At 42.2% G+C, this 97,680-nt stretch carries 81 protein-coding genes and 1 tRNA gene (1 of these 82 only partly in view); 30 read left to right on the top strand and 52 right to left on the bottom strand.

The features are described 5' to 3' along the window. Positions 1-388 precede the first annotated feature (388 nt). The 8 genes from M1L62_RS24625 to M1L62_RS24590 form a co-directional block, all read right to left on the bottom strand. Complete coding sequence (locus tag M1L62_RS24625; RefSeq protein WP_254562307.1) at positions 389-766, bottom strand: hypothetical protein; 378 nt, start codon at positions 764-766, stop codon at positions 389-391. Continuing rightward, positions 767-1,042: a hypothetical protein gene (locus M1L62_RS24620; protein ID WP_254562306.1), complete on the bottom strand. Its 276-nt coding sequence runs from the start codon at positions 1,040-1,042 to the stop codon at positions 767-769. A 95-nt stretch (positions 1,043-1,137) separates the two neighbouring features. Next, positions 1,138-1,527 (bottom strand): hypothetical protein, encoded by a 390-nt coding sequence (locus M1L62_RS24615; protein ID WP_254562305.1) that lies wholly within the window; start codon positions 1,525-1,527, stop codon positions 1,138-1,140. 255 nt (positions 1,528-1,782) lie between these two features. After that, entirely contained in the window at positions 1,783-2,418 is a 636-nt protein-coding gene (locus tag M1L62_RS24610) for an FISUMP domain-containing protein (protein ID WP_254562304.1), read from the bottom strand. Positions 2,419-2,652: 234 nt separating this feature from the next. Further along, positions 2,653-2,937 carry a type II toxin-antitoxin system YafQ family toxin gene (locus tag M1L62_RS24605; protein ID WP_254562303.1) on the bottom strand — a complete coding sequence of 95 codons (285 nt, stop codon included), beginning with the start codon at positions 2,935-2,937 and terminating at the stop codon, positions 2,653-2,655. A gap of 2 nt (positions 2,938-2,939) precedes the next feature. Beyond that, the gene (locus M1L62_RS24600; RefSeq protein WP_254562302.1) at positions 2,940-3,131 is read right to left on the bottom strand and encodes a hypothetical protein; all 192 of its coding nucleotides are present in this window, start codon (positions 3,129-3,131) and stop codon (positions 2,940-2,942) included. 59 nt (positions 3,132-3,190) lie between these two features. Beyond that, complete coding sequence (locus M1L62_RS24595) at positions 3,191-3,367, bottom strand: hypothetical protein (RefSeq protein ID WP_254562301.1); 177 nt, start codon at positions 3,365-3,367, stop codon at positions 3,191-3,193. Further along, on the bottom strand, positions 3,367-3,975 hold the full coding sequence (locus M1L62_RS24590; protein ID WP_254562300.1) for a recombinase family protein: 609 nt from the start codon (positions 3,973-3,975) through the stop codon (positions 3,367-3,369). Before M1L62_RS24590 ends, M1L62_RS24595 begins: the two co-directional genes overlap by 1 nt. A gap of 448 nt (positions 3,976-4,423) precedes the next feature. On the opposite strand from M1L62_RS24590, the gene M1L62_RS29460 reads away from it, so the two are divergent. Both M1L62_RS29460 and M1L62_RS24585 read left to right on the top strand, forming a co-directional pair. Beyond that, complete coding sequence (locus tag M1L62_RS29460; RefSeq protein ID WP_256527761.1) at positions 4,424-4,549, top strand: hypothetical protein; 126 nt, start codon at positions 4,424-4,426, stop codon at positions 4,547-4,549. A gap of 506 nt (positions 4,550-5,055) precedes the next feature. Continuing rightward, on the top strand, positions 5,056-5,925 hold the full coding sequence (locus tag M1L62_RS24585) for a DUF4595 domain-containing protein (protein WP_254562299.1): 870 nt from the start codon (positions 5,056-5,058) through the stop codon (positions 5,923-5,925). A 1,374-nt stretch (positions 5,926-7,299) separates the two neighbouring features. Here the strand turns inward: M1L62_RS24585 and M1L62_RS24580 are convergent. After that, positions 7,300-8,577 carry a hypothetical protein gene (locus M1L62_RS24580; RefSeq protein ID WP_254562298.1) on the bottom strand — a complete coding sequence of 426 codons (1,278 nt, stop codon included), beginning with the start codon at positions 8,575-8,577 and terminating at the stop codon, positions 7,300-7,302. A gap of 151 nt (positions 8,578-8,728) precedes the next feature. Then, positions 8,729-9,136: a hypothetical protein gene (locus M1L62_RS29770; protein WP_374760318.1), complete on the bottom strand. Its 408-nt coding sequence runs from the start codon at positions 9,134-9,136 to the stop codon at positions 8,729-8,731. A 16-nt stretch (positions 9,137-9,152) separates the two neighbouring features. Between M1L62_RS29770 and M1L62_RS24570 the strand changes: the two genes are divergently transcribed. Continuing rightward, positions 9,153-9,458, top strand: coding sequence for a hypothetical protein (locus M1L62_RS24570; protein ID WP_254562297.1), 306 nt, complete (start codon positions 9,153-9,155; stop codon positions 9,456-9,458). 226 nt (positions 9,459-9,684) lie between these two features. After that, complete coding sequence (locus M1L62_RS24565) at positions 9,685-10,077, top strand: barstar family protein (protein ID WP_254562296.1); 393 nt, start codon at positions 9,685-9,687, stop codon at positions 10,075-10,077. A gap of 1,126 nt (positions 10,078-11,203) precedes the next feature. Here the strand turns inward: M1L62_RS24565 and M1L62_RS24560 are convergent. The 3 genes from M1L62_RS24560 to M1L62_RS24550 all read right to left on the bottom strand — a co-directional run bounded on the left by M1L62_RS24560 (position 11,204) and on the right by M1L62_RS24550 (position 14,861). Beyond that, the gene (locus M1L62_RS24560) at positions 11,204-12,631 is read right to left on the bottom strand and encodes a T9SS type A sorting domain-containing protein (protein ID WP_254562295.1); all 1,428 of its coding nucleotides are present in this window, start codon (positions 12,629-12,631) and stop codon (positions 11,204-11,206) included. Positions 12,632-12,778: 147 nt separating this feature from the next. After that, the gene (locus M1L62_RS24555) at positions 12,779-13,477 is read right to left on the bottom strand and encodes a phage tail-like protein (RefSeq protein WP_254562294.1); all 699 of its coding nucleotides are present in this window, start codon (positions 13,475-13,477) and stop codon (positions 12,779-12,781) included. A 328-nt stretch (positions 13,478-13,805) separates the two neighbouring features. Next, positions 13,806-14,861, bottom strand: a complete 1,056-nt coding sequence (locus M1L62_RS24550) for an aldo/keto reductase (protein ID WP_254562293.1) — start codon at positions 14,859-14,861, stop codon at positions 13,806-13,808. 979 nt (positions 14,862-15,840) lie between these two features. Between M1L62_RS24550 and M1L62_RS24545 the strand changes: the two genes are divergently transcribed. The 3 genes from M1L62_RS24545 (at position 15,841) to M1L62_RS24535 (ending at position 17,646) form a co-directional block, all read left to right on the top strand. Further along, on the top strand, positions 15,841-16,293 hold the full coding sequence (locus M1L62_RS24545; protein ID WP_254562292.1) for a VOC family protein: 453 nt from the start codon (positions 15,841-15,843) through the stop codon (positions 16,291-16,293). 180 nt (positions 16,294-16,473) lie between these two features. Continuing rightward, positions 16,474-16,797 (top strand): hypothetical protein, encoded by a 324-nt coding sequence (locus tag M1L62_RS24540; protein WP_254562291.1) that lies wholly within the window; start codon positions 16,474-16,476, stop codon positions 16,795-16,797. Positions 16,798-17,079: 282 nt separating this feature from the next. Beyond that, positions 17,080-17,646: a dihydrofolate reductase family protein gene (locus M1L62_RS24535; protein ID WP_254562290.1), complete on the top strand. Its 567-nt coding sequence runs from the start codon at positions 17,080-17,082 to the stop codon at positions 17,644-17,646. A gap of 993 nt (positions 17,647-18,639) precedes the next feature. Here the strand turns inward: M1L62_RS24535 and M1L62_RS24530 are convergent. Beyond that, positions 18,640-18,861, bottom strand: coding sequence for a hypothetical protein (locus tag M1L62_RS24530; protein ID WP_254562289.1), 222 nt, complete (start codon positions 18,859-18,861; stop codon positions 18,640-18,642). Then, positions 18,834-19,538 (bottom strand): sensor histidine kinase, encoded by a 705-nt coding sequence (locus M1L62_RS24525; protein ID WP_445439684.1) that lies wholly within the window; start codon positions 19,536-19,538, stop codon positions 18,834-18,836. The genes M1L62_RS24530 and M1L62_RS24525 overlap by 28 nt, the downstream gene beginning before the upstream one ends. A 997-nt stretch (positions 19,539-20,535) precedes the next feature. On the opposite strand from M1L62_RS24525, the gene M1L62_RS24520 reads away from it, so the two are divergent. After that, positions 20,536-21,177, top strand: coding sequence for a response regulator (locus M1L62_RS24520; RefSeq protein WP_254562287.1), 642 nt, complete (start codon positions 20,536-20,538; stop codon positions 21,175-21,177). Positions 21,178-21,406: 229 nt separating this feature from the next. On the opposite strand, the gene M1L62_RS24515 is transcribed toward M1L62_RS24520, so the two are convergent. The 7 genes from M1L62_RS24515 to M1L62_RS24485 all read right to left on the bottom strand — a co-directional run bounded on the left by M1L62_RS24515 (position 21,407) and on the right by M1L62_RS24485 (position 30,690). Continuing rightward, positions 21,407-24,397 carry a sensor histidine kinase gene (locus M1L62_RS24515; RefSeq protein WP_254562286.1) on the bottom strand — a complete coding sequence of 997 codons (2,991 nt, stop codon included), beginning with the start codon at positions 24,395-24,397 and terminating at the stop codon, positions 21,407-21,409. 711 nt (positions 24,398-25,108) lie between these two features. Beyond that, positions 25,109-25,864, bottom strand: coding sequence for a hypothetical protein (locus M1L62_RS24510; protein WP_254562285.1), 756 nt, complete (start codon positions 25,862-25,864; stop codon positions 25,109-25,111). 83 nt (positions 25,865-25,947) lie between these two features. Beyond that, on the bottom strand, positions 25,948-26,730 hold the full coding sequence (locus M1L62_RS24505; RefSeq protein ID WP_254562284.1) for a phage tail-like protein: 783 nt from the start codon (positions 26,728-26,730) through the stop codon (positions 25,948-25,950). A gap of 252 nt (positions 26,731-26,982) precedes the next feature. Then, positions 26,983-27,687 (bottom strand): phage tail-like protein, encoded by a 705-nt coding sequence (locus M1L62_RS24500; RefSeq protein ID WP_254562283.1) that lies wholly within the window; start codon positions 27,685-27,687, stop codon positions 26,983-26,985. 54 nt (positions 27,688-27,741) lie between these two features. Beyond that, positions 27,742-28,356 carry a hypothetical protein gene (locus tag M1L62_RS24495; RefSeq protein WP_254562282.1) on the bottom strand — a complete coding sequence of 205 codons (615 nt, stop codon included), beginning with the start codon at positions 28,354-28,356 and terminating at the stop codon, positions 27,742-27,744. Between the two features lie 132 nt (positions 28,357-28,488). Beyond that, positions 28,489-29,526, bottom strand: a complete 1,038-nt coding sequence (locus tag M1L62_RS24490) for a T9SS type A sorting domain-containing protein (RefSeq protein ID WP_254562281.1) — start codon at positions 29,524-29,526, stop codon at positions 28,489-28,491. A 12-nt stretch (positions 29,527-29,538) separates the two neighbouring features. Then, positions 29,539-30,690, bottom strand: a complete 1,152-nt coding sequence (locus M1L62_RS24485; RefSeq protein WP_254562280.1) for a hypothetical protein — start codon at positions 30,688-30,690, stop codon at positions 29,539-29,541. Positions 30,691-31,501: 811 nt separating this feature from the next. Here M1L62_RS24485 and M1L62_RS24480 point away from each other — a divergent pair. Beyond that, positions 31,502-32,149 (top strand): response regulator transcription factor, encoded by a 648-nt coding sequence (locus M1L62_RS24480; protein ID WP_254562279.1) that lies wholly within the window; start codon positions 31,502-31,504, stop codon positions 32,147-32,149. Between the two features lie 440 nt (positions 32,150-32,589). On the opposite strand, the gene M1L62_RS24475 is transcribed toward M1L62_RS24480, so the two are convergent. From M1L62_RS24475 to M1L62_RS24440, 8 genes are all read right to left on the bottom strand, one after another. Next, a complete protein-coding gene (locus M1L62_RS24475) occupies positions 32,590-33,024 on the bottom strand; it encodes a GNAT family N-acetyltransferase (RefSeq protein ID WP_254562278.1) in 435 nt (144 codons plus the stop codon). Positions 33,025-33,037: 13 nt separating this feature from the next. After that, positions 33,038-33,655, bottom strand: a complete 618-nt coding sequence (locus M1L62_RS24470; RefSeq protein ID WP_254562277.1) for an FMN-dependent NADH-azoreductase — start codon at positions 33,653-33,655, stop codon at positions 33,038-33,040. A gap of 54 nt (positions 33,656-33,709) precedes the next feature. After that, positions 33,710-34,162 carry a carboxymuconolactone decarboxylase family protein gene (locus M1L62_RS24465; protein WP_254562276.1) on the bottom strand — a complete coding sequence of 151 codons (453 nt, stop codon included), beginning with the start codon at positions 34,160-34,162 and terminating at the stop codon, positions 33,710-33,712. 1,067 nt (positions 34,163-35,229) lie between these two features. Beyond that, the gene (locus tag M1L62_RS24460; RefSeq protein ID WP_254562275.1) at positions 35,230-35,472 is read right to left on the bottom strand and encodes a tyrosine-type recombinase/integrase; all 243 of its coding nucleotides are present in this window, start codon (positions 35,470-35,472) and stop codon (positions 35,230-35,232) included. 457 nt (positions 35,473-35,929) lie between these two features. Then, a tRNA-Ser gene (locus M1L62_RS24455) sits at positions 35,930-36,016 on the bottom strand. A 145-nt stretch (positions 36,017-36,161) separates the two neighbouring features. Beyond that, on the bottom strand, positions 36,162-37,271 hold the full coding sequence (gene porV, locus M1L62_RS24450; protein WP_254562274.1) for a type IX secretion system outer membrane channel protein PorV: 1,110 nt from the start codon (positions 37,269-37,271) through the stop codon (positions 36,162-36,164). Between the two features lie 251 nt (positions 37,272-37,522). Beyond that, a complete protein-coding gene (locus M1L62_RS24445) occupies positions 37,523-37,858 on the bottom strand; it encodes a YegP family protein (protein WP_254562273.1) in 336 nt (111 codons plus the stop codon). A 53-nt stretch (positions 37,859-37,911) separates the two neighbouring features. Further along, complete coding sequence (locus M1L62_RS24440) at positions 37,912-38,772, bottom strand: AraC family transcriptional regulator (protein WP_254562272.1); 861 nt, start codon at positions 38,770-38,772, stop codon at positions 37,912-37,914. Positions 38,773-38,963: 191 nt separating this feature from the next. Here M1L62_RS24440 and M1L62_RS24435 point away from each other — a divergent pair, with 191 nt between their 5' ends. Further along, positions 38,964-39,845: an SDR family oxidoreductase gene (locus M1L62_RS24435; RefSeq protein ID WP_254562271.1), complete on the top strand. Its 882-nt coding sequence runs from the start codon at positions 38,964-38,966 to the stop codon at positions 39,843-39,845. A gap of 59 nt (positions 39,846-39,904) precedes the next feature. Here the strand turns inward: M1L62_RS24435 and M1L62_RS24430 are convergent, their stop codons facing one another. Continuing rightward, entirely contained in the window at positions 39,905-40,240 is a 336-nt protein-coding gene (locus M1L62_RS24430) for a winged helix-turn-helix transcriptional regulator (RefSeq protein ID WP_254562270.1), read from the bottom strand. 126 nt (positions 40,241-40,366) lie between these two features. On the opposite strand from M1L62_RS24430, the gene M1L62_RS24425 reads away from it, so the two are divergent. The 4 genes from M1L62_RS24425 to M1L62_RS24410 all read left to right on the top strand — a co-directional run bounded on the left by M1L62_RS24425 (position 40,367) and on the right by M1L62_RS24410 (position 43,539). Beyond that, positions 40,367-41,311: an MBL fold metallo-hydrolase gene (locus M1L62_RS24425; protein ID WP_254562269.1), complete on the top strand. Its 945-nt coding sequence runs from the start codon at positions 40,367-40,369 to the stop codon at positions 41,309-41,311. 337 nt (positions 41,312-41,648) lie between these two features. Next, positions 41,649-42,587 carry an AraC family transcriptional regulator gene (locus M1L62_RS29635; protein ID WP_254562268.1) on the top strand — a complete coding sequence of 313 codons (939 nt, stop codon included), beginning with the start codon at positions 41,649-41,651 and terminating at the stop codon, positions 42,585-42,587. A gap of 174 nt (positions 42,588-42,761) precedes the next feature. Then, positions 42,762-43,115, top strand: coding sequence for a DoxX family protein (locus tag M1L62_RS24415; RefSeq protein WP_254562267.1), 354 nt, complete (start codon positions 42,762-42,764; stop codon positions 43,113-43,115). A gap of 1 nt (position 43,116) precedes the next feature. Continuing rightward, positions 43,117-43,539, top strand: a complete 423-nt coding sequence (locus M1L62_RS24410) for a hypothetical protein (RefSeq protein WP_254562266.1) — start codon at positions 43,117-43,119, stop codon at positions 43,537-43,539. A 295-nt stretch (positions 43,540-43,834) separates the two neighbouring features. Here M1L62_RS24410 and M1L62_RS24405 read toward each other — a convergent pair whose 3' ends face one another. Continuing rightward, on the bottom strand, positions 43,835-44,365 hold the full coding sequence (locus M1L62_RS24405) for a peroxiredoxin (protein ID WP_254562265.1): 531 nt from the start codon (positions 44,363-44,365) through the stop codon (positions 43,835-43,837). Positions 44,366-44,751: 386 nt separating this feature from the next. On the opposite strand from M1L62_RS24405, the gene M1L62_RS24400 reads away from it, so the two are divergent. From M1L62_RS24400 to M1L62_RS24380, 5 genes are all read left to right on the top strand, one after another. Continuing rightward, positions 44,752-45,735: a lipid A deacylase LpxR family protein gene (locus M1L62_RS24400; protein WP_254562264.1), complete on the top strand. Its 984-nt coding sequence runs from the start codon at positions 44,752-44,754 to the stop codon at positions 45,733-45,735. A gap of 606 nt (positions 45,736-46,341) precedes the next feature. Continuing rightward, positions 46,342-48,684 carry a GAF domain-containing protein gene (locus M1L62_RS24395; protein ID WP_254562263.1) on the top strand — a complete coding sequence of 781 codons (2,343 nt, stop codon included), beginning with the start codon at positions 46,342-46,344 and terminating at the stop codon, positions 48,682-48,684. 236 nt (positions 48,685-48,920) lie between these two features. Beyond that, positions 48,921-50,045: an efflux RND transporter periplasmic adaptor subunit gene (locus M1L62_RS24390; RefSeq protein WP_254562262.1), complete on the top strand. Its 1,125-nt coding sequence runs from the start codon at positions 48,921-48,923 to the stop codon at positions 50,043-50,045. A gap of 23 nt (positions 50,046-50,068) precedes the next feature. Then, positions 50,069-53,242, top strand: coding sequence for an efflux RND transporter permease subunit (locus M1L62_RS24385; RefSeq protein WP_254562261.1), 3,174 nt, complete (start codon positions 50,069-50,071; stop codon positions 53,240-53,242). 12 nt (positions 53,243-53,254) lie between these two features. Further along, positions 53,255-54,670: a TolC family protein gene (locus M1L62_RS24380; RefSeq protein ID WP_254562260.1), complete on the top strand. Its 1,416-nt coding sequence runs from the start codon at positions 53,255-53,257 to the stop codon at positions 54,668-54,670. Positions 54,671-54,914: 244 nt separating this feature from the next. On the opposite strand, the gene M1L62_RS24375 is transcribed toward M1L62_RS24380, so the two are convergent. The 5 genes from M1L62_RS24375 to M1L62_RS24355 form a co-directional block, all read right to left on the bottom strand. Continuing rightward, entirely contained in the window at positions 54,915-58,715 is a 3,801-nt protein-coding gene (locus M1L62_RS24375) for a metallophosphoesterase (RefSeq protein WP_254562259.1), read from the bottom strand. Positions 58,716-58,898: 183 nt separating this feature from the next. Further along, positions 58,899-59,759 (bottom strand): SdiA-regulated domain-containing protein, encoded by an 861-nt coding sequence (locus tag M1L62_RS24370; RefSeq protein ID WP_254562258.1) that lies wholly within the window; start codon positions 59,757-59,759, stop codon positions 58,899-58,901. A gap of 39 nt (positions 59,760-59,798) precedes the next feature. Continuing rightward, the gene (ppk1, locus tag M1L62_RS24365; RefSeq protein ID WP_254562257.1) at positions 59,799-61,823 is read right to left on the bottom strand and encodes a polyphosphate kinase 1; all 2,025 of its coding nucleotides are present in this window, start codon (positions 61,821-61,823) and stop codon (positions 59,799-59,801) included. Between the two features lie 12 nt (positions 61,824-61,835). Next, a complete protein-coding gene (locus tag M1L62_RS24360) occupies positions 61,836-63,086 on the bottom strand; it encodes a Pycsar system effector family protein (protein WP_254562256.1) in 1,251 nt (416 codons plus the stop codon). Between the two features lie 211 nt (positions 63,087-63,297). Next, complete coding sequence (locus M1L62_RS24355; protein ID WP_254562255.1) at positions 63,298-63,828, bottom strand: YceI family protein; 531 nt, start codon at positions 63,826-63,828, stop codon at positions 63,298-63,300. A gap of 402 nt (positions 63,829-64,230) precedes the next feature. On the opposite strand from M1L62_RS24355, the gene M1L62_RS24350 reads away from it, so the two are divergent. The 5 genes from M1L62_RS24350 (at position 64,231) to M1L62_RS24330 (ending at position 69,547) form a co-directional block, all read left to right on the top strand. Then, complete coding sequence (locus M1L62_RS24350) at positions 64,231-64,785, top strand: YfbU family protein (protein ID WP_254562254.1); 555 nt, start codon at positions 64,231-64,233, stop codon at positions 64,783-64,785. A gap of 1,101 nt (positions 64,786-65,886) precedes the next feature. After that, positions 65,887-66,189, top strand: coding sequence for a hypothetical protein (locus tag M1L62_RS24345; protein WP_254562253.1), 303 nt, complete (start codon positions 65,887-65,889; stop codon positions 66,187-66,189). Next, complete coding sequence (locus tag M1L62_RS24340; protein WP_254562252.1) at positions 66,189-66,470, top strand: hypothetical protein; 282 nt, start codon at positions 66,189-66,191, stop codon at positions 66,468-66,470. Before M1L62_RS24345 ends, M1L62_RS24340 begins: the two co-directional genes overlap by 1 nt. A gap of 3 nt (positions 66,471-66,473) precedes the next feature. Beyond that, entirely contained in the window at positions 66,474-68,063 is a 1,590-nt protein-coding gene (locus M1L62_RS24335) for a PepSY-associated TM helix domain-containing protein (protein ID WP_254562251.1), read from the top strand. Between the two features lie 158 nt (positions 68,064-68,221). Continuing rightward, positions 68,222-69,547, top strand: coding sequence for an MATE family efflux transporter (locus tag M1L62_RS24330; RefSeq protein WP_254562250.1), 1,326 nt, complete (start codon positions 68,222-68,224; stop codon positions 69,545-69,547). Between the two features lie 58 nt (positions 69,548-69,605). On the opposite strand, the gene M1L62_RS24325 is transcribed toward M1L62_RS24330, so the two are convergent. Then, positions 69,606-70,190, bottom strand: coding sequence for a TetR/AcrR family transcriptional regulator (locus M1L62_RS24325; RefSeq protein ID WP_254562249.1), 585 nt, complete (start codon positions 70,188-70,190; stop codon positions 69,606-69,608). Positions 70,191-70,300: 110 nt separating this feature from the next. Beyond that, entirely contained in the window at positions 70,301-71,023 is a 723-nt protein-coding gene (locus M1L62_RS24320; RefSeq protein WP_254562248.1) for an IclR family transcriptional regulator, read from the bottom strand. Between the two features lie 211 nt (positions 71,024-71,234). On the opposite strand from M1L62_RS24320, the gene M1L62_RS24315 reads away from it, so the two are divergent. Beyond that, on the top strand, positions 71,235-72,185 hold the full coding sequence (locus M1L62_RS24315; RefSeq protein WP_254562247.1) for an aldo/keto reductase: 951 nt from the start codon (positions 71,235-71,237) through the stop codon (positions 72,183-72,185). 59 nt (positions 72,186-72,244) lie between these two features. Here M1L62_RS24315 and M1L62_RS24310 read toward each other — a convergent pair whose 3' ends face one another. The 4 genes from M1L62_RS24310 to M1L62_RS24295 all read right to left on the bottom strand — a co-directional run bounded on the left by M1L62_RS24310 (position 72,245) and on the right by M1L62_RS24295 (position 76,017). Continuing rightward, positions 72,245-72,784: a DUF4269 domain-containing protein gene (locus M1L62_RS24310; RefSeq protein WP_254562246.1), complete on the bottom strand. Its 540-nt coding sequence runs from the start codon at positions 72,782-72,784 to the stop codon at positions 72,245-72,247. 117 nt (positions 72,785-72,901) lie between these two features. Further along, entirely contained in the window at positions 72,902-73,681 is a 780-nt protein-coding gene (gene trpA / locus M1L62_RS24305) for a tryptophan synthase subunit alpha (protein ID WP_254562245.1), read from the bottom strand. Then, positions 73,665-74,873: a tryptophan synthase subunit beta gene (gene trpB, locus M1L62_RS24300; RefSeq protein WP_254562244.1), complete on the bottom strand. Its 1,209-nt coding sequence runs from the start codon at positions 74,871-74,873 to the stop codon at positions 73,665-73,667. Before trpB ends, trpA begins: the two co-directional genes overlap by 17 nt. Positions 74,874-75,120: 247 nt before the next feature. After that, positions 75,121-76,017 (bottom strand): LysR family transcriptional regulator, encoded by an 897-nt coding sequence (locus M1L62_RS24295; protein WP_254562243.1) that lies wholly within the window; start codon positions 76,015-76,017, stop codon positions 75,121-75,123. A 176-nt stretch (positions 76,018-76,193) separates the two neighbouring features. Here M1L62_RS24295 and M1L62_RS24290 point away from each other — a divergent pair, with 176 nt between their 5' ends. From M1L62_RS24290 to M1L62_RS24280, 3 genes are all read left to right on the top strand, one after another. Next, positions 76,194-77,186: an aldo/keto reductase gene (locus tag M1L62_RS24290; RefSeq protein ID WP_254562242.1), complete on the top strand. Its 993-nt coding sequence runs from the start codon at positions 76,194-76,196 to the stop codon at positions 77,184-77,186. A 38-nt stretch (positions 77,187-77,224) separates the two neighbouring features. Beyond that, positions 77,225-78,151, top strand: coding sequence for an NAD-dependent epimerase/dehydratase family protein (locus M1L62_RS24285; RefSeq protein WP_254562241.1), 927 nt, complete (start codon positions 77,225-77,227; stop codon positions 78,149-78,151). Between the two features lie 198 nt (positions 78,152-78,349). After that, a complete protein-coding gene (locus tag M1L62_RS24280) occupies positions 78,350-78,652 on the top strand; it encodes a hypothetical protein (protein ID WP_254562240.1) in 303 nt (100 codons plus the stop codon). Positions 78,653-78,757: 105 nt separating this feature from the next. Here the strand turns inward: M1L62_RS24280 and M1L62_RS24275 are convergent, their stop codons facing one another. The 7 genes from M1L62_RS24275 to M1L62_RS24245 form a co-directional block, all read right to left on the bottom strand. Beyond that, on the bottom strand, positions 78,758-80,485 hold the full coding sequence (locus tag M1L62_RS24275; protein ID WP_254562239.1) for a hypothetical protein: 1,728 nt from the start codon (positions 80,483-80,485) through the stop codon (positions 78,758-78,760). 170 nt (positions 80,486-80,655) lie between these two features. Then, positions 80,656-81,537: an IPT/TIG domain-containing protein gene (locus M1L62_RS24270; protein WP_254562238.1), complete on the bottom strand. Its 882-nt coding sequence runs from the start codon at positions 81,535-81,537 to the stop codon at positions 80,656-80,658. 18 nt (positions 81,538-81,555) lie between these two features. After that, positions 81,556-82,713, bottom strand: coding sequence for a glycan-binding surface protein (locus tag M1L62_RS24265; protein WP_254562237.1), 1,158 nt, complete (start codon positions 82,711-82,713; stop codon positions 81,556-81,558). Between the two features lie 31 nt (positions 82,714-82,744). Beyond that, positions 82,745-84,424, bottom strand: a complete 1,680-nt coding sequence (locus M1L62_RS24260; protein WP_254562236.1) for a RagB/SusD family nutrient uptake outer membrane protein — start codon at positions 84,422-84,424, stop codon at positions 82,745-82,747. 11 nt (positions 84,425-84,435) lie between these two features. Then, positions 84,436-88,041, bottom strand: a complete 3,606-nt coding sequence (locus M1L62_RS24255) for a TonB-dependent receptor (RefSeq protein WP_254562235.1) — start codon at positions 88,039-88,041, stop codon at positions 84,436-84,438. A gap of 234 nt (positions 88,042-88,275) precedes the next feature. Beyond that, positions 88,276-89,526, bottom strand: a complete 1,251-nt coding sequence (locus tag M1L62_RS24250; RefSeq protein WP_254562234.1) for a FecR family protein — start codon at positions 89,524-89,526, stop codon at positions 88,276-88,278. Positions 89,527-89,600: 74 nt separating this feature from the next. Further along, positions 89,601-90,197, bottom strand: a complete 597-nt coding sequence (locus M1L62_RS24245; RefSeq protein ID WP_254562233.1) for an RNA polymerase sigma factor — start codon at positions 90,195-90,197, stop codon at positions 89,601-89,603. Between the two features lie 380 nt (positions 90,198-90,577). On the opposite strand from M1L62_RS24245, the gene M1L62_RS24240 reads away from it, so the two are divergent. Further along, positions 90,578-91,735 carry a TlpA family protein disulfide reductase gene (locus tag M1L62_RS24240; protein ID WP_254562232.1) on the top strand — a complete coding sequence of 386 codons (1,158 nt, stop codon included), beginning with the start codon at positions 90,578-90,580 and terminating at the stop codon, positions 91,733-91,735. Here M1L62_RS24240 and M1L62_RS24235 read toward each other — a convergent pair whose 3' ends face one another. Beyond that, positions 91,736-93,760 carry an ATP-binding protein gene (locus M1L62_RS24235; RefSeq protein ID WP_254562231.1) on the bottom strand — a complete coding sequence of 675 codons (2,025 nt, stop codon included), beginning with the start codon at positions 93,758-93,760 and terminating at the stop codon, positions 91,736-91,738. It lies immediately after the preceding gene. A gap of 334 nt (positions 93,761-94,094) precedes the next feature. Between M1L62_RS24235 and M1L62_RS24230 the strand changes: the two genes are divergently transcribed. Next, a complete protein-coding gene (locus M1L62_RS24230; RefSeq protein WP_254562230.1) occupies positions 94,095-95,843 on the top strand; it encodes an SMP-30/gluconolactonase/LRE family protein in 1,749 nt (582 codons plus the stop codon). A gap of 88 nt (positions 95,844-95,931) precedes the next feature. Here the strand turns inward: M1L62_RS24230 and M1L62_RS24225 are convergent, their stop codons facing one another. Further along, positions 95,932-97,680, bottom strand: partial view of a phosphocholine-specific phospholipase C gene (locus M1L62_RS24225; protein ID WP_254562229.1) — the 3' portion only. 765 nt of this gene lie beyond the right edge of the window; the window shows 1,749 of its 2,514 coding nt (coding positions 766-2,514); the start codon falls outside the window, past its right edge; its stop codon occupies positions 95,932-95,934.

The following is a 97,680-nucleotide window of genomic DNA, read 5'->3' as shown; positions in this document are numbered from 1 at the left end:
TGCTTATACCTAAAGATAAGCAATTCAAAAAAATAAACAACACTAATAAAAGTAAAAAGAGACTGCCTTTTTGAGACAGCCTCATTAAATTCATCATCTATAAAATCGGGAAAAGTCATTAAAATAGTTTTGTATCTTTTCACTCAACATATCATTTACTTCACTCCTGTTCAATCCTTTTGTAGTATATAATATTTCAAGAATCCCGACTCGAAGAATATCCAACACCTCTAAATTGTAGCTCTCACCGATATTATGTAATACTTAAATGAGTTTCCAGCTAAATCGCAATTGGAGTTTTTCATAAATTCTTCACTGTCTTATTTTTAGGAAAGCGTACAATTCGTTAAGCTTCGTTTTTTGAGACGCTACTTTTATGATTATTATTTCAATCCTTAGCTACCGTTAACTTATATTTTAATACTGCCTCTTCCGGCTTCTTTTTAGAGTAGACTAATGCTACACTATCTCCAATTGAAGTATTATTAAAAAATTCATTCGTCACACTGGGTTTAATCTCGAATCTTTGACCATTTACAGAATAGTTAATTGTAGCTCCTTTACCCTTATACGACGTAAAGCTCACGACTATGCCCTTAGACTCTACAGGATTAGACAATATTCTTTGTATGAGCTCTTCGTTTCTGTTTTTTAAATAAAGTGTTATTCCATAAATAACGAAGAAAATAACTAACATACCGAAAAGGCTAATCAATAGCTTCTCACTTAAATTTGCTTCGGATATTCGATATGGTCTAAATCGCATTTATTCCCATGTTTGGAATTCATCGTTTTTTGAGACTGAAATTAATCTTACACTGAACTGATTAGCTGTTGCCCCGGCATATCCTTCTTCATACTCACTCCATGCTATCTGTATGACAACCTCATAAGCACACAAGGTTCTGGTCAAGTTGAAAGATTTGTCAGGTTTAGAAGGATCATAAGATTGGTTGTGCTCAACAAAAATCATAGGTGTGGCATTCAGAAAATTATTGACCTCCTTATACCCGTCCTTTGTTTTTCCAATTGCAGCAGACACCTTATTATAATGAAAAATTTGGTCATTCAGGTGCCTTTTGAAATATGCCTTTTCCGTTTGTACACATCTTCGCAAAACCCTTGTTATATGCCGTTTTATTTATACATCTCAAGAGTTATCTTAATATTGTCATTATTTAGCTGTTCCAATTGCTCTAATGCTCGATTTGAATTTTCCGAATTAATTGTTTTTAGAACGTGAACACATTTTCTCAAAGTTGCTTCCAGTTCATCGTCGTACCATCGAAAACGTTCTCTATCTAAAGCAATATTTAAAATTGGTTGTACAAATCTGTCATCACTTAATTTCTCCAAGTAAATCGTGTTCAGCAAGTCCTCGTGTTGACTATGCCAAGTTCTTGTAAGAGCTATTTGAATATAGTCATAACATTTGCTGTCTAACTGACCTGAATGTATAAAGTCAAGACATTTTATAAGTTCTTGTTCGTCCTCGTTTTTAGTGGCATTTTTAAGTTCGTCTTTCATCGAGTGTCAGTTGTTTCGGTCGCCTAAATGGTATACAAAGTGCCGCGTATTGGCGATGGCGGGCATGTCACTTAAAGCCGGTGATGATTATCTTAGCTTTTTGAGACTTTCTTTCATGTATTACTCCAGACAACCTACCATTGTTTTTTGATTAATATCAAAAATAGCAAGGTGACACTTTGGATGAGAATTGTTTTGAGCTATGTCACCCTCCTAAAAAAATCACATTAGATGTATGAAATATATGCAATTAACTTAATCCCTAACTAGACGAACCGAGAGTCCGGCAGAAATTGCGGTATCCCAACGGAAAGCTTTTTTTAAATTTTTTTTATTGCTACTGGGAGGACCACCATAGTGAAAGTTCCATGCCCAGGCTTTATCAACCGAATCAGTAGGAGATGACGTCCAAAAAATACCGAGAATACCTTGAGTCAAATAACTACCATCAAGTTTTCGATGCCCCCCTGCAAGTGCATCGAACCCGCTGCCGTTAGTTCCATTACCATCTTCATTCCAGCTTTTGACGCTTTTCAACGCTTCTCCGGCCTTGTCCATACCACCAAATTGATTCACAAGTCTAGCCCATTCGCTATCCGTTGGTAAATGCCAACCGCTTGGACAGGATTTTTTCGCAGCCTCCCAAGTGTAAAGCAAGCCCAGCTCTTTTCGATTATTCTCAGTGTTATCATAAGCATAGCTACCTTCAACTTTATAGTTCAGGTTTTGTGCCATCCAAGTAACAGTTTTGCCCGTCGAATCTTCTTTAAAGCTGATTGTTTTATACGTTTGACCATCTCGCGAGTCAGTGAATGTGCCTGAAGATTGGGCAATTCCTCCTTGTGTAAAAAACAACGTAGCAAGTACGATGAAGATGTGTTGTTTCATCATTGTAATTTCAGGTTAGAGATTCCAGTAAAAGATACCAACTCTCAACTATCTAATAAATAGAAGAAAGAACTTTTATAAAACACATGCTGCATCGTGGTATCAGTCGGCCATACCTTTGGCTGATATGTTATCTCAGATAATAGAAGAATTGTTTTCAACTTTCTCCAGACCTCGTTTAATAGCAGAAATCCTTTTTATCACCTTAAATTATGCCTTCATCTTCGTTTTTTGAGATTATTTAAACAAGTCAGAGTGTGTGCCCGTTCTTACCAATTCCAGTAGCATAAGTTTGTCGCTTTCATCCCAGATCAACAATAAATCTGGTTTAACATGACATTCCCAATAGCCACTATATTCTCCTTTCAATTTGTGCGGCTTGTGTTTCTGATCTATTCCCTTAGCTCCATCTTTTGCAAGGTGATTAACAAAATCCTGCAATAACTTAAAGTCAGCAGAACTGCGTTTTTTTAGCAATTTTAAATCTTTGAGAAATTTATTAGAAGTAACTACTTGATACATATCTATATACTTTCAAATAATTCATCTACACTATTAAATTTTACCCCTTTGCCTTTTTTAAGCTCTTTCATTGCTTTAATAGTTTCAGCATTAGGAACCCTGTCCTCAGAAATAATTTTACCGTGTATTTTACTTAAAAACTCTTTAAAAAAAGAGGTCTCTTCTTCCGGTAGTTCGATTGTTAGCGTTATCATTTCCGTTATGATTTAATAATAAACAAATATAACCCTTTTGGGTTATTGCAACAAACAATTTATTGTATATTTTTCACTTCAATTTTTTTTCCCATCAAGTTCAAAAGTTCTTCAATTTCAACCACTTTTACAAGGAGCCTTGCTTTATCTCTGGTTGAATGCTCCACTCGTTTTTGTCTTAGCCTGGCTAACTCGAAAGGTGTAGTTTCCTCTATTAATTTTGTTATCTCTCCCATTAACGTTTCTTTAAAATTAATGCCTTTAACTCCTGATCGTTATACTGTTCAATAAGTTTTAAATACCTGTAATAAGTAGCCCTACTCAGCCCCATAGGAATATATACTTTCTCAGGCTCATAATCAGGAGCCTTTATCAGCCCCCTGATTATATTTAACTTCCCGACAGTATCAGCTTTCAAACCTTTCGGTCTACCACCAAGACGCCCCCTAGCTTTTGCAGCTTGTAGACCAGCGGTAGTTCGTTCTCTAATCAACTCTCTTTCGTACTCTGCAAATGATGCCATTATATTTAGAAATAATCTCCCGTTGCTGGTAGACGTATCAACCCCATCCGTTAGCCCTTTGACTACTACGTCTTTCTGATTGAAATCAAGAACAAGGTCAATGATATTTTTCAGGCTTCTACCAAGCCTGTCTAGTTTCCAAACGACAATAGTATCCCCTACCCTAAGTTGACTGATCATTGCATCAAGTTCCGGACGCTCCTTTATGGCTCCTGAAATTTTCTCTTTATAAATTTTTTCACAACCTGCATTTTTTAACGCTTCAATTTGAAGATCCAAATTTTGATCCTTTGTAGAAACTCTGGCGTAACCTATTATCATATTGTCTCACAAACTCATATATATTCAAATGTATTAAATTTAGATTAATGATACAAGTTATTGAGACATGAAGATTAAAAAATAAAAGGCATAACCGGCCTTCAGTCTCAATCTCGCAAAACCACCGTTTTTCGGTACACCTATAAATAACGCAATGCGGAAAAATCATAAGATAGTATTGGACAGCGTAGATGATCGTTTTCGCGAACAGTAAAACATGATTTTTTAAACAACTGATTTTATTAACTACTGTACCGATCTAACCATTAGCTTATTTCGGTGCAGCTAGAAGCACAATCAAAATTTTCTAATGCTTTAATATTTTGAATCCCTACTCTCTCCCCACATGTTCATAAATGAACCATACTTACATATGTTGCTTTACATAGCCCCTATTATATAACACGGGAAATTTCTCTAATATAGCTTGATATTGATTTGTAATTGTATGGATTACAGTATCTTATGTGAAGCATCAAATAAGCCAAAAACGGATGGATATAAGGCGGTTACGTCTGCCGATGGAAGTGACTGGACCAGCCCACTGATCAGGGAGCTGCGGGTGAAACCGTAAGGGTGACGCTCTTTGATCTGTATGGTCGAACCATTTCAGACAAAACATTCCCAACCGGATTCGCCGCACTTCACGAATCGCTCTCAATTTATCACAAACAACCCGGCATTTCCAGACTTAGCCACACAGCCGGCCGCTACCCCTCGGGAACAAAACGATCCTCATCTGCAAACACTCAGAATGGGGCCGGAATTATCAATAATCTTGGAAATGTATTGGAATATTAGGCTCTTAGGCATCATTTCCGGCTCTTTCCGGCTATTGTATACCTTTTGTACACTAAAAATTTCTCATCGGTAACCTTTTGTATACCCTCAAAAATTGCCGGCGGTTTTAATCCGGCCTACGTTTGTATCGTCTTCCGGGACACATTCAAACTGGACTTCGGAAGCATGAAATTATTCAAAACCATTGTAGTAACACATTACAGCAGGGGACGCCGAAAACCTGAAATTGAGTAGGCAAAAACGAACAAAAAAATATTTTCTTTTAAATCCAACAAAGCCATGTTAAACAAAACACATTTTTTCAAAAGTACCCTTTTTATTGCCCTTGCAATTGGCTCCTTTGCCTGCCAGAATGACAACCCGGTGGATCCAATGCCGACTGACGCAGCCTCGGCAGCCACAGCACGGATCGGAAGTGATATTGACTCACCTAACTTTCCCCAGGTGCACAAGCTCACTAAACATGGTCAGGCTACTCTGACTTACGACAACGATGGCCGACTCATGAACGTGACCACCCCCGTACGTGGCAGTCTGGCTATCCAGACCGATTACACCTACAGCCCCGGTAAGATCAGAGCGTTTACGCATCAGGGAAAGGTCAAACTCCGGGATGAAACCTTTATGCTGGATGCCAGCGGGCGCTGCAAGGAATCAGCAGAAGTGATTACCGTTGTCAACAACAATGTTCCTTTAACTTACCTAAGGGAGTGGAAGTTTACCTACAATGAGAAAGGTCAGTTATTGAATTTCCAAAATAAAAACAGCTGCGTAGGTGGATTCGGGTATGGTTACAATGCTGACGGCGATGTGACCTCGATGAGTGAATTTACAGGAATAGGAAGCAGTGATAATACAAAAATTGGCTACACTCCGGCAGGAGGCGACCCGATCATGAACGATAAATATCCTTTGAACGTGCTAGGGGTGAACGAACACGACGCTTACCTGCGGATTTTCGGTAAGCCGGGTAAGCACCTAGTCACGCTCGTAACCGAGCAGGGGTCACTCGACGGAGATTATTACAATTACATTCTGGACGCGGATGGCTACGTAACCCAACAAAAGCAGTACAAACTGATTGGTAGCAGCCTGGTCGATACCAAGTCTTACGCCTACGTGACAGCCAATATCGGGATGCCGTTCTGAGCTGCCTACCCCAGAAACCCGCGGGCCAGCAGCCCCTAATAACGGGAAAGGTAATCCCAACAGAAAGCCCATCGATGTCCATTCCGGAGGGCTTTCTGATTTTAACCGGCCGAGTCAATCGCCTGCTGGCGCATTATAAGCCAGCATGTTCCTGTCAACTTTTGGGGTTGCACTAGGACGACCGTGCTACACTGACTAATAAGAATAAGTATTGTGGCAATATGTCTGTCACGCATCTTAATTAAAATTGAGGATCTTAAATGTACTTATCGTCGAATGTTATATATATTCAACGATAAGTACAATTAGCGTAGCATAAGTTTCACTTTATTGGCTTGAATGCAGTAGCTCAATCCTTGCTGGTTTAACGAAGAAATCGATACTAGATTTATGCTTAGAAAGTCTTAATTGTTTTTGATTGATTTGGGCGTTCTACATATGATGACGTCCTCCATCAGTCGTATGTGCGTGATTAAAGTTTGAGTGAGGTGGCTGTTTGTGTTTCTTCCCTGCTGATACCGTCTTTGGTAGCCAGCGTCGGCGACCTAGCATCGACAGGGTCTCGGAGTTCTTTGGAGCCATGATTCAGAACCAGAACGACCGGCGATTCTACTTCCTGGCCACAGCGGATTACTATCCTGCCTGTAGCAGGTATGCGTGATGACTATCGTCGGGAAGTAACCTTATGTGAGAGAAAGTAAGATGGCGATTCCTGCGTACCATCCGTATGAGGCAAAATGTTAGGCGACTGAATATTTATATTCATTAGGTAACTCATGGTAAGCATGCTGGAGAATACAGCAATGTCTTTTTAACATAATCTTAGTTATTAATTACAAATGATTTCATAAAAATCTCGTGTATGATACACAAACCGTATTCAATTACCATTGCAGTCTCAGATATACCACCGTTTTTACGAACACCCAAACGGAGCTTTTATAATTTATAACCAGCAAGGTAAAACTATGTGGGAAAAGGATTGGGAATCTTTTTGAGAGCATCAAAAAGTGTGGGGCAATTTCAAGAATATTTTTTGTTGGATACAACCCTTAAATTAAAAGAAGCACAAAAGCACAACGGGTTTTGTACTTTCTTTTAATTTAACTCATACTTCCTGAATTAGACATTAATGCGATATAAAAAATAACACTGTATAAATAAATATACAGGTAAAGAACGTATACTTATTATAAAGACTTAGGGGTATAAGAATTAGGAATAGTACGATAAATGGAGCTCGGACATACGAAATAAAGGCATTGGAAAAGTTTATATCTATAAACTTTTCCAATGTGGATTTATAAAGAAAAATTATAAATCCACAAATGAACAAAATCTCCTTTTTATATTTAGAATATTCTAATGTCATAATTAGTTACAAGCGTTTGCCTGACTATGTAGGTCATAATTTACTTTAAAAGTACTCCTAGCATCAATCTGTTTTGTTTGCCATGTTTCGTATGCATTATCGATACAATTCATAGCAATCAGATTTCCAATTGCCAGCATCCATGTCCCCCACCTAAGATCTCTTTTTTGAGCCGCTGTCAATATCTGGCTACCAAATAAATTAACTAGCGCCTGAAGAGTAACTCCGGCTCTTAATGTTTCAACAGCACCTACCCCATATCCAGCCGTTACCAAACAGTTATCTCTGGTTTCGACGAAGGCATCTAATGCTTGTTTTGAAGATGATAGATACGCTCTTAAATCTTCTCCCTGACATTTATTATTGATAATAACTGTAAATTTATCTCCTTGCTCCGGAAAATCTTCAAGAAGACGATCTAGGTCAGAACTCGCAATTGTACCAATATATGCTTCGCCACCACCACCCGTTGTTGGGGGATTTGCTGGAGGTCCATTAGGAGTAGTTGGATAGCCACCTTCATCTTCATCCAAACATGTATAAGTTTCATCAAAAAAGTTTAAACGAAAGGTTCTACCAGGTCTTGAAATGAACTCCGGACAATTTTCAGTTGTGTAGATTGACGTGCCATAAACAGAACCATAATCTCCACTCGATCCGTCACCCGGCGATGAATAAAAGCAATGATTATACCAGCCACAAGTCGATGCGGTTCTTGCACCAGGATTTGTGATGGATGATTGAACTGACCTTCCATTAACTAAATATCGATTTGAAATAATTTTACCCGTTAAATCATAATAAATTAAAATACCAGTAAATGATTTAATATTTAAATCACTGAGCCTACTTTTAGTAGAATCTATTAATGGAATTCGCAAAAGATATATTTCTTTAAGTGTATTAGATTTGTCTTTGTAAGCAATCAACTCTAATGGAGGTGTAACATATTGTAGATCACGTTTCTCATCGAGAAATATATAATTTAAAATGGGTTTATGAGTTGTTGGGATTACTAGAAATTCACCTTTTTCTGAGTGGCTTTTTGTGGCCTTACTCCAATCGGGTTTAACAGAATTCCAAAAATCATCATTTTGAACCTTTAAGGCATTCTTGTTAGTCTGAAAACCGTTCTGAGCTTCCTGTAAGCTGGCTAAAGTAAAAAACACATCATTACTAATCTCAACACGCTCTAATCCTTTGTCCTCCTTACAAGAAAAAATGAATAAAACGAATAAAATAAAAAAGGAATAAATTCTTTTTGTAACTGAAAAGGACATGATAGATGAGTTTGGTTTCAGGTGTAAATCTACCATTAGTTACAAGTCAAATAATTAGACAAATCATTATTAAATTATTAACAATTTAATTGAGCTATTCGTTGAAATTAGGTCCTATGTCGAATCTACTTCTAATACCCCGCTTTCCCTATTATCTCCCTATCAATACGACTACTTTCGTAATTTTGGATAGCATCAAAAAGTGTGGAGCAATTGATTCTTTGATAACTTGAGAAGGATTTGAAAGCCTTGGCGGCCCCACCTCATTATGAAAGCAAAAAATATAGTTCAGCCCGTAGCCGTTGATCCCAGAAGTGCGGTCTATCACGGGAATTTCGTTCACAGTCACACTCAAAGCCGGATCTTCGGAGGTAACTTCAAAAGGACAGGTTTGTAAAGGCGCTTTCACAACCTGAAAATCAAGACCGGCCAGTACTATGGCCTGGGTGCTTGTGGGTGCATCTTGCACGATCTGGCCTAAACCATGCCATGCTTTCTCTTTGAGTGAAAAGAAACTGTGACGTGCGGACTGCTCATTAAAATGGATGTTGTGTGACATGATCTCAAAAGATTAGATGGTTGAAAAAATTCGTTTCATTTCCTTTCCCTTGTGTCTGCCTCATGAAAAACAACATTGTTTTTCCCAAAAGAAAAAACAAGAAAAAAAGAAAGCCCATCGTAAGTGTCCCGCAATCAAACCAAAAGGAAACGGAATAAGTCCTGGTCAGGTGATGGCATTGAAATTTAAATCCGGCACCAACAGTCCAGCCATCATTATGCCGAACGCTTTTGGTCGCTTTAAAGAATTCTTGATAAAGCGGGACACTAGTTTTGCTATTCTTTTTGACTTGTTATTTGGGGAAAACATATCAGCAATCTAAAATACCCAACAACACGATGAAGATCGGAGCGGATAAACTTATTTTATTTTGAGATACTCTGACATAATATCCAAATGCAGCAAATATTGTTGATCCCCGGCAACTAAAAATTGACGAGCCTGACACACTAATATAACGTCTGTATATCTGCCAACATTCATTACCTTAGTGGTGAGTGGTATATGCCTTGCAGCGTCACTCGATAAAAGTCTTACCCAATCAAAAGATGACAAAGCAGATCACCATTGACGGAAATTCGATCGTTGATATCCCGTCATTCTACGTCGAGATCAATCGGGTTTTTATGAAGTCAGAAACGTGGCAAATAGGAGATAGCCTGGATGCACTCCATGACCTTCTTTTTGGTGGTTATGGAGAAATAGGTACATCCGTGCCTATCGAATTAATTTGGATAAATTTGGACAAAAGCCGTCTTGCGCTTGGCTACGAAGTTACCAAAGCCTACTACAAGCAAAAACTGGAACCAGATTCACCATACAACAAAGCACTATTTTCAGTAAAGCTCGCAGCACTGGAAGCCGGCAACGGTGATACCTATTTCGACATAATCCTGGCCATTATCGCCGATCACCCGAATATCAGTTTGATATCCAAATAGTTACCACCTACCCAATCAACATAATTGGATTACGAGGGACTAAAACCCGCTGAGAATAGCATTATTGAATTTAGTTTTACATCATGCGAACTTCTTGGAAATATTGCACCCTAAATAAAGTTTAAGTTTTATGATGGTTCGATTGAATTAGGAATTTGAGAATTTCATGAATTATCAGACACGTACAAAGTTTCCAAAGCGATATGGTTAGGCTGTATTTTCTTCTGCGTAGGTTCGGCCTTTCGAAAAAACATCATCCAAAGTGCCGGCAGTAAAATCGAATCCGGTAGAATATTTTGCAACTATAGGGATTTCAAGCCCGACGATGAGAAAAGCGCTATTGTTTGCTCGGCAAATGTGGGACCTGTGGCTGTACCCAAAATCACACTTCTGAATTACTCGCCCATAAATTGTCCTTGATCACGACAGAATTTATGCTTCCATGATGGTCTTGAAAAGCTCATTTCTGGTGTTTCCTTTTACAAAAAAAATCAAAAGTGAAGCGATAAAGAAAGAATCCATTGAGCGTTATGATGCCAAGGCGACACATTAGTGATGCCAAAGTTGGTAGCCCAAACATTGTATTTCCGGTTTTCAATTCTATAATAAGATGATAAATCATCCATCCAAAAGAAAGAGCCTGGCTTATTAAAACCCAGGTGTAGGTAAAGTTTGACCTTCTGACGGTTCGTTCATTTCCGGTTTCTTTTCTAATATGCATCTGTAAAAATTTAGCTGTCAGTTGCCTTGTCGGCTTTCCGCCATTTTCATTCCCTCCGATGTCAGCAACCCTCTGATAAAATGTGTTTTTAGGACAGCAGAGGATTTGAATTCTGTGTCCATACTCATCAATGGATAACCGGAAAATTTCGCTGTCTAAAGATCTGTGACCGGATGGCAATATCCTCCATGCAACATGTAACTATTGCATATCTCGCTCTCACCGAAAAGATCTGATTATGTGATTTCCGAACGTACAGGAAATACTGTTATAGGCTAGGAGAAGGGTAATTCAATTAACAACCGTCACTGGCAATCCAGTTTTCTTTACAGGAAGAGCTTTAAAAGCGGCCAGCTACAAAAGCATGGCCGCCTTTACCATAGTGTACGGATAATGCATCAAACATTACTCCTTGAGCACTTTTACTGTTTTCCCGTCGGGGGCTTGTAGAAAATAAACGCCTGCTGCATAGCTACCCAGCTCGACCGAAACAGTTTCAGAGGCCACGTTGATCTTTTGCAGGACGAGCCCGGTCGCGCCGATCAAACGGATCTGCCCACCGATATTGTTTTTTCCCAGTTGCACCGTGGTTATCCCCTTCGACGGATTGGGGTAAGTGATCATCGTTGTTGATTGCCCAAACTCAACACCCTGAATACGGCTGTACGCAAAACTTGCATCCAGATCGATCATTTTGAGCCGGTACAGATTTCGGCCGGCAAGCGGGGAGCTATCTTTGAATGAGTAGCTTTGGAAGGCATTGCCGATGTTCACAGCTGATACCGATCCCATTACAAGCCAGTTTTTTCCATCGACGCTCCGCTGTATATCAAATTTTTCGCTGTTGACTTCCGAGGTCGTACTCCATACCAACAATGCTGCATTTTCCTGTTTGGTTACGTTGAATTTGGCCAAGGTAACCGGTAGCGCGCTTTCCGAAATAGCGCCTAGTGTAAAAGGGCTCCAGCTGGAAAGGACTGCGCTGGTAACGCTTCCGGCGCTTATTGTACCGCTAGCGGTCCCGCCTTCGTTCAGCCAGCCTGCGCTGGTTTTGTGGGCTACCTTAAAGACGTTAACATTGAAAGAACTTGTAATCGATGCATTTTTGTAATCATCGTAAAACAAGGTCACTTTTCCCGTAGCCGTACCAACAGGCGAAATGTCCCAGTATTCCTGGTTGTTGTAGGCTTGAAGGGCTGTTTCCGATGCTCCGGTTGTTGTATACGATGCCGCGCCAGCGTCGACAGGCAGGTAGCGGACCAGCATACCGTTATTATTGGCTGTCAGATCTAAAAGTATGGGCTGGTATCTTGCACCGTCTCCAACCGGATAGGTAAAGCTTCCGGTGCCTTCTGTTAATACATATCCTTTGACATGGCTGGCGTTATTTGCACCACTACCTGTGCCATTGGCAGTAAAAATTACTGCATTGGCCGTGTTAGCTGCTGTTATTATCCCATTGGTAAAAGTTAATGTACCATCGACCCTTAGCGGATTGCCAATCGTTACACCTGCTGCATTGTTTACCGTTACATTTTTGGCCATAAAGGGTGCTGTGCCGCTAAGCGTTTGAGCTGCGGTGCCATTAAAAGTAAGGGTACCATTATTTGCCGCTGACATGGCCATATTGTTGGTAATACTGCCTGTTGTAGCTATTGCTCCGTTGTTGGTAAGCGTACTGCCTGTATTGTATTGTGATGCACCATTTACCTGTAAGGTAGCACCGGTAGCTATGGTAAGGCTTGCACCGTTATTGGTGAGCACCTGCGCTACGACTGCTTTGGTGCTTACAGCAAGCAGTACAATTAAGGCTGCCTGTGTAAATTTTTTCATACCCATATTATTTATTTTTTATTGGTATTTTATTAAGAGATAGATGACTGATTTTTAAATTTTGTTCTTTTTCCTTACTTGAACGATGGAGAAATCAGTATGAATGCTGTTTGTTTCGTGATGATACTACCCGGGGTAGCGTTTTAATTAAAAGGATAACGGATACCATTTTTGACCGCTGTAAATGAGTGTTAAACCGGCAGTACTGCTTGTGGGAACCCCAAAGTCTGATAATTTTGAGGTATCATAATCTGTACCTCCCTGCCTGAATTTTTTACCATTTGGGTTAACATTAATATTTGCAGGAGAGGTTTCAGGAAAAATAGATACTTGTTGCCCGGCTACGGGAGCGGATGGTAATGTAATTGTAATAGCACCGCTTGCTACAATAAATTGATTGTTTGTTCCGGATAATGTTGTGCTGGTATTTATGATAGAAGCAGCCAAACTTCCACTTGCAGGGGTTACCCAGGTAGTATTGTAGCTTGTGCCATCTACCTTTGCCAGTACTTGGTTGGCAACACCGCCTGTGGGTACGCCTTGGCCGTTCGTGCCTGTCAATGTAGTCCATGCACTCCCATTATAAAAATAAAAGCCCGGTGTATTATCCGTTTGGTAAATTAATAAACCTGTGGCGGGTGTGCTTACACCGCTTATTTGGTTAATGAGGTTGCGTTGTGCAAGCGTCATACGGGGTACGAGCATTCCCTGAGTAGTGCTGGTCACATCTAACGCTGCACTTGCATTTGGCGTGGGATTGTTGATACCTACGTTGGTTTGGGCATTTGCAAATTGGCTTGCTGCAAGCAGTAAAGCCGTTAAAAACAGTTGGGATAGTTTTCTCATAATTGTAATTGTTATTTGTTGTTTCTTGTCTAGCTGATAAGCGGAAAGTGATATTCCCTTACTCCCTTTTGTGTTGATAATGTGACGAAAAGCCCAAACGTAAGTCTAACTTTATATTGACCACACACACTGATAGAGGAGGGTTAATCATTAAAGGACAGGAGCGATACTCCCGTCCTTTTTCGTTTTCTGTCCAAAGTTTTACGTGACCGCTGATTACAATCGTAGTCTTTTCCATGCTACACTTTTTTATGCAGCTATGTGTTGTATTCCCAATAAGAACTTTCATGACCTTATTGAGAATACAGCTGATCATACAATTTAAATTTTACAATACAGGATATTTAATCTCTATTTGTCCTGATCCACGTCCAAAAATACTCCCTTGCGAAGCTTTTATAATTTCATGAGGTGATCCTAAACTAAACTTGCTGATTTCATTAAGCGCAAGCATATGCTCCTTTGTTAAAACTGTGTTGAGTGAGGCTAGATTCGCATCCAACTGTCTCACATTCCGTGGACCAATAATTGTGGCAGTCGATAGCGATGTTTCATCATGTTTCTGACGAACCCATGCTAGGGCCACATCGATAATTGGGCTGCCGATTTCTTTCGCGATAGTGTCCAGAGTTTCCAGGATAGCAATTTCCCGCTCCCCACTTGCATCTTTAATTAGCACACCACCACCCAGCGCTTTTCTCGAATCGGGATCAGACTTTTCGTTTCGATATTTTCCCGTAAGCGTGCCTCCTGCTAGCGGCGACCAGAATGCAACCCCCAGGCCATGGGCCTCCGCCATAGGTAGTAATTCCCTTTCAGCGGTGCGCTCTATCAGGTTATATTCAACCTGAATACCAATAATCGGTGACCAGCCACGAAGATCAGCCATTAAAGATGCTGTGGCGATACGCCATGCAGGAAAATTGGAAAATCCGGCATAGTTGATCTTGCCAGCTTTCACCAGATCGTCCAAACCTCTGACAATTTCTTCAATCGGAGTCTGCTCGTCGGCCAAATGCACCCAGTATAGATCCAGACGATCTGTTTTTAGCCTTTTCAGACTTTGTTCAACAGCCAGCATCATCGTCCTTCTACTATTTCCAGTAGATTGTATATGATTGCCACCTGTGCTATACTTGGAAGCAACTACAAAATGGTCACGTTCAGATGCCAAGAATTCGGACAAATACATTTCGGATTGTCCGGCCTGATAACCATCAGCGGTGTCGATGAAATTTCCACCAGCATTTGCGTAATTGTCGAAAATCAATTTCGCTTCGTCCAAAGTTGAGCCAAAAGGCCAAGCAGTGCCAAAGTTCCCGGTGCCAAGCACTACGTTGGATACTCTCAGCCCAGACTTTTTTCCAAAAATTTGATGTTTCATAAATGTTTCACGTATTAATAAAAAAACTGATTCAACTCTGCGAATACCAGACGGTTAAGCTTTCTAAATTTAGTATTCAGGTAACTTTCCATTTATGCTCATATTCAGGTATCTGTTGTACAAAAAATATATCGGGAATACTACTTTTTTACACTATAGGGCAGTAAAAGATCACCTGAAAGCGCATCATATACTTTATAAACAAATAAAATCGGAGGCGAACCACGATCATCATCAGCTTTTGGTTTGGTAAGAAGTTAACAAATGGTTCGGCCATTACAGAACAAGTGGTGATTAAAACCGCGTTCAGTAGGATGAAGAAATCTAAATAGCGAAAACGCGCTCGGATACGCTTTGGCCTATGGCAAGAATTACGATTAGAGAATTCCATACAGTTTTATTTACCTAAAACACTCTCAAAATCACACCAATATATAATTACCTAATTTTAAGCCATTTACGAAAAATTAAAACTCCATATATTATCTATATTTCAATAATTGTCGAAACTTTGTTGAAATGTCAATATTTACACATTTCAAATTAACTATTACGCATATACGCTTCTTCAATTCAGACCTTCTCAACCTTTTGAAGAATTTGGATACAATGATTGGTGGATTCCAGAGCAAAATAACCACTTTGAGAAAGCGCCTGAACCTCTTGCATTTCTATGTTAATCAATCATTTATTTTTTATTAAAATTTCCGATTTTATATGATCACAGAAGTCGAAATCTCCAGTCTAAATTTATCTTAATAAAACACACTGATATGACTGTTGCACAACTCAATGAGCTAAAACTTACTTTACGATATCCCAAAGGCGCCACAAGTATATTCCTCCATAGGTTTCCTCTTCAACAATATAAAATATGCAGTGCACACATTCATTGGAAATGCGTTAAGCCCAACTTACATGACAATAGAAAAGCATAGACTAAAAGGCAATTGAATAAAATCTCATAAAAAATAAAGCGATGACAAAAAACAAATTAATAAGAATGGACAATGTCGGCATCGTTGTGGAATCCCTTGATAATGCTATTACGTTTTTCTCAGAAATAGGCCTAAAGCTCGAAGGGCGAGCCACAATAGAAGGAGAATGGGCTGGTCGCGTTACCGGACTTGGTTCTCAGCATGTAGAGGTTGCTATGATGGTTACTCCAGATGGCCACAGCCGCCTGGAACTTTCGAAATTTCTTACACCCCAAATTACATCAGATCACCGGACTGCACCCGTGAACTCCTTAGGTTATCTACGCGCCATGTTTACTGTTAAAGACATTGATGAAATGGTATCCAGACTAACCAAGCATGGTGCTCAACTCGTTGGAGAAGTGGTTCAGTATGAGAATTCGTATCGACTATGTTACATTCGAGGAACCGAAGGACTTCTTGTTGGACTGGCAGAAGAAATTGGTAACAAGTAATTAAGTTTGTCTGGATACTCGTACTAAAGTGTCGTTTTTAAAAATCGTGACATGGCAAAAAGTCATCATTAGCTCGGGCCGAAACCGTTTCAATAAGTCGGGAATTTATCCGAGAAGCTTTGAAATTTGGTTTTATTTTTCGACCTTTTGACAGACATAATGACATCTAAAAAATTAGTTATGAAAGTTTTCACGATAACGCAAGACCCGTCAACTGAAGACATTGCACAAACTCTCGAGCAGGATTTTTCTTCTAAATATTCTTATCGCTTTTTTGGCATAGGTAAAAGCAAAAGTGTTATCGTTCAAAAGTCCGAGTTTGTCGGCGCCCAAATCTCGAAAAGTGGGAATCAAATAACAGTGCACGCACAGTCTCCCAACTTGCTATTAAGCTTTTTAGATCCTTTTTTGACGGGGATGAATGTATTAGGTTCGATCTTTAATTCACCGCTTAAAAAGCTTGAAGCAGATTTAGTGATTTTTTTAAAGAATAAGTATTCTTAGTTTATATTACTTACTTCTTATACCCGATAGTTAATTAATTAAAAATATACATTTTAGCACAGTCCTCTCTTCTAAATGGAAATTTCGGTGAAATAGGCTGGGTAAATCCGTTATTTCCTAACTATGTAATTTCGCTTCCATTTGACCATCATTTAAATCGAAGTTTATATGAGGCAACTGTCCGAAAGTGTTGCCTGAACCCATAGACTACGCGCTAATCCGACAATAGTTTCTTATCAAATATTCTATATTTTTACTCAAAACAAACAGCATACAATCAAAATGAGAAAGTTAGTTTTGTTCGCCCACATTTCCCTGGATGGTTTTGCCGGAGACATTCACGGCGGCCTCGATTTTTTGTCGTACAATGAGGAACTTCAACAATTCGCGGAAGAGCTGGTAAAAACAGTAGGTGCTCCTGTTTATGGCAAGAATACTTATCATTTAATGGAAGGTTACTGGCCGTCCGTTTTGGATAATCCAAATGCAAGCGAACATTCAATTAAACATGCGGGATGGGTGCAACAGATTCCGAAAATCGTTTTTTCAACAACATTGCCCAGTGCGGACTGGAATAATACAACGCTGATCAAAGACAATGTGGTGGCAGAGGTCGGCAAACTGAAGCAGCAACCTGGCAAAGATCTGGTAATATTCGGCAGCCCCGGTCTTGCCAAAAGTTTTATGAATCTCGGGCTGATAGACGAATACAAACTGACACTCCATCCTGTGATATTAGGAGAAGGGATCAGTCTGTTCGACAGCAATACTCAGATGAGCAATTTGAAATTACTGGAGTCCAAAACGCTTGGTTCGGGCGTCGTTACGTTGCATTACACCAGGCGATGAAAGGTAATAAACACCTGATTTAATGATTACCTGAACTCAGATAGCGAAACTTAGTTAACAGCTCAAATGCCGGCTACCATCAATACTTCTTGACTGCGTAACCGGCGTAGAGTATATTCACGTCGTTGCTCTCAACCAACCGGAAGTTTTGTCCAAGCTCGACAAAAGTCCATTATCCCTTGTCCGTTTTCTGAGGTAACAAAGCATTTTAGGAATTGATACAAAAAAAAATCGACCTTAACATGTAATCAATTGATTTACAATTACTTACAAAGAAAAATCCTTAAACTTTATAATTTACGCATTGAATAATTTTCTGCTTTGAAAATTATTCCCGTGGAAGCGGAGGGATTCGAGCCAGATCGTCAATAGACACATCACAGATCATCAAAAGCCTAGCTCCACGATTTACGCAATTATACGTATAAAAAATCCTGTCTAAACATTCTTGATCCTTCTTGCACAATCCATCCATTATTGAAACAAAGTTAAGAAATCTCTGAATCAATGGATAGTCAAGTTAGTTAATGCCGCTGGGTATCCGTTGCAATCATCAGCATCTTAAGTTATTGCGAGTTACAATTTACACGAATAGACAGCCTATAATTTTAAGGTGATTTTTAATTTCGAATCAAAAGAACATTTCAAAGATTTTTATCCCGTATTTCACAGGCAAGTTAGAGAGAAAACAGATTCGGAATTCGCTGATAGCAATAGCGGATTCGTACCTGTGCATTTCCTTAATTCGGTGGCGAATAGCATCGGAAAATCCAGATAGGGAAAAACAACAACTTATGTATAGAACAAATCCCGATATTCCCCAACGCCATTTCAATATCTCACGTTTTTTCAAGATCTATTTACGAGCATAAGTTTGCGAATTAGCTTGATGCGCCTATACGTATAATTACCTTATTTTAAACCACTTACACCCAAACACTTCTATTAAACACCAAAAATTGGCAAAAAACGGAGAGTAACTCACTCACTATCTTAAGATAACCACTTGTCATTTCCGTTGTAGTACATATTATCGCTGAATATGATATGTACGTGAGCTCCGGCTTCATTAAAAATCGCAAGGTCCAAATCCAGCAAATGACATACCTCCCTAACGAGTATAATTCCCAATCCCTGATGCAATTGGAAACGGTTATTATCTCCGTCAAGCTCTAATGTGTCATTATTCAAAAATTCAACAACTTGCTCAGGCATTCCTGGGCCCGTATCAGAAATAATAAAATGCAGTTTATCATTNTCGCAAGGTCCAAATCCAGCAAATGACATACCTCCCTAACGAGTATAATTCCCAATCCCTGATGCAATTGGAAACGGTTATTATCTCCGTCAAGCTCTAATGTGTCATTATTCAAAAATTCAACAACTTGCTCAGGCATTCCTGGGCCCGTATCAGAAATAATAAAATGCAGTTTATCACCCAACTCTTTTGTAGAGAAAGTAATATGGTTTGAAAATTCCGCTTTAATGGCATTGTCAATTAAGTTGTGTATCACAACGCCCAACAGTTTTGCATTGGTAAAGACTACTTCTTCTGATCTGATTTTGATGCTAATCTTCCCATTATGTGCTGCAATAATTTCCGAAAAGGTAGAAATCTTGTCTGAGACAAGTGTTGCAAGGCTAATTTCTTCTTTGCTTACTTCTTCCCGAATATCGTTTCTAAGAAATTCAGACAATCCATCCACTAAATGGAAAATCTTGTCACTGGTATAGGATATTACTTCACCCGCTTTTGCAATCCGGCCGATCTCGTTACGATCAATTGAATCGTTAATTTGCCTTGCAGATTGGGTAATAAATCCAATAGGTGCTTTTATATCGTGAGATATCGATGCAATCGTCGCTAAATGTACGGCTGATCGCCTTTTCATCCTCATTTTGAGATGTTGGACAGAGTCCAATTCTTTCTGTAACTGGGTCAAATATCCACTTACCATCGTCTCTAAACGAATCTTATTTTGTAACTGAGCCCAATATTTTATGCTATTGATCGCAAAGTAAGATATCGTTGCAATTACAACTATTGAAATTATCCAAAATTGCCCGAATGAATCATGGGTTTTATCGAAGAACACGCTCAAAGGAAGATTACTCCTGAATCTGAATTCCGCATAAAGAACCGAATGCAGGGCTGTTATCGATAGATTAGATCGGTAATCATTATAAAGAACAAATTTTAGCAGAGAAGGGTATAACAATGATAACATGTGGATTGTTTTGATTTGTATTACTTCATGATTAGCATTTCTGCCAACTTTCACCCGTTCGCCCACTATTTATACTATGACTGACGTACAACAGTGCCAGCACCGAATAGGCAGCAGTAAATTTAGTAACGGAGGTCCTTCTGCATCAGCGCCGCAACCGCCTCTGCCGATGTAGAATAATCACCAACAGCTCCGACAGTCTTTACTCCCGTAAGCTGCACACAAAGCGTTCTGAAAAAAAATAGAAATAAATAGATTTTCTCGTGGCAATGACGATGGCCGGGTGTAATAGGAATCTAACTTCTTTTTAATAGAAAATTAGTAAAATGATTTCAAGTTGAGTTACCTGCCATAACGTTTTACCTAGGTGAAAATATAGAGAAAATGCTATTAATTATTTGATAGTATTAATGATTGCGAATGACAATCGCAAGCGATGTTGCCCTATTAATAAACTGCATAAATGGTGTGTATAGTGCTTAAACAGTTCAACAACAGACACAAATATATCAACAATGGTATTCGAGAACCATAGCATTATGACTTGCTAAATTGTAGCCATAATACTATAATTCAACGACACAATATCGTAAATGTTCTATGTTCTTTTAATAGTTAATTGGTTACATTTGGTATCGTTAACGACAGAAATATTTACCTTATGCAAAATCCCCTCCACATCCTGATTATTGAAGACCACGACATTGTTGCCCTCGCGGTTAAGGGTATTGTATCAAACATATTCCCGGGTGCAATCATAACTTCCTGCACCGATTTTTCGCTTGCACTGCTCATGTTTGATGAAAACACTCCTTTTGATCTCATCATACTGGATATAGAGGTTCCCGGCAGTGAATCGTTTAATATGATTGACATCTTGCGAAAAAAACAATCGGATTCCAGAATACTGATATTTACAGGCTATGATGAAAAAAAGTATGCAGTTAAGTTTCTGATGGCCGGGGCAAATGGATTTTTATCAAAGAATTCCCCTTCAAAAAAATTAGAAGATGCGCTTCGGACGATCCTGAACGGATCAATCTATGTAAGTACTGAAATACAACAGATGATAAACCATCAGTATATCAGTGGTGAGAGACCAGAAAAGAAAGCTAATGCAAGTAAGCTTTCTCCTCGTGAGAAAGAAGTTTTGGACCTCATACTTGCAGGAAAGGTTACGAAGGAAATTGCTAGTCAATTAGATCTTAAACTGACAACCGTAAGTACACACAAGGCCCGCATTTTTGAAAAATTAAATGTCTCCAACCTCATTGGTCTTTTCAAACTGATACAGCCAGAATAGTATACGATTTTCATTATTTAGAAAATAGCATATTTTGAAATTCGTCGACAAATAGGATGCTGCTTTTCAAAATATGCTATTTATATTTGAAACAAGCCACCTGACTATTGTGCAGGAAGCGTTCGCTGAGCTGTGTCAGTACCTGATATAACATTCCTCCCCCTTCATTCAAAGTTTGTGCCTCCCTACACAAGGGGCACTATCAAAATCGTTTCGTTCACTTTGATCACTAAAAGATCAGATGGATATTTGCGCCATCATTATTCTCCGCAAATAATTTTACATTGAGAATTTCTGATGTCTCTTTTATGATCAATAAACCTAATCCTGTAAACTCGTCTGGTAGGCTCTGAGCATTGTTCTCTTGCCTGGGCGTGTTTAACCATACTAAAATTTGCCCAGGAAGTCCCTTGCCAGAATTGGAGAATATCAGGTGCATACCATCTCCCCGAGATTCCGCCTTCACACGAACCACAGTATTTCGATTTGAATGTTTTAGGGAGTTGTCAATCAGGTTATGGGCCATGATACCAAGAAGCTGCGGCGAAGTAACAATTTCCAGATCAACAGGTATTTCGTTATGCAAGGAGATACCCCGTTGCGCGAGCGCCGTGGCGAAAATCTGAATTTTTTCTCCGATCAATTTATGAACTGAAACCGCGCGTGCTTTTGTATGCAGCTCATACGACTGAATTTTACTAAAATTCAGCAGATTATCAACGAAGTTGTAAATGTGCCTTGCAGAATGGCTTAAATCTTTCATAACCTGGCGTGCTTCCTTATTTTGTTCTCCATGAACCATATTCTCTGCCATGTCCGCAGCCATGGCAAAGTAGTTGATCGGCGTGCACACATCATGACTGATCGACGCAATCAGACGCGATTGCAACTGCATTTGACGACTGAGCTCTTTTTCGGAGGTTTGAAGTGAAACGAGTAACTCCTGAAGATTCCGTGTACGCTCGGCAACACTAATTTCGAGCATCTGGTTTCGTGCTCGTAGCATTCGCGTCCGAGCACGGACTATTATGTAAACCAATGCAATGACTGCAAATACCACGAGTTGCTTGAACCACAGCGTTTCGTACCAATTTAGCGGCACTGACACCGACAGTTGTTGTACAATGAATCGATTCAGGCCAAAGCCTTCCGCTTTTCTTACCCATAGTGTATGTTCTCCGGATGCAATCTCTGAAAATCGAGCGACCGGCTGCGCCCCATCGACGGTCACCCAGTCGGCATTGCCGGGCTCATCTGTCCCACGCATCAAGGCATAGGAGAAGTGTAGATTATCCGGATTTCCATAGAAAGGCGTATTCAGGTGAAAACTTACATTACGGGGATTAAGGGTCAGACGGACAGTGTCGCCAGAAATCTGGCTTGCAACATTGTGCTCTTCAACCCAATCAATTACCAGTGGCCTGTTCGGTAGGAGAGGTTTTATTTTTTCTGGCTCAAATATCACTAAGCCGCTCATGGATGGCAACGAAACCAGACCATTAAGCATCCGTACCGCACAAGGGAAACAGCCCCCATTGAACTCATTTGTATTAAACCCCTCACCTTTGTCATAATACAAATAAAACAAATTTGCAGTTTGTCCGTTTCGGGAATGATTTACATAATCATACAAATCATCGACATGAACCTGAAAAAGGCCCCGGTTGGTTGTAATCCAGAAGTAGCCTTTACTATCTTCCACAATACAATGAGCTGCTGCAAGGTACTGGTTGGCATCAAGCGGAAAATTAACCACACCCTGACTATCATAGAAAAAAACACCGTTATCCAACGTTGTAAAAAAAACACCCTTCTTTCCACCATTCCGAATGTATAAGCTACGGACACAGAGTTTTTCCGTGCCATATATGAGCTCTTTTGTATTTGTAGAGAGATTCAGCCGGTATAATCCTCCTTCTGTTCCCAGCAACAAATTTGATTTATCAAGGTGTAGTATGGTTAGCACATCCGGAAGGTGCTCTGGATTGAAAAATGGTTTAAAACTAAGTGCATCCAATGTGATGGTAAAGAGCCCTAAACCACTGCACCCGACAACAATCTCTCCGTCAAATTTTTCATAGAGTGTTGTAATTCTCGATTTCGTCAGAAACCTCCTGAGCTGCCGCGTTCCATCCTGTGTGAAAACAAGCAGAGCACCTCCTGCTGACATCCATATCCGCCCACTTTTGTCACGTACACTGTAACGGGTATCAGTGGGTAGAACAGACGTAGATCCTGGTAGAGTCTTTATGAGCTTGTGAAGTTTATTTCCAGATTTTCTGACGCCAAGTATTTTTCGGCCCGCCAGCAAAATATTATTACTATCCAGAGGCGTTTGACTGTAAAAAACGTTATTCATATCGTCCTGATCGTACGTCATCGTTGAAAAACGTTTCTTTCTGATCACAAATAAACCTCTTGTAACGCTGCCCAGTAATAAATTCCCCGATTGCCTGTCAAAATAAACGGAAGTGATTCGATTGGTCATAAACGAAAAGCCCTCTAACAAAAGCTCTGTAGTCCACACATTTCCTTTCAAAGGTTTCAAAATATAAAACCTGTCCCCTATCATTAAAAAAGCCTGCTGATTGATTGTACTTGCGAACAACTGCTTTTCAACATTTACAGTGTTCCAGTCTTTATCGGAACGGGCATCACCTGAAATCGTGATTTGATCCCAGGATTTTTCTGTACATTTTACAACGGTCCCATCTTGATTCAGATAACAAAGCCCATCACCCATCACAAAAAAACTTAAAAGCTGGGGAAAGTTGTTACGCTTTTTCCACCGCAGCTTTGAATCCGAGTAATACATAATTTCCTGACGGGTCACTACATATGAGCACCCTCTGCTACCAGACACAAAATAGTGGAGTTTCTCTATGCCATGGCCAACATTTCCCATCGTTAAGCCCGGAATATCCTGAGCCACCAATGATTTGACATCTACTATTCCTGAGAGATTTAACATGCGCTGCAGCTGATACGACGAATCTGTTATGGCCTTTCCACCTTCAAGACGGATCGGTGGCTGATCCCATTTGAAGGCAAAAATTTGCTTCCTGTCACCTGACAGGCCAGGAATAAAATCGTGAGAACGGCCTGCGGCACTTCCCAGCAATTTGGTCATATCAAGTACTCTTTGTCCGTCAAACCTCGCCAGCCCTTTTTCCGTCTCTAACCATATGAATCCGAAGTCGTCGGATACAATGCTTTTCACAATATTTTGAGGAAGTCCATTCTCGTCGTTAAAATTTCGTATAATGTATTCGCTTTTTACAGGCTGTCCTAGTAAGGCTGCCGGGCTAAAAAACAGGGTGCAGAATATCCGAAGATATCTTCTGAAATGATGTAAATGAGGCAATTTGTACTATTAACGTTAGGTTATCCTAATCTGCGAGGGTATACAAATCTCCACAATTTGATCGAATAATAAAAGTAAGGCAGTCACTACCATAGACACTGATTAAATTTCTGACAGGAAAGTCCTTGGCGAACACAAAACCAGTCTTCGAAAATTATGTTAATGTTGCCTACTCAGAGAACTATGTAACAGGGAATACGGTCAAAATTACACGTTGGCATGTCAATAACAACTTACTTGGTACAGCTTCGTTTTCCCCAATTTTTTTATCGAAGAAAACACTCAAATGGACCATCCCTAAACCCGAACTCTGTATCAATAGGTTCGGGCGGTAAGATAAAATCTTAACAATTAGTTAATAATTTGTTGGTCCAAAACCTATTTTATATTGCATTCAGTAATTGCATACAATTCCTTATTCCGCAAAACAAGGAGTATGCACGAATGCATACTCCCAAGCTTAAACAATTTTCTGATCCCACGTTAAAGAATGTAAGCTGTTAAAGCTTTAACTTTTCCTTTGACGACTTCAATATTTTACTATTAAATTGCTGAACTGCCTAGAACTTATCTTTTGTAAAGGATGATGGATACTTTTCTCATTTTATAAGCACTTGTGAATGCCACCGATCCTTCAAGATGGGTGGTAACAGTGATAACTTCCCCAGCTTCAAACCATTTGACTCCGCTAACGTTCCGAGCATTCCAGTATGTATTACCAGTCCCTCTTAAAACTCCATCAAGCAAGGCAATAGGTGTCGTAATTCCAAATAATTTATCAAAGCTAGGCCCTTGAATTTCCAGTGAAATATTGTGCTCGTAAAAGCCTGATTCAGGAACTGTATAGCTCCCGTTTGCCGGATTATAATTAGATAAATTGCCATAAAGTAGCGGTACTGGTGGGGAATAAAAAGACCCGCTCGGTTGCAAAGTGCTGGGATTATATGCCCTCAACATCAAAGTGGGAATATTAGCCTCACTTGTGGTTTTCCATGATGCATTACCGTTGGCATCCGAAGTTAAAATTCGGTCAACACCCTGGGTTCCATCCTTAATCGTTACCTGACCAGTTGCTTTATTGACTGTTGTTTTATTCCCATTTGTTGCCTCCACTTCAAGGGCATTATTAGTATCAATGGTGCTCGGATTTGCTCCGATTTTTACTTGTGCATTTGAGATACTGGCCGCTCCGAATAAAAAGGCAGCTAGGATAAATGACTTATTAAATATGAGTTTCATTATAATCGCTATTTTGAAATTATTTAAGTATTGTAGATAAAGTAATTGTTCGAAGGAGGCAGGTTTTGCTTTTAATTGATTCACCTAACCATCATTTTCGGTACATAAACCGAGTTTGGTCATTTCGATTTCAAACACAGTCACATTACCAGAACTACGTTGTTGAGCTATTGCAACCTTTCGATTGTAGCAACACTATTATTGCTTCCAGTGAAAAGAGAGTAAGTGTGCCCCAATGCGGTCTGCTGCATATTATAAACTGAAATGGTACCAGAAGCAGTTAAAACTACAACTGCTACGCCATAATACGTACAACCATTAGTCCCGCTACTAGTGTAGCCCGCTAAGTTTTGATAAGCTATACCATTCACGTAAAGATAGGATGTTGTTGCATTAGATGCAGTAGCCCCATTAAACTTTCCTGAGATTGTCACACCGATACGATAAATACCTGAGGGTAAAGTTATTACCGACCCACTTATACTGGATCCTGTTATAGTGTTAAATGTTGGCGTTTGCAAACCAAGTTGCGTTGTAGTTTGACTGAGTCCGTTAGAGGAAGTGTACCCTATCAGAGGAACCCGCATCGATTGTGTATTGCCAGTAGGAAATGCTTCTTGTTTTGTAGAAGCCCATCCGCTTCCATCCCAATAATATATTCCAGTCCCGCTTATTGTTGCAGGGTAAGTTTCACTGCCTTTAGCTATTGAGGTATTGGTATTGTACACCTGCATCCCCGCAACAGCAGTTCCAGCCAAACCCCAGGTTGTAGTGCTCGTAAGACTAACTCTGGGAAGTAAAATTCCTTTGTCACTAGCTTCCACTTCCAATGCGGAGCCGGCATTAATTGTGGATGGATTAGCTCCTATTTTTACCTGTGCACTTGAGATACTGGCTGATCCGAATAAAAAGGCAGCTGCGATGATTGATTTTTTGAATATAGATTTCATGATATGAGTTAGAATTGAATAATTACGAATAGCTATCTGCTATTCCGCTAAAAAGACTAAATAAAAATTACGGCGAAGAAAATTAAATATGTAGAACTGCCTTATAAATGAATACTCTCCACTTTTTAATAAAAAATAGCCGTTAAAAATTTATCTTACTACATTGGCATGTATAACCGAATGATTTTTCTCAGGAACATGCAAGGCAATATAGTTTGGTCAATCTATTCTTGATTTTTATTTATAACGCAATTAAAACTTCTCAACCAATAATACTTCCATATTATTACCAATTAAATTAAAAGTAACCCTATATACTTCATTAGTTAGAGGCAAATTTACATAGAATGTGTTCAACTCATTTTGGCCCCCAACCGCATTATTGAATACACTTACAAAATTACCTCCCACTATTAGATTGTTAGCCGTTAATAAACTATACCCCTGTGTACCACTTTGGTTGAAGGTTTCGGAAAACAAAACATTATACGACCTATTTTGTCCATCTATCGATCTGAATTGAGTAAAACCGCCATTAGTTGTTGCACTATATCTGAATTCAAAATCTCCCAGTTGGACTAGCAGTGCTGGTCCAGCTGGGCCAACTGCTTTTGCACTTTGAGCTACCCCACTAGCGAAACGAATCCAACGTGGTGAGTCCGATGTACCATCATTGTAATAATAGCCTGTTCCTTGCCCCGTTCCTGTAGATAAAGCCGCATTGTTATTATAAACCAATAACCCCTTTGCAGGACTAGATATTGTCGTAGCATCGGTCGCAGATTGTAGTGACACTCTGGGTCCTAGGAAACCTTTATTTGTACTTTCAATCTCCAAAGCCGCAGAAGGATTAATTGTGGCCGGATTGTCTCCTATCTTGACCTGTGCGTGTGAAATAGTTAAAGCTCCAACTGCAAGAACAGCAGTGACAAATGACTTTTTGAATATAGATTTCATGATAATATTTAATTAGAATTTAATGTTTTTTAATAAAAATGATCTGTTACACCGTCAGCACCCTTCTGGCGGCGCAGATTCCACATCTTTGTAAATCTGCGAGTCACATCGGGGCGGTTCAAGATTTCGCTGCTGTATTTCCCACATGGTATTTCCTTCGAGTATCAGTGTGGCTACCAGAATGGCCCTCGCCGAAAAATCAATCGAGTGAAAAAGCCCATTCGTTCTGGGCAAACCAGCCAACACGGACTTGAACAGTATTTGGGCACCACCAAGCAATCGAATTTTCGTACTGTCGGAGAAAATCAGCTTCCCGGAATTGACATCAATAACTCCGCATCGGACTGTTAGAGATTGTTTCACCGCTAACGCACCATCGAGTGTTAAGACTCCATTCGTGATAACTTCGAGATTGTTGACTTCGCTGTCATATGATACAATCCTGTTTTGGCCTTTTCCGAGGACAGTCAGCTTACCTTTGCCTAGTACATGAGCATGCTTGAGGTAAATATCCCCATGAATACGCAGCGCAGCATGATCCGCAATAAACACCGTATCGAATATCCCGATTCCCGTTTTAACGACACTTGCTTCTGTATAGCAAATCCTGAAAGTAACAAAGAAAAAGGCTATGATGATAAAAATGTATTTCCGTATAAGTAACACCATATGCATCAATTTAAACGGGTTCCCTTACCAAAAGACAATAACCGGCATAAGTTATAACAGTCATCCTTGTTGCTTAGAAAGCCTGCATCTTCTTCACGTTGACACAAAGCTTTCTAAACATCCGAAGGAGAATTATCTGACAACGACAAGCTTTTGAACACGCTGTACACCGTCTCTATTGTTGATGCGAACCGAATACAGACCCGCTACCAGATTCTTCACACTGATTTCCTTTTTCGTCACCATGTCGGACTGGTAAACTGTATTACCATTCAGGTCAATGATGGATACCGAACTTACATTATCTGTGTCCCGAAGGCTGATAAAATCTGATGACGGATTAGGATATACGGAAAGATCTTCTCCTACTTTATCAAAACTTACAGCCCTGATCCTGCTGTATGCAAAAGTCGCATCGCGGTCAATCATTTTCAGACGATACAGGTTCTCTCCATTGAGCGGATTGCTATCTATAAAGAAATAGTTCTGCTCCTTAGTACTTTCATTGTGCGATTCTACCGATCCGATCGTAATCCATTCCTTTCCCTTGATGCTTCTCTGGATATCGAATTTATCGCTATTGACTTCTTCCGTAGTAGCCCAGTTCAGCAGTGATGTGGAATTTTCCTTTACAGCACTAAATGATTTAAGAGTCACTGGAAGTGGTGAAGCAATGTTCAGGAGACCCGATGCAATGTCATCCGCAGCTGAATTATCAGTATTTCCGGCTTGAGAACCCTTGCCAGGTGCAATCGCAGATCTTACCGATATGATTGCAGTACCTTCAACTGCTGTCGCTGTCGGCTTCACTTTGATTGCAAAAGCTACGTTTTCGCTGGGAGAAATCTCTCCATTGGCATTGACAAGGATTAACTGGGAAGCAGAAACAGAAACAACCGTCCAATCCGGATAATCCTGTGTAATGTAGGATGCAGGATCAATAAATTCAATCTGGTCTGACTGAATCCCAATGATAACCCTGTAGGTGCCAGGGACCATTGGATCATATCCGGTATTTGCTACCACTACGTCAAGGATGCCCTCTCTGTCTAGTGGGATATCAAATGCATCAATGCCTATAGACGAAGGGTTGGAACCCTGATTGGTTTGTGCAAAGCTATTTGACAAAAGAGAAAATGTCAACAAACACAAAAGGAGTATTTTTTTCATGATATTTTGGTTTTATCTCTTAATGATTACTACTGATGCGCGGTTATTGGCGTTGTTGGTTTCCCCACCAGCGCTATTCGCTATTACCGGGCTGAAATTGTAAGAGCCTGCACTGCCGCCTGTGCGCGTAACCCGGGCAGTAAACGTTTGGGAATCAGAAGCTCCCATAATGCCTACCAGCGTAATAATGTATGAGGTGGACGTCTGTGTAAGAGTCCAATCAGCCGATGGGTTTACAACAAGGGTCAATCCTGATGAAGCTGTTGGTTTGGTAATGGTAACAACTACGGGTACACTTGTCGGATAAGGTTTGATATTTTCTATATAAACCGTTAGATCACTTAATGCCCCGACTGCAAGGATATCAGTTGTGCTTTCAATAATGGGTGTAAGGTCGGGCGTACCAATGTTTGCCACGCCGAATGTAAATGCGGAATAAGTATCCGGTGTTACGCCATTGGCCGTGATTGTCCCTGTTCCAGCAAGTGTACCCGTTGTTCCTCCTGCTTTGCCCAGATTTTCCCACTTACTGGTTGCAGGATTATATCCCACAACGACCAGGTTGGTTAAAGTAGATGCTGTTAATGCACTTAAGTTACTGGCCGCGTCCCAACTTAATGTCAAGTTAACGGCCGAAGGACCGTCCACATCCCAGTATTCAACATTACTGACAGCTGTCACCCCTGTTCCCAGATTCGCTACCAGGAACGGTGCTCCTGCCGGAAGCGCAGCATCATTTGGATTTGAGAACCAATAAGCAGCTTTAAAATTGCCGGATGCAGGTGCCGATATACTGACCGGTCTTAACTTGGTAGCATTTCCGATCGGGAAAGTAAATGCTGTTGTACCATATTTTCCCACATAGCCGTCAACATGGCTTGCATCAGCTGCACCGGAATATGTTGCAGCCGGACCAAAACTGACGATACCAAAGGGAGCAGTACGGATTGTCTTGATGATACCAGGCTGCGTGCCTGTTCCGCCTGTAACGAATGTATGCGCACCAAAAAGAGTTGCTTGCGCACCATTAAAGACGGTGGTATTTCCCTGGCTTCCTTGTTGTCCATAAGAAAGACAACTGACCATTAAAAAGATCATGATGGACCAAAAGCTCACTCCTTCCCTTTTCCGTGGAAGTATCGAATTAAGATATAATTTGTTCATTGTTTTTTCTTAATAAATTGTTAGTCAATATCTCTGGTACATTAATTCCAACACAGTGCCTGATTCTAGTTTGCGAATAGTAAATAAAAATGATTTAGATTTTAAGATGTTGCCAATCGGCAAATTGCGAATAGGCGCACTTACTCACCCACGTGTAATAAGATTTTTGTTTCGTCATGTTGATTTTTGTTATTTATGGTTGATTATTAATTAAACTGTATTGTCTGAAAGCATTGGAATTGCATTGATATAGCCTTCCCCTCCCTATCGTGTAAGAACACTAGCGTACAGCACAAAAAATAAGGTAGAAAATAGACTCGCCTCCCTGGCAGAATCCCATAGAGTGAGTATCTATGTACAATAGATACTCACAAGTAATCCGTTAATTAATACTTCCGTACCAAATACCCGTAGTACTAAAACTGAGAATGAAGAAAAAGTATGTCATAGTGTGATATAGTGTTTTAAGAATTTTACCTTCACAAAGATACCTCTACGGAAAAGCAAACTTGTAAACATACATCCTAGTGTTCCTCGAAATATTTCGATGGGAATCCGATGAACAAGCAAGATCGCCTTAGGTATTAAAATAATGACCAATTTTCTGCCACGTAATTCAATACCAATCAATTAGCACCGATAAAACTGACAATCATGTATCCAATATAATATCTTTAAATTGTAGATAATCAAAGATAGCAGTCTAAAAAAGCGGCTTCCAGAGCCTGTTTATGATCCTGTTTGAGTAGTGACATCCTTGGAAGTCCTAACCCAACCGTGTACTTTTGAGCATTACTTAACCTACCCTCTGATGAAAAACATATTGATCGTTGATGATCATCCGATTATTCGGATGTCTTTGGAAACTATTGTAAGAAAAGTAGTAAAAGAGTGCCGGGTATTTCATTGCAGTACTTTGCAAGAGACCAAAAGTATATTATTGAAACACCGATTTGACCTCATGATCCTCGATTTGAGTATTCCTGGCAGTGTCGGTACAAGTATGATACCTGCCTTACGAAAACTCTCTTCTAACACTCCAATTCTTGTTTGCAGTGGACGGGATGAAGATTTTAATGCTCCTCACTGTATTACGATGGGGGCAAATGGCTACGTACCAAAAACCGCGTCTAATGAGGAAACCGAAACTGCGGTCCGACATGTGTTAGAAAACAAAACATACTTACGCCCACATGTTCAGGCTCAGATAATGGAAAATTTCCTGCATCGAAAACCACTGCTTCCAAACCCGGTGGAATCCCTCACCCCACGTGAAAAAGAAGTTCTCGAACTTTTAATTACGGGTATTTGGACCAAGGAAATCGCCAAACAGCTGAACCTGAAATTTTCAACTGTCAGCACGCACAAGGCTCGTATATTAGAAAAAATGGGAGTAGAAAATACCGTGGAATTGTATAAAAAGTTTGAGGAATATACCAGCGAGCTCAAAACTACTTAATAATAGTAGTGCAGATCAGGGTTAACATGACTAGTTATAAAAACTGATCGATTTCTTCATGAAGAAATTGGATGTCGATCCCTAAAAACGGATGACTGCCAATCGAAAGGCTTTTGAGACCCCAAAATGTACAATCTTTAACTTCCTTTCAGTTAATAAAAACCACAGTGACTAAGAGTGCAAACGCGCGGATAAAATCGAAGTTTACAACACTACCGCTTTAAGCTTCACCCAACCCTGATTTAAAGTTTACACAGTTAATGCGATAGTCCCCAATCTTTTAATTCAACCCTATAATGAAGAAACTAACAACAGCCTGCCAAAACGCAGACTACTGTTAGTTTTTATTGTTACCGTACCACTCTTTTGAAATGGATTCAATATTTTTATCAGATTATTATAGGTTTCTGATTACCCATCAGATAATTAATTTATCAAAATTAATTATCTGAAATCGGTTTGGCAAAATGGTGACAAGCCAGAAAGTATCCTTTACTTAAGTATAAGCGGTGAGCTGGATATAGTGGAAAGCCACTATCTAGATGAACCGTTTTGATGCCAGATTTCAACGCCAAACCATGAATATGGTCCAATAATGAGCTTGCATAACCCTTACCCCGGTTCTCTGGGAAAGTGAACAGATCATCAATATAAATTATTTCACCGGTCCTTAACATTTCAAAGGTCCTAAAACCGGCAATGGCCTCAGCATGTGAACTGTTATCATCAGCAATATAAATCAACCTGAAACCCTCTTGCATCATACGAAGGGTTTGTTCTACTAACGTGTCGGGATCTACATTTGGTCTGAATGTTAGCAGCGCGTTGCTGCAAAATTCAATATCTTCTTTTGTATTTGCAATTCTAATCTCCATGCCGAATCTTCTATTAAAGTGCTTTTATTAAATTTAAAATCTCAGTTTTCGCCCTTTCGATAGCTCCTTCCCTTGCTTCTACAGCTGCAAACTGAACCGGTGACACATTTATGAAAGTAAGATCGGTAAGACCTATAAAACCAAAAATTGCCGTTAAATATGGTTGGAGCTGATCCATATGCTGAATATCTCCGTGGGTGAAATCCACTCCTCTGGTATTGATAATGTATACTCGTTTATTGACTAAAAGCCCCTCGCCTCCCGCCTCCGTTAACTTAAATGTACGATTGATACGGACAACATTATCGATAAACGCCTTGAAGTTTGAGGGAACAGAAAAATTATACATCGGCATGCCAATTACATAAAGATCTGCCAGGATCATTCTGTCTACCAGTAGCTCTGACTCAGCTAGTTCAATGACCATTTCACTACTACGTTCAGTTTCCGGCGTATAATTTCCACGTATAAACAAGGCACTAGGATGGCTGGGCGTCTCCTTGGAAACATCAAGGTAATCCAACTGAGCTGTCGGAAATTTTTCTGTTAATTTAGTTACAAATAATGCAGAAAGCTCTTTGGATAGCGAACGTTCATCACGAATGCTACAATCTATATGTAATATCTTCATTTATGTATGATACTTAAAACGATTATTCTGTTAAAAAGGAGCAAAATACTTTGCTCATCCAAACATGCCCACTTTATAGGTACCAGCAATACTTGGAAATGCCAGATTAATTCGGTTCCAAGTATTAATCGTGGTCACAACCAAAGTCAGATCGATTAATTCTATATCTGAAAATTGCTCTTTTACATGATCATAAACCTCATCCGGTACGTGTGCTGCCGTTACTGCTTCTGCCCAGGCAAGCGCAGCTCTTTCACGTTCACTGTAATATGGAGCTTCCCGCCAGGCACTCAGGCCATAAAGGCGCTGCTCAGTTTCTCCCTTTGCCCTTGCTTCTTTATAATGCATATCCAAACAGTATGCACACTGGTTGATCTGTGATACTCTAAAAACGACCAACTCAGAAAGCTCAGCACCCAGTGTTGATCCTTTTAAATAATTTCCAACTTCAAATAATGGTTTTAAGGCTCCTTGTCCTTTTGCGAAAACGTTAATTCTACTCTGCATTTTATGATAAATTTAATGTTCGACCTATAGACAATCGTTTTTTCTGGATTGGACAAAACTTTAATAATAATTTTTATAACCGATGAATTCTTATGAGAAGTGGACTAAAATAACCAACAATTTACCTGGCAAATCGTGAGAAAGTAAGAACCGCTACCTTTCACTCATAAAGTCATATATCAGGATTGGAGGATTCGGAAGCGTTGACCATCTGATTCTGTGGCGGATTGATCATCAGTAGGCAATTATTTGGTATGCGCTAAGCAACTGTCAATCATTTGTTTATTCTAGTCAATTCCAACTGAAACTGCCTGTCCTTAATTTCCGAATTGAAGTAATCAGTGGCTCCGAATTCTCCACATTAACGCGGTGAAAATTGTATTATTGAGTAGTTTAGCCCAAGTTGCCATTACCCATCATGATCTGGATTATGTAGGCTCATTGTTTGAAATATGAGTCACATCCCAATGTCTAAATTCACAGCACAGCAAAAGCCTTTTGTCAACGGAGCGTCTAAATCGTATCGTGCAGGCCGAGACCCTGTCTAACTCCTTTCCAAAAGATCAAAAGCCGTGGGCAACCGAATTTCAAGCCCAACGGAAAAACATCAGCCATGTGACTGTAGACCAAAATCATTGGAGAACAATCAGACTGCCTGTGGGTGTGCAACGTTATTTTTTCATAAAACTTTCACGCATTTTCACCGGGCTGATACTTTCTGGAACATTTTTCGCATGTTAAGCTAAGCAATCAGGTCCTGAACCAAACCCCACCTCAATGTAGGGAACGCCTACCAAAATTGGCAAACCTGCCAGTACACAAGACAATCGAATTTCTCAGCCTCCTATTATCTACCTGACAAAACCAAATTACCTCAGGCCATCGATTACCAGCCGGGATTGGTCGCCCCAACTTGAAAACATTATAGAGTTCATAAATAACGCCTTAAAAGCATTTTTACAAGAAAAAAAATGGTTTCGTTACTTCACTCAGATTACTGGAAAAGTAACGAAACTTATTAGTCCCTTTTTGTCAAATCCAACAAGACTCAGGAACCGGCCTAAAAACTACTTAATTATTGCGAGTCGATCCTTTAACTTACGCATATCCTTGCTCACCTTTTCCTCCGTTACCCTGGCATAGTGATGCGTCTGCTTTATTGTCGCGTGCCCGAGAATCCGAGAAACCGTTTCAATAGGAAGGTTATTGGATAGTGCAACCGTAGTCGCAAAGGTATGACGGGCAATATGGTAGGTTAGCTGTTTTTGTATTCCGCATAAATCAGCGATTTCTTTTAAGTAACTATTCATTTTTGATTACTTAACATCGGCAAGACTCTGTGAGAGCTCTGATAATTAGAATATTTTTATACTTATCCAAAATTTACAAAACCCTGAGAAGCAATGGAATACTGATTTCAGTATCCGTTTTTGACGATAAGAAAAAATCCACAATTCACCATCGACACCCGTGCCAATATTTGAGGACGTGAGCTGCCTGGCACCTGCATAAGCCAGTCCCGTGAAACAACTAAAAACAAAAATGTCGCGTACCAGAGATACACTATCGATCGAAAACACTTTACTTTCTACGGTCAGCAGTTCGGTTACATTAATTTAATCGCGTTTATTTTTCCAGAACAAAGACGCCACGGATGACGCGACTAAATTTTGGGTATTTATGCATGTCTTGACATATACACCACAACAAAAAAACCTGTAAATGATTAATTTACAGGTTTTTAATTATTTCTAATATTGCTATTTGCAGAGAGGAAGAGATTCGAACTCTCGATACGGTTACCCGCATACACACTTTCCAGGCGTGCTCCTTCAACCACTCGGACACCTCTCTATTGGTCAATGTGGGTGCAAAGATAGCTTTAAAGACTGTATAAGCAAATCAAATAACACTTTGTTAAACATTATTTTCACCAGGATATGATGCCCCGCTGATTATCATACCTTTAACATTTGCAACAATTGTGCCCCTGAAATAGCTAACTTCCTGCCTTGCCAAAATAAGCCGATAAAGAAATCCGGAATGTGTTGGAAAACGGATCTCCACGCTTTACCGGAAACAACCGGGCGAAATCAACGCCATAATTTTTTAACAATCGCAGGCCTGCTCCGGCTGTCACATATCGCCTGTCACCTTTGTTTTTATTTTCATTGTGATATCCAGCCCGTAAAGCCACCACCGACTTATACCAATATTCCGCACCGAGCGACAAAGCAATTTCCTGTATTTCTTCATTAAACCCATCAGGCGCGTCCGAAAACGACTCTAACATACCTTTGAGTACTGGCTTTGCATTTACATTAATCCCGTGCTTCGGTGTCGGTGTCAGGAGCTTTCCAGCATCCATCACAAAATTAAACCGGTTCTTCCCATCTGCACTATACGATAGCCCGCCGCCAATTTTCAGGGTTGTCGGAATAAAGCGATCTCCGTATGCAGGTCCATAATTAATTTTATTTCCAAAATTCGAAAGTACCGCTCCTAAAGACCATGTAAAATCTCCTGGCGAATTTTCATTTTTGATTTGCTTTCGGTAATAAGCACTTATATCGCCTGCCAGCATTCTTCCGGGTTTAACTTGCTGGCCATTCATTAAGACACCCGTTCCCACACCCGAAGAAATATATTTCAAGGTGACTCCCATAGAAAAATTCCTGCCTAACTGCCGGGCATATGTACCGTTTAACGCAATATCCGTATTGCTCGATTGCGTGTAAAGTCCATCAATGCCCATGTGCTTGAAATAATTGACCGAAGCGGCTACGGCCTGCCCCTTACCCAATTTCTTATAGGCGCTCGCGTATCCCAGCCACATATCATCCACAAGATTGCGGAGCCATGGTGTGTAGGAAACGGTCGCTCCAAAATCTCGTTCAGCATAAGGGAGCTTGGATGCATTCCAGTACGCCGCATTTACATCGGCACTCAGCGCCACGCCGGCCTCTCCCATCGCTGCGCTTCTCGCATCAGGGGCCGTCGTTAAAAATGGAATCGCGGAAGTCGGGACTCTTCGTAAGGTATCGGATTGTCCGAACAGATTAAAACTTGCCAGGGAAAGAGCAATACAGTAACGGAATGAACGTCTCATTGGAACAGGGTTTATGTTAGAGGTTTATTGTGATAAATCAAACGACTAAGTATTCTGCTGCCGGGTTATTAGTTACTTAAAGTTTATTTAAAACGTGGACATATGTTCCTTATTATCTGATTGAAATATTAATTTAAATCACCCTAATTAACAACTATTTGAGGTTTAAAGGAGCACAAATTTTTAGCTGACGCTACAAACTTGCAAGTCGTATAACGTCAGAATACTTTGTGTCCGTATGAAAAGAAAAATCAGGTCAGATCCTGAATTGTAGCCAACGGGGCGTCTGCTTGGATCAAACCGATCACCTGCTCCCTCGGTCCTATTGAAGTATAATTTTCACTTTTGGCAATCACATTTCCGGTGGAATCTTCGGCAAAAAAAGTGTAACTCAAATAACTGTCCTTTCGCTCAAAAGTGTTTTCGTCTGCCGCATTTGCAATGATGAATTTTATTCCGTCCAAGCAACTTTGCTTTGACGCAAAACCTTCACAGGAGAGAATAAGCTGAGAATTTCCCGTAGCCTTTAAGAGATAATAATACTGGTTTTTGTTGCTGCTTTTAAAGACCTGGAAAATCGCCATCATTGAAATTGGTAAGTATTTATCCAATAACCATATTTAAATGGTGGAATCAAAACTCAGGCGGATGGTGAGGAGTAATACTTCCCTTCTTTACTGACACAAAATTCCTTCCCAAGAATTTCCCTGACAAATTTTTGCGGCGTGGTGCCCAGATAAAGGTGAAAATCCTTAATCAAATGACTTTGATCGTGGTAGCCAAATTCGTCGATAAGGCCATACCAGTCTACTTCGCTACTTTCCTGGCTCAGGATGTTATTGATCACCTTTTTGAACCGTAAAAAACGGAGCAGTTCTTTCGGGGAATAACCCAGATATTTTTTAAATCGAAGCTGAATCGTCCGTTCCGACAACGCTGAATCCATAGCAATAGCGCGGACAGGCTGGATCGATGGATTTTCAAAATAACTAATTCCATTCAGTAATGGCGCGGAAGCTTGATCAGCATCCTGAATAAAAGCCTGTCCATATTCCTTGAGTAAAAGAATCCTTTCATCCAGCGTTTCCAGTTTTTGAAGTGATTCCCATAGCGCATGAAAACCTGTAACGCCCAATAAGGCGTCCGGATCCACAAGTTCATCTCCGCTGATCGCATCCATCGGCCATTGAAACAAACGGTAAAATCCATACGTGTTAAAAACCACCGCTATCACATCAGTAGCCGGTAAAACTTCGTAGTTAAACATTTTCCGAAGCGGGCCAACCACAGAAACTGTTTTTATTTCCAATCCATCAAAGCCATTATCAGCAAAAGAAACACGGACAGGCTTTCCAAAATTAAAAACCAGCATCATTTCCAGATTGGGGGATAAATGCTGTATCATTTTTTCAAAATCAGCAGTCGTTTGAATGCAGTACAAGTGCCTGACTACCTCATTGAGCGGCGCTTCTACCTCCACATGTTCCCCGACTGGCTTCATAAAATCTTTGTTTTGATTTAAATATAACAGATTCGGACAAATCTTTCAGCAGATACCTATCTCGAAAACATAAGAGCGACTCCTGACAACACCGATACTCATAGCCGCTTTCGTTTTCTTACAATTTCAGGAATTCCGCCGCTTGTACATTTGTCAAAGAAATCAAATAATCAACATAAAAGTCGCTGAAAATGTCACAAATCCAAACACCTCAAATCCTGATCACCGGCGCTACCGGAAATATCGGCAAGGAACTGACAAAATATTTATCAAATAAAGGCATACCCTTTCGCGCCATGGTCCGTTCCGTAAAAGACGCAAAGGAGCTCACCAGTTTTGCGGAAGCCGAAATTGTAGAGGGAGACTTTAACGATGCCGAATCGCTAAAAAAAGCACTTCACGGAATAGATAAGGCATTTTTACTGACCAATTCCTCTGAGTTCGCCGAACAGCAGCAAAGTACATTTGTCAAAGTAGCAGCGCATACAGGTTTAAAACACATCGTCAAACTTTCGCAGTGGGCGGCAGCTGTCGACTCGCCAGTTCGCTTTCTCCGTTATCATGCGGTCGTTGAAAATCTGATCAGGGCATCGGGAATTTCTTATACTTTCTTACGTCCAAATTTATTCATGCAGGGACTGCTGGGATTCCGTGAAACAATCATCCATAAAGGGCAGTTTTATGGAGCCGTTGGTGATGCTAAAATCAGCCTGATCGACATACGTGATATTGCAGCAACAGCCGGCGAGGCTTTGACTCAGCCAGGACATGAAGGAAAAATATATAACCTGACAGGGCCCGAATCTCTTACGCATCAGCAAATTGCCGAAAAACTTTCAGCCGCAACAAATCGTCCCATTCAGTTTATTGATATCACGCCAGAGATACTTCTGGACACACTTTTAGATGTAGGATTTCCGAAATGGCAGGCAGAGGGACTTGTTGAAGATTATGCCCATTATAAATTGAGAGAAGCATCGGAAGTTCACCCCGGCGTGACAGACGTCACAGGGAAAACACCCATAAGTTTCGACAACTTTGCAAGAGATCACGCATTTCTATTTTCAGCATAACAGTCAGAAACAATTAAAAAGGCAACTCCAAGTGGGTTGTCTTTTATTCCCCAAAGCGTTTACCCCTCTTCCACAGTTGGATTATGTTTCAAATTCCATTTGGTCATCATATTTAAAATAGGTAAAAGTTCCAGCCCCTTTGGCGTAAGCGAATATTCTACGCGAGGCGGCAATTCCTTAAAAGCCTGACGGGCAACGATGCCGTCTTCTTCCAGCTCAACGAGTTGCTGCGTTAATACTTTTCTTGAAATCAGCCCCATTTTGGCATGTATCATTCCAAAACGTACACTCTTTTTACCAAGCGTATAAATGATAATTGGTTTCCATTTGCTACCAAGTGTAGCCATTGTTCTGGTCATCGGACAATTGCTGCACAAAAAAACGTCTGTATTCATAATCGTTACTTTAAGGTTACCACAATCTTTTCACCTGAACTACAAAGATAAGCCGCAAACAGTAACTTTGTGAAACTATCGATAGTTTCTTTTATTCTATTTAAGGCAAATTTTACTTCTACGAAAATGAAAAGGTTTTTCAAATATCCGATAATTTTTATATTCCTGAACATCCTGAGTTCCAATGCACAAGTCATTAACAATCAGTCTGGATATTACAGATTTCAGGTTGGCGCATTTGAGGTAACGGCATTGAGCGACGGAACAGTTCCTGTGGATGCGCATCAGCTTTTACATCCGGAAGATCCGGCCAGAATTGACAAATTACTGGCGGAGGCTTTCATTGAAAGTCCGGCCGAAACTTCCATCAATGCCTACTTAATCAAATCAGGATCCAGACTTATTTTAGTGGACACGGGTGCCGGTGAATTATTCGGAGCTGACCATGGGGGAGCACTGACATCCAGCCTCAAAGCGGCGGGTTATCTGCCTGAACAAATTACCGATATACTTTTGACACACATTCATGTGGACCATTCCGGTGGCTTAACTGTGAAAAATAAACAGGTTTTTCCAAATGCTACTATCCACGTTAATAAAAAGGAGCTGGATTTCTGGTCGGGACAAGAGAAAACGACAGCCACACCGGGTGCGACGGTTAACAAACCAGCTTTTGCTGTTTTAAAACCATACATTAACCAGGAAAAAGTAAGAACGTTTTCCGGAAATGTGGAGCTGTTTCCGGGTGTAAGTACACTTGAATATTTTGGCCACACACCCGGACATACGGTTTATGTGCTGGAAAGCGGGAAAGACAAATTGCTTTTCTGGGGTGACCTCATTCATATCGCCGCCGTTCAGTTAAGCGGACCGGAAATTTCAAACGACTATGATACAGATAAACAAAAAGCCGCCATACAACGCCAGAAAGCCTATGCGGATGCTGCAAAATCGGGATACCTGATAGCGGCTGACCATATTTCATTTCCTGGAATTGGCAGAATCAAGGCCAAAGGAAATGTTTTTGAGTTTGTCGCCGTACCTTATAGTGTACTTGGACGAAACAAATAACTCTCCTTCAATAAACAGGAGACTCCTACGGAGTCGGCGTTACAACCGCTGCGTATTTTGTTATAAACAGGTAGCCATGTTATGGCTGGGATTACCTTCTTCGTTCCGGCCCATATCATTTAGTGTACGGATTTTGTGATGTAATACGGCTCCCATAGGAGCACCCTGTGTATAGCAACCATGCCGAAATCACCTGCCCCGACTCCGTAGGAGTCTCCTGTCTTTCTGATCAAACTTAAATCCATGCGATACGCATCCATTATTTACATATTTTTGTAAAAATGGTATCCAAAAATACTGTTTCCTGAAAATTGAAAAATCCGCTAAACCCGAAACAGTGAAACCAGAAGAAAAAATAATATTTTACGAAACTTTACAGGATTCTTACAAGGCGTTCGGGCTACCCGTAGCGCCGATTGATGCCACCGGAGACTTCAACATCCATAATCTGGTTGACATCCATAAAGACCTGCCTTACAAATCACTGGCGTTTCGTGCCAATTATTTTTCTTTCGTATTTGTCAAAGACGGCGTCGGAAGTTATACCACCGACGATCAGGTTTTCCCGACGGAACCCGGAACCATTTACTTCACCAATCCGGGACATATCAAGGCCTTCGAACATTTCAAAATTAACGACGTTTGCATCATTACTTTAAGCGAATCTTTTTTGAAGGAAAACGTCCATCCCGATATCTTCGATGAATTCCCTTTCCTGCTTGCCGAAACGGTTCCCCCCAGAACTTTAAATCCGGAAGCCTTTGCCGAATTTGAGACACTTTACAAACAAATCCTTAAAGAATCCCGCGCAAATTCCCGTTACAAATACAAGATCATCGGCAACCTCTTTGTAGTTTTACTGTTGAAGATCAAAGAATATTTCTGGAATGAGTACAATCCGATTTATGAGGGAAACCGGAGTTCTCAAATTGTAAAAACCTTCAAAAGAACGCTGGAAAAACATTATCGTGACCTCGCAGACGGAAAGGCGACTGCCCTTTATCAGGCTCAGGATTATGCCCGGGAGCAAAGTCTGCACCCCAATTATCTGAGTAATGTCATTAAAAGTAAAACGGGTAAGTCTATCAGCACATGGATCACCGATAAAACGATTGCCGAAGCAAAATCACTTTTGAAAAACTCTTCCAATTCAATCAGCCAGATTGCCTATCAGCTGGGTTTTGCTGAATCGACCAATTTCAGTAATTATTTCAAAAAACATACCAATCTTTCTCCGGCATTATACCGCAAACAGCATATCAATCAGGAATCTTAGATATTCATATGTAGTACTTTGAAATCTGTATTTTTCCGGGAGGTTCATGTACCACCTTTGTCATATCAATTTAAAACAAAGAAACATGAACACATTACAGAACAGCGTCACGCTTATTGCGGGATCGGCGGAGTATTTAAAAAACCAACTTATTTCACCTAAATACCTATGAGCATGACACTTAAGATAATAAACTCCCTGTTTATCCTTGTCGCTGTCTTCATGGGACTGAAACAAGGCTGGGCGATGTTAACCGGAAAACCGGAAATGCTCGCACTGTTTGGCAAATGGAATTTCGACAAAACCAGCCTCATGATCAACGGGGCGATGACTATTCTCAGCGCACTGCTGATTTTACATCCTAAAACTTTTCTATGGGGAAATTTTTTAATGGCCGTATTAATTCTATTGATCATCTGCTTTCACCTGTTGGAGCAGGATCTCAAAGGTGTAGTTATTGAACTCCCATTTCTCCTGATGAATCTGATTATTATTTACATGCAGCATCCGCTCGCAAAAACCAATTAAAATGAAGTCATTAATTTCCATAACAATATGTTACCTGTTGATTTCCAATAACATTTACGGACAAGCAGATATAAAACACAATCCGAAAAAACTTATTATCATGAATACTGACAAACTCACCAATCCCGTCGTAAGAAAAGCCATCGAAGCATTACAGTCCGGTGATAAAAATAGCTGGTTTGCTTTGTTTAACGATAAAGCAGAACTTTATGACGACGGAAATAAAATGAACTTCCGCAGCTTTTTTGAAAAGGCGTTGGGCCACGAACGGTTTACCAGCATTGATAAAATCGAGAATAACGGCCGTGATCTCTACGGAAAATTCCACAGCGACCAGTGGGGAGATTTCAAAACTTATTTCAAATTTCGTATAGATCAGAACGATAAAATCACGCGGCTGGATATTGGGCAGGCCCATTACTAAAAATGACATTAATTTGCCGGGCGGGCGTTAAAAATAAGACCTGCTTCGAAGTCAAAGCAGGTCTTATGTATTACACTCAACGTTTTTATATTACCAACCCGAGGGATCGGGATTAGAAATTGTTTATATATCAATTCATAATTGCATATAACAATTCCCAAAATTAATAAGGCAAAACCAGAACGATGTTAGAATGTTTTCGATTTTACTGTAATATGTTTTCTACAAACAAAAGGAAACACAAACCCATTTTCGACTTAGTTCTACACTAACAACAACCTTTACTTATTGAGATTCATTGCTTTAAAGATGCCAAAGCCTGCTGAGCATGTTCGCTTCCATCCAGAAAGCCCCGAAAATTAAAAACGACATTACCCGAAAGATCAATAACAAAAGTTTCTCTCCCCGTCAAAAACAATACATTCTTGATACCAAAAGCCTTTAAAACTTTATTTCCGGGATCACTTAGTAGCGTGAACGGTAAATGATGGTGATCCTGAAATGCCTTATGACTTTGAACCGAACCAGAATTAATCCCGACAACAACCGCACCGGCATCCTCAAAAGCCGTAAAACTGTCGCGAAAAGCACAAGCCTCTTTGGTACAAATCCCGCTTTCATCTTCCGGGTAAAAGTAGACGATCATCTTTTTCTTGCCAATGTAATCTGCACTTGAAAAGGAATTTCCATTCTGATCCAGCAGTGTAAAAGCAGGGACCTTATCCCCTACTTTGATGCCATTTTTATCCGACGACTCCGCATCGCTGCACCCGGTTGAAAAAATACCGCTCAGTAAAGTCAGCAGCATTACTAATGTCTTTTTCATGTCTATTCAATTTTGGTTAAACCTTATTTTTAATGATCCAAAACTCGGCAGAACCGCGGCCAATAAATTTCACCTATGTTAAAATCATTCTTAGATTTTTTTCTAGCGCTTCAAATTGAAAAACTCTTCGAAACTAATTTACACTCCGGCTCTCCCACATCAACTTATTTATAATCAACATGCTGACTTATTGATTAACCCGAAATTCCTTTTTCAAATCATAAATTTTCGCTATTTTTAGTAGTATATTTTTATTGGTGAATACTGACGAAAACATCCTGAGATTAATACAAAAACACCGTTAGTCACGGCATCCGATTCCTGTAAATAATTATTTCAATCAACCAGCGCTCTGAACTTATGTAACAACTTTTAACCTTCCGGCTATGAAAAAAAATCTACTCACCCTGATTTTTTCATTCCTGCTGACGCTCACAAATGCAGATTGGACAATGGCGCAGACCTCTACGCCAACCAGACTTTTCCGGTTTTACGAGGACAACGATTTTTTGAATATTCGTGGCGACGGAACCGACAAAGCCTACACCAACGGCGTGCGTCTTGATTTTTTCTATCAACGCAAAAAAACTTCCCGGCTTATTGACTATTACATGCCCAAAGCCGGTGATGAAAGCATTGATATTTACGGATGGTCGGTAATGCAAATGATGGTGACACCCGATAATCTGGCCGAGCCACAATACCAGTCCGATGACTATGCTTATTCCGGAGCACTGTTTCTGACCCACTCGCGCTATTCGTACAATAAGGCAAAAAAGTACAGTTTGCAAACCGAAATGCTTGCAGGTGTACGCGGACCTGCATCTTTCGCGCGGCAAACCCAGGTGTGGATCCATCGCGTAATCAATGACGAAAAACCGATGGGCTGGCAGAATCAATTCAACACAAAGGTTTTGCTGAACATCAATTTTACCGCCGAAAAACAATTGGCAGGTATAAAAAACTTCGCTGAAATTATTGGTGGCGCGCAAGTATCAGCCGGAACCTTGATCAATGCCATTACGATTTACCCGCTGCTCCGAACCGGTAAAATGAATCCATATTTCGATGGTTTTATGAGTCAGTACAATGCCAAATTTCAGTTCTACTTTTTTATTAAACCGAAGCTGACATTTCTCGCGAATAACGCGCTGATGCACGGAGATATTCCGGGAGCAACACTACCCGAAACCACGGACCCGGCGCTTTCATGTCCCGGGATCAATCATTTTCTGGGAGAAATGGATTTCGGAACCGTAATCACAATAGGTAATTTCAGCGTTTCTTACACGCAAAAACCATCAACTGCATACAACAAAGGTTTGTACAGCCATAACGTCGGCAATATCTCCCTATATTTCAGCTGGTAATTGCATAAACCAAAACTTAGTATTTATAATAGAAAAAATTATACATTTTAAATCATAAATATTAAAAACGTATATACATTATCGATAGTAAACAAACATGAAACTATCGGTCACATATTTCGTTTAAATATTTCCAGACCCTGAATTAATTTTGATAATTTTATTAATTATTTAACTATTTAAAGAAAAATAGCAAAAATTCAAGATTATTCTCCACATCTGGAACGATCATTCAATAATATCGCTTATATACTTAATACGGGTCAGAAAAGGTTTTCCGAAGCAGACAGGAAAAGCAGCTTATCAAAATCCGTAAATAGAAAGCAAAATAAATTGATCAGGTGTCATAGTTATCATAACCGAAAATTTTTAACAAGAAAAATTGCCGGTTGGCATCTTTAAAAGTTAACAACAGATTAAAAATTAACAACAAATTCACAACCCATTAACAAACCAAATATTGACATTAACTATACCCGACAAGATGAAAAACGAAAGCCACTTATTTAATGAATCCGCTGGCATCGCCTATGCGGAATTTTTAATCACTCCGGTTAAAATTTAGGTAAAAGGGAAATGTACTTGGCTAAATCAAATATCGACCCAATGTCCTTAAAAGGAGCTCTTGAAATCAAAAACAATGATTTCAAACCTTCCGTTATGGATTCCACACTGTCGTTCAAGCCTTTCGTGACACATTTGAAAAACATGCTTAAAGATGAACCGGCTGTTAAATCAGAATTCTACCGGTTTGTCATTGAGAAGTTTGAAAATGAAATGAGAGGTAACGGATCGGCAGTACTGGTGAAGGATTCGGTTAGATACAAAGAATTGATGGAGCTTGTTTACATGATCCTGACACCGCTTGCCACCAATGAAAAGGAACATTTCTGGGCATTAAGCACGCCAATTCCGGATAAGATATTTTTCAGTACCGATGGATTCTATCAGTTTTTTTCCGCGCAGACCACAGATGGACAGACGCTCAATCTCAGTCCGGTGCAGGATTATAAAAAACAGCAGATCCAGTTTATGTACCGGCTCATTCTCGAACGGTTGTACAATATTCCGTCGCTGATCAAAAACGAGATTTTATACCAGTACACGGATGCGGTAACCAATCTTCCGAAGTTTTATAATATCAATACGGATACCCGTTTTATTGACATTCAGCTTAAAGGAAAGCTTCCGGCACTGGATTATAAAACAATTGAACCATATCTTCAGGAGGGTGCGGATACAACGGCTCTTGAAAATATACTGCCGCTAAACCGTTTTCGCTTTGAAGGATTTTCGGTGATAACGCTGCTTGATATAACCATTGAAAGAGCGACAGAAATCATCAAAGAAGCATTGGTAAATCATTCCTACGAAACGGAAGGGAATGACGCGATTATTCAGGCACTTAAAACCTTGGCAGGAGACGACTCGATTGATTTCGGGCTGATTCCTTCCTACCAGATTAACGGAAAATACGTTTTTGCCGGCGCGGAATGTTCTCAGAGTATGATCATCGAAGCGGTAAAAAAGTTTGGCCTGACAGAAGATGCTTTTAATACGCTTGTGAACCAGTATTACACCAACCCGCAAACGGTTGTGTACAACAATATTTCTGACGGACATCTTTCGGATAAGCCGCTGGGGAAACTTTTGGATACCGAAGGTATTTCCTCCTACGCGCTGGTTCCTGTTTTTTATAACAAAAAAATGGCCGGTATTCTGGAAGTATTTTCGAAACATGGCGTATCGCTTGACGATGCCCTGTTTTCAAGACTTCAGACAGCGTTGCCGTTGATCGCCCAATTACTTAAATACAGCACGGATGAATTCAATGCAAAAATCGATACCATAATACGGGATAAGTTTACGCCGTTGCAGCCATCGGTTCAGTGGAAATTCAACGAGGCTGCCTGGAATTATCTGGAAAAAAGCACGCACCATGAAGCTGGGGCAGAAATAGAAACGGTGACTTTTGAAAAAGTACATCCGCTGTATGGCGCGATCGACATCCGTAATTCGACTTTTGAAAGAAACAAAGCCGTAAGAGAGGACATCAGAAAGCAGCTCGCACTGCTCACCGAAACTTTCCAGTCGATCAAAAGAGTGATTGAACTTGAAACAACAGAAACCTTCGTTTGTGCATGCAGCCGATGGGCAGATGAGATCAACGGATACCTGACCTCGGAAGATGAGCTGGCGTTAAATCGTTTTCTGGCTGCGGAAGTTAATCCGTTTTTGCTTCGTATCAGAGAAGAATATCAGGTGACGAAAGAAGTGGTCGACTTTTACTTTGCTGCCCTTTCGGAATCAACCGGATTGGCCTATGAGAACAGAAGAAAGCTGGAATCTTCGCTACAACTGATCAATACGTCGGTGGCAGGTTATATTGAAAATGCGCAAAAGGCGTTGAAATCAGCATATCCCTTTTACTTCGAAAAGTTCAGAACGGATGGAATCGAGTATGACATGTACATCGGGCAGTCGATGGCACCAGACAAGCCTTTTGATAACATTTATCTGAAGAACCTTCGTTTGTGGCAGTTAATGTCGATGGCTGAGATAACCCGGCTTACAGAGAAACTGTTGCCACAGATGCAGCATCCGCTCAGAACCACACAGCTGATATTTATTCATTCAAATCCGATTAACATAAATTTCAGAAATGATGAAAGAAGATTTGATGTGGAAGGCGCCTACAATATCCGTTATGAAATTATCAAAAAACGGATCGACAAAGCCCTTGTCAGAGAAAGTGGCGAGCGTCTTACACAGCCCGGAAAAATAGCTTTGGTCTACTTCAATGACAGCGAAGCAGAAGAATATCAGGAGTATATCCATGATCTTCAGGAAATGGGATTACTTAACCATGACCTGGAATACCTTGAACTGGAAGAATTACAGGGAGTCGCCGGACTAAAAGCGCTCAGAATCGGTGTAAACTATCTGTAAAAGATCAGCTATCGCGTTGCATTACGAAAACAAAACAATCAATTAAAAACCCCATTTTCTGGCCGTAAGCTTACTTTTCACGGACCCAACCAGAGCTTTTAAAACTTTTTTTCAAGAAATCGAATAATTTTTGAACGATCGTTCTAAAATAAACATTATAGCTCTACCACCGCAAGAAAAGTAAGAACACCCAGGATTTGAAATTTTCATCTCTTAATTAAATTAATACCACCATCATGAGAAATCTAATTTTAGGCATCGCTGTCCTATTGTATGGATGTGCACAAAAACAGGAGGCTCCAACAACTCCTCCGCCACCAACGTTACCCGTAGTTGAAATTACATCAGGACAAGCTACAACGTATCAGGAATATCCTGCATCAATCGAAGGAAAAGTTAATCTGGAAATACGCCCCCAGGTAGATGGTTATCTTGACCAGGTGTTTGTTGACGAAGGAGCTTTCGTTAAAGCCGGACAGCCTCTTTTCAAAATCAACGATCTTCCTTACCGCGAACAACTGAACAACGCGAAAGCAAGCCTGAGTGCAGCGCAAGCTTCGATCGTTAATACACAGCTGGAAATCGACAAACTGACACCACTGGTAGCCAACAAGGTAATCGCTGATTTTCAGTTAAAAGCGGCCAAAGCAGCCAACAGCGTAGCAATTGCCAATGCAGAACAAGCGAAAGCCATGGTTGGATCAGCACAGATCAATGTTGGATATACAACCATTAAAGCTCCCGTAAACGGATATATCGGAAGACTGCCGAAGAAAAAAGGAAGCCTTGTCTCCCGCACTGATGTTGAAGCTTTAACCCAGCTTTCGGACGTACAGGAAGTGCACGTTTACTTCGCACTGGGTGAATCTGATTTTATCAAATTCAAAGCGCAATACGACGGTGCAACACTGAACGACAAACTTAAAAAGCTTGAACCCATATCACTTTTGCTTGCAGATCAGACTATTTATCCTAAACAAGGCAAGATCGATATGATCGACGGGCAGTTTGATAAAAACACAGGCGCCATTACTTTGAGAGCCACTTTTGCTAATGCACAGGGACTGCTTCGCTCGGGAAATACCGGAAAAGTGAGATTAAGCCTTCAGCATGATTCGGCTATCCTGGTACCACAGTCGGCTACGATTGAGCTGCAAGACAAGGTCTTCGTATATGCAGTAGCGGAAGGTAATAAAGTGAAAAAACTGCCCATAACCGTCATCGGAAAAAGCGGAAATAATTACCTGATAAAAGACGGCCTGAAAGCGGGCGACAGAATCGTTTTCACCGGACTGGATCTTTTGCAGGAGGGCGCTGTGATCACACCTGAAAAGGCAAAACCGGTGATCGCCCAAAACTAATAGTACACCTAAAATGAATCTTTATGTTTAAGAAATTCATAGACAGACCTGTTTTAGCCACCGTTATCTCCATCTTATTGGTGATACTCGGGGTGCTGGGACTAACCACATTACCTTTGCAGCAATTTCCGGACATTGCGCCGCCAGCTGTTCAGGTGATTGCCAACTACCCTGGTGCAAACGCAGAAACGGTATTGCGCTCCGTGGCACCATCACTGGAAGAATCCATAAATGGGGTTGAAAACATGAGCTACATGAGCTCAACGGCCAGCAATGACGGATCTCTGGTTATTACCGTTTATTTTAAACTAGGTACCGACCCTGACCAGGCGGCAGTGAACGTTCAAAACCGGGTATCGCAGGCCACAAGCCAGCTGCCAGCAGAGGTAGTTCAGGCCGGGGTTACCACGGCCAAACAGCAAAACAGTATGCTGATGGTAACAGCCCTTTATTCGGAAAACGCAACTTACGACCAGACTTTCCTGGCCAACTATGCGCAAATCAATATCATTCCTGAAATCAAAAGGATTAAAGGCGTTGGGCAGTCGACAATATTTGGTGGAAATAAAGATTATTCGATGCGCGTATGGCTAAAACCAAGTCAGCTGGCCACTTATAATCTTACACCGAACGAAGTGATTGCAGCCATTCGTGATAAAAACCTGGAAGCTGCACCCGGAAAATTCGGTGAAAACAGCCAGGAATCTTTTGAATATGTGATCAAGTATAAGGGCAAGCTGAGCAAACCGGAAGAATATGAAAATATTATCATCCGCTCGAATGCCGACGGTTCAATTTTGAGACTGAAAGATGTGGCAAAAATTGAGTTCGGTTCTTATACCTATGGAAACTTTACACGTATCGATGGGAAGCAGGGTGTGAACATAGCCACCATGCAGCTGGCCGGTTCTAATGCGAGTGAAATCCAGATTGCCATTCTGGATCTGATGAAAAAAGCCGAAAAGGATTTCCCAAAAGGCGTTAAATATGTAACTATATATAACACCAAAGATTCTCTGGATCAGTCGATCGAGCAAGTGCAACATACATTACTGGAAGCCTTTATCCTGGTTTTCATCGTGGTTTATCTTTTCCTTCAGGATTTCCGCTCAACACTTATTCCGGCGATTGCAGTACCGGTTGCTATTCTTGGAACATTCTTTTTCATGAACCTGTTTGGCTTCTCAATCAACCTGCTGACCCTCTTTGCTTTGGTATTAGCCATAGGAATTGTTGTCGATGATGCCATTGTCGTCGTCGAGGCCGTTCATTTAAAGATGGAGAAAAAAGGAATGTCACCAAAAGTCGCGACAACCTCAGCGATGAGTGAGATCACCGGTGCGATCATTTCGATCACCCTGATTATGTCTGCGGTATTTTTACCGGTTGGTTTCCTGGAAGGCTCTACGGGTGTATTTTACCGCCAGTTCGCATTCACGCTAGCGATCGCCATTGTAATCTCCGCCGTTAACGCGCTTACCCTAAGTCCGGCTTTGTGTGCGATTTTCCTGAAAGAACACAAACACGACAAAGACGGCGTTTACGTAAAGAAAAGCTTCAAGGAGAAATTCTTTGCCGGTTTTAACGCTTCATTTGACAAACTGACTGACCGATACGTAAACAGTCTGCGTTTCCTGATCCACCACAGATGGCTGAGTCTTGGAGCTCTGGCGCTCGTTACCATTATTACGGGCTATATGGTTTCCAAAACAAAAACAGGATTTATACCTTCTGAGGATCAGGGATTTATAGCCATATCGTTATCAATGCCCGTAGGCGCTTCGCTTGAACGTACAACGGAGGTTCTTCATAAAGCCGAAACAGTTTTGGGGACAATGGAATCACAAAGAGCGTTGGATGGACTTTCTGGATTTAATATCCTGACACAATCTTCAAGCCCTTCGTCAGCCGTTATGTTCGTAAATTTAAAACCCGCAGCAGAAAGAGGTGCAGTGAAGGATATCAATGCCATCATGAATGAAATCAGACAAAAGTTAGGAACCGTTAAGGGTGCCAATTTCTTTGTCTTCACCTTCCCTACCGTACCGGGTTTCAGTAATATTGACGGTTTGGATTTGGTCTTGCAGGATAGAAACGGAGGAAAACTCGATAAATTCAGCGGTGTAGCCAATGGTTTTATCGGAGAGCTGATGAAACGTCCTGAAATCGCCGTAGCATTTACAGCGTTCCGCGCAGATTATCCTCAACTTGAAATGGAAGTGGATGAAGTGAAAGCAGAGCAGCTAAGTGTGAATGTGAAGGATATTCTTCAAACCATGCAAGCCTATTTTGGTAGCGCACAGGCATCCGACTTCAACCGTTTTGGTAAATATTACCGCGTGATGGTTCAGGCTGACATTGCCGACCGTACCGACCCTTCGTCGATGGATGGTGTTCTGGTTAAAAATCGTTTGGGCGATATGGTGCCAATTAACACTTTGGTCAAACTAAATCGTGTATATGGTCCGGAAAATGCTTCGCGTTATAACCTGTTCAACTCCATTGGGATCAACGCCATTGCGAAACCAGGATTCAGCTCGGGGGATGCGATCAAAGCCGTGGAAGAAGTGGCAGCTAAAAATCTGCCATCAGGTTTCAAATATGAGTTCTCGGGGATAACTAAAGAAGAAATCTCATCAGGAGGACAATCTGCGGTTATTTTCGCTCTGTGTCTTGTGTTTGTATATTTCCTTCTTGCGGCGCAATATGAAAGTTATATTCTTCCATTCGCTGTTATTCTTTCAATCCCAACCGGAATATTCGGTGTGTTTGCCGCCATCGGATTGACAGGAATTGAAAACAATATTTACGTTCAGGTAGCGCTGATCATGTTGATCGGTCTGCTGGCAAAAAATGCGATCCTGATCGTGGAATATGCCGTACAGAGAAGAAAAGCGGGAAAGGCCTTGTTGCACGCTTCCCTTGAAGCCGCTAAACTTCGTCTCCGTCCGATCATCATGACTTCTCTTGCTTTCATTGTCGGGCTTGTTCCTATGATGACCGCAACCGGGCCTTCCGCACAGGGAAATCACTCGATCAGTATCGGTGCCGCGGGTGGTATGATTACCGGAGTTATCCTTGGTTTGTTCATTATTCCTGTATTGTTTATAGTGTTCCAATATCTTCAGGAACTGGTTACAGGAAAACCTGTTGCCGTTGTCAAACACGAACAAGTGGAGTTGGCAGAGGCCATTTAAAGTTACTACAATATGAAAAAGTACATAAACAGAATCTCATTTCTCGTGTTGCTTACGGCGCTCGCCGCTTGTAAGATCTCGAAAAACGTAGAAACGCCAAAAGCGGCATTGCCTGAAACTTTCAGGAATGCCGCCGCCACAACGGACACAGCCAGTATCGCTGATTTGCCTCTGGACAGTTTTTTCACGGACGCTTCTCTGCAAAAGTTGCTGGACAGTGCCATTGCGAAAAACTATGATATGCAGGTTGCGCTTAAAAATATTGAAGCGTCACAGTTGTTGTTCAAACAAACCAAATGGGCATATTTACCCGATGCCCGTTTACAGATCAGCGCCGGCTCAAACCGTCCTTCGGACAATAGTTTGAATGGATTAAGTGCCAGCTCTTTTCTGAAAACAACACATATTGAAGATTTCACCACCAGTGTGGGATTATCCTGGGAAGCTGATATATGGGGCAAAATCCGTAACAGAAACGGACGTGCGCTGGCAGAATATCTGCAAACGATCGAAGCAAAAAATGCCATCCAGACCAATCTCGTCGCAGCGGTTTCACAGGGTTTTTATAACCTGTTGATGTTGGATGCACAGCTTTCGATAGCCGAAAAAAATCTGGCGCTGAATGACAGCACTTTGCGGATTTTCGGTTTGCAATTCACCTCGGGACAAGTTACCTCTCTGGCTATCCAGCAAGCAGAAGCGCAAAGACTGAATGCTGCAAAACTGATTCCGGAACTGCAACAAAATATCACGTTACAGGAAAATGCGTTAAGCATTCTTGCGGGTGAACTGCCGGGTAGAACTGAACGGAACCTTCAGATTGATCAGGTAAAATTCCCTGAGACCTTGACAACCGGCGTGCCAACGACGATATTAAACCGGAGACCTGATATCCGCAGATCTGAACTCGCGCTCGATGTAGCCAACGCCAATGTAGGTATCGCCAAAGCGAACATGTATCCCGCCCTGACAATCACTGCTTCGGGCGGTATCAATTCTCTTAAAGCCTCAAACTGGTTCAACATCCCGGCGTCTCTTTTCGGGGCAGCCGCGGGTGGTTTAACACAGCCATTGTTTCAGCGCAACCAGTTGAAAACACAATACGAGGTTTCGAAAGTAGAACGCGAAAGAACCGTCATCGAATTCCGGCAGTCCGTGTTGTATGCCGTCGGTGAAGTTTCGGATGCTTTGGTAAAAATCGAGAAACTTAAAGAGCAGCAAGCAATTGCAGCGACGCGTGTAAAAATACTGGAACAGGCCATAGCGAACTCCAATTTGCTTTTCCAAAGCGGCCTTGCCAATTATCTTGAAGTAATCACGGCTCAAAGCAACGTTCTTCAAAGTGAACTGGAACTCGTCGCCATCAAACGCGCCCAACTAGCCGCCAATGTTGACCTATACCGGTCACTCGGCGGAGGCTGGAAATGAGAAATGAAGAATGAAGAATAAAAGACGAGCCGGGGAAGTACTTCCTCGGCTCGTCTTTTATTGTTGTTAGTTTTATTCAAAACCCAGTTCAACTAAATCATAAATCCCTCATTTAAAACTCAAAGAAGAAGAAAAGAAAAAAACTCCACACAACTCCTTTCCCCACTCCCATAACTCTGCGTTTAAAAAACCGAGCAGCGAAACTCCTTCCCAAACATCTCATACCTCTGCGTTAAAACAAAAGCTAGAACCAGAAACCTAACCTCAGCATAATCCGCGGGGATTCCTCGGTTTTTTCTTTCGGAAAAAATGCGCCCAGAGAAAGCGTTACAATATCAACCGGAGCGAACCAGACTCCGCCACCATAGTCATAATGCCATTTGTCGGACGGATATTCTTTAAGCCAGACACGGCCATAATCAAAACCGGCAAACACCCCGAATGTGAAAGGCAATGTTTCATTATAGCTGCTGTTGATCTTCACTCGTAAATCAGTGCTGTGCCACAAGCTGCTTTTCCCATAGAAACGTTGTGTACGATACCCTCTCAAACCCTGGCTGTCCTGATTTCCACCCAACGTAGGCATCTGGAAAAATTCATACCCTGAACCAAAATTCAATCCCGTTCCAATTTGAGAAGCCACAACAAAACGCTCCTTCTTATCCAGGCTCTTGTAAAATGCAATTTGTGCACGCAGGCTTGTAAAATTCTTGTCTTCCTTTAAATTTTTCACCCAGCCCAGATCCGTATGAAAACGGATTCCGGCATGTGGAGAGAAAATATTATCGACGTTGTTAAAGTCAAACATCGCCTGAGCACCGCTGAAATACTTGGTTTTGAAAATATCATTTTTATTCAGGTCATCGTCCCCGACCGTGATATAACGGCCAGCAGTTGGCTGAATCTTCGAAATTTCAAGCAATGGACCGATCGCAACAGACCCATTAGTCCCGAACCGCTTTTTTATTGCCGGATAAATATGGATCGCTTTTTGACGAACGCGGTAATAATTCGGGTCATCGACCGGGCGCTCACTTTCATTTCCCAGGCCAGCATAATTGAAGGCATAGGCAGGGCCGTGATAATAGGCATCCAGATAAAAGTCAAATTTCCTGAAGGCATTGATAAAATCACCTGTGTAATTCAGTTTCAGCGCTTTCGTTCCAAAAGAATAACTACCGCCAATCCTTTGCAATGATGCATATGGTTCTTTCTTGAAACCGTAACGGATCATGGTCAGGCTGCCACCGATCAAAAATCCGTCATCCGGGTTATAACCAATAATCGGAATCGGCATATTGATGTTATAGTCACTACCGGTTCCTCGTCTGTCATAAATGTTGTAACGGTACAATCCGGTCCGTTTGTCGTTTGTCTCATTACCTTCTACAACTTTATTCTCGGACAAATCATCATAAACGATCGTCTTTTTCCCACCCGTTTCAACCAGCGAACTGTCCGCGAAAGTATCCTTACCGGTTCCACCGATCAGCCTTACCTTTATACCCTTTCTCGATGAACCTTTTGTTATAAATTCGTCATTATCGCCGTTTCCGTACAGGTTTATCGTTTTCGTCGTTTTGTGGTCAAAAGTACGCTGATAATTAAGTCTGCGCAGTTCTCCTTTTTTTGAGATTTCGTGTATTGTGACACGCGTGTGATCATTATCGATGCGTTCAATTTCAAATCTCTCGCGCTCCTCAGTCCCCAAAATATCAACAGATTTACTCACGAAAGCATAATGTTCCCGGGCGATTTTTTGCAGGTTATCACGTCGCGCCTTGATACTTTTAATCAGCGATGGCGCCGATAATTCACGCGCCTTAGCTGGCCAGGAAACAAAAGCGTTTTCAATCACCTGATCCGTCAGGTTTGCCCGAATGAAGTTAACCTGTTTCTGCCATTCCTCCCAACTTAACTCCGTCAGGAACGTCCGGTCAAAAAGACGTGCACTCCAGCTCGTCCATTTGATGCTTTTAATTTCCGGCTGATAAGTCTGAAGTTGTCTTAAAAAAGGCATCGTAGTCAGCTTCGCAATCGAGGTAAACAAACCATCGTACCGGGAAAAAGCCTGGTCGCGGTCGCGGGGAATCGGTCGGTAAAGCGTCGTTCCATCCTCCTGTTTTGTGGATGACCATGTCCACTGATCATCGTGACGATCCCAGTCGCCAATGATAAAATCCAGCAAACGGGTTCGCAAAGCCCACGCCTCATCAACCTTGTATTTGCCATCTTTTAATATATTTTCCATCAGGTCCGGCGTGCCGACAATCTTGTCCGCATTCCCAAAATACGCGTCATTTTTCCACCTTTTCCCGTCAGGACGCTCTTCAAACAGACTCATACTTCCACCAAAAATCGGGTTAAAAACACCCAATGCAGGCTGAGCGGGTACATAAAACAATTTCGGATTGGTATGGTATACCTGAATCGCATCGGCTAACGGAGGGATAGCGAGCGGTGCAAACGGATGTGTCGACAGAAAGTTATCTTCTGCAATATACTTCGCGGCAGTCATTTTGTTAAATGGAAACGGCAGCAACCGGCTCACATCCTTCGTCATCCCGCGAAGCACATATTCCTTCCCCGATGCATCTCTCACCCGCAGTGAGTTCGTCTGGTTACCGCCACCCTGCTTAACCGGCGTTAATCCACCGTGATAGGTTGTCAGATCCAAAACCGGGAAAGGATATTTTTCCTGATAAAGTACGCGGTTATGCGCCCCGAAAAAGAAGTTATGTCCACGATTCACTTTCTTCACTTCGGTTGCCAAAATAGGCTTATCCGTCGAGTCTTTGTGTAAATTATATTCGGTAAAAACAGGCTGAATTTCATCCTTTGCCACCGGAAGTTTCTCCTTGATCTTTTTCTGAAAAACCATCTCGGCCCTGGTTCCATCAGAAGCTACCTCCCAAAACTGAACCCAGGTTTCACCACCTTCATAAAAAGCGAGCGTGCTGTATCCCAAAGCTGCCGAAGCAAACTGAGAGCCCTTTCCCAGTTTGACCGGGCCGGTTTTAGAGCCGCTGCCGCTGACAATAAACTGCTGCCTTTCACTTTCGATGAGCTGTAAGGTATTTTCATGGCCGCTGGCAAAAATAAAACTGCCATTCTTACGCACACCAGCCATCATACCTGCTTTGAGATCCTTGTAGTATTGGTTCGAAACATCTTGTTTCGGACCGATACTGCTCCTGAACAAGGCGGCAATACTGCCAATAACAGGTAATGGGATGTACAAATTCGGGCTGACTGTTGTCAAAGGAAAAAGATGCTGTTTCGCCGTAAAATTGCCACCATGCTCGCCATAAGTGTAGGGCGGATGATGCAGCGCTATCACGACATTTTTGTTTTTGTATTTACGAACAAGGTTCTCAAAAACAAACTTAAAGGTAGCTCTGTTTTTAACATCGCAGCCATCGTTGATCGTCGGTTCCTTATCCCAGTCTGTCAGCCACCATTGCGAATCCACCACCAGCACCACCAGCTGATCGTTTAGCTCGACCACTTCCGGTCCCGAGCAGCCGTCGTCAGGCAGGAAATAATTTTCAAACTCCTCCTTGTCTGTTTTCCCACGGCGGTTATTCAGGTAATTTTCAATGTAATTTTCTTCCCGCTTCAATCCTTTAAGTCCCCAGCCGCGCCAGTCGTGGTTTCCGGGTAAAAAAATCGGTCGCCCTTTAAAGTCATCCAATGTTTGCAACTGAGCATTGATACGGTACTCGGCGTCCTGCCTCAGTAATGAATCTTCCTTCGGAGGCATGCCATTTTCATAAATATTATCGCCCAGAAACAAGACAGAGCTATTCTTAGACTCGGCCGTCAGTCTGGATTTGAGGTATTTAAGTACCGGCGACTGATTGCCCGGAGAATCATTCCCGGCATTTCCAATCAGGTACATGGTATGTGTCGGCTGAGACCCCTTGTCCGGGCCTGACAACTTCCAATCCACGTCTTTGGCATACTGGTTTTTCTTGTAAGTAGCGCAGGATGAAGCCAATACAAGTCCGGTTATCCCGATGAGAAGATGTAGTTTTGTTTTCATATAAAACCTTTATTAAATACGGGAAATCGTATAATTCCTATCAATGAAACGGCACGCCCTTCCTTATATCCCTGCACAGGCACAAAGTATAAATGAAAAGAAAAACGGTACAACGCTTATTTTAATCGGATGTGATCTATTTTCTGACCATCTCCTGCCCTAACCGGGCTGATTCATCAGAGCTTACTTTATCAATCTCTTAAATTTCAGGATATTGCCATCCATTGTTTCATCTCCTTCGTTGGAAATAAACAGGTTCCCAAGTTTATCGAATGCGATGCCTTCGGGCTGGTTAAAATTATTGCTGCTGAGCGGATACACCTGTTTGGGTTTCCAGTTTTTATCGGCAACAACAAGTAGTTTATTGATGCTGGACAAAATAAACCAGTCACCGGTTACCGGATTTTTCGCCAGAGCAGAAGGCTGAAACCCTTTTTTTATTTTTCCTGCAATCGCCTTTATCGCGTCTACACTCAAAGTAAAATCGCCAGTTTTCTGGATAGAACTTCCCGCGCTCAAAATATAACCGGAAACATTTTTACCGGGAATATCTCCCGCACAGCTTTTGCACAAAACGTAAATTTTTCCGGAAACTTCGTCTCCAAACATTCCCTCATACTCGCCTTTTGGCAATAATCCCCTATGCTCTTTTGTTTTCGCTGTCTGCGCCAACTGTGTATCTGCGAACGGAAATGAAAACAGACTACCGTTACTTTTCAAAACCACCACCTGATCTTTCACAATCGTGATATCTTCAAAATCGCCCTTTCCGGCAAACTTTGTAAACTTATGTGCCTGATTTTTCCAGGACAAATGAAATACCTTTCCCTCTTCATCCTGCACGGCATAAAAGACATCACTTTTACCTTTGTTAAAAGCGATTCCTGATATCTCCTTCAAACTTTCAGGCATGTTAAAAACCTCCGGTTTGCTTAAATCATATTCCTTTACAGCCAAAGTTTCTTTCTCCGCCGGATTACACCCCATACCTAGAAGCATAAAAGCGGAGAAAACAAGTGAGAAAGTATATTTTTTGCTAGTCATAATCTTATTGTGCTAATTATAAAGACAAGTTTGTCTGTTTTAACTATTTTGATGCGATAAAAGTTTATAAATCGCCTCCTGCGACCGGATTTGTTCCCCTTCTTCACTTTTCAGCGGAACGTTATTCAGGTTTTTGTCTATCAGAACAGCCTGGACGGTATCGTTCCATTGCAGTGCAAACAAACTGATCATCTGCTTTCTGAGCTGTTCATTGTAAATCGGAAAGCAGACTTCAATTCTCCGGTAAATGTTCCGGTTCATCCAGTCGGCTGACCCCATGTATACATCATCTTTTCCGTTGTTGTGAAAAATAAAAATACGGCCATGTTCCAGATACCGGTCTACGATTCTTTTGATAACGATATTTTCACTTTGGCCCGGAATCCCCGGCACCAGCCGGCAAATACTTCGCACGATCAGATTTATTTTCACCCCGGCATTGGAGGCATCGTACAGTTTGGTGATCAGTACCTCTTCTTCCAGATTATTCATTTTAATAGTGATAGCGGCCGGAAGTCCCGTCTTGGCGTTTTCTATTTCACGGTCGATCATTTCCAGAAAACGCGTCTGTAAATTGAACTGTGCCACCAGTAAATGCTGAAAATGAATCTGTTGGGTAGCCCGGCTTTTCCGCTTTCTCAGAAAATCAAACAGACTTTCCATTTCCGCCAACATCGGCTGATAAGCCGTCAGTAAGATATGATCCGTGTAAAAACGTGCCGTGCTCTCGTTTAGGTTACCGGTTGCGAGAAGTCCCAGATAAGGAGCGCTTTGATTTTTTCTTTTTACCAGAGCAATTTTGGCATGAACTTTCAGCAGGTTGCTGCTATAAATAATTTTGACACCGGCTGCTTTCATTTTTTGCGCCCAGCGGATGTTATTGGCTTCATCAAAACGAGCTTTCAGCTCCACGAGCACCGATACCTTTTTGCCGTTTTTTGCTGCGCTGATCAAGGCATAACCGATCCTCGAATCACTGGCAACACGGTACATTGTCGTATAAATCCGTTCGACCGAGCTGTCAATAGCCGCCTCGTTGAAAAACCGGATAATCGTGTCATACGACTGATAAGGTGCATGCACAATCCTGTCTTCCTTCTCAACGGCCCTGAATAAAGTCTCCGGCATTTCCGATGCTGTTAAACTCTGTGCAGCCGGCCATGGTTCGTACGAGAGCGAAGCATTGGAAACAGGCAGCTGAGCAAGATCTTTCAGATTATGGTGTTTTCCGCCCTCCACGACGGAAGCCTTCTGGAGGTTGAAAATCTGGATCATGTCCTGCAAGTGCCGAAGCGGCATGCCCGGTTCATATAAAAAGCGCGTGGCGAATCCGAAATCCCTTTTGCGAAGCTGCTTTTCTATTTTTTTTGCAAGATCTCCGTATTCATCACGGAGGTCAAGCTCTGCATCTCTGGTTATTTTAATATTATATGCACCAACGATGGTCGCGGCTGGGAACAAATGATGTAAATTCTGACGGATGATATCTTCCAGAAAGACAATGTAATCCCCGTCATCCTGTTTTATCTTGAAAAAACGGGGGAGATTATTGGTAGGAATATTGACGAGAAACAGTTGCTCATCACTGGAAGCATACTGTACCACCACTGCCTGATAAAGCTGGTTGTTTTCAATAAAAAAATCAGTATTTCCCTTGATCAGAACGGGCTGTAAAAAACCGGCAACCTGTGTAAAAAAGTAATAGTTTGTTTCTGCTTTTAACTTTTCCGGAATGCTGTCATTATAAACAAGTTTGAAACAATAACGCGTTAGTCCCGGCAACACTGCCTTATTAAAAATGGCACCGAATGCTTCCTGCTGACGATTGATAATCTCGACCGCTTTGCGATACACCGTAAGTCCGCCTTTATCCTTGTCCATTTTTTTCAACGCCAGCAACGCCGGCATCCTGACACGGTAAAATTCGTCCAGATTTGAAGAATATATCGACAGAAATTTGATCCGTTCACTCAACGGCACGGAGTCCTTTCCGGCCTCTTCCAAAACCCGTTCGTTGAAAGAAAGCCAGCTGATATCCCGGTCCGCAAAGAAATAAGCACTCATTTAATGATATGGTTAAGAACTGAAAAAGATTGAGCTAATAACAAAGGCAATAACCGAAGAGACAATCCCGAACATGAAAACATTATAACCAGTACGTAAAAGCCGGTATTTTTTACCCAGCACAACGCCCTGAGAATACACATCCTTTGTAAGACTGCCATATAAAAAATCTCTGTCATTCATCATTTCCTGCATTCCGGACGCATAATCTTCATAATTCATCCTGTAAAAATTACCAAAGAAGAGCAGATTGACCTTTTTGTTATCCAGGTCCTCTTGTGTAAAGGTGCCATATGGAACAGAAGGGCGCGTTGCCAGAATCGAAAAAACCATGGTGGTCACACAAACGGTCAGCAGCATCAGGGTGGGAATGATCAGGTTCGAATTGTCTTCAAGCTTGCGGAGCAAGATACTGAGCAAAACCGATATGATGATCGAATTGGTTGTTATCATAATATTAGCTTTGTTATCTGCCATATCACTCAGTCGCTGGTGATTCCCGGAACTGATCCGAAACATCGTTTCAATCCCTTTATCCGGCCTGTCACTCTTTGGCTTTTTAATTTTCTGAATCTCCGGCTCTTCTAGTTTATCCTGCACTTCCGGTTCTGATTTTGGTTTCGGTAAGGGCACTGCTGCCACTACATTTGACAAAACCTGCCCCTCCTTTTTTGCTTTTTTCTTTAATTTTTCCAGATTCTCCTGCTTTTTACTGTCCAGTAAATCCCGGCAATAGTCCGTGTGATAACGATGCGATTCCAGAAAGGAGATATTCTTTAAACGCCACTCGTTTTTATCAATTTTGATGTTCAGCGTCTCCTCCCGTTCCTTTCGAAGCAATTTGTTAAAATCCGCAAAATCATCTGTTCCCAAATGATAAAGATCGGCATCGCAAAGAATTTCTTCCATCAGATTTTCAGGCGTTTGCGGCATCCGGGTAGCTAATATGCAATGCGCTATCGCTGTGATGGTATCCTCATCAACTTTTAAATCTCTCAGAAATCCGGCAGCAACATCCGCCCCTCTTTGCTCGTGGGCCGCAGCACCACCTGAGTAATAACCGCAGTCGTGAAACCAGGCGGCCGCTATGACGGTAAAAAAATCCTTATCTTCTAATTTATAGTGCCTGGCCATGGCAGAGGCGTTCATAACCACCCGCTCTGTATGTCTGAGATTGTGGAAAGGGCGTTCGTCGGCGTGTTTTCCGTTATCCTTTGACCTTACAAAACTCTCTGCCTGCTCTAATAAAAAAGAATAATTCATTTCCCGGGAATTTGATTAAAAGTTATCGCTGTTCATTGTTGTGGTGTTTCATCCTGATAATCACTAGTTTCGGATTAATTTTCAAAATAGTAAATGTCCATACGTGCGAAACGGAACCACCCTGTTATGGTGATTCCTTCCTGAATGTCACTTTATCTATTGCAAAAACAACTCAAAATTCCATCTGAACATGCTACTAAAATACAGCTTATCACTGTCTAATCAATTGTATTTCGCCTGAAAATTTAACTTTATCATCAACCACAACGCTACCTGCTTCGGTTACAGCGTTCCAGGTCAAACCAAAATCTGCCCTGCTGATTTTCCCTTTTATCGAAAAACCTGCTTTGGTCTGTCCATAAGGATCCACGGCAATACCGCCGAATTCCACCTTCACCTTAACCGGATGCGTGACACCTTTGACCGTTAATTCGCCTTTCAGCTTGCTTTCATCGTCTTCGACATGAATACCGGTACCGACAAACCGGATTGATCCGTGTTCTTCGGCATTAAAAAAATCAGCTGATTTAAGGTGCGCATCACGCTGATCATTTTTCGTGTCAATAGAGTCGATATCGGCAGTAAAAACGATGCCCGAAGTCTTTGTAAAATCATCCTCTTCGGTGATCACTTCCAGGTCAAATTTCCTGAAATACCCTGTGACCGTACTTATCATCAAATGTTTAACCTTAAATGAAATTTCGCTGTGCGCCGGATCAAGTATCCATTTTGTCTGTGCCATCGTCAGAATCTGATTAATTGAATAAGAAACAATGTTTTTCAAAAAACAACTGAGCAAACTTATCCCAAAAGGCCGGTCAAAAAAATGTCAATACACAGGCATTTGTTGTACATATACATGCCCACTGGCATAATCCCGGGGCAAACGATGCGGACAAAAATTAAACGCTGACTGATATACGTAAATTTTCTTTAAGCCAACTGTTTACTTATTCCTTTTTTTGAAATGTGTGAAACACTTTTGCGTAAAGTTCTCATCAGCAAAACAGAAAAATAAATTGTCAACTTTATCAGTAAAATTGACAATTTAACGTTTGGCATGTACATTTCAGCAGTTTTGAGATTCGTCCTTTCACGATGCATATCAGAAAATACTGAGCATAAAAAATAACACAGATTCCCAATGAACTCCGAAAAATTTAACAACATTATTCCTGAAACCCTCTCGCTTGTGGAGCGGCAATTACTTATAAACCAATGCAAAATTCTATCCGTATTTGGAGACGCCAAGGAGAAATCTCTGTACGAACGGCGTATTGAAATTCTGGAAAAAGGGTATACCGGGCTCTATCAAAAGGTTTTCAATACGTTATACGAAGAGGTACCTATCTGTGTCTATGAAGAAGTTGAATCTATTCTTGGCATGTATAACCGTATCAATGATTCGATCCGGCTGCTCGATGACTGCGATAAAGAAGTGCTTGACCTGGCAAGCCTTGAATTTGAGGGTTTCGATGCCGGCAACGGTATGCACTATTATATGATGTCGTATCTGGTCGACAGAATGGATGAGCACCTGGAATACAAAGGACGCGAGTTGAAATCGCATAAATCGACATCGCTGGCGAAGTATAATAAAATGCTTACTATAAACAATGAATTTGAATCCCTGAAAAAAGACCGTTATTCTGTAACAGACCTGCAAAAATTTATTGACGCGGTCAGCACAGCGATTTAAAATGGAGATTTATATCATTTCGCGACATTTTTGGCTAAAACTGCATCTGTCGGACTAAAAAAATTGTAGCATTCCGTCTTGTAATTTTTTCAACAAAGCCGACTTCAAAGCTTTTGAAAATATTTTTGAACAATTTAATGTTTGCCGACTTCATGAACGCAAACACAGACAACGCGATCTGCTTCAAAACATATTAAAAGGTGACTAAAACGGGCGAAATTGCCGAAGGGACAGTCAATTAAAAATATAAAAAAAGAAAACCGGCTGCTAAAAAGAAAACTAAAAGTTTAGTGGAAAGAATATAAATTTTCAAAGCTTCGATTTTCCTAAATTTATTTGGACAACTTTTCTTAGCCTGTTTCTACAAAAAAAACTGGTGATTCTGCAAAAATATATTAGCTTTGTGTCTGAAAACCAGTTAAATGGTTCTCATAACGTTGAGTAAAATCAGACATCCCCAGGTTATACCTACGGGATGTTTTTTTATGACCTTATCCAAACCGGTTAATAAATTTTTCAAAAAAGTTATCGAATGACAGTTTACAAATTTGATGGATTTGTAACTAATAGTATATGAACTAAATATAAAACCTGAAAAACAGATTTCCTACTGCTTTCCTTCTGAAAATTAATTTGTAATGTTCGAAAAATCTCCCAAAACCATCAATGAATGACTATCTTTTTGAAGTCGTTTCCGGTGCGTTTTACAAACCATTCATTCTTTGCAATCGGGCTTTTCTTCAATTCTGAAATTAGCCAAACGGCACAAGCGACCGTAAAAACAACAAGAATCATAAAAAAATAAGGTCCTATCACATCGGAATATCTAAGTATCTGCTCCATAACGATTTACAGTTAAGTTCTTAATCAGGTTTACAGTTGTATTTAAATAACCGTACCATGGTTACATTTAAACGCACAGACCTAGAAAACAGCGAATACATTAATTATCAGAAAGATAACAGCAACAATATGTGGATTTAACTTCACATATCGGAAAACTTACCTGGTATCACCCTTAAAATGAGGTAGTAAAAATAATTATCAGTACCACTATTTGGATTGAGCCTAAATAAAAATAATATTTGCAAAAATATTGTTATGATCTCCTGTTATCTATTTCTCTTGGGCTGTTATCTGTATTATACCAGATCCAAATACTTTCCTGGTACATTATCCGGATATAAACCTGCCGCGCCCGACTGGTTATGGATCCCATTATGCGCCATAGCCACCGGGCTGTTTGTCTATCACGAAGGCTGGGCAAGCGGACTTTTGCTTTCACTCTGCGCCTGTTCGGCAGCACTGATGCTTATCCAGTTCACAGCGGTTTTAGGAAAAAAATATTTTTACGGCATGGCTTTGCTGGCACACGGTTTGGTTTTACTCGAAATTTTAAGATAATGCCTGCAAAAAAAGAATATTTAACAACCCGCAGCCAGCGTGCTTTAAAAATTTCGGCAGGAATCCTTGGCGGGTATTTTCTCACAGCCGCTTTACATCTATTCGTTGCTGCGCTTTTTCCGTTTCGTAACGAGGTATTACTGACCGCCACTTTCTCCTTTTTTATTCTCTGGGTAACATTGATGATCCTGGCTTTCCTGTCCCGAAATGGCTGGAAAATCTGGGGAATATACCTGTTGAGCAGTTTATTATTTACGGGTATCGTTTACTTTATCAGATAGATCATGAAATTAAAAGGATTGGGTAACCGGGCGTACAATATCATGTTCCACACCCATACGGTTTCGGGAATTGTCATCAGCTTTGCCTTGTACGTGATTTTCTTTGCCGGCGCTTTTACGCTCTTCAAAGACGAGTTTTATCAATGGCAGAATCCGGAGGCACGGATTCCGCTTGTTAAAACGATCGACTACGACGCGGTTTTCCGGGAGATAAAAATCAAGAACCCCGATTTTCAACTCGATAAAGATGTATTCGTCACAATTCCATCCAAGGAAAACCCGCTTGCTACCATCGGTGGCAGGGTGGTAAAAAAGGGAGGCAAGCCGGAATACACGAGTTATACCTATAACCCGGTCAGTAAAAAACTTCGATCAAATACGCCCTATTCCACCACCATTGGCGAAACTTTGTATCGGCTGCATTTTCTGGATCAGTTACCCGTTTTAGGACGATATCTTGCCGGATTTGTTGCCTTGTTTTTCCTTTTTGCAACCGCTACGGGCATCATGATCCATTGGCGCAATATCCTCAGCAAATTTTACGGCTTTTCCATAAAAGGATCATGGAAGCAGGTCTGGACCAACGCGCACACCGTTTTTGGATTAATCGGCCTCCCGTTTCAGCTGATGTATGCAATCACCGGGGCATTTTATCTGTTAACCATTCTCATCCTTTTACCGGCCGTTTTGATGCTTTACGATGGCGATCAGCAAAAAGTTTTTGCCATGATCCGTCCGAGCGAGGGACTCAAATTTGACGAAAAATCTCCTGTCACCGACAAAAACATCCCAATTCTTAACATCGTATCAAAACTTGAAACGGAAAATCCGGGTTATCACCTGACCATTTTAAGTCTCGACAACTGGGGAAAAGAAGATGGTGTGCTGACAACAAGAATTGTTGATGATACGCGGTTCACAGGAGACGGATTAATTTCTGTTCAGCTGAAAGATGGCAAGAAAGTGGTAGAAGTTATTCCGGGCAGCAAGAAATATGTCGAATCTGTTCTCGATGGGATCGGTCGGGTTCATTTCGCCAGGTTTGGCGGATTACTGCTAAAAGCCGTATACTTTATCCTTGCGCTTTTTACGTGTTTTGTCATCATCAGCGGTGTTCTGTTATGGAAAGAAGCACGAAATAAAAAGACCTACACAGCGCAGCAGAAACGCTTTCATCACCGAGTAACGATGTGGTATCTGGCCATTTGTTTCGGATTATTTCCGGCCGTTGCCATACTTTTCAATGCCGAATTACTCGTTCCTTTTGAAATTCCAAAACATTCGTTCTGGGTCAATACCACTTTTTTTGGTTCATGGCTTATACTGATCATCATCGGTTTACTGCCAAAATCTGAAATCCGGATGACAAAAATATTTCTGATCCTGACCTGTATTTTTTCTACTCTTGTTCCAATTACCAACGGAATAACCACCGGCGACTGGCTTTGGATCATGCTGGCAAAGGAAAATTATTTCGTCGCCGGCACCGATATCTTCTGGCTCTTTACCGGGATAATTACATTTTTTTTGTCTTTTACCGTAAAGAATAAATCCACTGTAATTCCCCGGAAAATGGTAGAAGAAATTGTTTAAAATCAAGATTTCAGTAAAACATTCGCCCATGCCAAAAACTGCGCAATTTTCTGAATAGCAGAGCATAGGATCATGTTTCAATTACTTTCCGATTCTCTGCCCGGCTTACTTCAAACTTCCATAACTTTGCAGCTTTTTAAGAGTGGATTGCAATAGCTATGAAAAGTGAAGCTTCAAAAACAATACGTCTGGCATTACCTATCATCATAGGGGAACTTGCCCAAATGGCGCTGCACCTGATTGACACCGCCATGGTGGGGGCCATAAGTTACAAACAACTGGCCGCTGCGGCGCTGGTTGTTAACACAATGAACATACCGTTTGTGATCGGGATCGGCATGACGATTTCGGTTTCCCAGATGGTTTCCCTGGCACACGGGAAGCGTGACGGCCAGCTGGTTTCCCATTATTTGTTCAATGGATTTTGTCTCTGTGCGCTCACGGCACTTATTATTTCATTGACGCTGGTTTTCGGAAAAAATGTTCTTTTTCACCTGGGGCAGGATCCCGAGGTGGTAACACTCGCTCTGCCGTTTATGCAGCTGATGGGCTTGTCGATCATTCCGATGTTGTTGTTCATGACCCTGAAACAATTTACCGATGGGCTGGAATTTACGAAAACAGCCATGATACTTTCACTGGCCGGGATGCCGGTGAATATCCTGTTAAACTGGCTTCTGATTTATGGAAACTGGGGCTTTCCGCGACTGGAACTGATCGGCGCCGGCTGGGCTACCCTGATTACCCGTTCGCTGATTTTCATCGCACTGGCGATTACGATTTTAAAACATAAAACATTCAGTAAATATATCGCTGTAAGCAAAAACCAGTGGAAACTGCGGAGCAAAACGCTGGGAGAATTGCTCCATATCGGCATTCCAAGCAGCCTTCAGATTGGTATGGAAGCAGGGGCCTTTGCCGTCTCAGGTATCATTATCGGAACCATCGGGGCCGTGGCACAGGCGGCGCACCAGATTGCGTTAAGCAGTGCTTCCTTTACTTTCATGGTTTCGATGGGGCTCGCACAGGCAGGATCAATCCGGGTTAGTAACGCTTTCGGGCAGTCAAACTGGCCAAAAATTTCGACCATCGGTAAAAGTACCATGGTTACCGCTTTGATCTATGGAATTTTCTGTGCGATTGGTTTTGCGGTATTCCGCCATCAGCTGCCGAAAGCATTTAACGACAACCCTCAGGTACTTGAAATGGCTGGTCTGCTTTTGCTTTTCGCAGCCGTTTTCCAGATTTCGGACAGTACACAGGCAATAAGTGCCGGGCTTTTGCGTGGTATCAAAGATGTCAAAGTACCCACCATTCTGATTGCCATTGCCTACTGGGTTATCGGCCTGCCAACCGGATATGTGCTCGCTTTCCACTTCGGAATGGGCGCTTCGGGCATCTGGCTGGGCCTGATCATCGGACTTACACTGGCCTCTGTGTTTTTAATAAACCGTTTCCTGAAAATGGCCAGACGGAATAACTAGCCAGGAATCAAATTCAAACAATTGTGACCGCCAAGTCACGATTGTTTGAATATTCCTCCTAAGGTTCCAGAACCGACAGGGTTATCCTGATCGTCTCATCCACTACTTTTTTATCTGGCTGCGATTTGCCGTAAGTTTTCAGTCCCCATAAGCTGTTGACCAAAAAAGCCGCATATGCACTCGCAGGCTGCCGGTCTGATACCTGACCATTCTCCTGCCCTCTTTGCAGTGCCCGGCAAAATCCATCTTCCATCGCAAGCCTGCCTTCCTTGATAATGTCCGCAATTTCGTCGTCGTGCGGCGCGAGTTCAATTCCTGAATTTACAATAAAGCAGCCCATGCCCAATTTTGCACCGAGACAATCCCGCACCGAAGCCTGAAATATATTCCGGATCACTTTTTTTACATCTGCCGCCTCATCCAGCAACGTGATCATCCCGCCTGTTTCCCGCACACGATAGCGTTTCAGCGACCGGATGAAAAGGGTCCTTTTATCACCATAGGTATCATACAAACTCGAACGGCTAAGCCCCAGACCATCCACTATTTCCTGCGCAGAGATTCCATTATAACCCTTGTGCCAAAACAGATCAACCGCTTTATCAAGCACCTGATCTTCATTAAATTCCTTTGTCCTTGCCATAAAACATTTGTTGTTTTTCCAATGAAACCAACCAGCCATACGCTCGTCCGTTCACAATTTTCGCGTCTCAAACTTTATAACCGGTTAACCCGTAGCCCGTGATTCCGAGGCTAAACCTGCTTAACCGAATATTTTTCCAGCTGCGAGAGCAACTCCTTCATTTTTTTAAGACTTGTACTAATCTCATTTTCTCCAAACCTGTAAGCGGGCCCTGAAACACATACTACCGCCACCACCTTACGCTGATGAAAAACGGGCACGGCTACACAGTTAAGGTCTTCTTCATACTGGCCCAAATCCGTTGCAAAGCCATTTTCCTTGATCTGTTTTGTTTCCTGTTTCAATTTCTGGTTGAAATTTTCATCATTAAACTTCGTCAGGCTCGTCTGCAAGTGATCGGAATACGACAGAAAAACCTTCCCGATTGCCGTTGTCGTCATTTCGTACTCTTTCCCGAGTTCCAGGGAAATCCGCACGGAGCGATTGGGTTCGCATTTAAGCTCGTGCCTGAAATAAGAACCCATCTGAATCGCCAGATAGGACGTTTCTTTTGTAAACTCGGTGATGCTTTCAAGCACGGGACGCAATTCCTTTTTGATTTGAAAAAGCGATACATCCGGAGAATACAAACACTGAAACTTGTAGGTAATACGATAACGCGGAGTTAATTCATCTTGTTCAATATATCCCAATTCTTTCAGCGTATTCAGGAAATTATGTACCGTTGTTTTCTTCAATCCTACCGCGTCGGCGATGTCGTTAAGCCTTACAAAATTTCCGTTGAAAGCAATATATTCCAGGATTTCAAAAGCCCGGCTGATGGATTGTATCATAAAGTTCAGCAATAATGAACAAATTGACAATAGTTGTCCGTAATCATTTATTAAGTTCAAAACTAATGTAAGTTTGGGGGAGTTACAAATAAGATGGTCAGCTGGAATCTTGCGCGGTCGGTGCCGGCCAGACATATTACCTGACTGATCGCCCCAACGGTGAAGTGGCATAAAGATTTAAGCATAAAAACGACAATGAAAATTTAAAAATATGGAAAAGAGAAAATTAGGTGACTCCGCTATTGAAATTGCTCCTCTGGTTTTTGGCGGCAACGTTTTTGGCTGGACAACCGACGACGCGATGACGTTCAGATTACTGGATGCATTCACGGATGCCGGTTTTGACGCAGTGGACACGGCGGATGTTTATTCGGCCTGGATCCCGGGCAACAGTGGCGGAGAATCTGAAACAGCGATTGGGAAATGGTTTAAGAAGAGCGGAAAACGCGACAAGATTATCCTCGCCACGAAAGTTGGTGCCGAGTTGAGCGCCGACAAAAAAGGCTTATCCAAAAAATACATTATTGCAGCTGCCGAGGCTTCATTGAAAAGACTTCAAACCGATTACATCGATCTGTATCAGTCGCATTACGATGATCCCCTGACACCGATCACTGAAACGCTTGAGGCCTATGACCAGCTCGTAAAAGAAGGAAAAGTACGCATCACAGGCGCATCCAACTTTGCGATAAGTCGTCTGGAAGAATCGATCAAGATAAGTCAGCAGGAAAAACTTGCCGTATATCAGACCTTCCAGCCCGAATTCAATTTGTTTGACCGTGAGGATTTTGAAACCAATGTCGCCCCGTTTACTACGGCAAATAACGTCAGCGTGATCAGCTATTTTTCGCTGGCCAGCGGATTTCTTTCAGGAAAATACAGATCAAAAGATGATTTACAGGGCAGTAAAAGGAGTGGCATGGTTGAAAAATATTTAACGTCCAGAGGTTTCAGTATCCTGAAAACACTGGACGAAATTGCCGCCGAATATCACAGCACCCCTGCCACCATATCGCTTGCCTGGCTTATTGCCCACCCTGCTGTGACAGCACCGATAGCAAGCGCTACGAGCCCGGAACAATTAAAACAACTGACCGACGCTGCGACGATAAAACTGAGCGAGGAGGCAATTGAAAAACTGAACAAGGCAAGTATCTGGTAACCATCCACTATGCAACAGTCAAACGTCCGCAGGTTGGTTTCCTATGCCGGGCGTTTGGTTTATCTGTTGTTTATCTGAGCTTCGTACTTCAAAAGTTCAAGATACGGATCGCCTGAAAGGTGCAGAAGTTTGGCAAAAGCCGGTTCGGTTTTGTATCCCTTCCGTTTCAACGCGATCACTTCCGCGCGGAATTTTTCTCCATACTGGTTCAGCAGCGCGTTTTCGATAATCATGTGCCTGTATCCCGGCTGTTGTCGGGAAGGTACCTGCTGCCCGAATACTTCAATTTCAAAATCCGAAGCTGTAAAGCGGACGAGAATAGTTTCCACATCATTGATCGTTTTTTTACTGACCACAAAATCCGGAAAAACATCAAAATTGCGTCTTAGTTCCTCGACAAACAAATCAGCATTTTCATAACAGCAAATGATATCAAGATCACTGTTTTCTATGTCAATCGCTATGGGAATGGTGCCAACCAGAATCGGGTCAAAAGATTTCAGATGATCGAAAATATGAATTCTCTTCAATGTTTTATAAGCAGCCTGCTGTTTCGCATTGCCTTTTTTCAGATAGGAAATATTGATAAAATCGTTCATGTCGCTGGCCGGGAGAAAGTCCTTACTATCATTCAAGCGACCGAAACTACATGAATTTTATGATCTGCACTCATCTCCCTCTGACTTATTCTTTCACAGAAAAGATAAAACCGCTCGTCAATCCTTCAAACCTTCGATAAATCCAGTAATTTTATCAGGATCAAAACCGCCTTCCAATGCCTGGATAAATGCCGACCCAACGATCACGCCATCCGCATATTGGCTCACAAATTTAATATCTTCACGCGTTTTGATATTAAATCCGATCACCACAGGATTTCTGAAATTCTGAATTTGCAATTGCTCAAAATACGCCTGACTATCTTCCATTTTACTGGATGCGCCTGTGGTGGAACTGCTGGAAACAGCATACAAAAAACTTTCTGTTAGCCCGTCAATTTCTGCGAGACGCGCGCTGCTGGTTTGCGGAGAAATCATAAACACAGGTGCGATATTATTTTCCCGATAAAAATCGCTATAATGTTTTTTAAATTCAATTACGGGCAAATCCGGTAATAACAAGCCGTCAACGCCCACTTTTTCGCATTGTTTGCAAAACCTGTCAAAACCATACTGGTAAACCGGATTCATGGATCCCATCAATACAATCGGAATGGAAATGTGCGCGCGGACCGCTGCGAGCTGATCAAACAGAACATCCATTGTCATTCCATTTCCCAACGCTATCTGATGGCTATTAAGGATCACTGGACCATCCATGATCGAATCCGAAAAGGGGATCCCGATTTCTACAAAATCGATACCTGAGTTTTGTAATATTTCGAGCAGAGGAACCGTGTCATGCAGTTTTGGATAACCCGCCGTCAGGTAAATACTGCGTTTTTTACCAGGACTACTAAACATTTTGCTCAGACGGTTTTCATTTAACAGACTCATGATTGGCTTTTTGAGAGGTTGAATAATTGATATAAGTTTCCAGGTCTTTATCGCCACGGCCGGAGAGGCACAGGACTACAACATCCGTTGGTTTGAGACGCAGCTGAGCCAGCGCAGCCAGTGCGTGTGCTGATTCAATGGCAGGAATGATGCCTTCATTTTCACTGAGCGCTATACCGGCGGCCATGGCTTCATCATCCGTAACGGCTACAAATTCAGCGCGTCCGGTATCATGCAGATACGCATGAAGCGGCCCGATTCCCGGGTAATCCAATCCGGCCGAAATCGAATGTGCTTCCAGTACCTGACCTTCCTCGGTCTGCATAAATTTGGTTTTGGTGCCGTGCAGAATACCTTCTTTCCCGAGAAACGTAGCCGCAGCGGAAAAGCCGGAATTTAATCCTTTACCGGCCGCTTCCGCGGCAATCAGTCTCACACCAGGATGATCCAGAAAGTGATAAAATGACCCGGCAGCGTTACTGCCACCACCCACGCAGGCAACAACATAGTCCGGCAGCGATTGCTCCGTAAGCTCCGGAACCTGATCCAACAGCTCCCTGCTGATCACCGACTGAAAACGGGTGACCATATCCGGATAAGGATGCGGCCCCACCACAGAACCGATGACATAATACGTGTCCGTCGGGTTGTTGATCCAGTGGCGGAACGCCTCGTTGGTAGCGTCCTTTAACGTTTTACTGCCCGACACCGCCGGAATTACCTCCGCGCCCAGCAAACGCATACGTTCCACATTTGGAAATTGCCTCTCCATATCCACCTCACCCATGTACACCGAGCATGGCATTTTTAGCAACGCACAGGCCATCGCCGTAGCCACGCCATGAGAACCCGCGCCGGTTTCGGCAACGATACGTTTCTTTCCCAGACGCTTCGCCAGTAAAACCTGCCCCAGGGTATTGTTGATTTTGTGCGAACCGGAATGACATAAATCTTCCCTTTTCAGCCATATGCACGCACCATACAATTCCGACAAATAGGGCGACGGACACAACGGCGTTTCACGTCCGACATAGAGGCGCAAAAGTCGTTTGAACTCATTTTGGAAACCAGGATCATCCAGAATAGCCTGATAGTTTTCTGCCAGTTCTTCCACATTGGAAAATAAAACTTCCGGTACGTACGATCCTCCATAGGGACCATAAAACCCGTTTTCATCAACCTGATAAGACATAATTTTGATAGTTAAAAGAATAAAAAAAAGGCTCCCTGCGAACAGAGAGCCTTGTATAGAGATCAGAAGAAATATCTAACAGAAAAGCCAGCGTTCACAATACCTGCGTTGGGTATTGCGCCACCAGAAAGAAACCGATAAAATGGAGATTTGCTTTTTCATGTTACAAATGTAAGCACGAAAAGTAATAGCAAACAAATATTTTGATCATTATTATTCAAATTTGATCAAAATAATTCAAATTATATCAATTCATTACCTCACGGAATAACTTTTTAATAACATCAATTTCTTCCACATACATCGTTTTCTTCCTGGTACCAAAACTTAACGTATTGATCAGTTTCGTTTTACCTTCCCACAAACGTTTGATTTGTCCGTTATCTACTTCCTTCTTGCACAAAAAGTCGGGGATAATGGCGAGTCCTTTGCCACTGGTCAGGCAACGCACAATGGAATTCAAATTAGGAACGATGTAATTCGGCCTGAAATCGGGGTATTTGTTAAAATTCAGTTGCCAGAACTTCCTCAAATGCTCCATATCGCCGGTCGTGCCATACCATTTTTGCTGTTTCAGCCAGGCTTCCAGTTTTTCGGCATCATTTTCGGCTAAAATTTCATTTAACCTGGCGTCATCAATCTCATTACCGCCGACCAGCACAATCGTTTCAGAAGAGAAAGCCTCATGCTCAATTTCCAGGCTGGTACCTTTTTGCGGTGTAATAATCAGGTCAAGGATACCTTTTTCGAGGTTATCCAGCATTTCCGGGTAAAGGCCAAACTGGATGATGACGTTAAATGGCAAGGTCGAAATATACTGCTCCAACGTGATCTGGAAGGTTTCAAAACACATTCCGACACTGATCGTCGGCGTTTGCTTTTCCGTGCTTTTCTGAAAGTTTTTTTCTGCTTCTTCCAGTTTTGAAAGCGGCTCAATAATGAAATTATAAAAAACCTTACCCCTTTCCGTCGGAATCATGCGCCGCGCCGTCCTGTCAAAAAGTTTATAGCCTACATAACTTTCGAGAGAGCTAAGGTGGAGGCTCACGCCGGGCTGCGAAATAAACAAAGTTTCTGCAGCGCCCGTCAGCGTTCCACTCGTATAAATCGCCTTAAATGTCCTGTACCATTCTAAATTTACCATATGCTTATGTATCACTTTAATAATACCAAGCTATAAAAGTACTTATTTTTATGATAATTCTTTTCCTGCCAACTTTGTAAAAAGATTCAGACAGAAGAATATTTCAGCACTGTCGGATGAACAAATACTCATAACAAAGGAAGTCGTAAAAACGCGGCATTATCAATAATAAAATCATGGAATACAGAAAATTAGGCACAACCGATTTAAATTTATCAACCATAACGTACGGCGCTTTTGCCATCGGCGGCTCCATGTGGGGCGGCAACGAAAAAAAGGATTCAATTGATGCAATCCACGCATCCCTCGACCATGGTGTTACCAGTCTGGACACGGCACCTTTTTACGGATTCGGACTGAGTGAAGAACTGATCGGTGAAGCGATCAAGGGACGGGATCGGTCGAAAATCCAGATCCTTAGCAAATTCGGGCTGGTCTGGGACAAGAGTAACCAGGGAAAAGGAGAATATTTCTTTGATGCCGCAGATGATCAGGGAAACCCGGTCCCGGTCTACAAATTTGCTTCGAAAGCAAACATCATCAAAGAAGTAGAAGAAAGCCTGAAACGCCTGGGAACAGATTATCTGGACTTACTTCAAATCCATTGGCCCGATGCCACCACTCCGATTGCTGAAACCATGGAAACGATGGATTTGCTGATTAAACAGGGAAAAATCAGGGCGGCTGGCGTTTGCAACTACGATCTTGCTCAATTAACAACTGCCGAAGAAACCATCAGGCTGGCCTCGAATCAGGTTTCTTACAGCATGTTGAACAGAAGTATTGAAGCAGAAATTGTGCCATATGCGATCGCAAACGATGTTTCCATCATTGCATACAGTCCGCTGGAAAGAGGTTTGTTGACCGGCAAGTATTTCAAGGATTCAAAACTGAAAAGCGACGACCACCGCAACGGGTATTTCGGACAATTCCAGCTTGATCAGGTGGAAGCGTTCATCAACAAAATTCAGCCAATTGCGGATCGTAAAAACGCTACTTTGTCTCAGCTTGTGCTTCGCTGGACAACACTCCAGCCCGGGATCACCATCGTACTCGCCGGTGCCAGAAATGCACAGCAAGCCATTGAAAATGCAGGTGCCATGGATATTCAAATTTCAGACGAAGAATTGACGTTCATCAGCGAAAGTCTGGCACAGCTTAACAAGTAAGTACAAAAGGAATTTCATCCATATTAAAATCAAAAGTCATGTCAATAAATAAAGTATTCATTACCGGCGCGACCGGATATATTGGTGGCTCAGTGGCCGCTCTCCTTTTAAAAAAAGGTTACGAAGTGTCTGCCCTGGTAAGAAAACAGGCTGATGCCGAAAAGTTGAAAGCATTAGGAATTACACCCGTCCTTGGCAACATTCACGACATGCCGGTTTTGCGTAAAGCGGCTGCAAATGCGGATGCCGTTATCCATACTGCCGATGCCGACGATGTATATTCGGTGATCACATTTTTGAAAGAGTTAAAGGGAACGGGTAAAACTTTTATTTTCACGTCCGGATCAAGTCTGGTGGGAGATGACGCGAAGGGGGAAAAAAGCGATATTGTATATTCCGAAGATATTCCCGTACAGCCAAAACTCGAAAAACTTCACCGCGTAGCCATCAATGACCATATACTTGCCGCGGCCAAGGATCAGGTAAGAACCATCGTCATTGTCCCCACCATGGTTTACGGAACCGGAACAGGGATTAAACCCGATAGCATTCAGGTGCCTATGCTGATCGATATTGCAAGAGAAAAACAGGCCGGTGTGTACATTGAAAAAGGCGAAAATAAATGGTCCAATGTTCATATCGAAGATCTTGCAGAACTTTATGTACTTGCCCTTGAAAATGCGCCGGCGGGCTCCTACTTCTATACCGAGAACGGCAGTGCTTCGTTAAAAGACGTGGCGGTGAGCATCAGCAAAATGCTGGGTTTTGAAGGCAAGTCCGTTTCCATCAGCCTGGACAGTGCTATCGCCAAATGGGGACCCGACGGCGCGGCCTACGGGTTTGCATCAAACAGCCTGGTAAATTCTGACAAGGCTAAAAAACTGCTGGGATGGCAGCCAAAATACGCATCAATTCTGGAAGATATCGAGCAGGGATCGTACAAATCTATTCATGCAGATCAATAGATAAATTTAATTATTCCAATACCATATTTTTAGATAATCTCAGTTGTACCGATCATTTCCAAAAGGTTACAACCGAGATTATTTTTTTAGTGTCGGTTTGTCAATTTTGAAAATTTTTTATTTAGAATCGGTCTTGACTTTTCTATACTTTATTCTTATTATTACTACGTTTCTCACCAGTGTAACCAGACTCTACTCATGAAATTAACTGACAAAAAACCCTCCGTCATGGGGTTAAACAATGACGCGTATCTTCAATATCTTGTTCTTCGTTATGTTCAGAATTCAGATGACCCGAAATGGGAATCTTTAAGATGGACCAGTACAGAAGAAATTTCAGCCGAAACCTGGATAGAACTACACAACACTGCAAAAAATGACGTGGAAAATCAAGGGGGAACCCTGAAAGGTTATGAGTTTATCAACAATGAGCTCGTCATCCACGAAAGAATTAATTCAAACGCATGGCCAGCCAACTGGATGTGGGTTATCGAATCCTGATGCAAGCAACCAGGGAAAACTTGCAAAATCAAAAAGCCAAAAAACAACGTAAATTGCTGTTTTTTGGCTTTTAAATTTACCGCTACAACCATTAATAATTAACCATTACTTCCCCTCCACCGTCACAGTAACCATTCCAAACCCCGGCACTGTTACCCTCATGCCGTCTTTTGTCAGTCCGGATTTTGCTTTGAGCGTAGCATAGTCAGCCGGGCCGCCAGCGATCCCGACGGGTGCGGAACCATTGACGATCACTTTTCGCGAAAACTCGCCGTTATCATTGCTTCCCTGTAACTGATACCAATAAAACTTTTCTCCTTTCCTGTAATTTTTCAGCTGTATATCAACCGTTTGCGCCGATGGAGATGTATTCACAAGGGCGATATTGGCTTCGCCCGAAGAATACGTGGAAGCATAAGATTTGATACCGGAATTACTGGTGCTCAAAGATGACTCCACCAGCCGGTCGCCCATCCCCTTTTGCAGAAAATACATGTAATAAAATGAAGGCCGGGGCGTCCATTTGGCTACCGAAGGCTCATTGCCGTCACTGAAAAGTCCGTGATCGTCGCCGTCAGCCCAATAATTTAATAAATCCCAGCGCGCTGCCAATCCGTATTTATTCATCAGTGACTCGCCTACAACCAGCGCGGCAAACAGGCCGCTTATATTCGAAACCTGCTGTTTTGAGCTTTTTGCCCACATATTCCATTCAGTCATGGCAATCGGTTTCTGGGCTGCACCATTCGCGGTCAAAGTCTGTGTGACGAAATTCATCATTTTAGAAGGCTGCGAAAGTGCTGATCCCAATACCACCGCAGCCGTCGAATTCTCCTCATAAGGGGTAAAATAATTATGCACGATATAAAAATCAGCCCTGTTGTTCAGCTCCGGCAGCATGGCGGCGTTCCAGGTTTTGGTGGTGTTCACCTGCCAGGATTCAGTCAGGGACTCATACATCACGGCGCCAATAAATATTTTTACCCCTACTTCCGCTGCTGCTTTTTGCATGGAATCAGCAAAAACCTTGAAATGCTGAGCATATAGTTTTCCCGTCAGATATTCAGGCTGCCCGTCCTTATTCTTTGAAACATCGATACGATAACCCCACTCCCAGTCCGCGTAATTTTCATTGCCAATCTCCCAATATTGTGTCCGTCCTTTATCATAACGAACCCAGTCAGCAGCAAGGTGTGCGGCGGCTGCAACCGGATTTGCGCTTGTCCCATAACGCGCATAACCATAATTGACCGTAAAAACGCCATTGGAATTGCTCTGTTTGATCATATCGTAATAATTGTCAAGGGAAGCCCGCCAGTTATCCTCAGTCCTACCGTAGCCAAATCCCGGGTCTTTTTTAACACCGTCCTTATCGATGAGCTGCAAGGGAACGTCAGCCGGAAGCGCACCCGGCTTCGAATTCCAGAAATACACATCACTGCCGCTGCCAGCCGGAAAACGGACAATGTTTGGTTTCAGATTGGTGATATGGTTCATAAACAACGGCTCCGTCACCATGGGCGACATCCAGATATTCGCGTTATGCCCAAAAACAGTCGGAGGAATTTTTGTAATCACTTTCGCCGCATCCACCGTCAAAGTTGCAACGGCCGTCGCAGGAATTTCGCCCGTTGTGAACGAAGGCACATTGAACGTTTTGGGAGTCCAGTTATCTAAAAACAGCCCCATGGTCTTTGCTATTTCAGGATCGACCGCTGTCTGGATTTTTTCGTCCTGCGTATTGCCGGATGAAACGTCATCTTGTTTACACGACATCAACAAAATGGCTGTAAAAAGCATAGGCATTAACCCCGCCGGTAACTTTGTTCGCATCAGCATGTTTTGGTTATTTGAGTAATGGTCTGGCCGGATCGGCCTGGAAAATGACTGTTACGTAAGGTCTTTGAGCATTGCGCTTACGAAATAAAAGGTATGGAGGGTTAAGCCGGAGGAAGTCTTTCACTCCTCCGGCTTTGATAAAATTCATTTCAGTTTTACCTGAACTATTTTGTTGTAGTACCCGTCACCGGATCGTTGACAAACTTCAGGGAATCCGATGATGCCACATTCACGCCGGAATAAGCCACAACCGCGATCTTTCCTTTTGTAGCCGCTTTGGGTATTTTAACAACCAATTCGGCAGATGTTTTACTGACAAACTCCTTAACCGGCGCAGTAACCCCTTTAAACAAAATACCCATCACGAGGTCGAGATTAGTACCCTTAATTGTCAGATTTTTCTCCCTTTCCGCAGGGTTCGGGGCGATGGACGACACAGAAGGCAAGGTGATCACCAGCTCTTTTTCTGATTCAATGTCAAGTGGCTCGGTACCTCCTGTTGAAAAAACAACAGGGCCCGTCTGCGCACCAAGCGGCACCGTCACAACCAGTTTGTTTATCGTCTGACTCACAAATTTGATAATTGTCGTATCTCTGGCAAAACGTACTGCCTTTACCCAGTTCAGGTAGTCGCCGGTAATGGTGATATTTTCACCGGGACGAGCCTCGGCCGTCACAGTTGTTATTTTCACCGGTACTTCAAAACTCAGCACTGTTTTTGAGACAATATCCCCGCCTGCCGTTTTTAGCGTAACTTTTCCCTCTCCCGTTTCTTTGGGTACAACAAGTGTGATCAATTCCGGTGTATGTTTTGTAAATGCCGAACTTGGAACCGTCGACCCGGTCAGTTCTATGGAAGTAACCTTATTCAGATTGTTTCCGATAAAACTGATTTCTCCACCTGGCAACACACCCGAAGGGCCAAAACTCAGCAGCTGAACTTCATCAGAACTAACTGCATCGTCGTCGTTACAGGCGGCTAGTATTCCCAGGAACATGACAAGGTATAACACAGTGAGGAACCGTGTATTTGATAATATTTTCATTTTTGTATCCGTTAAGAGCTATTTTTTAAGAACCTTTGGCACAACCCGGAAATTATCCAGCGAGATATCCGCAGCAAGTTCGCCGCCGCCATGGAAGAGCAGCCTGGTGTAATAACCGTTTGGATTAACGGCCACTTTCACGCCTGCTTTCTCATAACTCCCCGTAATTTCCTCAAACGGAATCACAATTGTTTTCCACTCTCCTTTGGTGTCGATCGGTGGTGCCCATTGGTATGCATCCGTCAGGAAGTCGCTCAGCCCCACATTGATTTTGAGCATATTGTTGTTGTAGGGTTTCAGCGTGTTTACCTCAAATTTCAGGTTATAGTCCGACGGTTTTAGAATGGCCTCATCGGGAACATTTTTGCTGATTGCGCCCATGGCATCCGGCGGACCGCCCGCAACTTCTTTCCACGCCCAACCGGCGATGGTTTCTTTCACACGGATATAATTTCCATTGATTGCTACGGGATCTCCTTCACCTGGTTTTTTCACGACATATTTCTCGTTCCACCAACCTGTAAACGGATCACTGCTCAGGAAAATATTACGGTTGTCACGGAACCAGAAATTCGATTTTGTTTCACCAAAATTGGTTTTGACCGTAATCTGTCCCGGATTTGCACCTTCGGGAATACGCACCTGGATCATATCATCCTCTACCAGAACAAGCTCTCCTTTAACCCCTCCGGCAAAGGTTACCGTCAACGGTTCATAGAAATAATTGCCCCTGATGGTCGCCACAGCACCCGCAGGCACGTATTCACAGTTCATGCTGGCCACATCCGGTTCGCTGATCTGAACTTTAAAATCATGCAATAACGTTTGGCCGTCCGCAAATATGATTTTGAGTTTATTGCTGATCTCTGCAGGGACTTCGCTTGGCACACTCACCAGAATTGTTTTGTTGGTCACATAGGTGGGTGTCAGGGTTGCTTTCTGATCGTTAAACCAGATTTCCCGTGCCCCTTCGAGATTTTCGCCAACGATGGCAATCAGGTTTCCCTGAAAAGCACCGGTCAGCAACGAATCCGAAGATTCCGGTTTTGTAATTCGGACGTACTTGATGGTGGGTTGTCCGCCGTTCGGAGCGTCGTCGTCCGAACAGGAAAAGTTGATACCGACCAAGGCCGCCAACACTGCAAAAAGCAGCATAGATCTATATATTTTTCTCATCTGAATAGCTGTTTTGAATGAACCAAAGGATCTACTTGCTGTAATAATCAACCGGTGGCTTCTGAAGGTTGGGTGCCTGACTTAACTCTGCCGACGGAATTGGCAGAAGAAAATTTCCACTATTGGCAACAATTGTTCTTTCCGTTGTAGCCCAGCTGGTTTTTGTAAACGTCCAGGAAGTCGGGTTCGGAAACTGATCGGGAGCAGTAAAAAACATCCCACGATCCTGCTCATTCAAAATGGAATAAGCTTTTGCAGCGTCATAATAATGCAGACTGACCAGATCGTACCAAGCCATCCCCTCCATGGCAAATTCACACAGACGTTCTTTAAAAATAACATCAAAAGTAAGCGGTCCTTCAAAAATTGGCAGACCTGCACGCATGTGTACCTTATTGAAATATTGCAGTGCAACAGGATCCGTCGTGGATGTATTGTTACCCAAAACAGCCTCAGCATAAACCAGATACATTTCAGACAAACGCATCATGTAGGTATCGTTTCCGTAGTTCTGCTGCGCTGATTGTCCGCCTACATCTTTCGCCTTGCCTGTTATGTATTTTTTGATAGACAAAAAGTTATTGTCGGTGCCGGTAAAGGGAAATATCAGCTTTTGCTCACCACCGGTTATACTCTGCGTGATCTCCGGATACGACGCGCCCGGAAGCATAAAGGTAGCTTTTAGCCGCTGATCCAGTGTTCTGCCCTGCATACCCGTGGCAGTAACTTTGATCCCGTCATATTTACTCATCATCCACCAGGTCGCACTTTTATCACCACCCCAGCCATCGCCGTTGGCAATATCCGAGCTATAAGCCAGGTAAGCCGGTGTTGAATTTTGGGTTCCCCACACACCGGGAGAATAAACCCATTGCAGCGAAAACAACGATTCTGCATTATTATCATAAGGGAATAAAAACAGGTCCGAGTAATTTTTCAAGAGAGAGCCGCCGCTTTTGATAATCACCCTTTCTGCGTAATATTTCGCACTGTCCAAAAACATCTGATTTCTCTTTCCGGATCCTTTGGCTTCAACACCTGAGCGTGTCAGGTAAAATCTCGCCAGCATACCTTCAGCAGACCATTTCGTAATTCTTCCCGTGCGTATCGGTGTTTCGGGAAGGTCGTTGGCAACGGCACGCATTTCACTTGTTATGAACTTCCAGACACTTTCAGGCGTGTTTCTTGAAACAGACGTATCTGAAAGAATCTTGATATTGTCTTCAATAATGGGCACAGCTCCCCAGTTCATCACCAGCGAACGATAGGCCACAGCCCGCATGAAACGTGCCTCCGCAATAGCCAGCTTTTTTATCGTTGGCGAAACTGCCGAACCAGCATATTGATTAATATTGCTGATCGCCAGGTTCGATTGCCCCACCACAATAAAAAACGACCGCCAGGAAGCACCATTTTCGGGCGTATTTCCGGTTGTATTAAACAGTACATTTCCGCGATCGTTGTAGGCAGAGAATGCAGTTCCCGCTCTGAAATCACCCAAATTGTACGATGCCTTATCGTTATAATCAAACCACACCTTACTGTAAAGCAGTGCGGTAGAGGCTAAAACCTGATCATCGCTCTTGTAAAAACTTGCATCTACGATAGCATCTTTCGGTGGTCTTTCCAGAAAATCTTCCGAGCAGGCAGAAAGGATAAAGACCGGGATCAGCACCGCAATCCAATATATGATATGTTTAAAATCTTTCATTTGATTCAATTTTAGAAGTCTAAACCTAAACTAAAAGTGTAAACCGGAGTCAATGGATAACGGCCGTAGTCGAGACCAATAGCCTGGTTGGAAGGACCCGAATCTCTTGATACATAAGCCCCCACTTCGGGATCAAAACCGGTGTATTTGGTGAAAGTCAAAACGTTTTGAGCGCCTACTGAAACCCTGGCTCCGCGGATTATCTTTTGTTTTGACATAAAAGAGGCCGGGACATTGTAGGTTAGCGAAACATTTTTCAGACGAATAAATGAACCGTCTTCCACCCATTTATTGGTATGTCTGGTAAAGTTTCCATTGGGTCCGTTTGAAATTCTGGCGACATCCGTACCCGGATTGGATAACACAACTTCTCCGCTTGCATTGGTCGTTGGCTTTGCATAGTCCATCGCATGTACCAGCAGATTCCGGCTCAAATTGATATTGCTTGCATTGGTGTTCAGCTTCCCAAGATAATTGTAAATGTCGTTGCCATAAGTGCTGGTAAACAACAGGCTAAGATCAAAACCTTTGTAAGAGAATGTGTTGGTTAACCCGGCAAAAAGTTTCGGCCAGGGATTCCCGATTACTGTAAGATCTTTTTCATCGATTTTGCCGTCACCGTTGACATCTTTGAACTTCACGTCGCCTACCCAGATATTGTTCACATCCGTTGGAAGCCTTTTTCCATTGTTGTCAACCGGCACCGGGCTGCCATCAATTTCTGCAACATTCTGGAACAAACCCTCTTCCATATACCCGCGGAATAACCATGGAGCCTTGCCCACTTCGGAACGCTGCGTCCAGTCCTGCATCCACCAGGAGGTTCGATCGACAAAAGCACTTTCAGAATAGAACGACTTGATTTTGGTTTTGAAGCTCGACAAATTGAAACTTGTCTCCCACTTAAAACCGCCGCGATTGATATTGGTGGTATTAATGGTAAAACCAAAACCCTTGTTTTGCAAAGCACCGATATTGACAGTCGGGGAACCTACTGCGCCCGTTCCGTTGGTGCCCATGTACCACGGTAAAGGTTTTTCCATCAACAGGTTATCGGTGTTTTTGATATAATAATCCAGTTCAAACTGGATACGGTTTTCCAGAAGACCGATGTTGATACCGAAGTTTTTGGTTTTGGTTTCTTCCCATTTCAAACCCGGATTGCTGTATTTAGTCGGGAGAAAACCTGTTGATGTTGGCGTAGCCCCTGTTCCCATTGGCGAATAAATACCGCCACCGCCCTGGTTTCCGGTCACACCGGTTTCGAATCTCAACTTCAATTCATTGATAAAAGGAACATTGAAAAACGCCTCCTGCGAAACGCGCCAGGCTGCTGATACCGAAGGGAAAACGCCCCATTTATTGTCTTTACCAAAATTTGCAGACCCATCTCGTCTGACCGTTCCCATGATAATATAACGATCGGCGTAGTTGTAGTTTACCCTTCCAAGGTAAGATTCCATCGCCCAGTCGCCCGAGCCTCCCGTGTTGCTGGCCGTTAAAGCATCACCGGCTGCAAGGTCATGGATATCGTTGGTCAGGAAACCAGTTCTGGTTGCACCCACATTTTTGTAGGATGAAACCTGCGCCTCATGGCTCACCATTGCACTGATGTTGTGTTTGCCAAAAGTCTTGTTGTATTCAAGCAGCTGGTTCCAGTTCCAGTACGTATTCGTTCCTGTTCCGTTTGTCAGAGAAGCCGTCACGTTTTTTGCCCATCCAATCGAATAGGTTGGGATGTAGTACGTAGAATTTGAAAAACCGAGATTGGTATTGAATGACGATCTGAAATTCAGCCCTTTAATGATTTCAATTCCCAAATTCAATCCTCCCAGAAATTGTCGTCTCACCAGTTTGTTGGTTGTCAGATTGGCAATCGCGATCGGGTTAACGGGAGCAAACTGGTTGGCTCCGTTGTTTTCATCTCCACCGCCCCACGAGCCGTCGATATTTTTCACCGGCACCTGCGGCGTGAGCTGCAAAGCGCTGGCAATAACGTTTTCCTGGCTGGTTGTCAGATTATCGTTGGTTTGGTTGAAACTCAGATTAGCCCCGATAGAAGCCCATTTTCTGGGTTTGTTATCAAGATTCAGCCTGAAACCATACCGGTTAAATCCGGATCCCTGTGCTACACCATCCTGTTTCAAATATTCCCCGGATAAGTAATAGGTTGTCTTGTCATTTCCTCCACTCAAACTTAGCTGATGTTTATTCATCGGAGCACTTTTAAAAAGCTCCTTTTGCCAGTCCGTTCCTGAACCCAATAATGAAGGATCCAAAAATTCTGTTGGCGTATCGCCGCCGGCAAGCTGATGGTATTCGCCAACCATCTGAGCGTATTGCTGCAAATTCATCACTTTCAAAGCCTCAGGTGCGGTCTGAAGGCTGTACTGATAGCCGTACGATATTTTTGTATCGCCAGATTTACCCCGTTTTGTCGTCACGATCAATACCCCGTTGGTAGCCCGTGAACCATAAATTGCAGTAGCAGAAGGGCCCTGAAGAACTTCAATGGATTCGATATCAGCCGGATTTAAACCCGCCAGCGGATTGGAGGAACTTTGTGAGCCGAACGAAACGGACTGACCCGGAATTTGCACACCGTCAACCACATACAAAGGCTCATTGCTTCCGCTGATTGAGTTCACACCACGGATATTTACCGAAATCCCGCCGCCCGGCTGTCCCGAGTTTTGCGTTATATAAACGCCGGCAGCCCGTCCCTGAATGGCCTGTTCAATAGTCGTGTTGACTGTTCTGCCGATTTCCTTCGCCGATACAGAGGTTTGCGCGGTTGTGAGGTCGGCACGTTTCATTTCGCCATAACCCACCACTACTACTTCATCCAGTGCCTTTGTATCAACCAGCATCGTCACATCTATAACACTTTTTGTACCTACGTTTACCTCTTTTGGCACGTAACCTACAAAGGAAAAAATGAGAACGGAACTTGTTCCCGGCACAGCCAGTGAAAACTTTCCATCGGTGCCGGTGGTAGTTCCCTGCGACATTCCTTTGATCACAATACTAACGCCCGGCAAAGGCTCTCCCTTTTCGTCCGTAACTTTTCCCTTAATATCGATTGCAGCCAGTTGATAGGCCGAGACGCGCTTGGCAAGCAAATCAGCCCCGCCAATATCCGCTTTGGTCATTTCAGGCGCCGACATACTTTCCTGAGCATTGGCAGGAAACGTAAAGTTTTCAGCGGTAGACTTGCGTTTTTTTACAACAATCGTTTTATCGATGATGGAATAACTAAGCGGCTGGTTTTCAAAAACCTTGTCAAGAACCGCTTTCAGTTCCTCTCCCGTCACCCTGATATTCACCGGGCGGGTATTTTTCAGTAACTTATTATTGTATAGAAAGTTATACCCGGTTTGTTTCCTTATTTCATTGAATACCTTTTCAAGCCCGCTGTTATTTTCGTTCAGTCTAACGGTTTGTGAATATACGCCCGCGCTGACCTGCATAAAAGCCACAAAAAAGAGAAAGGCCGTCAGCTTCATAATTCTAACTATTTTGAGTTTTAGATCCGCTGGCAGCGATCTGTCCTTGGCACGAAGACGGTCGGGAATCAGACGGGCATACCCGCGTTGATAAAGTAAAGCATATTTCATACTTTTACAGTGTTTAGATGTTGTACATGGTTTGAGGTTCTCAATAATCGCGGCTGTGTAATAACCTGAACATCTGCTATACTGATTCCAGCCAAAGAGTTCAGTGTAGATGATCCACTTCGGACTCCAATCCGAAGTGTTTTTTTTGGTTATCCAGCAAATTTCAGGTCAGCTGTCGTCCGTCATGATGTCTGGGTTAAATGATGGTTTTATATGATCTTGCAAATCTTAGGGTTATTCTGCCGCCGTGACCTCCACTTTGTTATCCTTCACAGAAAATTTCACCCCGCCACCCTCTTCCAGGATGTTAAGCACATTGGAGATCGCCACTTTCTTGGATACGTAACCCGTAAACTGGTCCTGTGGAAGAGGGCCATGGTACACTACATCCAGGTCATACCAGCGCGATAGCTGACGCATGACTTCCTGAATATCAGTGTCTTTAAATTTAAAGAATCCTTTTTGCCAGGCTACCGCACTTTCAGTATCCACTTTTTCTACGGCTATGTCTGCCACACTGGATTTCGAACGTTTGAGAATGGATTGCTCACCCGGTTTCAGATTAACCGCCGCTCCCACTTTCCCGGCCGCTCCCTGAATCGCATAAACTTTTACACTTCCTTCCAGGAGCGTAGTTTTCACAGCAGATTCGTCGCGGTAGGAATTCACGTTAAAATGAGTGCCAACCACCTCGATCACCTGGTTATTGCAAACAACCCGGAACGGTACTTTCCGATTATTTAACCGGTAAGATGCCACTTCAAAATAAACCTCTCCGGTAATTTCCACCTTTCTTTCGATGCCATTGAACACAGCCGGAAACCGGATGGACGATAGCGAATTGAGCCACACTTTGGTACCGTCCGAAAGGTTGATCTGATATTGACCCGCTTTGGGTGTTGTGATCTGGTTAAAAATCTCAGTTTTGCTGCTACCCGAATGGCCATCATTTTGTTTGGAATAAACCAATTGTCCGTCGGTAACCTTATTGATTTCGATACCCGACTGGCTGGCGATCTGTCCGTCAATGGCCTCGTTCAGATTGATAGTTGAGCCATCCGAAAGTGTCAGCAATGCCCTGTTTCCACCGGGTGCAGCGTCATTAAGTGCAACTTCTGCCAACCTGCTTTCGGTTCCAACGTTCTTGTTGAAAAAGACATAATAACTTCCAATACCGATCAGCACAATGACAGCAGCAGCAGAAAATCGTCGCAGGTATCCCCAGAAACTGATCACGCGGGATTCAATCTCCGGCGATTCAAGTGCGTCAATACGCTCCTCAATTCCTGCGGCCAGACCTGCATGATTATCAAACTCGTTCACAACCGATTTGCTCTCTGAAATCCGGGCATAATGATCCATGACCTGTTGCGCTTCCTGTGCTGAAATGGAATTAAACCATTTCAAAAACAGCTCATGCTCCTCAGGCGTATGCTGGTTTTGGATATACCTTTCAAGAAATGTGATGTAGTATTTTTCTTCCATATAATGAGAAGACGGATTGGCATCCGAAAAGAACCCCTCACTATTAAAATTATTTTCACTTTTTTTTGAACTTATTAAATAGGAAGCAGGAAATACATAAAAATTACCACATCTGCTGTAATTTCTCCATGCTTACGAAGATAATCTTTTACGAAACCGGTGGCTGCGTACAATTGTTTTTTTACCACAGATTTTGAAATAGCCAGGCGTTCGGCAATTTCATCGAGCGATAATTCTTCCCTGGTTTTCAATTCAAAAACCTCTCTCCTTTTTTCAGGAAGCAGGTTAATGGCGTCCTGTGCAAGCTGATAATATTGTCCGTAAATGAGGTTATCGTCTGCCTGCTCCTCGCAAGCCTCTTCAAACGGACCGGATAAGGTAAAAAATCTTGACTGAGACTGCTCCTTGCGCATATGATCAAGCAGCTGATTTTTGGCAGTTTTAAAAATATAGGCCTGAAATGAGTGAACCGTTAAAAGCCCTTCTTTTTTCTCCCAAATCTTCACAAAAACATCCTGTACAATTTCCTCACTCAACTCTCTGGATTTTGTAAAAAGAAACATATACTTCATGAGTGCTGAAAGATAAGCCGTATACAAATTTGCATACGCCTCCCGGTCGCCGCCAGCGCAACGATCCATCAAATCTCTTTCGTCTGTCAATCCGGTCATTTATATAAATATTATATCAAAATAGTGTCATGTTTTTAAGATCAATAACACTGCGGGTATTTCCGAACCTGAAAGTACCTGCGAAGACACAAAGGACAATATTATATTTATTCTCCAATTAGTTCAAAACAAAGTTAATTAATAATTCATTTCTTCTGCAAATGATGAGATAACAAAAGTTTCAGGGGACAGAAGAAGTGAACTCAACAGACAGTTTAGCTCAACTTTGTATTGTTTTATGATAAAATAAGACCATTAAAAGTTTGATGAAATTTAAAGTACACTTAGTAGTATATAAAATTTAATTATATATTTACTTTCAAACAGATCAATACGCGAAAAGTATACGTTTTCTTCTTCTTATCTAAACTTTATCAGCCATGAAAACAACGATCCTTTATTTTCAGTCAGTACGGAAACTATGCGCCAAAGCTGCCCTGATAAGCACCTTTTACATTTTGTGTTCATGTGCTACACCCAGGGAAGATGAAAATGCAGTTATTACAATTGACTTAAAGGCCCCCAATACCCATCTGGAAGGCAAGATGCTTTATCTTGGAGATACTGGAACGCGCGATTTTCGGGATTCTTCCGTCGTAAAAAACGGCAAATCTCAGTTTACTGTAAAAACCGACAAAAACTTCGTGCCCTTTCAGGCCAGTATTTTGTATAAGTCCGGCAATCCCAACGCCCCATACCGTCTTATTGGTTATAATAACCCCTACCAGAAGAATACGCATGAGTCTTTTTTCTATGTGGATAAGGGCATTTCAAAATTTGAGAATTATGATATTTTTAAAATAAATGATTCCACAACCATTACCGAACTCCGATTTCTTAATATCAACAAACAGAGCGAGGCAGCATTTAAGCATCTGAATTTAAAAGTCACCTCAAAACAAACACAAAAAAACAGAGACTTCAATACCGCACTCGTCAGACAATATGCATATTCACTTGACGTATTGAATATCGTTAATTATAGTAAAGCCAACCTGAAAGACGAGGAATTAAAACATCTGTTGTCGCTTTTTGACGAAGAAGTCACCAAGTCGCAACTATACAAAAATCTTCTGGCTTATGCGGATTATGAAAACAAAACCGGCGCACCTTTCCCTAATGATATTTCTTTAAAGCAACCGGATGGTGCATCCTCCGCAGCGGTTCTTCACGAAACGGCAAAGTATAATCTCGTCGTTTTCTGGGCAAGCTGGTGTGGTCCCTGCCGCATGGAAATTCCACAGATCAAGTCGCTTTATGGCAAACACAAAAATGACCTGAACATCGTCAGTATATCGACTGACAAAAATGAAAAACAGTGGCAAACTGCACTGATAAAAGAGCAAATGCCCTGGAAACAATATTTAATCGAGGACGGAAACGCACTCGCCAAGCTCGATAAAAAATACCATTTGGAATCTATTCCCGTATGGCTCCTTTTTGACGAAAACCATCAGCTGATCGACAGGCAGGTTGGTTACTCGCCGGGCGCTGATGGTATTGAAGAAAAGGTGGAAGCACACCTGAAAACCAAATAATTAAACCGGCAGCTCGATCACTAGTTCCGTTCCCTGTGCGTCGGACTGAATATTCATTTGCCCGTTGAGCCCGGATACTCTTTGCTTAATCGACCGCAAGCCTATGCCTTCCTTTTGACTTTGTGCATCAAAACCTTTACCATCATCCCGGATGTGCATCACCACGGATTTAACATCCTTGTAAAGAATAATGTTAATCCGTTGTGCCTTGCTATGTTTCAGGATGTTGGTAATCGCCTCCTGAATAATTCTCAGCAATTCAATTTTAATCTGATGTGATAAATCAACCAGAGATTCGTCATCTATCAGCAATTCCTGGGCAAATAAATCCTGTGGCAGAGCCTTGGCCATGACATTTTCAATGATCTCTGAAAATGAAGATTTTTCTTCCTTCTCAGACAACCTGAACCACTCATGGCTTTTCGCCCTTACACTGAGATAAGCCTGTTCCAAAATTTTTGTTATTTCCCGTAGCCGCCTCCCCTGATTCTCATTTTCAGACGCCTTGGCTTCATGTTCCAGCAGAATTTTGGCAGAGGCAAGCGTCCCGGCCAAATCGTCGTGAAGCTCCATGCTGATCCGTTTCTGCTCGATTTTGGTCACGAGCCGGTTTCTTTCTTCGAGTTCAGCAATCTGGATCTGACTGGCAAAATTGAGCTTTTCAATTTTATTTTGTGATAGCTGCTCCGCCTTCATTTCTTTGATTTTCAGCTTCCTGTTACGGTTATAAAAAATCATGACAACAACCACAAAACTAAGCGACGCAATGATCGTGATAGCTATCGCCCGGTCGCGCTGCTTTCCCCTCAGCGTATTTTTACTTTGCAGATCCTTAACCTGAGCTTCCTTTTTGACAAAATTGTATTTTTGTTCTACCTCAAAAACATGACCGCGGTTTTTAAAAACATCCATCGAATCCTTAGTCATTTTATTGATTTCAAGATGAACCAGGGCTTCCTCCAAACGATTTTCCTCTTTGTAATATTTGTATAAAATGTCTGTAATTTCGTTCACAAGCGGGACATTCTTACGTAATATTACTCCTTTCTCATCCCTTGAATCCGAAATCAGCTTTTCAAAAATGACTGCCGCCTCCTCTCCCCTGCCAAGAGCCATCAGACTCAATGCTTTGTATTTTCTTAGATAAATGACACTTATGTCTTTCGCCAGCATTGCACTGTACGGCTTTGAAACCATCAGCGAATCACACAAATAAACACAGAGATCAAAATCGTTCGCAAAATAAGCGTCAATGGCACTGAATGTTTGGAATACAGGATTCTGAATATTCTTCAAAGCCGCATCCCGGACTAACGCCTTTATCTTTTCACGATACGTGGCATTACCGCCTTCATACAATTTCAGATAGATGCGAAAACGACTTACCAATACATCTTTATAAATGCCCTTGTATTTCTCCTTCTTGTGGATATCCCTGTAATAATGCAGCGCACTATCCTGATAAGCGATGGCATAGCTGAACAGCCCAAGCGATTCATAAGGACTGCTTAAAGCAGCATACAAATGGCCAAGTTCCGTTGTTTTACCATTCTGCCGGTACCGTTCCAAAGCGGCATAAAGAAAACGCACAGCCTCCTCGTAGTTACCCAAATTCGAATATAAATATCCTTTGAAACGCTCATACGACACTTCTAAATTTTGCCATTTAACCATCCCCTTCCCGCGTACTTTGTCAAGCAGGTCGTTACAATATTTCATACTCATCGCATAATTCCCGGAGGCAGCGTAATACGTAGTTAAATGACTGAGTATTTCAGCCTCCTGATCACCGCCTTGCTGTCCCGGAATCTGCCTCGCCAGATTTAATGCTATTGTATCGAGCTCGTTTTTAAAATTCGGCGGCACATTATTCCTGCCAAATTCCAGAACTTTTATCTCCTCACCGATAGTCAGTTGTGTTTTGTTTTTCGGCACGGGCTTACAGCTATCGGGCAGAATACGGAGCAGCTCCACGCTTATCTGTGCAGTGGCAGGCAGGAAAGAAAAGACAACAGCGGATAACATTATCAATGACAACAAGTGCCTTTTTATTACCACATAAAAACTTGTCATAGAATGCACATACTAAATTTCATCACCGGTACCTTGATAATAGAAATGACTCTATTTTTTAATAGAATTTTTTCTATTATTTTCTACTAGATGACTTTGACGGGCTCTTTTTCAGAAAGTCACCCTTCTTTCGTAAAATTTTCAGAAAAAATTTCCGGCCAATAATTTTCTACATCAAGACCAGTCATATCTATAATTCAGGTCGTCATAAAAAGGATAAAAACCCGAGCACAGTAGATATCGGAGAATTGTTATTTATAGTATAAAATATCTAACGATCAGACACATGAAGCAGCTTCTCCTCCTGACATTATTACTTTCTGCGCGACTGCTATTTGCTCAGGCTCCTGCCGAAAATTACCCGACAGATCCTGCCTCTGAGGAACAGGCAGGTGTGCCCAAAGGAGAAGTTTTAAAATTTACTTTTGACAATTCGAAGATATTTCCCGGTACCTGGCGCGAGTACTGGGTGTATATTCCGGCTCAATATAAGTCAGGCCAACCAGCCTGCGTATACGTCAATCAGGACGGGATTCAATGGAAAGCTCCCACCGTTTTTGATAACCTGATCCACAGGAAGGAAATGCCGGTAACAATCGGGGTTTTCGTGATGCACGGAAAAGTAAAAGCGCAGGAAGGAAGTGAAGCCCTCGACCGGTTCAACAGAAGTTTCGAGTACGACGGTCTCGGGGATGCCTATGCAAGGTTTATTCTCGACGAAATTCTCCCGGAAGTTGAAAAGCAGAAAACGAGTGACGGACGTGTTATCCGGTTATCCAAAAATGGAAATGATCGCGCGATCGGCGGATCCAGCAGCGGCGCTGTTTGCGCCTTTACGGCCGCCTGGGAACGACCAGATGCCTTTTCCAGGGTTTTCAGCGCGATTGGAACCTATGTGGGTTTGCGCGGAGCGGATCGTTACCCGACGTTGGTAAGAAAGTATGAACCAAAACCTTTGCGGATTTACTTGCAGGATGGAAGCAATGACCTGAACATCTACGCGGGCGACTGGTGGATGGCCAATCAGACCATGTTGCGTGCGCTGACTTTTTCAGGATATGAGGTAAGCCATCAATGGGGCGATGGCGGGCATAACGGCAAACAGGGTACCGCCGTGTTTCCTGAGGCCATGCGTTTTTTATGGAAAGACTGGCCAACCCCTGTCAAATCGGGCTCGACAAAAAATCAGTTACTGGCAGATATTTTGATTCCCGGACAAACCTGGGAGCTGGTGGGAGAAGGTTACAAATTTACCGAGGGACCAGCAGCGAATCAATCGGGAGAGGTTTTCTTTCAGGATATTCCAAATGCAAAAACATATAAATCCGTGGAAGGTAAAGTGACAATGGTGAATGAAGATTCACAGAATGCAACCGGAACTGAGTTTGATAAAGAGGGAAACCGCTATGAGTATGCGAAGAAAACCTTGTCGGTCATGAAGTTTTCGCCAGATGGAAAAAAACAGGAAGTTGTGAAAGATATTGTCGGGAATGATTTGACGGTTGCCTATAACGGGAATATTTATCTGACAGCGCCCGACGGAAAGGACAAACCTTCCACCCTGTTTCTGATCCGTCCGAATGGAGAAAAAACGGAAGTTGACAAGGGAATTTTATTCGCAAATGGATTGGCGCTCTCGCCCGACCAATCCTTACTCTACGTGACCGAGTCTGCCTCACACTGGGTCTGGGCTTATCAGATTCTGGCCGATGGCACGCTGGGAAGTAAACAAAAATTTGGCTGGCTCCATGTCCGTGACACCGAAGAAAATGCCTGGGCCGACGGCATCACCTGCGACCGCGACGGAAGAATGTATGTCGCCACACGCGCAGGAATCCAGATTCTCGATCAGACAGGGCGTGTTAACGCCATACTCCCGACACCGAATGGTGCAGCGTCGAATGTCGCATTCGGTGGTAAAGATTTTGATGTTTTATATGTCACGGCAAATGAAAAGGTTTACAAAAGAAAGCTAAACACGCACGGTGCCAACAACTGGGATAAACCCGTTAAGCCGGCGGCGCCAAAGTTATAATCGCTGATTTGAAACACTAAAAAACCGGCCAAAAGAAACATCGGCCGTTTTTTTCGATTACTACCTATTTTTACTTTTTAAAATATTCTTAAACAATCCCACCCATCAACGGGTCCGTTTTTGTGGCAACACCTGTTTCCACGTGGCCTGCAAAACGCTCCTCAAAGAGGTCATTCCCTTTCAGTTTTACACTGAAATCATACCAGTTATGATTTTTCGAAAGGTTTAAAACCACCGTCGCCTGTCCTTTGGCAGCGATCGTTTTTTGCTGGTTTCCGGATTTATAGCTGTTATCAACCAGGGTTAATGTGTGCGGTTTGGTATCGTTATTCGTTATGGTCACCACAACATTTCCGGTTAACCGCGCCGCGTTCAGTCTGGCAGCTTCGTAGCTGGCCGTTATTTTAAGCAAAGGATTTTGCGCATTTCCGGCAAACTCCCTGTAAAAACCATTCGGACCGTAGACTCGCAAATGATACTGCCCATTCTCAAAATCTTTGAGGCTCCACTCGTCTTTCAGCATATCACCCGCGGCCACGCTATAATCCCATGATCTCAGCGGATCGTTTTGGAACGGACTCATGGCATAAACGCGGAACGGCGATCCCGTGGCCTTATTCCCAAAAACCTTGTTACCGGCACTGAATGACAGTTCTACACTATTTTTCGCTTTGTTAAAAACGCTGTGTGCATACATTTCATAAGGCAGCGGACAGGCAGGACGTACACCTTTTTCCTGTTTCGGGAAATACGGAGAATCGGCATGATTGGTATTGATCTGCTCAATTTCAGAGGCCGTCAACTGCTTGTAGTTATTGGGCGCGTCCTTGAACCGTGCCTGATGAATCCCTTCAATAAATGGCTTTCTGTCCAAAAACTCAGGTTTGGTGATCGTCTCACCGTTATAGGGACGAAAAACCGACGTCAGGTCGCCGCAAATGGCACGTCGCCATGCTGTGATATTTTCTTCCTTGATTTTTTTGTTGAACTTCTTTTCCAAAAAGTTTTCCAGAAACTGTAAAGACGAAGTATGGTCAAAAACCTCGGAGTTTACAAACCCACCGCGTGACCACGGCGAAGCAATAATCATCGGCACCCGGTAACCCAACCCAATCGAACCTTCCCGGATATTACTTTCCACCATCGACGGATTGGTTTGTTGAACACGCGTCGCAAAATCCATCTTTGGGTCAATGCCTTTGGACACCTTTCCGGTGTTTTCCTTATACGGATTGGGAACAACATAAGGCGCCATATGGTCGAAATAACCGTCATTTTCATCGTAGGTAACGATAAAAATCGTTTTCTTCCATACTTCCGGATTTTGGAGCAAAATCTCCATAGCCTCACTCACATACCAGGGGCCAAACCAGGGTTGTCCCGGGTGATCCGAAAAATGTGCGGGTGGCATCAGCCACGAAACGGTTGGTAAAGTTCCGTTTTTCACATCCTCGCGAAACTGATGGAATACGTCTCCCTTCGGCACTTTAAGCTCCCGCTCCTTGCCATCGTCGTCGTATGTCAAGGATTCCAGTTCATGATAATACTGGTCGTTAATGTTGGTTATGAACGCTTTATTATGCAGTTCTTTCGCCTGTTCCGAAAGGTTGTTATACGTTTCTGTCGTAAACCGGGCCTGAGCAGTTTGGATCAACGCAAGCAGTTTTTTAGCCGCGGCAAGTCGCTGCGTCACTTTTTCGTCCGCAGGCTGTTTTTCCAGCTCAGCAATCTGCTGAACCAGATTTTCCTTTTTCGTTTGCAAATTGGCAATACCACCCTCGTGCAAACGCACATTATACTGCTTGTAATATTCCAGTACGTTGGTCCCAAAATTGCT

It is taken from the genome of Dyadobacter diqingensis (assembly GCF_024220585.1).
GTDB classification, from domain to species: Bacteria; Bacteroidota; Bacteroidia; order Cytophagales; family Spirosomataceae; genus Dyadobacter; species Dyadobacter diqingensis.
This window is presented reverse-complemented; position numbering and strand designations above follow the sequence as displayed.

Coding starts and splice junctions, on each gene's coding strand:
- M1L62_RS24625 (WP_254562307.1), bottom strand. CDS start 766: ATGCGATTTAGACCATATCGAATATCCGAAGCAAATTTAAGTGAGAAG.
- M1L62_RS24615 (WP_254562305.1), bottom strand. CDS start 1,527: ATGAAAGACGAACTTAAAAATGCCACTAAAAACGAGGACGAACAAGAA.
- M1L62_RS24610 (WP_254562304.1), bottom strand. CDS start 2,418: ATGATGAAACAACACATCTTCATCGTACTTGCTACGTTGTTTTTTACA.
- M1L62_RS24605 (WP_254562303.1), bottom strand. CDS start 2,937: ATGTATCAAGTAGTTACTTCTAATAAATTTCTCAAAGATTTAAAATTG.
- M1L62_RS24600 (WP_254562302.1), bottom strand. CDS start 3,131: ATGATAACGCTAACAATCGAACTACCGGAAGAAGAGACCTCTTTTTTT.
- M1L62_RS24595 (WP_254562301.1), bottom strand. CDS start 3,367: ATGGGAGAGATAACAAAATTAATAGAGGAAACTACACCTTTCGAGTTA.
- M1L62_RS24590 (WP_254562300.1), bottom strand. CDS start 3,975: ATGATAATAGGTTACGCCAGAGTTTCTACAAAGGATCAAAATTTGGAT.
- M1L62_RS29460 (WP_256527761.1), top strand. CDS start 4,424: ATGGATTACAGTATCTTATGTGAAGCATCAAATAAGCCAAAAACGGAT.
- M1L62_RS24585 (WP_254562299.1), top strand. CDS start 5,056: ATGTTAAACAAAACACATTTTTTCAAAAGTACCCTTTTTATTGCCCTT.
- M1L62_RS24580 (WP_254562298.1), bottom strand. CDS start 8,577: ATGTCCTTTTCAGTTACAAAAAGAATTTATTCCTTTTTTATTTTATTC.
- M1L62_RS29770 (WP_374760318.1), bottom strand. CDS start 9,136: ATGTCACACAACATCCATTTTAATGAGCAGTCCGCACGTCACAGTTTC.
- M1L62_RS24570 (WP_254562297.1), top strand. CDS start 9,153: ATGGTTGAAAAAATTCGTTTCATTTCCTTTCCCTTGTGTCTGCCTCAT.
- M1L62_RS24565 (WP_254562296.1), top strand. CDS start 9,685: ATGACAAAGCAGATCACCATTGACGGAAATTCGATCGTTGATATCCCG.
- M1L62_RS24560 (WP_254562295.1), bottom strand. CDS start 12,631: ATGAAAAAATTTACACAGGCAGCCTTAATTGTACTGCTTGCTGTAAGC.
- M1L62_RS24555 (WP_254562294.1), bottom strand. CDS start 13,477: ATGAGAAAACTATCCCAACTGTTTTTAACGGCTTTACTGCTTGCAGCA.
- M1L62_RS24550 (WP_254562293.1), bottom strand. CDS start 14,861: ATGAAACATCAAATTTTTGGAAAAAAGTCTGGGCTGAGAGTATCCAAC.
- M1L62_RS24545 (WP_254562292.1), top strand. CDS start 15,841: ATGACAAAAAACAAATTAATAAGAATGGACAATGTCGGCATCGTTGTG.
- M1L62_RS24540 (WP_254562291.1), top strand. CDS start 16,474: ATGAAAGTTTTCACGATAACGCAAGACCCGTCAACTGAAGACATTGCA.
- M1L62_RS24535 (WP_254562290.1), top strand. CDS start 17,080: ATGAGAAAGTTAGTTTTGTTCGCCCACATTTCCCTGGATGGTTTTGCC.
- M1L62_RS24530 (WP_254562289.1), bottom strand. CDS start 18,861: ATGCCTGAGCAAGTTGTTGAATTTTTGAATAATGACACATTAGAGCTT.
- M1L62_RS24520 (WP_254562287.1), top strand. CDS start 20,536: ATGCAAAATCCCCTCCACATCCTGATTATTGAAGACCACGACATTGTT.
- M1L62_RS24505 (WP_254562284.1), bottom strand. CDS start 26,730: ATGAAATCTATATTCAAAAAATCAATCATCGCAGCTGCCTTTTTATTC.
- M1L62_RS24500 (WP_254562283.1), bottom strand. CDS start 27,687: ATGAAATCTATATTCAAAAAGTCATTTGTCACTGCTGTTCTTGCAGTT.
- M1L62_RS24495 (WP_254562282.1), bottom strand. CDS start 28,356: ATGGTGTTACTTATACGGAAATACATTTTTATCATCATAGCCTTTTTC.
- M1L62_RS24490 (WP_254562281.1), bottom strand. CDS start 29,526: ATGAAAAAAATACTCCTTTTGTGTTTGTTGACATTTTCTCTTTTGTCA.
- M1L62_RS24485 (WP_254562280.1), bottom strand. CDS start 30,690: ATGAACAAATTATATCTTAATTCGATACTTCCACGGAAAAGGGAAGGA.
- M1L62_RS24480 (WP_254562279.1), top strand. CDS start 31,502: ATGAAAAACATATTGATCGTTGATGATCATCCGATTATTCGGATGTCT.
- M1L62_RS24475 (WP_254562278.1), bottom strand. CDS start 33,024: ATGGAGATTAGAATTGCAAATACAAAAGAAGATATTGAATTTTGCAGC.
- M1L62_RS24470 (WP_254562277.1), bottom strand. CDS start 33,655: ATGAAGATATTACATATAGATTGTAGCATTCGTGATGAACGTTCGCTA.
- M1L62_RS24465 (WP_254562276.1), bottom strand. CDS start 34,162: ATGCAGAGTAGAATTAACGTTTTCGCAAAAGGACAAGGAGCCTTAAAA.
- M1L62_RS24460 (WP_254562275.1), bottom strand. CDS start 35,472: ATGAATAGTTACTTAAAAGAAATCGCTGATTTATGCGGAATACAAAAA.
- porV (WP_254562274.1), bottom strand. CDS start 37,271: ATGAGACGTTCATTCCGTTACTGTATTGCTCTTTCCCTGGCAAGTTTT.
- M1L62_RS24445 (WP_254562273.1), bottom strand. CDS start 37,858: ATGATGGCGATTTTCCAGGTCTTTAAAAGCAGCAACAAAAACCAGTAT.
- M1L62_RS24440 (WP_254562272.1), bottom strand. CDS start 38,772: ATGAAGCCAGTCGGGGAACATGTGGAGGTAGAAGCGCCGCTCAATGAG.
- M1L62_RS24435 (WP_254562271.1), top strand. CDS start 38,964: ATGTCACAAATCCAAACACCTCAAATCCTGATCACCGGCGCTACCGGA.
- M1L62_RS24430 (WP_254562270.1), bottom strand. CDS start 40,240: ATGAATACAGACGTTTTTTTGTGCAGCAATTGTCCGATGACCAGAACA.
- M1L62_RS24425 (WP_254562269.1), top strand. CDS start 40,367: ATGAAAAGGTTTTTCAAATATCCGATAATTTTTATATTCCTGAACATC.
- M1L62_RS24415 (WP_254562267.1), top strand. CDS start 42,762: ATGACACTTAAGATAATAAACTCCCTGTTTATCCTTGTCGCTGTCTTC.
- M1L62_RS24410 (WP_254562266.1), top strand. CDS start 43,117: ATGAAGTCATTAATTTCCATAACAATATGTTACCTGTTGATTTCCAAT.
- M1L62_RS24405 (WP_254562265.1), bottom strand. CDS start 44,365: ATGAAAAAGACATTAGTAATGCTGCTGACTTTACTGAGCGGTATTTTT.
- M1L62_RS24400 (WP_254562264.1), top strand. CDS start 44,752: ATGAAAAAAAATCTACTCACCCTGATTTTTTCATTCCTGCTGACGCTC.
- M1L62_RS24395 (WP_254562263.1), top strand. CDS start 46,342: ATGTCCTTAAAAGGAGCTCTTGAAATCAAAAACAATGATTTCAAACCT.
- M1L62_RS24390 (WP_254562262.1), top strand. CDS start 48,921: ATGAGAAATCTAATTTTAGGCATCGCTGTCCTATTGTATGGATGTGCA.
- M1L62_RS24385 (WP_254562261.1), top strand. CDS start 50,069: ATGTTTAAGAAATTCATAGACAGACCTGTTTTAGCCACCGTTATCTCC.
- M1L62_RS24380 (WP_254562260.1), top strand. CDS start 53,255: ATGAAAAAGTACATAAACAGAATCTCATTTCTCGTGTTGCTTACGGCG.
- M1L62_RS24375 (WP_254562259.1), bottom strand. CDS start 58,715: ATGAAAACAAAACTACATCTTCTCATCGGGATAACCGGACTTGTATTG.
- M1L62_RS24370 (WP_254562258.1), bottom strand. CDS start 59,759: ATGACTAGCAAAAAATATACTTTCTCACTTGTTTTCTCCGCTTTTATG.
- ppk1 (WP_254562257.1), bottom strand. CDS start 61,823: ATGAGTGCTTATTTCTTTGCGGACCGGGATATCAGCTGGCTTTCTTTC.
- M1L62_RS24360 (WP_254562256.1), bottom strand. CDS start 63,086: ATGAATTATTCTTTTTTATTAGAGCAGGCAGAGAGTTTTGTAAGGTCA.
- M1L62_RS24355 (WP_254562255.1), bottom strand. CDS start 63,828: ATGGCACAGACAAAATGGATACTTGATCCGGCGCACAGCGAAATTTCA.
- M1L62_RS24350 (WP_254562254.1), top strand. CDS start 64,231: ATGAACTCCGAAAAATTTAACAACATTATTCCTGAAACCCTCTCGCTT.
- M1L62_RS24345 (WP_254562253.1), top strand. CDS start 65,887: ATGATCTCCTGTTATCTATTTCTCTTGGGCTGTTATCTGTATTATACC.
- M1L62_RS24340 (WP_254562252.1), top strand. CDS start 66,189: ATGCCTGCAAAAAAAGAATATTTAACAACCCGCAGCCAGCGTGCTTTA.
- M1L62_RS24335 (WP_254562251.1), top strand. CDS start 66,474: ATGAAATTAAAAGGATTGGGTAACCGGGCGTACAATATCATGTTCCAC.
- M1L62_RS24330 (WP_254562250.1), top strand. CDS start 68,222: ATGAAAAGTGAAGCTTCAAAAACAATACGTCTGGCATTACCTATCATC.
- M1L62_RS24325 (WP_254562249.1), bottom strand. CDS start 70,190: ATGGCAAGGACAAAGGAATTTAATGAAGATCAGGTGCTTGATAAAGCG.
- M1L62_RS24320 (WP_254562248.1), bottom strand. CDS start 71,023: ATGATACAATCCATCAGCCGGGCTTTTGAAATCCTGGAATATATTGCT.
- M1L62_RS24315 (WP_254562247.1), top strand. CDS start 71,235: ATGGAAAAGAGAAAATTAGGTGACTCCGCTATTGAAATTGCTCCTCTG.
- M1L62_RS24310 (WP_254562246.1), bottom strand. CDS start 72,784: ATGAACGATTTTATCAATATTTCCTATCTGAAAAAAGGCAATGCGAAA.
- trpA (WP_254562245.1), bottom strand. CDS start 73,681: ATGAGTCTGTTAAATGAAAACCGTCTGAGCAAAATGTTTAGTAGTCCT.
- trpB (WP_254562244.1), bottom strand. CDS start 74,873: ATGTCTTATCAGGTTGATGAAAACGGGTTTTATGGTCCCTATGGAGGA.
- M1L62_RS24295 (WP_254562243.1), bottom strand. CDS start 76,017: ATGGTAAATTTAGAATGGTACAGGACATTTAAGGCGATTTATACGAGT.
- M1L62_RS24290 (WP_254562242.1), top strand. CDS start 76,194: ATGGAATACAGAAAATTAGGCACAACCGATTTAAATTTATCAACCATA.
- M1L62_RS24285 (WP_254562241.1), top strand. CDS start 77,225: ATGTCAATAAATAAAGTATTCATTACCGGCGCGACCGGATATATTGGT.
- M1L62_RS24280 (WP_254562240.1), top strand. CDS start 78,350: ATGAAATTAACTGACAAAAAACCCTCCGTCATGGGGTTAAACAATGAC.
- M1L62_RS24275 (WP_254562239.1), bottom strand. CDS start 80,485: ATGCGAACAAAGTTACCGGCGGGGTTAATGCCTATGCTTTTTACAGCC.
- M1L62_RS24270 (WP_254562238.1), bottom strand. CDS start 81,537: ATGAAAATATTATCAAATACACGGTTCCTCACTGTGTTATACCTTGTC.
- M1L62_RS24265 (WP_254562237.1), bottom strand. CDS start 82,713: ATGAGAAAAATATATAGATCTATGCTGCTTTTTGCAGTGTTGGCGGCC.
- M1L62_RS24260 (WP_254562236.1), bottom strand. CDS start 84,424: ATGAAAGATTTTAAACATATCATATATTGGATTGCGGTGCTGATCCCG.
- M1L62_RS24255 (WP_254562235.1), bottom strand. CDS start 88,041: ATGAAATATGCTTTACTTTATCAACGCGGGTATGCCCGTCTGATTCCC.
- M1L62_RS24250 (WP_254562234.1), bottom strand. CDS start 89,526: ATGGAAGAAAAATACTACATCACATTTCTTGAAAGGTATATCCAAAAC.
- M1L62_RS24245 (WP_254562233.1), bottom strand. CDS start 90,197: ATGACCGGATTGACAGACGAAAGAGATTTGATGGATCGTTGCGCTGGC.
- M1L62_RS24240 (WP_254562232.1), top strand. CDS start 90,578: ATGAAAACAACGATCCTTTATTTTCAGTCAGTACGGAAACTATGCGCC.
- M1L62_RS24235 (WP_254562231.1), bottom strand. CDS start 93,760: ATGTTATCCGCTGTTGTCTTTTCTTTCCTGCCTGCCACTGCACAGATA.
- M1L62_RS24230 (WP_254562230.1), top strand. CDS start 94,095: ATGAAGCAGCTTCTCCTCCTGACATTATTACTTTCTGCGCGACTGCTA.